Raw genomic sequence first — 112109 nt, forward strand, 5'->3', positions numbered from 1 at the left:
TAATGGTTTTTCTGTTCTTCGGTGCCGTAGTGCAGCAGCAGTTCGGCCGGCCCCAGCGAATTGGGCACCATCACGGTCACGGCCAGCGCCGAGCAGCGGCTCGACAGCTTCATGACAACTTGCGAATGCATGTAGGCGGAGAATTGCTTGCCGCCATATTGCTTGGGGATAATCATGCCGAGGAAACCTTGCGCCTTCATGTAGTCCCAGGCCTGGCGCGGCAAATCCTGTGTCTGCTGCGTTTCCCAGTCGTTGACCAGTTCGCACAGCCGCTCGACGTCGTGATCGAGAAAGTGGCGCTCTTCGGCCGTGAGCGAGGCGCGTCCATAGCTCAGCAGCTTGGGCCAGTCGGGCTTGCCGGAAAACAGGTCCGCATCCCACCACGTGGTACCGGCTTCGAGCGCGTCGCGCTCCGTGTCGGACATCGTCGGCAAAATGCGCTTGAACAGGGCCAGCAGGTGTGGGGTAATCAGGGCGCGGCGCACGGGGCCGGGCGCGAACAGTACAACCAGGCCCAGCAGGGCCACCACCAGTATGATCGTCAGCATGCGATATCTCCCTGTGTAATGACAACAGGATAGGCCGAGATGGCGAATGTTACTGTGCGGTACAGCGCATACGCACAACGCCAACCGCAGGGGTTGGCGTTGTGGTGTCAGGCGTAAAGCGTATTAGCGTTGTGGAACGACAATCACCGTGTCGCCCGTCTTGCCTTTGGCGCCGTCGTCGCCCTTGGCACCATCGTTGCCTTGTGCTCCAGTGGCGCCCTTGGCGCCGTCATATCCGGCGGCACCGCTGTCGCCGGTCTGTCCCGTGGCGCCGGTGGCACCGGTCGCGCCGGCAGGGGCTTCAGCGCCCGTGGCACCCGTCGCGCCGGCAGGACCAGGCGCGCCGGCAGGGCCGGGAACGACTTGTATGACGGTGGGTGCGGGTGGTGCTTCGCGCTGGCAAGCCGTCAGGGCAAGGGTAGAGGCGAGCGCGAGCAATATCAGGGTAGTTTTCATGATGCATCCTTTGGCAGTGTGCCGTAATGTACGGAACGGCTCGACGGCGTCGGGCGCGAGTTTCGCATGGCGGTGTAGCGGGGAGAACTGGCCAGGTGGCCGTTGCGCCGTGTCGCGCAGGGCGCTGGCGGCGGGAAGGGTGTGTGGTCTGCCTGCAGCATGGGCTCTTGGGCTGCTGCAGTCCGTTCGTTTGCGTACACAGCGGTGGGGCAGGGGAGGTTTTGTGCAAAGGAAAACAAAAAAGCCAACCCGAAGGTTGGCTTTTTGCTATGTACTGCTGAATTCTTGGTGGCCCGGGGCGGAATCGAACCACCGACACAAGGATTTTCAATCCTCTGCTCTACCGACTGAGCTACCAGGCCAAGGCGGCGAATTATAGCAGAAAGACTTTCTACCTGACCAGAGCTAGCTGTGTTCAAATGCAACAGATGGCCAAAACATGGTGTTTTGGCATCCTTGTACGACCCGAAGGGATGTGGCGATGCAGCGACGTATTGGAGTGCAGGGCCTGGCGGTGGCGGGCTTGTTCAGTTTGTTTTGCGGTGCGGCGCGGGCCGACGGGCTGGCCGATCTGAATGCGGCGCTGGCCCGATTGCAGGGCCAGATGCCGATCAAGGCGCAGGTCGAATCGAAAAGCTGGCGCCGCGAGGGCGAGGGCAAGGCGGCGGAAGAGGATAGCGGCCAGGCCACGGTCACCGTCGAAGGCGGGCCGGCGGGCTTGCAAGTGCTCTACGGCAAGGACTTGCTGGCGAAAGTGGAGGCCGAGCAGCGCGCCAGGGTGAAGGATCCGAAGGTGAAGACGCCGATCGGCTTTGCGCTGGGAGAAATGAAGGCGACGGAGCTGCGCTCCATGGTGTCGGCGGCGGATGCCCTGTCGCGCGAGATCGAGGAAGCCGTGTTCAGCAGTGAAAAGATGGATAGCTACAAGGGCAAGCCGGCGCGTCTGCTCAGCTTTACTTTATCGCTCGACAAGGTGCCTGAGAAAGACCGCAAGTATGTGAAGAAGTTCGAAGGCGGCATCGAGGTGTGGATCGCCGCGGACGGCACGCCGCTGGCCAGCCATTTCCACTTTGACGTGAGCGGGCGCGCCTTTGTCGTCGTCAGCTTTACGCAAAAGTCGGACGAGACGCGCCAGTATGGCGTCAGCGGCGACCATTTATTGTTGCTGCGCAAGGAGAGCAAGAACACCACCTCGGGCGCGGGCGAGAGGGTGGAGAGCAAGATCGTCAAGACCCTGCAATTGCAGTCCTGACGTGTTGCCGACACAAGCGCTTACATGGCGGCGTAGCTTCCCATCGCGCTCTTTTGCAGCACGCAGCGTCCCGCTTCGCAGGTGGCGCCCGGGTCCGTGACGATGGAGCAGGTCGACATCATGCCGTCCGCTTGCTGCTGCTTGCGGCTGGCCTCGGCTTGCGCCTGGGCCAGTGCCTTGAGTTTCTTGCCGTCATTGCCCTTGCTGGACCAGGCCAGGTAGCGCTCGGGGCCGCCGCAAGCCTTGGCGCCGATGGCGATGGTTTGGCATTGCTGGGTGGAATCGCAGGCGGCGGGGCCCACTTCCGCCTGGATTTGCGCCAGCAAGCCGGCATTGCCGGGGGCGGGCGGCGCATCATCTTGCGTGGGGGCGCTGCCGCAGGCGCTGGCGGCCAGCAGCAGGAAGCTGGCGCACGTGGCGCGCAACAGGGCGGGGTAGGTAGGCGTTTTCATGCCTTCATCATGTGCCACGCTTGCGTAAATGGCAAGCGCGATTCGCACTTGGCCAGAACCTTGATCCCGGTCATTTCCATTGTCAACCCGTCAAAGTTAATATAAATCAACATCCAATCAGCGATGTACGGGTGGCGACCGGGCCGGCGCGCTGCATTCCCGCGCCGGCGCGCGCCGCCGATTCGGGAATGTTTCCAGGAGTTAGACTATGCGCAGCACCATGTCCCCCTTTCTCTTCATCGCCAGCCTCGCTCTCAGTGGCGCGTTGCACGCCGCCAGCAAGGAGCCGATCCAGCCCATCACTGCCGCCAAGGTGGCCAATCCAGCGATGGTCGAGCTGGGCAAGAAACTGTTTTTCGACCCGCGCCTGTCGCGCTCGGGCTTTATTTCCTGCAACAGCTGCCATAACCTGAGCATGGGCGGCACGGACAATATCAAGACCTCGATCGGCCATAACTGGCAGCGCGGGCCTATCAATTCGCCCACCGTGCTCAATGCCAGCATGAACGTGGCGCAATTCTGGGATGGCCGCGCCAAGGATTTGCAGGAGCAGGCGGGCGGCCCCATCGCCAATCCCGGCGAGATGGCTTTTACGCACGAGCTGGCAATCGACGTGCTTGCCTCGATACCCGCCTACCGCGCGGAATTCAGGCAAGTGTTTGGCCAGGACAAGCTGACTATCGAGCAAGTCACGCGCGCCATCGCCGCCTTCGAGGAAGTGCTGGTGACGCCCGGTTCGCGTTTCGACCAGTGGCTGTCGGGCAAGAAAAGCGCGCTGACGAAAGACGAGCTGGCCGGCTACCAGCTGTTCAAATCGAGCGGCTGCATCGCCTGCCATAACGGCCCCGCCGTGGGCGGCAATACCTTCCAGAAGATGGGCGTGGTGGAACCGTATAAAACGGCGATGACGGCAGAAGGGCGCTCGGCCGTGACGGGCAAGGATGCGGACCGCTTCAACTTCAAGGTGCCGACCTTGCGCAACGTGGAGCTGACGTATCCGTACTTCCACGATGGCGAAGCGGCGACCCTGACGCAGGCCGTCGACGTGATGGGCCGCTTGCAGCTGGGCCGCACGTTTACGCCCGACGAAAACGCCAAGCTGGTGGCCTTCCTGAAAACCCTGACGGGCAAGCAGCCGCACATGGTGCTGCCGATCTTGCCGCCATCAAGCGACACGACGCCGCGGCCGGTGCCGTTTGACTGAGTGGGTGTGGTGTCGGATTACGCCCTTGCGGGCTAATCCGACCTACTCTCTCGGCGTAGGTCGGATTAGCGGCGTCACGCCGCGTAATCCGACATTCTGATATCGCTTACTTCAACGTACGCTGGAACAGCTGATAAATCCGGCGGTACTCGTCATACCACGCTTCCGGCTGCACGAAGCCGTGGCGCTCCATCGGGTAGCTGGCCATTTCCCAGTTGTCCTTTTTCAACTCGATCAGGCGCTGCGACAGGCGCACGGAGTCCTGGTAAAACACGTTGTCGTCGATCATGCCGTGGGCGATCAGCAGGTTGCCCGTCAGCTTGTCCGCGTACTCGATCGGCGACGAAATCTTGTACGCTTGCGGATCGATGTCCGGCGTGTTCAGGATATTCGCCGTGTACTCGTGGTTGTAGGTCGTCCAGTCCGTCACGGGACGCAGGGCGGCGCCCGACTTGAAGATGTCCGGCGCGCGCATCAGGGCCATCAGGCTCATGAAACCGCCATAGCTGCCGCCATAGATGCCCACGTTCCGGATGTCGCCCTGGTGCTGTGCTGCCAGCCAGTTTGCGCCATCGACAAAATCTTCCAGTTCCGGGTGGCCCATCTGGCGGTAGATGGCCGTGCGCCAGGCGCTGCCGTAGCCGAGCGAGGCGCGGTAGTCGACGTCGAGCACGATATAGCCTTGCTCGACCAGCAGGTTGTGGAACATCTGTTCGCGGAAGTAGACGGGATAGCGCTCGGTCACATTCTGCAGGTAGCCGGCGCCGTGCGCGAACATGACGACAGGATAGCGCTTGCCCGCTTCCAGCTGCTTTGGCCGGTACAGCTTGGCCCAGATCGGTGCCGCGCCATGCGTGGACGGCACTTGCACCAGTTCCGGCATGACCCAGTTGCGCGCCTTGAAGGCGTCGCTGCGCGTATCGGTGAGGATAGTCGCCTTGCCGCCGGCAACGGAAATCGTGGCCAGCTGGGCCGGCATATAGCTGGTGGAATAGCGCAGCAGCAGTTTGCCGTTGTCGGGCGACAGGCCGAAGTTTTCCACGCCTTTCAAACTGGTGACTTCGCGCGCGCCGCCATCCTTGGCCGTGCTGGCGCACACTTCATACGTGCCTGGCGCCTGCCGGTTGCACATGAAATAGGCATTTTTGCCGTCGCGGCTCCATTCGACGGCGCTCACTTCCCACTGGCCGCTGGTCAAGGCGCGTGCCGGGGCCGCGCCCGTTTTCGTGTACAGGTGGGCGTAGCCGCTTTCCTCGGACAGATACCACAAGGTGGCGTTGTCTGGCAGCCAGCCGAATTCCTCGGCGCGGCGGTTGACCCAGGCCGTATCGCTGATGCGGTGCACGGGCACGAGGGCGCCGTTGGCCAGGTCGACGTTGGCGAGCCAGCCGTCCTTGTTATCGATGGCGCGGATGCGCACGGCGGCCTTGCTGCCGTCATCGGTCCAGGCGATGCCGTCGCGCTGGGCATCGATGCGCACGGCGCGGTTGCCTTTCAGGGGCGGCAGCTTCTGTTCGGCGCGCAGGGAGGCCAACGGATCGGTGGCGATGCCGGGCAGGCTGTCAAAGGCGATCTCGCGCACCTGGCCCGTGCGCAGGTCCGCCAGTTTCAGGCTTTGCGCAATCGGCATGTTGCGGCCCACGCGCGTGCGCTCGTCGTCCGCTTCCGGGTAGCCCGTTTCCGTGACGTAGCGGGCCAGTTTGCCCAGCTTGCCTTTTTCGGCGGCCTTGTCTTGCGTGACGAACAGCAGCCAGCGGCCGTCCGGCGACAGGGCGCTGCCGGAAATCGTCACTTTCTCGCCCAGGTAGATCGGTTCCGGCGCGCGCGTGGCGTCCAGGCGGCGCTCTTCGTGGCGGCGTTCGCGGCTCGCGTCGCGGTCTTCCTTCTGGCGCGCCAGGTTGACGATCAGGCGCAGTTGCAGCTCGCGCAGGGCGTCCGCTTCCGGCTTGGCGTCCGGGTCCTTGGCCGCGCGCAGCAGGGCGACGGGGGCGCTCAGGCGATCGAGACGGTTCCAGCTGAACCAGTCGGTGCCGCTGCGGTACTGCACGGCGCCGCCATCGGCGGAATATTGCGGGTCGCTGATGGCCGTCACGCCGCGCGTAATCTGCGTCAGGGCGCCGTTTTTCAGGTCGCGCTCGAACAGGTCGCCGTTGCGCAGCAGGATGGCGCGCGTGCCGGCCCGGTTGACGACCATCTGCTGGCCATCGAGATTGGCCAGCTGCGCATCGTCGACCTTCTTGCCGCTATTGAGCTTGGCATTCGCGCCTGGAGATTGAAACGTGTCGCGCAGGGGCGAGCCGAGGCGTTTTTGCTTGTAGTAGAGCTGGCCATTCCAGCCCCACCATGCCGCTTCGACGGGTGTGCCGATCCAGTCGGGATCGGCCATGGCCTGGTCCAAGGTGATCGGCGTGGGCGCAGTGGAGGTGGAGGAAGGGGCCGCATGCGCGGCGGGCAGCAAAGAGAGCAGCAGGAGCGGCAGCAGGGGAAGAACCAGACGCATCGGGGATCGCTTTAATCAAAGGGGATGGTGAAGGTACAGGCTATGAGGCCGGTATTCTAGCGGAGGAGTTGCGTGCAGGAAATGTCGGAAAGCTAAGCTTGACGCCCGGCCAGCCAGGCGAGAAAGTCGGCGAGCGGCATCGGCCGCGCATACAGGAAGCCCTGCAAGCCGTCGCAATCGTGGGCGATGAGGAAGTCGGCTTGCTCCTGCGTTTCCACGCCTTCGGCCACGACGCGCAAGCCCAGGTGGCGCGCCATGGCCAGTATCGCCTGCACGATGGCCGTGTCGCGCGCATCGTGCGGCGTGTCGTCGATGAAGCGCTTGTCGATTTTGAGTTCGTACAGCGGCATCGAGGTCAGGTAGGCGAGGCTGGAATAGCCGGTGCCGAAATCGTCGATGGAAAAGCGGATGCCCAGTTCCGCCAGTTCGCGCATGCGCGCCAGCGAGGCATCGCGCTGGTCGATCAGCAAACCCTCCGTCAATTCCAGGATCAGGGCGCCGGCCGGCGTGCCGTGTTCGGCCAGCGCCGCCTGCACGCGGGAAGCGAAATCGGGCTGGCGGAACTGGGCCGGGCTGACGTTCACGGACAGGGCGACGGGCGATCCCGCCTGCGCCAGCACCCTGGCGGCGCGGCACGCTTCGCGCAGGGCCCAGTGGCCCAGCTTGACGATCAGTCCCGATTCTTCGGCGATGGGAATGAAGATATCCGGCGCGATGTACGTGCCGTCCGCCTGCGGCCAGCGCATCAGCAATTCGGCGCCCGTGACCCGGCCGTGACGGTCGACCTGCGGCTGCACGTGCATGCATAAAACATGGTCATCGAGGGCGCGCGCCAGCGCCCGTTCCAGGGTCAGCCGGCGCTCCACGCCCGCCTGCATGGCCGCTTCAAAGAAGGCGATGCCGTTGCGCCCTTCCGCCTTGGCGCGATACATGGCGATGTCCGCTTCGCGCAGCAGGTCGTGCGCCTGCTGCTCCATTTTCGGCAGCAGGGTCACGCCGATGCTGGCGCTGCAATGATAGGACTGCGCGCCGATCTCGAAGTCGCGCGCGATGGCGGCGCGGATTTTCTCGGCCACCTGGGCTGCTGCGCGCGCGGCGCTGTCCAGGTCATCGGCCAGGTGCGCCAGCAGCACGACGAATTCATCGCCGCCGATGCGCGCCACTGTGTCGGCCTTGCGCATCAGCTGCGCCAGCCGTTCGCCGGCCAGGCGCAGCAGCGCGTCGCCCGTGGCGTGGCCGCGCGCGTCGTTGATGTGCTTGAAGTGGTCGAGGTCGATGAACATCAGCGCGCTGATGGTATGGTTGCGCGGCGCGGCGGCCAGCAAGTGGCCGATGCGGTCCATCAGCAGGCGCCGGTTGGGCAGGCCCGTCAGCACGTCATAGAAGGCCAGGCGGTGGATGTCCGCTTCCGATTTCTTGCGCTCGTCGATTTCGCGCTCGACGGCCACCCAGTGCGTCTGCCTGCCGTCCGCATCCGTGAACGGCACCAGTTCCGCTTCGACCCAGTAGGCCTTGCCGGCCTTGTTGTAATTCAGCAATTCCGCCCGTGCCGGCTGGGCGCGGGCCATGGCGGCGGCGACGCGCGCCAGTTCGTCCGCATCGGTGGCGGGGCCTTGCTGGAACAGCAGGCTGCGGCCCAGCACCTCGGCGCGCGCATAGCCGCTGCTGCGCTCGAAGGCGTCGTTGACGAAGATGATGCGCGTGGCCGGCACCGCATCCGTGCCGAGCGAGGTAGCGGCCACTTCGGCGATCATCACCATGTCGTTCAGGCGGGCCAGCGCCGTGGCCGTCAGGCGCAGATCGGCGTTCAGCTGCGACAGGGCCTGGCTGCTGCGCTCCAGGTGGCGCAGCAGGAAGGCGCACGACAGGGTCAGCACGGCGGCGATGAACAGGAAGTTCAGGGCCACGATCAGCGCGCGCAGCACGGGCGAATCGGGCACGCCGCGCAATTGCAGTTCCACGTCGGGATGCAGGCCGAGCAGGAAGATGGTCAGCGATGTCAGCGCCAGGGTGGACAAGGCTGGCCGCATGCCCAGCAGCAGGGCCGCCAGCACGGGCATGAGCATCATGTAGATCTGGCTGACGGGGCCGATTTTCATCAGCAGGCCCACGCCCACCAAATAGGCGACGATGAGGAATTGCCACACGCGCCAGCGGTAGGGCATGGCGCGCAGATGCCAGATGAGGCCGATCCAGCCGATGGCCAGCAAGTCGAGGGCTACTATGGACCAGATAGCTTCGCGCGCGGCCAGCAGGGCGCTGGGAATGGCAGTGACGATGCCCAGCAGCAGCACCGCCTGCAGCAGGCGCGCAAAAATCTGTCCGCGCCAGTGCGCGAGGTCGTTTGACGCGGCCACGCTGCCGTCCTTTCCCCAGGGAGCTCTGCTGCCGAGCTGAGCAGTATGGTAAAAATATTACGCGGTATCTTTCAGCATGTCATCTTGATCATTCGGCATGATTGACGGCGCGACCACAAGGCGCACCGGGCTTCCTAGTCCGTTTGCGCCGTGGGCCAGTAGTGGCTATCGGGCGTATCGCGCGCGCCGAAGATGGCCTGGCCGACGCGCACGACGGTGGCGCCTTCTTCAATGGCGATTTCATAATCGCCGGACATGCCCATCGACAGCTCATCGAGGCTGATGCCATCGGGGACGTCCTGGCGCAGCCGGTCGCGCAATTCGCGCAGCAGCACGAAGCAGCGGCGCACGCGCACCGCTTCCGCCGACAACAGGGCCAAGGTCATGAGCCCGCGCACCCGCAGCGAAGGGAAGGCGTGCAGCTGGCGCAGGAAAGCGGCCACCTCGTCCGGCGGCAAGCCGTACTTGCTGGCTTCTCCCGAGGTGTTTACTTGCACGAACACATCGAGCCCGCGCCCTTCCGCTTGCAGGCGCCGTTCCAGCGCCTCGGCCACGCGCAGGCTGTCGAGTGCCTGGAATTCGCTGGCAAAGCGCGCCACCAGCTTGGCCTTGTTGGTCTGCAAATGGCCGATCACCGACCATTGCAGGTCGGCCAGATCCCCCATCGCTTCCCATTTGCGGCCCGCTTCCTGCGGCTTGTTTTCTCCCAGCATGCGGCAACCGGCGGCGTAGGCCAGGCGCAGGCTCGCCTCGGGCTTGGTCTTGCTGACCGGCAGCAGGCGCACGCCGGCCGGATCGCGCCCGACCCGCTGGCAGGCGGCCGCCATGCGCGAATGCACTGCCGCCAGATTGCGGCGGAAGTCGTCCACCGATACGGCTTGCGGCCAGCGCCCATGCCGCTCATGCATGGTGGGGGTGAGCAGGGGAGTGTCATTGTTCATGTGTCAGCCTTGTATTTGCCTTTAGCGGCAGCAGTCGCGGGAGTGGTGTATTATTGTCCTATGCCAAAATATATCATGTCTGAGACTATCGTGAAGATTGCCGGAAAAACCTCCGCGGAACTGTTCGACAGCATCCGCGCGCTGACGCAGGCGGGCGAATTGCTGCCGGGCCAGGAGCTGCCGACCGTGCGCGAGCTGGCCGCGACCCTGGGCGTCAACCGCAATACCGTGTCATTGGCCTACAAGCGCCTGGTGACGGCCGGGATCGCGGTCACGCAAGGACGCCTGGGCACGGCCATCCGCGCGCAGCGCGATCCTGGCGAGCAGGAAGGCTTGCTGCCCGGCTCGCCCTTGGCCGACCTGGGCGGCGGCAATCCGAACCTGGCCTGGCTGCCCGATGTCGGCGCGGCCCTGGCGCGCAAGCCATACCGCCCGCGCCTGTATGGCGAAGCTACCGTGGATCCGGAACTGGAAGTGCTGGCGCGGCGCTGGCTGGCCGGCGATTGCCCCGAAGGCCACGACATCACCGTGACGAATGGGGCCGTCGATGCGGTCGAGCGCCTCCTGGGGGCGTACCTGGCCGCGGGCGACAAGGTAGCCGTGGAAGACCCGTGCTTCGTCAGCAGTATCAACACCTTGCGCATCGCCGGCCTGCACGCCGTTGGCGTGGCCGTCGATGCCGAGGGCATGCAGGCCGCAGCGCTGGAACGGGCGCTGGCGCAAGGCGCGCAAGCCGTCATCGTGACGCCGCGCGCGCACAATCCCACCGGCTGCAGCCTGAGCGCGGCGCGCGCGGACCAGCTGCGCGCCGTGCTGGCCGCCTACCCGCACGTGCTGGTCATCGTCGACGACCATTTTTCGCTGCTGTCCGCCGCCGGTTACCAGGACGTGATACCCCCGGCGGCCCGGCGCTGGGCGCTGATCCGTTCCGTATCGAAGATCTTCGGCCCCGACCTGCGCCTGGCCGTTGTCGCCAGCGACGGGCAGACGGCACAACGTTTGCGCCTGCGACTGGCGCCCGGCACGAACTGGGTCAGCCATCTCTTGCAGGACGCCGTGAGCGCCTGCCTGTCGTCGTCCGACGTGTCCGCGCAGGTGGTCCTGGCCCGCGCAGACTATGCGCGCCGCCGCGACATAGTGGCGGCGGCGCTGGCGGCGCAAGGCCTGGATTGCGCCAGCCCCGCCGATGGCCTGAACCTGTGGCTGCCGCTGCCGGACAGCAGCCAGGCGGCCGTGCTGGCGCTGGCCCGGCATGGCTGGCTGGTGCGCGGCGGCGAAGCGTTCGGCGTGCAGGCGCCGGCGCAGGGATTGCGGATCACCGTGTCGACCATCGACGAAGCGGGCGCGCAGGCGTTCGCCGGCGTGCTGGCCCGGGTGCTGGGCCGGCCATAGTTTTAATTCCTAGCCACAGAAGGGAACATCATGAAAGTCCATTTCATCGTGCATGAAGCATTCGAGGCGCCGGGCGCCTATGAGACTTGGGTGCGCGAACGGGGCCACGAGGCCACGTATTCCCGCGTCCATGCCCATGAGCCGCTGCCTGGTTCCATCGCGGACATCGACCTGCTGGTCGTCATGGGCGGGCCGCAGTCGCCGTCGACGACGCGCGAGGAATGCCCGCATTTCGATGCCGCAGCCGAACAGGCCCTGATAGCCGCCTGTGCCGCGGCGGGCAAAGCCGTCGTCGGCGTTTGCCTGGGCGCGCAGCTGATCGGCGCAGCCCTGGGAGCACGGCACGCGCACAGCCCTGAAAAGGAGATCGGCAAGTTCCCCATCATGCTGACGGCAGACGGAAAGGCGAACGACAGGTTCGCCCATTTTGGCGATGTCCTGGAAACGGGGCATTGGCACAGCGACATGCCGGGCCTGACCGACAGCGCGAAGATCATCGCCTATAGCGAAGGCTGCCCCCGTCAGATCGTCGAATACGGCAATTTGGTGTACGGCTTCCAGTGTCACATGGAGTTCACGCCGGAGGTGGTCGACCTGCTGATCGCCGCGTCGGAAACAGAACTGGCCACGCTCACGTCGCACCGTTTCGTGCAGCAGCCAGCGGCCCTGCGCGCCCACGACTGGCAAGCGATGAATGGCCAGCTGTTTATCTTCCTCGACCGGCTGATGCAGGCTTACGCAGCGCCATAAAAAACGCCAGCATGACGCTGGCGTTGTTGGGGCAAGCAGGCGAGGCGCTTATTTCTTCGGCGCGCTCAGGCATTCCTTCATGAACGCCTTGCGGGCGTCGCCCTTCATGTCCTTTGCGTCGACATTGCACGCCTTCATCTTGTTTTGCTGCGTCATGGCCGGCGCCGGCTTGGCGCTCAGGCATTCCTTCATGAAGGCCTTGCGCTCATCGCCTTTCTTGCCGGCGGCATCCGCATTGCAGGTGGTCATTTTTGACTGTTGGGCCGTCTTGGCGACGGGCGCCGCTTCCGGTGCGGCGGCAAAGGCGGTGCTGGCAAACGCGGCGGCGATGCAGAGGGCGATGAATTGTTTCATGGTAAATCCTTTAGGCGCAGTCAGTGGAAGGGGACATGCAAGCGGCAGGCAATGCCGATATGCAGAACGTAACTAACTATATGACATTTATCAACAAAATTTCCACTCGAGTGTGTCTTTTTGTTACTGACAGGCACAAGGCGCCTGCCGGCTGGCCCGGGCAGCCATGTTGCGGCGGCAGCGTCCCTTTTTTTTGCTATGCTAGCGTCTTTCCACCGGCCGATGCCGCTGCCTTGGCCGGCGCACCCTCAATACGGAGTAGTTATGGTCTCGTTGCAAGAGCAGTTTTTAAAGGCCGGCCTGGTCGACAAGAAGAAGGTCAAGCTGGCCAACCAGGACAAGAGCAAGCAAAAAAAGGACGAGCGCAAAAGCGGCACGCAAAGCGTCGATGAAGTGCGCCTGGCCGCGCTCGAGACGCAGCGCAAGAACGCGGAACGCGCGCGCGAACTGAATGCCCAGCGCGACGCGGCCGCCAACCAGAAAGCCATCGTGGCGCAGATCGCGCAAATGGTGCAGAAGAACCGCCAGAGCAAGGGCAACAACGGCGACGTGCCGTATAACTTCACGTTCAACAACAAGATCGAGCGCATCTACGTGACGGCGGCCGTGCAAGCCCACCTGGTGGCGGGCCGTCTGGTGATCGTCTGCCTGGGCGGCGCCGTGGAACTGGTGCCGCGCATCATCGCCGACAAGATCGCCGAACGCGACCCCGCCATCGTCGTGCGCGTCAAGCAGGCCAGCACGGAAGTGGATGAGGACGATCCGTACGCGGCGTTCCAGATTCCTGATGATTTGATGTGGTAAGAACGATGTGTGGCTGGCCGCAGGCGGCCGCCTTGCGTGTTGAGAACGCCAACCTTCGGGTTGGCTTTTTTTTGCATTAATTCGGTGCGACAGGCAGGCCAAATCCCGCAGGTAATCGCCCCAGGATATCGCCAGTGATGCCGGAGTAAAAAATAATGCCAGCCATATTGCCGGCAAGGTAAATGCTTTGTATTGTTTTCATGTCCGTTCTGTCCGGAGTAAACTCGGACCGGTAGAAATCATAGACCAGGTAAGGCGCCGCCACTTTCATCACGAGCAGCGCCTTCAAGACGGGTAGCTCTTTTTCCGCGACGGCATTTTCCATCGTCAACTGGACTACTGGTTTCTTGTTAGATTGAAAATTGTCACGCTGAAAATCCAGGAACGGGATGCGATTGACTGCAATGCCCAGCCTTGCCGTGTCGGTTTCTTCGATGGGGTATTTTGCGCGATAGCTGCCAGGCCCCTTGTACGGACCTTTTGATTTCAGTTTGGAACTCAATTGAAATTGATCCAGGCCCTTGTATCGCAGTTTGTTGAGGTCGTAGTCAGGAGCGCCGATACCATTGAGCTCAAAAGAGTAAGGCAAGACAAAGAGCTTTACTTTTCCTGTATTCGCATTGAATTCGTAGCTGATGGCATTTGAGGATTGTTCGTTATTCTTGACCGGGGTCACCAAGGCAAACCAGTCATTCAAGCTTGAGTTGCCGATGATTTTTTCATCCAGGGCAGCGGTCTTTCTACGCTGATAATCAGCCGTCGATTCGAATTCGCCTTTTTTGTCGGCCAAGAATTTTTGTATGGCGGTCACGGCGAGGCCAAGCGGCAAGCCAGGGTAGTCGGGATCAATGCGGCCGCTTGCCAGCATCTGCATGGAAAACGTCGACGCTGCCAGCCTTTTTTCCCATGGCCTGAGTGGGATTGCGCGCTGAGGTTCCTGCTGCGTGGCGCTTGACGACGTTGTCACCTGTTCTGCAACTTGCGCAGGCTGCGCCATCCCGGTACTGGCAAGGGCACTGGCAACAGCCAGTAATAAACATTGTTTCACGGTCATGTTCCTTGATACGGGCGTTAATCTTTAATTAATCTTAACATGTTCCCGTGGGGAAAATCCTGTGTCAGGGATGCCGGCGTCTTGTGCAATGGTGCCGGATGATGAGCTGGGAGGGAATGTGACGGCGCCACAAACAAAAACGCCACCCGAAGGTGGCGTTTTTGATAGGTGCTGCTGAATTCTTGGTGGCCCGGGGCGGAATCGAACCACCGACACAAGGATTTTCAATCCTCTGCTCTACCGACTGAGCTACCAGGCCAAGGTGGCGAATTATAGCAGACCAAAACGGGAATGCAAGAGCCGGCGACGACTTTTCCTGGATTTCCTGCATGGGCATCATTTTACTTGCCTGTGGATCAAATATGATTTGATATAAACGGTATTTTTCTCAACAAAGGAAGGGCGCATAGTGTCGTCATCGACATGTATTTGAGAGGACTGCCGCATGAATACCACCACCAATCACACCGCCATCCCTGAAATCGGCCTGGGCACCTTCCGCCTGCAGGGCCAGGTCGTCATCGATTCCGTCACCGCGGGTCTCGACATCGGCTACCGCCATATCGATACGGCGCAAATCTACGCCAATGAAGCCGAAGTGGGCCAGGCGATCGCCGCCAGCGCCGTCCCGCGCGACGCGCTGTTCGTCACGACCAAGATATGGATCGACAATCTGCAGCGCGACAAGCTGATTCCGAGCCTGAAGGACAGCCTGCGCAAGCTGCGGCTGGAACAACTGGACCTGACCCTGATCCACTGGCCGTCGCCGAACAACGCGATTCCCGTGGCCGAGTACATGGAAGCGCTGGCGCAGGCGAAGGCGCAGGGATTGACCAAGGCCATCGGCGTATCGAATTTCACGAATGCGCAGCTGCGGCAAGCCATCGATACGGTGGGCGCATCGGAAATCGCCACGCAGCAGGTCGAGATCCACCCGTTCCTGCAAAACCGCAAGGTCATCGATTTCGCGCGCAGCCAGGGCATCCACATCACGGCCTACATGCCGCTCGCGTATGGCAAGGTGATGGCGGACCCCGTGATCGCGGCCATCGCCGCAAAGCACGGCGTGACGCCGGCGCAAGTGGCCCTGAGCTGGTCGCTGCAGCAGGGCTTTGCCGTGATTCCGTCGTCGACCAAACGCGCCAACTTGGAAGCGAACCTGCATTTCCAGCGCATCACCCTGTCGCCGGACGAGATGGCGCAGATGGCGACCCTGGAGCGGGGCGAGCGCCTGGCCAACCCGGACGGCCTGGCGCCGCAGTGGGATTGAGATGGGCGCCATGATGAAGCTGGGGCAGGGCGGTTTCAGTATCGGCCTGGAACTGCCGCTCGATAATGACTGGTCGTCCATGGGGCGGCAGGCGAATGCGGCGTCCGGCCGCGTGCCGGGCGAACCTGACCTGAAACAGCATGCTGCGCTGGCGAAGCTGGCCGACCGCCTGGGTTTCCGGGCCTTGTGGCTGCGCGACGTACCCCTGTACGACCCGTCGTTCGGCGACGCGGCCCAGGTCTTCGAGGTGTTTACGTACCTCGGCTACCTGGCCGGCATCACGGAGAATATCTTGCTGGGCACGGCCGCCGTGGTGCTGCCGCTGCGCGAGCCGGTGCTGACGTTAAAAGCGGCGGCCAGCGTCGACCAGTTGAGCGGCGGGCGTTTGCTGCTGGGCGTGGCCAGCGGCGACCGGCCCGTCGAGTATCCCGTGTTCGGCCGCGATTTCGAGCAGCGCGGCGCCGCCTTCCGCGAGCAGGTCGCCATGCTGTGCGACTGGGGCGAGACGCACCTGCCGCCCGGCATCCGATTGCTGCCGAAACCGGCCGCACCCTTGCCGCTGCTGGTGGCGGGGCTGGCGCAGCAGTCGCCCGCCTGGATCGGCGCGCAAATGGATGGCTGGCTCGCCTATCCGGGCACGCCGGAAGACCATGCGCGGCGCGCGGCGCAATGGCGCGCCGTGGCCGGCGACGACAAGCCATATGTCAGCTTCATCCACCTGGATCTGGATGAAGATCCGAGCTTGCCGCTGCAGCGCTTCCGCTTCGGCGGGCGCATGGGACGCGATGGCCTGATCGCCGAGCTGCACGCCATGCGCGCGGCCGGCGTGCGGCACATCGGCCTGGAACTGCGGCAGAAGCGCCACCCGTTGGCCGAGGCGATGCAGGAGATCGCGGACCACGTGCTGCCCGTCTTTCATGGCGCCGCTTGATCTGAGGCACGCGTTCTGTACTTCCGGACTATCTGAAACAGCTGGGGCAAACGCTATAATGGCCGCATGAACAGTCCCACTCCCCCCACCATGCGGCGCTTCATGCACAGCCACAGCGACGTTTGCATCGTCGGCAACGGCGCCATCGCGAAAACCACGGCGCTGGCGTTTGCCCAGGCAGGACAAAGCGTCACCCTGTTATCTCCGGCGAGTCCGCCGGCCTCCCCTTCGGCCGCCAAGCCGGTCGAAGCCAGCTGGGACGTGCGCGTGTATGCGCTCAATCACACGGCGCACGACTTGCTGTCGTCGCTGAAGGTGTGGGGCGCTTTAGAGGCCGACAGGGTGGCGCCCGTCGACGCCATGCTGGTCAACGGCGATGGCGCTCAGCCGGGCGGACTCGGTTTCGACGCCTATGGCGCCCATGTGGGCAGCCTGGCGTGGATCATCGAAGACCGCAACCTGGGCCAGGCGCTGGACGCCGCCCTGAAATTCGCGCCGAACGTCAGCGTGCTGCAGGGCCGCGCCAGCCGTCTGGAATGGACGAACGACTCGGCCATCGTGCACCTCGATGGCGGCGACACCATCACCTGCGCGCTGGTGGTGGGTGCGGACGGCGCCCAGTCGTGGGTGCGGGGCCAGTGCGACATCGGCCTCGATTACCGCTCGTATGGCCAGCGCGGCGTGGTCAGCAACTTCGCTTGCGAAAAGCCGCATCATGGCGCGGCCCACCAGTGGTTTACGGGCAGCGAAGGCATCGTCGCGCTGCTGCCGCTGCCGGGCGAGCGCGTCTCTCTCGTCTGGTCGGCGCCCGATGCCCTGGCCGATACCTTGATGGCCGAATCGGCCGATGCTCTGGCCGCGCGCTTGTCCGCATACTGCCAGGACAAGTTGGGCAAGCTCACGCCTTTGCAGCCGGAGCTGGTGCGCGCGTTTCCCCTGACCCTGATGCGCCCGCACGCCATGGTGGCGCCGCGTGTGGCCCTGGTGGGCGACGCCGCCCACGTGGTGCACCCGATGGCCGGCCACGGCATGAACTTGGGCTTTGCCGACGTGGCGCAGCTGGTCAAGACGATCAGCGAACGCGAAGCGCACCGCGGCATCGGCGACGAACGCGTGCTGGCCCGCTATGCGCGCGCGCGCAAGGAAGACGTGCTGCTGATGCAGCTGGCCACCGATGGCCTGGCGCGATTATTTGGCGCCGATCTGGAACCGTTGCGCGTGGTTCGCAATTTGGGATTAAACTTGCTGGATAAATTACCTGCCCTGAAGCGGAAAATGATTTCGCACGCATTGGGACATCAGTAAATATCAGCGTATCTTAAGATATCGCCGGATAATGGCATTAGTGAAAATTCAAGGTCGCCGCAGCTCGTCTGCGGCGCTCGTTTTATTAAAGAGATAACGGCGCCGGGCCCCCTGTCAGTTTCGCCGGGCGTTTCAAGTGGAGAAGTGATAGTGATAACAATGAACAGAAGCATGAGCAAAATCGCCTTGCTGATGGCCTCGGGCCTGATGATGTCGTGCGCTGGCGCGGAAACGCCGACGGAAGCGAACATCAAAAAGCTGATCGAGCCGCGCCTGGGCGAAGGCGCCAAGGTCGATTCGGTCAAGGAAACGCCGTACGGCGGCCTGTACGAAGTGCGCACGGGTGGCGACATCCTGTACACGGACAAGAGTGCGCAATACCTGTTCGTCGGCCACGTCTTTGACGCCAAGACCTCGCAGGATCTCACCAAGGTGCGCCTGGACGAAGTCAACCGCATCAAGTTCTCCGATCTGCCGCTCGATTCGGCCATGAAGACCGTCAAGGGCAATGGCAAGCGCGTGATCGCCGTGTTCGAAGATCCGAACTGCGGCTATTGCAAGCGCTTCCGCCAGAACGCGCTCAAGGAAATCGACAACGTCACCGTCTACACCTTCATGTACAACATCCTGTCGCCCGATTCGATCGTCAAGTCGCGCAATGTGTGGTGCGCGCCGGACCGCAACAAGGCCTGGGATGACTGGATGTTGAACGGCAAGGCGCCAGCCACGGTCGCCGCCACTTGCGCCAACCCGCATGAAAAAATCCTGGCCCTGGGCCAGCAGCTGCGCGTCTCGGGCACGCCAGCCATCTTCTTTGCCGACGGCAGCCGCATTCCGGGCGCGGTCGATGCGAAAACGCTGGAACAGAAATTCTCGACCATTAAGTAATCCGGGCTGTCGCCAGGAAGGCTGGACGGCGCGCCCTCGCAAGGCGCGCTTTTTTTTGCGTTTTTTTTCGCTGTCGTATCATCAAGTGTTGTTCGTAGACGCCATAACAATCCAAAAAAGGGGAAGCAGCAGATGATTACCTTGAATATCAACGGACGCGACACGCAAGTCGACGCCGATCCCTCCACGCCCATCCTGTGGGCGCTGCGCGATAACCTGAACATGACGGGCACCAAGTTCGGTTGCGGCGCGGCCCTGTGCGGCGCCTGCACGGTGCACCTCGACGGCCAGCCGATACGCTCGTGCATCACGCCGATTTCCTCGGTGGGCGCGCAAAAGATCACCACCATCGAAGCGATGGAAAACGACCAGGTGGGCAAGGCCGTGCAGGCGGCATGGGTACGCCACGACGTGCCGCAATGCGGCTACTGTCAAAGCGGCCAGGTGATGAGCGCGACGGCGCTGCTGCGCACCAACAAGGCGCCCAGCGATGCCGACATCGATGGCGCCATGAGCGGCAATATCTGCCGCTGCGGCACCTATCAACGGATCCGCGCGGCCATCAAGGACGCGGCCAAGACCCTGGCCTGAGGAGATCGGCATGCGTATCGAATGGTTGAATCAGGAAGCATTGCAGCATGGCGGGGTGACCCTGGGCGCGGCGCTGGCATCGGCGCCGGTGGCTGTGGTTGGCGCGGCCGATGGCGTGTCGCGGCGCGGTTTCATGAAAGCCGGCGCGGTGGCTGGCGGCGGCTTGATGCTGGGCTTTTTCCTGCCGGGCGCAGGCAAGCTGGCGCAGGCGGCCGATGCCGCTCCCGCCAAGCCCGTGTATGCACCGAACGCGTTTTTGCACATCGCCCCCGATAACACGGTGACGGTGCAGGTGAACCGGCTGGAATTTGGCCAGGGCGTGCAAACGAGCTTGCCCATGCTGATCGCCGAGGAACTCGACGCCGACTGGAGCCTGGTGCATGGCGCACTCGCGCCGGCCGGCGAGCAGTACAAGGATGCCGCCTACGGCATGCAGATGACGGGCGGTTCGGGCAGCATCGCCCATTCGTTTACGCAGTACCGCGAAATCGGCGCCAAGGCGCGCGCCATGCTGGTGGGCGCCGCCGCCGCGCAGTGGAAGGTCAATCCCGACCAGGTGCGCGCCGCCAAGGGTGTGCTGTATGGGCCCGGCGGACAAAAGGCGACCTACGGCGAGTTTGCCGACGCGGCCATGCGCCAGCCCGTGCCCACCACCGTCAAACTGAAAGACCCGCGCGAATTTTCCATCATCGGCAAACCCGTGAAACGCCTGGACGCGGCCGCCAAGTCGACGGGCAAGCAGCAGTTCGGCATCGACTTCAAGCCGCCCGGAGCGAAAGTGGCCATGGTGGCGCGTCCGCCCGTGTTTGGCGCCAAGGTGGCGAAATTCGACGCCAGCAAGGCGAAAGCCATCAAGGGCGTGCTGGACGTGCTGGAAGTGAAGACCGACCGTGGCGGCAGCGGCGTGGCCGTCATCGCCGACGGCTACTGGCCTGCCAAGCAGGGGCGCGATGCGCTGGTGATCGAATGGGATACGAGCGCCGTCGAAAAGGTCAGCAGCGACAAGCAACTGGCCGCCTTCAAGGCGCTGGCGAAAACGCCGGGCACTGTCGCCAGGCCTGCCGACATGGGCAAGCTGGCCAAGGCACCGAAGAAGATCGAAGCCGTCTACGAATTCCCCTACCTGGCGCACGCGCCGATGGAGCCGCTCAACTGCGTCGTTGACCTGCAAGCGGACAAATGCACGATGTGGGTCGGCTCGCAATTCCAGACGGGCGACCAGGCGGCGATTGCGGCGACTTCCGGCCTGAAGCCGGAGCAGGTGACCCTGCACACGATGATGGCCGGTGGCGGCTTTGGCCGGCGCGCCGTGCCCTCGTCCGACTACGTGGTTGAAGCCGTCAACGTCGCCAAGGCGTACCGCGCGGCTGGCAAGAGCGGCCCATTGAAATTGATGTGGAGCCGCGAAGACGACATCAAGGGCGGCTACTACCGGCCGTCGCATGTGCACCGCGCGCAGATCGGCCTTGACGCCAAGGGCAAGATCCTCGCCTGGGACCACACCATCGTGGGCCAGTCCATCATGGCTGGCACGCCGTTCGAAGCCTTCATGGTGAAAAATGGCGTCGACGGTACCATGGTCGAAGGCATGGGCGAGCCGTACACCCTGCCGATGAAGCTGTCGGTACACACGGTCAAGGCGAACGTGCCCGTGCTGTGGTGGCGCTCCGTCGGCTCGACGCACACGGCCTTCGTCATGGAAACCCTGATCGACGAGGCGGCGCACGTGGCGAAGATGGACCCCGTAGCCTACCGCAAGCAGCTGATCGATGCCAAGCATACGCGTCACATCGCCGCGCTGGATCTGGCCGTGGCCAAGTCCGGCTATGGCAAGAAGAAGCTGCCGAAGGGACAAGCCTGGGGCGTGGCCATGCACGAGTCGTTCAATTCCGTCGTCGCCTACGTGGTGACGGCCTCGGTGGTCGAAGGCGCGCCCAAGCTGCACCAGGTATGGGCGGGCGTGCATTGCAACCTGGCCGTCAACCCCTTGACGATCGAGGCGCAAGTGCAGGGCGCCGCGCTGATGGCGCTGGGCATGACCATCCCCGGCGCGGCCATCACGCTCAAGGATGGCGTGGTGGAGCAGCAGAACTTCGGCGACTACCCGGTGCCGCGCATGCCCGACATGCCCGTGATCGAGGTGCACCTGGTGCCGTCGGGCGACGCGCCGACGGGCATGGGTGAGCCGGGCGTGCCGCCATTGGCACCTGCCTTTGCCAATGCGCTGTTCGCCCTGACGGGCAAGCGCCTGCGCAAGCTGCCGTTCGACCTGGCGGCCGCATGACGGCAGCGGTTTTTTGAGTACGGTCGGCATCTTGCTGGCAGCCGGAAGGGGACGCAGGTTCGACCCTTCCGGCATACAGAATAAATTATTACAGCCGCTGGCCGAAGGCCCGCATGCGGGCTTGCCCGTGGTGGTGGCGGCAGCAAAAGCCATGCTGGCCGCCTTGCCGCGCGTGCTGGCCGTGGTGCGCGCAGACGATACGCAGGTGGCGCGCGTGCTCGGCGCGCTGGGCTGCGAAGTGCGCGTCTGCCATGACGCCGACACGGGCATGGCCGCCTCGCTCACCTGCGCCATCGATTACGTGCGCGGCGCGCCGGGCTGTCTGATTGCCCTGGGCGACATGCCTTTCGTGGAAGCGGCTACAATCGCCGCCTTGTCGCAAGCCATTGGCGATGGCGCGCACATCGCCGTGCCCGTGTTCGAGGGACGGCGCGGCAATCCTGTCGCGTTTGGCGCCTATCACTTGCCGCTGCTGCTGGCGCTCGATGGCGACCAGGGCGCGCGCAGCATCGTCAACAGCCATGCCGTATGCGAAGTGACAGTGGACGACGGCGGTATCTTGCGCGATATTGATACACCTGACGATTTGTCGCCGGTGCATGGCGCGCCCGGGCGATTGTAGAATATCCATGCCAAACACGAGGAAAACATGAAGAAAGCACCGATTAAAAAAATCACCGCAAAAGCCTCCGGCAATGCCACAAGCAAAGCCGCAGCGAAAGCCGCACCGGCCGCCGGCATCATCTACAGCATCGCCGCAGCGGACCTGGCAGGCCACATGTTCAAGGTGACGTTGACGGTCAAGTCGCCGGCCGCCATCGGCCAGGTGCTTTCCCTGCCGGCCTGGATCCCGGGCAGCTACATGATCCGCGAATTTTCGCGCAACATCGTCAGCATCCGCGCCGAGTCCGAAGGCAAGGACGTGGCGCTGACCAAATTGGACAAGCACTCGTGGCAAGCCGCGCCGTGCAAGGGCCCGTTGACGGTCGAATACGACGTGTATGCATGGGATCTGTCCGTGCGCGCCGCCCACCTGGACCAGAATCACGGCTTCTTCAACGGCACCAGCGTGTTCCTGCGCGTGCTGGGCCAGGAATCCGACGCCCATGAAGTGCACATCGTGCAGCCTAAGGATGCGGCCTGCAAGACCTGGCGAGTGGCCACCACCCTGCCGGAACTCAAGGCGAAGCGCTATGGCTTCGGCAGCTACCAGGCAGCCAACTATGATGAGCTGATCGACCACCCGGTGGAGATGGGCGACTTCGCGCTGGCCACCTTCACCGCGCATGGCGTGCCGCACGATATCGTCGTCACGGGCAAGGTGCCGAACCTGGACCTGGACCGTTTGTGCCGCGACCTGAAAGCCATCTGCGAAACGCAGATCGCCTTCTTCGAGCCGAAGACCAAAAAAGCGCCGATGGACCGCTATGTGTTCATGACCATGGCCGTCGGCGACGGTTACGGCGGCCTCGAACACCGCGCCTCGACGGCGCTGATCTGCGCGCGCGCCGACCTGCCGACGACGGCGTCAAATGGCACCGAGATCGGCGATGGCTACCTGAAATTCCTGGGCCTGTGCAGCCACGAGTACTTCCACACCTGGAACGTCAAGCGCATCAAGCCGGCCGCCTTTGCGCCGTACAATCTGCAGGCGGAAAGCTACTCGCCGCTGCTGTGGCTGTTCGAAGGCTTCACCAGCTATTACGATGACCTGATGCTGGTGCGCGCGGGCCTGATCGACGAAGCGGCCTATTTCAAACTGCTCGGAAAAACCGTCAACAGCGTCTTGCGCGGCAGCGGCCGCACCAAGCAAAGCGTGGCCGATTCCAGCTTCGACGCCTGGGGCAAGTACTACCGCCAGGATGAAAACGCGCCGAACGCCATCGTCAGCTACTACACCAAGGGTTCGCTGATCGCGCTGGCCTTCGACCTGACGATCCGCACGAAGACGAACGGCGAAAAGTCGCTGGACGACGTGATGCAGGCGCTGTGGCAGCGCTATGGCCGCGATTTCTACAAGGGTAAAGCGCGCGGCGTGACGCCCGCCGAAGTCGAAGCCCTGTTCGATGAAATTTCCGGCACGCGCATGAAACCGTTCTTCGAGCGCTACATCCGCGGTACGGACGACGTGCCGCTGGCGCGCCTGCTGGCACCATTCGGCGTGAAATACAGCGACGCGCGCAAGGCGGAAAAAACCAGCCTCGACGTCAACCTGGGCCGCGACGGCAACGACGCCAAACTGGCGCAGGTGCACCAGGGCGGCGCCGCCCACGCAGCCGGCCTGTCGGCGGGCGACGTGCTGGTGGCCGTCGATGGCTTGCGCGTGACGGGCACCAACCTGGACACCCTGCTGGGCCGCTACGCCGTTGGCGCCAGGGTGGCCATCCACGCCTTCCGCCGCGACGAGCTGATGACGTTCGCGGCTGTGCTGCAGGGCGACCGCGTGCCGGGCGTCAGCCTGGCCCTGCTGCCGGCGCCAAAGAAAGCCACGGGACCGAAGCGCCCTAGCGCAGCATATGCAGATGCTCATGCAGTAGGACAGAAGACCGGCCGTTACTGGCCGGTTTTCTATTTCAAGCGGCAATTTCTCAATGCAGCGTATCCGCCGGCCGCATTGGTGTCTTGCCATCATATTTGCTGCATATGAACTAATTTTTCCTTAACTAAACTAAAATTGTCGAACTGCTTCTTTTAGATCGCGCCCAACGTGCAAACCCTCGATCCCCGAACCATCATGCTGATGACGACCCTGATGTGCGGGGCGATGAGCATCGTCATGTTCTCGGTGTATCGCAGCTTCCGGCGCGAGGTGCAGGGCCTCGGGCATTGGGCGGCCGGTCTGCTGTTGCTGGTGTGCGCATCCCTGCTGTTCGGCACCCGCGAGGTGCTGCCGCCGGCATTGTCCATGATGGCGGCCAACGCGACGCTGGTGGCCGGCATCGGCCTGTCGATGCTGGGCACGGAGAAATTCTTCGGCCTGGCGTCCAGCCGTCGCGCCTATCTGCTGATACTCGCCCTGGCCATCGCCGGCAATGGCTGGTGGCTGCTGGCGCGCCCCGATTTTTCTATGCGCGTAGCGGTCTTTTCCCTGCTGGTCTTCCTGTTTTACGCGCGCCAGGTACAACTGGTGTGGCGCCATGGCGAGCGCCACTTTTCCAGTTTTTTCTTTGGCGCGCTGATGCTGATGCAAGCTGTCGTGGTGCTGGCGCGCGGCGTGTCGGCCTTGCTGCATGGCGGCGCCAGCGTGAACCTGATGGTGGCCGGCACGCCGGCCGGCATCTATCTGGCGGTCGCCAATTTCATGGCGCTGCTGCTGACGGTGGGCTTCATGACGGTGGCCACGCGGCGCCTGCAGCAGATACTGGAGCGCCGCTCGACCCACGATCCGTTGACGCAGGTGCTGAACCGGCGCGGCTTTGGCGACGCCTATGCGCGCGCGACAGACAATCTGCGGCGCCGCCGTCTGCCGCTGACACTGCTCAGCATCGACCTCGATTACTTCAAATTGATCAATGACCGCTACGGTCACGCGGTGGGCGACCAAGTGCTGGCGCATGTGGCCGCCGTCATCGGCAGCGCCTTGCGCGAATCGGATTGCGTGGCGCGTTTCGGCGGCGAGGAGTTCGTCGTGCTGATGCCGGACATGCCGGCGCATAACGCGCTGGGCGTGGCCGAACGCATCCGCGCCTTGCTGCACGAGCCCAGTCATGCGGGCCTGCCGCCGTGTACGGTCAGCATCGGCGTCGCTTGCCAGGCATCGGTGGTGGAGGGGCTGGAACAGCTGCTGTCGCGCGCCGATGCGGCCCTGTACCTGGCCAAGGAGCGGGGACGCGACCGCATCGAACTCGATGCCTGCGTGGTTACTGAGGGCCGGACAATGTCCGCAGCTGGAAGCGGTACTGGTCGTTGAACAGGAAGGTTTCGGAAAAATCGAAGGTCCGGGCGTGGCGGCGCATCAGGTGCCCGGCCGGTGGAAACGCGTTTTGCACGCGCCGCACGGCGGCCAGCGCGGCGGCCGATGCTTCGCTGTTGCGCGAACGGTGCACGTGCACGCTTTTCAGTTCGCCGTCAGGGTCCACGCTCAGGTCGAGCACGACGATGGCGGGCAGCATGGGCGGCAGGCGCCCGCTGAACGTGTATTCAGCGTTGGCCGCCATGATCTGCTGCGCCACCAGCGATTTGTAGGCGTCGATGCTGGCGGCCAGCTGTATCGCGGCCGGCGTGCGAGGGGGCGTGGACGTGGGTGCGTTCACCGCTGGTGGCGGCGTACTTTGGCAGGCTGCCAGCAGGCTGGCGACGGCAAGGACGGTGATCGCGTGTCTCATGGCTGCCAGCCTACCATGGTTTAACTGAACAGGCGTTCCAGCTCCACGCCGGGGTCTGGCGCACGCATGAACGCTTCGCCCACGAGGAAGCTGTGGATGTGCGCATCGCGCATGCGCTGTACGTCGGCCGTGCTGTGGATGCCCGATTCCGTGATGATCAATTTGTCTTGCGGGATGCGCGGCAGCAGGCCGAGTGTCGTTTCCAACGACGTCTCGAACGTGCGCAGGTTGCGGTTGTTGATGCCGATCAGCGCGCTCTTGAGCTTGAGGGCCGCCGTCAGTTCTTCGCCGTCGTGGCTTTCGATCAGCACGCCCATGCCCAGTTCGTGGGCGCACGCTTCCATCTCCGCCATCAGGCCATGGTCGAGCGCCGCGACGATCAGGAGGATGCAGTCGGCGCCCATGGCGCGCGCTTCATAGATCTGGTACATGTCGACCATGAAATCCTTGCGCAGCACGGGAATGGCGCAGGCGGCGCGCGCCTGCTGCAGATACTCCACGCTGCCCTGGAAGAACTGCTCGTCGGTCAGAACGGACAGGCAAGCCGCGCCGTGCTGGGCATAGCTGGCGGCGATGTCGGCAGGGCGGAAGTCGGCGCGGATCACGCCTTTCGACGGCGATGCCTTTTTCACTTCGGCGATGATGCCGGGCTTGCCGGCGGCGATGTGCTGGCGCAGGCTTGCTTCAAAGCCGCGCAGGCCGGCGCGCAGTGCGCTGTCGCTTTCCACGTCGCCGCGCAGGCTGGCCAGGCTGCGGCGGGCTTTGGCCTTGGCCACTTCATCGGCTTTGACGGCCAGGATTTTATCGAGTATGTCGGACATGATGGTCGCTATTCTATAAAGGAGGGCGGAGGACTTACGCTTGCGCCGGGGTGCCCAGCTGCTGCGTCACCTGCACGAATTGGTCGAGTTTCGCCAGCGCGGCGCCCGAGCTGACGGCGGTGCGCGCGCGCGCCAGGCCGTCTTCGATCGAGCTGGCCACGCCGGCTGCATACAGCGCCGTGCCCGCGTTCAGAGCGACGATGTCGGCAGCGGCACCAGGCTCGCCGCGCAGCGCTTCCATCATCTTCGCTTTCGATTCGGTGGAATCGGCCACTTTCAGGTTGCGGCTGGCGATCATCGACATGCCGAAGTCTTCCGGATGGATTTCATATTCGCGGATTTCGCCGTTGACCAGCTCGCCCACGAGGGTAGAGGCGCCGAGCGACACTTCATCCATATTGTCGCGGCCATACACGACGATCGCATGCTGCGCGCCCAGGCGCTGCAGCACGCGCACCTGGATGCCGACCAGATCGGCGTGGAACACGCCCATCAAGATGTTCGGCGCGCCGGCCGGATTCGTCAGCGGCCCCAGGATATTGAAAATCGTGCGCACGCCCAGCTCCTTGCGCACGGGCGCCGCATGCTTCATGGCCGCATGGTGGTTCGGTGCGTACATGAAACCGATGCCCGTTTGCGCGATCGACTGGGCGATCTGCTCGGGCTGCAGGTTGATGTTGACGCCCAGGGAGTCCAGCACGTCGGCGCTGCCGGACGAGGATGAGACGCTGCGCCCGCCATGCTTGGCCACGCGCGCGCCGGCCGCCGCCGCCACGAACATCGAGGCGGTGGAAATGTTGAATGTGTGCGCGCCGTCGCCGCCCGTGCCGACGATGTCGAGCAGGTTGGTGGTGTCGGCCATGGGCACCTTGGTGGAAAATTCGCGCATCACTTGCGCGGCGGCGGCGATTTCGCCGATGGTTTCCTTTTTCACGCGCAAGCCCATGGTGAGGGCCGCGATCATGGTGGGCGACATTTCGCCGGACATGATCTGGCGGAACAGGTACAGCATTTCGTCGTGAAAGATCTCGCGGTGTTCGATGCAGCGCAGCAGGGCTTCTTGTGGGGTGATCGGCATGATGCTTCCTTCTTCAATGATGGCGCAGGAGGACACTGATGGCACGCCGGGGCGTGCGCATGGGATCAGCGCTCGAGGAAATTCTTCAGCAGGGCGTGGCCGTGCTCCGAGAGGATCGATTCGGGGTGGAACTGCACGCCCTCGATATCGTATTCCCGGTGGCGCACGCCCATGATTTCGCCGTCGTCCGTCCACGCCGTCACTTCCAGGCAGGAAGGCAGCGAGGCGCGTTCGATCGCCAAAGAGTGGTAGCGGATCACTGTGAAGGGGCTGGGCAAGCCTTTGAAAACGCCCACGCCCGTATGCGCGATGAGTGAAGTCTTGCCATGCATGACTTGCTTGGCGCGGATGACTTTACCACCAAACGCTTCGCCGATGGCCTGGTGGCCCAGGCACACGCCCAGTATCGGCTTCTTGCCGGCGAAGTGCTTGAGCACTTCCACCGAGATGCCCGCCTGCGCTGGCGCTTTCGGGCCAGGCGAGATGCAGATGCGGTCCGGGTTCAGCGCCTCGATCTGTTCGATCGTGATTTCATCGTTGCGGTAGACCCGCACGTCTTCGCCCAATTCGCCGAAATACTGCACGATGTTGTAGGTGAAGGAGTCGTAGTTGTCGATCATGAGCAGCATCTTAAAACCCTCCATCCAGGCCATCTTGCACTTGTTCGGCGGCGCGCAGTACGGCGCGCGCCTTGTTTTCCGTTTCCTGCCATTCCATTTCGGGAATGGAGTCGGCCACGATGCCGGCCGCGGCCTGCACGTACAGCATGCCGTCCTTGACCACGCCCGTGCGGATCGCGATCGCCACGTCCATTTCGCCGCCAAACGACAGGTAGCCGCAGGCGCCGCCGTAGATGCCGCGCTTGGTGATTTCCAGTTCGTCGATCACTTCCATGGCGCGCACTTTCGGCGCGCCCGTCAGGGTGCCGGCAGGGAAGGTCGCGCGCAGCACGTCCAGGTTCGACAGGCCCTCCTTGAGGGTGCCTTCCACGTTCGAGACGATGTGCTGCACGTGCGAGTATTTTTCGATGACCATGCGGTCGGTGACGTGCACGCTGCCTGTCTCCGCGATGCGGCCGATATCGTTGCGCGCCAGGTCGATCAGCATCACGTGCTCTGCGATCTCTTTCGGGTCGGCCAGCAGCTCGGCCGACAGTTCGGCGTCGCGCTCGGGCGTGGCGCCGCGCGGACGGGTGCCGGCGATGGGACGCAAGGTGACCTTCTTGCCGCCGTCCGCCGTCTTCTCGTTGCGCACCAAAATCTCGGGCGAGGCGCCGATGATCTGCATGTCGCCGAAATTATAGAAGTACATATACGGCGATGGGTTGAGCGAACGCAAGGCGCGGTACAAAGTCAGTGGCGAATCGACATACGGCTTGCGGATGCGCTGGCCGATCTGCACCTGCATCAGGTCGCCCGCCATCACGTATTCATGCGCCTTGGCGACGGCCTTCAGGTAGTCTTCCTTGGAAAAGTCGCGGATGGTTTCCGTGCGCACGGAAGCGCTGGTGACGGGCGCATCGACACCGCGGCGCAGCATCATGCGCAAGTCTTTCAGGCGCTGCTGCGCTTTCGAAAACGACTCGGGCTGTGTCGTATCGGCGTAGACGATCAGGTAGAGCTTGCCGGAGAGGTTGTCGATGACGGCCAGTTCTTCCGTCACCATCAGCTGGATGTCGGGCAGCTTCAAGTCATCTTTCGGCGCGCCGCCGGCCAGTTTTTTCTCGATGTGGCGCACGGTGTCGTAGCCGAAGTAGCCGGCCAGGCCGCCGCAGAAGCGCGGCATGCCGGGGCGCAGGGCGACCTTGAAGCGCGACTGGTACTGTTCGATGAAGTCGAGCGGATTGCCTTCGTGCTCTTCGATCACGACGCCGTTCTTGACGATTTCGGTGCGCTTGCCATGGCTGCGCAACACGGTCGTGGCGGGCAAGCCGATGAAGGAATAGCGGCCGAAGCGTTCGCCGCCGACGACGGATTCAAGCAAAAAGGTATTCTTGCCGCCTTGTTGGGCCTGTGCCAGTTTCAGGTACAGGGTGAGCGGCGTTTCCAGGTCGGCGAACGCTTCCGCGATCAGGGGGATGCGGTTGTAGCCTTGCTGGGCCAGCGATTTGAATTCGAGTTCGGTCATGTTTCTCTCCATGCCGTCAGGGTATGCGTGTGCATGGTGCACAAACCCTGCGGTGGGTTATCAAAAAACTTGCCGGGGCACGCAACATGCGCAATGTGCGCAAACTATACGGGTGCAGCCGGCAGCAATCGTAACGGCTCGGCCCTTAAGCCTGCCAGGATTGCCAGCGTCGCCAAAGCCAGGCCTCAATCGAGCCGGTTTGGGTGACATTGTGTTTTTTGATGAGAAACGTGTTCACGATATGGTGGTGGGTTTGGTCAGTATGCCGGTTAGTTTTGCATGCTAATAAAACGGGCTGCTTCGAGCAGTGTCTTTACTATACCATCGGAATCGGTATCGTGTATAGAGTGTCCGTGATTGTAGCCATACGGTACCGTCAGTACGGGGCAAGCCGCAGCCCTGGCCGCTTGCGCGTCATTCGAGGAGTCGCCGATGGCCACCACTTTGGCGGGCGCCAGGTCGAAATCCGCGCACACTTGCAGCAGCGGCATCGGGTCCGGCTTCTTCCTCGGCAGCGAATCGCCGCCGTAGACGATCTCGAAATACTGGTCGAGATTTTTCTGCTTCAGCAGGGGCAGGGCGAAGGCGATCGGCTTGTTGGTGACGCAGGCCAGGCGCAAGCCCGCCGCCTTCATCGCCGCCAGTCCCGCTTCCACGTCCGGATACAGGGTGCTGAACTGGCCGTTGATGGCCAGGTAGTGGCGCTGGTAGCCGTCCATCGCCTGCTCGAAACGCTGTTCCACGCCGGCCGCATCGAAGTCGAGCGCCAGCACGGTGCGGATCAGGTTTTCCGAGCCCTTGCCCACCATCAGTTTGATGGCGTCGGCGCTGATGGGTGCCAGGTCCAGTTCCGCGCGCATGCCGTTGATGGCGACATGAAAATCGGGCACGGTGTCGAGCATCGTGCCATCGAGGTCGATGATGGCGGCGCGCACGCCGGCCAGTACGTGGTCTTTCACCGTGCCCGCTTGCATCAGGCGCCCTTGACGGCTGCCAGCTCGGCGCGCATGGCGTCGATGACGGCTTTGTAGTCTGGCTTGCCGAAGATGGCCGAGCCGGCGACAAAGGTGTCGGCGCCGGCAGCGGCGGCAGCGGCGATGTTGTCGATCTTGATGCCGCCATCGACTTCCAGCATGATGTCACGGCCCGATTCGTCGATCATGCGGCGCGCTTCGGCGATTTTCTTCAGCGCCTGCGGGATGAAGGACTGGCCGCCGAAGCCTGGATTGACGGACATGATCAGGATGATGTCGATCTTGTCCATCACGTGTTCCAGGTAGTGCAGCGGCGTGCCCGGGTTGAATACCAGGCCCGATTTGCAGCCATTGTCGCGGATCAGCTGCAAGGAGCGGTCGACGTGATCCGACGCTTCAGGGTGAAAGGTGATGATGTTCGCGCCAGCCTTGGCGAAATCCGGGATAATGCGATCGACAGGCTTGACCATCAGGTGCACGTCAATGGGTACTTGCACGTGCGGGCGGATCGCTTCGCACACCAGCGGGCCGATGGTCAGGTTCGGCACATAATGGTTATCCATCACGTCGAAGTGGATGATGTCGGCGCCGGCGGTAACGACGTTGCGCACTTCCTCGCCCAGGCGGGCAAAGTCGGCGGACAGGATGCTGGGAGCGATACGGAATGTAGTCATGGTGGAGTAGCCAAAGGATAGAAAATGCGAAGATGCGCTATTTTACGCTTGACGCCGCCGCCATGCCTCATTGAAGCACGATGAATCACAGAATACACGGCGCGCCGTGGCCTATGCGGCACACGCGCCGCCATAATGACTGCAATGTCTGAATAGGAATGACGATGGCGACTTATGAATTTACGGTAACGGTCAAGACGCAATACCTGCCCGAGCAATCGGCACCGGACCAGGGGCGGCACGTGTTCAGCTACACGATCCGCGTCGTCAACACGGGCACGGCTGGCGCGCAACTGATTTCGCGCCACTGGGTCATCACGGATGCGAACAACAAGGTGGAAGAGGTGCGCGGCCTGGGCGCCGTCGGCCACCAGCCGCTGCTGCAGCCGGGCGAACAGTTCGAATACACGAGCGGCACCATGCTGGGCACGCCGCAAGGCTCGATGCACGGCGAGTATTTCTGCGTGGCCGAAGATGGCCATCAGTTTGAAGCGCCGATTCCCGAGTTCGTGCTGTCGGTGCCACGCACCCTGCATTGACGCAACGCCGGGGGCTTGCGCCCCTTACTTCAGTTTTTCGGTGCTGTCCTGTTCTTCGCCGAGCTGCTTGCGCGCCGGTGGGACGGGTTTTTTACCCGAATACATGGTCCACCAGACTATAAATGCCAGCAAGAAGAACGCCACCAGCGCCTCTATCATCAAGATCCACATACGCACCCCTATGTTATTTACCCGCAGCTTAGTATTTACCCGCCGTCTGTTGACACGCGGTAGTCTACCCGTTTCAGTCGGCGCCGTCGCGCTTGCGCTGTCCGCCTGTACCACGCCGCCCGCGCCGCCCGCTGCCAGCGGCAAGGCGCCGCCCATCGCGCCGACCGTCGTCAGGCCGGTTCCGGCCAAGCCGGCCGACGCCAAGGACGCCGCGGATGCGGCGGCCCCCACCTTCGTGCCCGCCAAATTTTCCGCCTTGCCTGGCTGGGCCCGCGACGACATGCGCGCCGCCTGGCCCGCTTTCATGGCTTCGTGCGGCGTGCTTGTGAAACGTCCGGACTGGAAGGAATCGTGCACCATCGCGCGCCAGGTGAATGCCGACAGCGACAAGGCCATCCGCCTGTTCTTCGAGACCTTCTTTGTGCCGAATCAAGTCATCACCGCCGATGGCGCCAGTACCGGCTTGGTGACCGGCTACTACGAGCCGCTGCTGCACGGCGCGCGCAAGCGGGGCGGCCCATACCAGACACCGCTGTACAAGGTGCCCGACGACCTCGTCTCGGTGGATTTGTCCGGCGTGTATCCGGAACTGAAAAACATGCGCTTGCGGGGCAAGCTGGTCGGCAAGAAGGTGATACCGTATGCGACCCGCGCCGACATCGAGCGCGCTACGTCCATCACGGGCAAGGAATTGCTGTGGGTGGATGACGAAGTCGAAGCCTTCTTCCTGCAGGTGCAGGGCTCCGGCCGCGTGCAGCTGACCGACACCCAGGAAACCGTGCGCGTGGCCTACGCGGACCAAAATGGTCATCCGTATAAATCGATCGGCCGCTACCTGGTCGACAAGGGCGAGCTGACCCTGAGCCAGGCGTCCGCGCAGGGCATCAAGGCGTGGATCGCTGGCCACCCCACGCGCAAGGATGAATTGTTCAACGCCAATCCCAGCTATGTCTTCTTCAAGGAAGAGCGCCTGCCCGATCCGAAAGTGGGGCCGAAGGGCGCGCTGGGCGTGCCGCTGACGCCGCAGCGTTCGGTGGCCATCGATTCGCGCTTCTTGCCGCTGGGCGCGCCCGTATTCCTGTCCACCACGCAAGCCAATAGCGAGATTCCCATGCAGCGCCTGGTGATGGCGCAGGATACGGGCGGCGCCATTCGCGGGCCGATCCGTGTTGATTACTTCTTTGGTTTTGGCGCGGAAGCGGCCGAGAATGCGGGCCGCATGAAGCAGAGCGGCGCCGTGTGGGTGTTGTTGCCGAAGCAGGCGCCGGCGCGCTAGGGAAAGCGTCGCCGGGCAGTTCGTGGTGTCGCTTAGCGCAAGACCATCACTGGCAAGTGGGTATGCGCCAGCACTTTTTGCGTTTCGCTGCCCACGAACAGCTTGTTCAAGCCCTTGCGGCCGTGCGAGGCCATCAGGATGATGTCGCAATGGTAGGTTTGCGCCGCATTGACGATTTCATCGTGCGGGCTCGGCGACACGGCGACCACGCCTTCGAAAGGTACGCCGGCGGCGCGCGCCGCTTCGCCGATCTTGTCGATGGCGCGTTGGGACGCTTCCTGCATCTGCTGTTCATACAGGCTGGCGTCGAGCACGATGCCGCCGTCCGCCATCGGCGAGAACGGAAACGGCTGCACCACGCTGATGGCGACCAGCTTGGCCTTGTTCAATTGGGCGAAGGCGAGGGCGGTCTCGGCGGCTTTGTCGGACAGCGGCGAGCCGTCGGTGGGAAATAAGATGGTGTTAAACATAGCGTGCTCCTCAAGTGATGTAAGACAGCTTATGGATTTACATCAATTAAAACCTTGATATAAATCAAACCTCACAGGCTTTGGCGTGAATAGTGTCGCCAAGGCAATCTTTTGCCAGTGTATTCCCGTTCACCGCTTCAGGTGCGCACGCTACGCAGCGGCGTGCCCCACACCATGGCCACCGTCAACACGATGCTGCCGGCCGCGATGCAGGCCAGGCCATTGCGCACGCCAAAATGTTCCGCTATCCAGCCGGCGGCCAGCGCACCCAGCGGCGCCGTGGCCACCGTCAGGAAGCGCATGGTCGACGTCATGCGACCCAGCATGGGGTCGGGTGTGACTTTCTGGCGCAAGCCCAGGTAGGGAATAAAGAACAGCATCACGCCGCAATCGAAAAAGAACATCAAGATGGCATACGCCACGGCGCTGGCGGCCGCGCTGCCGAACAGCGCGGCGGGTATCGTGGGCGTCAGGGCAAAACAGAGCGAGGTCGATGCCAGGCCGATCAGGATGGTGCGGCCGGCGCCATAGCGCTTCGTCAAGGGCTTGACGATGAAGGCGCTGAGCAGGACGCCGGCGCCGCCGAGCATCTGCGTCATGCCCAGCACGCCCGGACTCATGCCCAGGTCGCGTGTGGCGAACAGCACCGTCAAGGCCATGCTGGCGTAAAACAGGAAGTGCCAGATGCCGGCGCCCCAGGCCAGCGCGCGCAGCAGCGGTTCGCGCCAGACGAACAGCAAGCCGTCGGCGATGTCGCGCAAGGCGTGCTTGTCGGATGGAGCAGGGCGCGGGTCGCGCACGCTCATGGCGCGCAAATTGCAAACCGAAATCAGATAGCCGCACGCCGTGCACAGGATGGCGACGGGCGCCGACAGCACTTGCACCAGCACGCCGGCCAGGCCGGGACCGATCAGGCGCGAAGCCGATTCGGTGGCGGCAAATTTCGACTGCGCATCGATCAAGCCATCGCGGCCCACGAGGAAAGTCAGAAACACCTGTTCGGCGCCGCCACCGACGACGAAGCCCGTGCCGATGATGAAGCCCACTATATATAACCATGGCATCGACAGCACGCCGCACCAGTAAGCCACGGCGACGCTGGCCAGGGCCAGGCCCGACATGCTTTCGCTGAACAGCATGATCGGGTGCTTGCTGCGCCGGTCCAGCAGCACGCCGACGGGCAAGCCGAAGAGGGCGAACGGCAGCGCCTGCAGCGCAACCAGCACGCCCATCTGTTCCGGCGTCGCATGCAGCAAGAGCACCGCGCACAGGGGCAGGGCCAGCGAGGTGATCTGGGCGCCGAAGCAATTGAGGCCGTTGCTGAACCACAGGCGGCGGAAGTTGACGCTGGCGGCGCTGCCGTCGCCGCGCAGGTAGTGGGCGCAATACTGGAAGAGGGAGGAGAAAATATGCTGCTCGATAAAAAAGATCGGGCTCACAATAATAGCAGCGCACCTGCCGCGCCGCTGCCGTTAGCCGCTACAATCGTTGCACCGTTCATCGAGAGGAGACACTATGCAATACGAAGACCTGATCATCGATATCCAGGACAAAGTGGCGGTCATCCGCCTGAACCGCCCCAAGGCGCTCAATGCCTTGAATGAGAACATGATGAATGAGCTGGGCGACGCCTTGCTGAAGTTCGATGCCGACGAGAGTATCGGCTGCATCGTCCTCACGGGCAGCGAAAAAGCATTTGCCGCCGGCGCCGACATCGCGGCCATGGCCGATTACACCTACCCGGATACCTATACCCAGGGCTACATCAGCCGCAACTGGGAGCATATCTTGCGCGTGCGCAAACCGGTGGTGGGCGCCGTGGCGGGCTATGCGCTCGGTGGCGGCTGCGAACTGGCCATGATGTGCGATTTCCTGATCGCCGCCGACAGCGCCAAATTCGGCCAGCCGGAAATCAAGGTCGGCGTCACGCCGGGCGCGGGCGGCACGCAGCGTCTGCCGCGCGCCATCGGCAAGGCCAAGGCCATGGATCTGTTGCTGACGGCACGCACCATCGACGCTGCCGAGGCGGAACGCATCGGCCTCGTGTCGCGCGTGGTGCCGGCTGACAAATTGCTGGAAGAAACCCTGGCCGCCGCCAAGACCATCGCCGCCATGCCGACCTCGGTTGCCATGATGATCAAGGATTGCGTCAACCGCGCCTTTGAAACCACCTTGACCGATGGGGTCGCCTACGAGCGCCGTTTGTTCCAGGCCGCCTTCGGTACGCCTGCGCAAAAAGAAGGCATGCACGCTTTCCTTGAAAAGCGCTTGCCAAACTTCGACGGTCTTTGATATGATTCGCCTCCCCGATGAGACGCACTGGTTTGCGGCACAAAAGGGACGGCCTTCAGGGGCTGGGTAGTAGAAAAAGAAGGTTGACGAAATGCTGCAAACGCTTCATACTCTTCCTTCTTCGCAGCTGACAAACACAACGCTTTGTCGATAGCGCGAAAGCAGTAACCGAATACAGTTCTTTAACAATTAACAGTCGATAAGTGTGGGCATTTGATGTAAGTGCAGCGTCAATCTTCGGATTGGCGTAAAACTTAAAATATCAAATGTTCACAAGAAATAATGAAATAGGCGACTTCTWCGGAAGTAGCCTGTCAGTTTTTTGAGTGAGCAAACACCTCGCAATGCGAGGGGTTTGAACTAGTTAAATAGTTCGACCATGCCGGTAAAACGGCAAAGTAACAGAGATTAAACTGAAGAGTTTGATCCTGGCTCAGATTGAACGCTGGCGGCATGCCTTACACATGCAAGTCGAACGGCAGCACGGAGCTTGCTCTGGTGGCGAGTGGCGAACGGGTGAGTAATATATCGGAACGTACCCTGGAGTGGGGGATAACGTAGCGAAAGTTACGCTAATACCGCATACGATCTAAGGATGAAAGTGGGGGATCGCAAGACCTCATGCTCGTGGAGCGGCCGATATCTGATTAGCTAGTTGGTAGGGTAAAAGCCTACCAAGGCATCGATCAGTAGCTGGTCTGAGAGGACGACCAGCCACACTGGAACTGAGACACGGTCCAGACTCCTACGGGAGGCAGCAGTGGGGAATTTTGGACAATGGGCGAAAGCCTGATCCAGCAATGCCGCGTGAGTGAAGAAGGCCTTCGGGTTGTAAAGCTCTTTTGTCAGGGAAGAAACGGTGAGAGCTAATATCTCTTGCTAATGACGGTACCTGAAGAATAAGCACCGGCTAACTACGTGCCAGCAGCCGCGGTAATACGTAGGGTGCAAGCGTTAATCGGAATTACTGGGCGTAAAGCGTGCGCAGGCGGTTTTGTAAGTCTGATGTGAAATCCCCGGGCTCAACCTGGGAATTGCATTGGAGACTGCAAGGCTAGAATCTGGCAGAGGGGGGTAGAATTCCACGTGTAGCAGTGAAATGCGTAGATATGTGGAGGAACACCGATGGCGAAGGCAGCCCCCTGGGTCAAGATTGACGCTCATGCACGAAAGCGTGGGGAGCAAACAGGATTAGATACCCTGGTAGTCCACGCCCTAAACGATGTCTACTAGTTGTCGGGTCTTAATTGACTTGGTAACGCAGCTAACGCGTGAAGTAGACCGCCTGGGGAGTACGGTCGCAAGATTAAAACTCAAAGGAATTGACGGGGACCCGCACAAGCGGTGGATGATGTGGATTAATTCGATGCAACGCGAAAAACCTTACCTACCCTTGACATGGCTGGAATCCCCGAGAGATTGGGGAGTGCTCGAAAGAGAACCAGTACACAGGTGCTGCATGGCTGTCGTCAGCTCGTGTCGTGAGATGTTGGGTTAAGTCCCGCAACGAGCGCAACCCTTGTCATTAGTTGCTACGAAAGGGCACTCTAATGAGACTGCCGGTGACAAACCGGAGGAAGGTGGGGATGACGTCAAGTCCTCATGGCCCTTATGGGTAGGGCTTCACACGTCATACAATGGTACATACAGAGCGCCGCCAACCCGCGAGGGGGAGCTAATCGCAGAAAGTGTATCGTAGTCCGGATTGTAGTCTGCAACTCGACTGCATGAAGTTGGAATCGCTAGTAATCGCGGATCAGCATGTCGCGGTGAATACGTTCCCGGGTCTTGTACACACCGCCCGTCACACCATGGGAGCGGGTTTTACCAGAAGTAGGTAGCTTAACCGCAAGGAGGGCGCTTACCACGGTAGGATTCGTGACTGGGGTGAAGTCGTAACAAGGTAGCCGTATCGGAAGGTGCGGCTGGATCACCTCCTTTCTAGAGTTTGCACGAATCAGAAATGATTCACGCATCAAATGTTCACACTTATCGGCTGTTAATATAAAGAACAGCATTTGGGGCTGTAGCTCAGCTGGTTAGAGCACCGTGTTGATAACGCGGGGGTCGTTGGTTCGAGTCCAACCAGCCCTACCAGTTTCTGTAGTAAATCTCAGGGGGATTAGCTCAGCTGGGAGAGCACCTGCTTTGCAAGCAGGGGGTCGTCGGTTCGATCCCGTCATCCTCCACCAAAAGTTCAAACGTAAGTTGATCACATCGGTGATTGAATTTAGGTTTGGTCTTTTCGAGACCAAGTGCTGTATGTTCTTTAACAATCTGGAAGAAGTAAAGATTATTTATTGATCGGTTTGCCGTAAAAAGCGAATCGATGGGTAATGATTGTATGTATCAACAAACAAGCAACAACGTTGTACTTTCTTATCCCTGTAGCGCTCTTTGATGACTTCGGTCTTCAGAGGCTAACGTTATAGGGACAAGCGAATAAGTGCACATGGTGGATGCCTTGGCGATTACAGGCGATGAAGGACGTAGTAGCTTGCGATAAGCTGCGGGGAGTGAGCAAACACACTTTGATCCGCAGATTTCCGAATGGGGCAACCCACCCTTTTAGGGTATTGCATACTGAATACATAGGTATGCAAGGCGAACGCGGCGAACTGAAACATCTAAGTAGCTGCAGGAAAAGAAATCAACCGAGATTCCCAAAGTAGCGGCGAGCGAAATGGGAAGAGCCTGTACGTGATAGTCGGACCGATAACAGAATCCTCTGGAAATAGGAGCCATAGTGGGTGATAGCCCCGTATGTGAAATCGGACCGGTGATACTAAGCGTACGACAAGTAGGGCGGGACACGTGACATCCTGTCTGAATATGGGGGGACCATCCTCCAAGGCTAAATACTCGTAATCGACCGATAGTGAACCAGTACCGTGAGGGAAAGGCGAAAAGAACCCCGGAAGGGGAGTGAAATAGATCCTGAAACCGTGTGCATACAAACAGTAGGAGCGGACTTGTTCCGTGACTGCGTACCTTTTGTATAATGGGTCAGCGACTTACATTCAGTGGCAAGGTTAACCGAATAGGGAAGCCGTAGAGAAATCGAGTCCGAATAGGGCGATCAGTCGCTGGGTGTAGACCCGAAACCAAGTGATCTACTCATGGCCAGGATGAAGGTGCGGTAACACGCCCTGGAGGTCCGAACCCACTAATGTTGAAAAATTAGGGGATGAGCTGTGGGTAGGGGTGAAAGGCTAAACAAACTTGGAAATAGCTGGTTCTCTCCGAAAACTATTTAGGTAGTGCCTCAAGTATCACCATCGGGGGTAGAGCACTGTTATGGCTAGGGGGTCATTGCGACTTACCAAACCATTGCAAACTCCGAATACCGATGAGTGCGAGCTTGGGAGACAGACGTCGGGTGCTAACGTCCGGCGTCAAGAGGGAAACAACCCAGACCGCCAGCTAAGGTCCCAAAGATTGGCTAAGTGGAAAACGAAGTGGGAAGGCTAAAACAGTCAGGATGTTGGCTTAGAAGCAGCCATCATTTAAAGAAAGCGTAATAGCTCACTGATCGAGTCGTCCTGCGCGGAAGATGTAACGGGGCTAAGCCAGTCACCGAAGCTGCGGATATCTATAARWGGATATGGTAGGAGAGCGTTCTGTAAGCCTGCGAAGGTGTCTTGTAAAGGATGCTGGAGGTATCAGAAGTGCGAATGCTGACATGAGTAGCGATAATGGGGGTGAAAAGCCTCCACGCCGTAAGCCCAAGGTTTCCTGTTCAACGTTCATCGGAGCAGGGTGAGTCGGCCCCTAAGGCGAGGCAGAGATGCGTAGCTGATGGGAAGCAGGTTAATATTCCTGCACCGTCGTATGATGCGATGGGGGGACGGATCGCGGAAGGTTGTCTGACTGTTGGAATAGTCAGTTTCTGTCTCATAGAAGGCGCTTAGGCAAATCCGGGCGCAGGATTCAAGGGGATGGGACGAGTGAACTTGTTCACGAAGCAATCGGAAGTGGTTCCAAGAAAAGCCTCTAAGCTTCAGTCATACGAGACCGTACCGCAAACCGACACAGGTGGGCGAGATGAGTATTCTAAGGCGCTTGAGAGAACTCGGGAGAAGGAACTCGGCAAATTGGTACCGTAACTTCGGGAAAAGGTACGCCCCGGTAGCTTGATTGGTTTACTCCATGAGGGTGAAAGGGTTGCAATAAACTGGTGGCTGCGACTGTTTAATAAAAACACAGCACTCTGCAAACACGAAAGTGGACGTATAGGGTGTGACGCCTGCCCGGTGCTGGAAGATTAAATGATGGGGTGCAAGCTCTTGATTGAAGTCCCAGTAAACGGCGGCCGTAACTATAACGGTCCTAAGGTAGCGAAATTCCTTGTCGGGTAAGTTCCGACCTGCACGAATGGCGTAACGATGGCCACACTGTCTCCTCCCGAGACTCAGCGAAGTTGAAATGTTTGTGATGATGCAATCTACCCGCGGCTAGACGGAAAGACCCCATGAACCTTTACTGTAGCTTTGCATTGGACTTTGAACCAATCTGTGTAGGATAGGTGGGAGGCTTTGAAGCGGGGACGCTAGTTCTCGTGGAGCCAACCTTGAAATACCACCCTGGTTTGTTTGAGGTTCTAACCTTGGTCCGTTATCCGGATCGGGGACAGTGCATGGTAGGCAGTTTGACTGGGGCGGTCTCCTCCTAAAGTGTAACGGAGGAGTTCGAAGGTACGCTAGATACGGTCGGACATCGTGTTGATAGTGCAATGGCATAAGCGTGCTTAACTGCGAGACTGACAAGTCGAGCAGGTACGAAAGTAGGACATAGTGATCCGGTGGTTCTGTATGGAAGGGCCATCGCTCAACGGATAAAAGGTACTCTGGGGATAACAGGCTGATTCCTCCCAAGAGTTCATATCGACGGGGGAGTTTGGCACCTCGATGTCGGCTCATCACATCCTGGGGCTGTAGCCGGTCCCAAGGGTATGGCTGTTCGCCATTTAAAGTGGTACGTGAGCTGGGTTTAAAACGTCGTGAGACAGTTTGGTCCCTATCTGCCGTGGGCGTTGGAAATTTGAAGGGGGCTGCTCCTAGTACGAGAGGACCGGAGTGGACGAACCTCTGGTGTACCGGTTGTCACGCCAGTGGCATTGCCGGGTAGCTAAGTTCGGAAGAGATAACCGCTGAAAGCATCTAAGCGGGAAACTTGCCTTGAGATGAGATTTCCCAGAGCCTTGAGCTCTTTGAAGGGTCGTTCGAGACCAGGACGTTGATAGGCTGGGTGTGGAAGTGCAGTAATGCATTAAGCTAACCAGTACTAATTGCCCGTACGGCTTGTCCCTATAACCTTAGCAGGTGCAGAGGATAAGACGGTACAACGTTGCGTGTGTGTTGATACKACAGTCATTACCCCAATCTTTGCTTCTTCCAGATTCAGGCTTTGTCGCTCCATTGAGGACAAATGCCAGTACAAGTTATGCCTGATGACCATAGCAAGTTGGTCCCACCCCTTCCCATCCCGAACAGGACCGTGAAACAACTTTGCGCCGATGATAGTGCTGCAACCAGTGTGAAAGTAGGTTATCGTCAGGCTTGTTATTCGAAAAAACCCGATCCAGCAATCCGGTTGGGGTTTTTTTTCGTCTGAGGGTTTATGGGGCGCGGTGTCGGCTTACGCGCGCAGCGCTAAGCCGACCTACGTCCATAGGATGCCGGGTAGGTCGGATTAGCGTAGCGTAATCCGACAACATTGTTGACATTCGCGTGGTGATTGCTGGCTTAGCGCTTGTGCGTCAAGCCGGCCTGGGGTATAATTCGTCTCCTCAGATCAGACGACTTGCTGCCCCGTTGGGAGCAGGTTGTTGAAAAAGTTATGCCTGATGACCATAGCAAGTTGGTCCCACCCCTTCCCATCCCGAACAGGACCGTGAAACAACTTTGCGCCGATGATAGTGCTGCAACCAGTGTGAAAGTAGGTTATCGTCAGGCTTGTTATATAAAAAACCCCGCTAGGTGCGGGGTTTTTTTCGTCTGCAGCGCTCATCGGATCAGATGCCCCAGGTGATGCTTTCATTTTCCGCCTTGGCCGAGCGCAGCATTTCCATCAGCGGATAGGCGCGCTGCGAGAAATGCACTTTTTGCGCGCGCGCATGGGCGCCCGTTTCGCCATCTTCCAATGTTTCCGGCGTATGCACATCGTGTTCGATGTCGTTTTCCGGATGCAACTTGCTTTCCGCGACTTCTTTTTCCAGCAAGGCCAAGGCATCGCCCGCTTCCGCTGGCGTGATGACGCCGCGCGTGGGGTTCTTGTGCAGGATGTCGAGGATACGCTGGGCATGTTCCTGGTACATCAGCACTTCAGGGGAAGATTTGGATTTGAATGAGATCAACATAAGCGCTTTCTGAAACTTGTTGTTAGTGTCGAAACAATATCACGACTTGAAATGTCGCACAGGCCGTCCGTTTGTCCCGGATTGCATATTTGCAAGCCGGATAGAGCCATCTGTTGGACAACGCACGTATTTACAAGAGCCCGCTTATCGTGAAAACACCCGTTTAAGCGATCGTTAAGTCTTAATCCAGCTTCACTGAGTCCATGAAGGTGTCGATGGTGTCACGCGACAGCTTGCTTTCTTCGCCGAGAATGATGATCTGGAAGATGCGTTTATCCTGCGCCACAAAACGGCCGACCAGCAAGACAGGCTTGCCTTGCTGCGTGCCTTTGGCCTCGATGCTGAGCGAACTGCGCTGCTGCGTTCCGGCAGCCGTGCTGCTGGCCGCCGAGGCCGATTTTTCGCTGCGCACGGTGCCGTTGATGTTTTTCAACAGGGCAGTCTGCATGGCGGGCAGGGCCGCTTGCGCCTGTTCTGCGCTGTCGAGCACGGCGCTGCCGATGGCGAAGGTATTGCCATCGACTTCGCTGGCCGTCATGGTCAGGCTGACTTTCTTGCCATCGAGATCGACCTCGCGTGTCAACACGGCAGGCTTGCCCGGGAACAAGGCCGTGAACTGGGCATCGGGGCTGCGATAGTCGCGCCAGTCGAATTTCGGACTGCAGGCGGACAGGACGCTGGCGGCCGCGAGCGTAGCCAGAAAGAGGGCAAGTGATGGTTTTTTCATCAGCAGATGGTAGCAGTGCCGCCAATCACGCGCAATCGCGCACGTGTGGCGGCCACTGGCCGGCTTATATTTCACGCAGCACGCGCCGGTACTGGATCGCTTCGGCGACATGCGCTTGCATGATGCCGGGGCTGGCTTCCAGGTCCGCGATGCTGCGCGCCACGCGCAGTACCCGGTGATAGGTGCGCGCCGACCAGTGCAGGCGCGCCATGGCACCATGCAGCAGCTGTTCGCCATGCGTTTCCAGGCGACAATGCTGTTCGATTTCCGTGCTGCTCAGGCGCTGGTTCGCTTTCCCCTGGCGTGCCAGCTGCAGGGCAAAGGCTGCCGCGACCCGCGTGGCGATGGCTTGCGTGCTTTCGCCTGCGCCTGCGTGCCGCCCCAGCGCCGCCGGCGGCATGGCGGCCACTTCAATCTGCAGGTCGATACGGTCGAGTAGCGGACCGGACAGGCGGCTGTGATAACGGAGCACGGCGTCCGGCGTGCAGCGGCAGCGTCCCGAAGCATGACCCAGATAACCGCAGGGGCAGGGATTCATGGCGGCGATCAGCTGGAAGCGGGCAGGAAACTCGGCCTGGCGGGCCGCACGTGAAATGCTGATCACGCCCGATTCCATGGGCTGGCGCAGCACATCGAGCACCCGGCGCTGGAATTCGGCGATTTCATCGAGAAACAGCACGCCGCAGTGGGCCAGCGAGATTTCTCCCGGGCGCGGCACGTTGCCGCCGCCCACCAGGGCCACGCCGGACGCCGTCTGGTGCGGAGCACGGTAGGGGCGTCGTTTCCAGTGTTCTACCTTGAAGTGGCCGCCCAGCGAATGCACGGCGGCCGATTCCAGCGCCTCTTCGTCGCTCATGGGCGGCAGCACGCCGGGGAAGCGGCTGGCCAGCATGGTCTTGCCCGCGCCCGGTGGCCCCACCATCAGGACGTTATGGCCGCCCGCCGCCGCCACCTCGAGCGCCCGCCGCGCCTGCTGCTGCCCCTGTACGTCGGCAAAGTCCGGATACGCAAAATCGGGTACGGCCAGCATGGGCTGATGGCGTTGCAGGGTGGTCCGGCTGGCGTGCGCGGCAAAATGCGCGCAGACCTCGAGCAGGCTGTGGGCGGGATAGATGCAGGCATCGCTGACGAGAGCCGCTTCGTCCGCGTTCGCCTGCGGCAGGATGAAGGCGCGCGGTGCGCCCGACCGGCTGCGCTGCATGGCAAAGGTCATGGCCAGGGCGCCGCGGATGGGGCGCAACTGGCCCGACAGCGATAGTTCGCCAGCAAATTCGTAGTGGTGTAATTGGTCGCTCGGCAACTGGCCGGAGGCGGCCAGGATACCCAGTGCGATGGGCAGGTCGAATCGCCCCGATTCTTTGGGCAGGTCGGCCGGCGCCAGATTGGCCGTGATGCGCCGCGCCGGCATCTCAAAGCCGCAGTTTTGCAGCGCGGCACGGACGCGGTCGCGCGATTCCTTCACTTCCGTATCCGGCAGGCCGACAATCGTAAACGAAGGCAAGCCATTGGCAAGGTGGACTTCGACACTTACCTCGGGCGCTTCCATACCGGCCAGGGCGCGGCTTTTCAGGACGGCCAGACTCATCAGACTCCCCTGTGGCGCGGGCGCGGGCAGGATCAGTCTAGCGCGTGGAAGGCCGTCGGGCTTGAGCTATGCCAGCAAGGCCGTCAATATCAGCGCCTGGCTGGCGGTCCCTTACGCCTTGCTATCGTTCAGGCGCGTTTCCAGCTCGATCAGGCGTAGTTCCAGCGCGTCCAGTTTGGCGCGGGTCTTGGCCAGTACTTGCGCCTGGATATCGAATTCCTCGCGCGTGACCAGATCGAGGCGGGCGAAGCCCTGGGTCATCATCGATTTCACGTTTTTCTCGATATCCTTGGCTGGCGAGTTTTCGATGGCTTGATGGATCTTGCCTTGCAAGTCGTTAAAGAAGGTATTCATGTCCATGGTCAGTCCTTTTATGGTGCGGCCTGTGCATCGCACCATTGCGGTGCACAGCGGCGTTAATCTGGTGCGAAACTGGGCAAATTCACAATGCTTCAGCAGCCCGTACCCGCATGCCCAGAGGCTTGGAGGGTATGTATGGCCGGAAACGCACCTGTCAAGGTGGCAATGGAGCTGGCACGTATTCTGCTAAAGAAGGTATGAACGCTTTGTGATCTCCAGCCAAGATTTTAAACCTCAACCGCTTTAAAAGTTCAATAAAAGGGAATCGCCATGAAGAATCTGTCCAAGAACATGACTTTAGCTGCAGCGTTGACGCTGGCCATGACCGCCTTGTGCGGTAGCGCCATGGCCCAGGATGCAGTGGCGGCGCCTGCTGCAGCCGAGGCCGTACCTGATAACGTGGTGAGCTACAACGTGGCGCTGACCAGCGACTACCGCTACCGCGGCATCTCGCAAAGCCGCTTGAAACCCGCCATCAGCGGCGGTGCCGACTATACCCACAATCCGACGGGTTTGTACGTCGGTACCTGGCTGTCGAGCATCAAATGGATCAAGGACGGCGGCGGCGATACCGACCTGGAATGGGATGTGTACGGCGGCAAGCGTGGCGAGATCAGCAAGGATTTTACCTATGACGTGGGCGGCCTGTACTATTTCTATCCCTCGAATGGGCTGAGCACCAATGCCAACACCTTCGAACTGTACGGCCAGCTCGGCTATGGCCCGGTGTATATCAAATACTCGCATTCGACCACGAATCTGTTCGGTGTTGCCGACAGCAAGAACAGCGGCTACCTCGATGTGGGCGCCAACGTCGAGGTGCATGATGGTTATATGCTGAACCTGCATATCGGACGTCAGAAGGTCGAGCACAATGATTCCCTCAGCTATAACGATGTCAAGATCGGCGTGACCAAGGACTTCGGCATGGCGACCGTTTCCCTCGCTGCAGTGAAGGCCAACATCACGTCGCTGGCACCGAATGGCAAGAATCTGGCGAAATCCGGTCTCGTGCTGACCGTATCCAAAACCTTTTAAGCGAGACTGCCATGAAAATGATTACCGCAATCATTAAACCGTTCAAATTGGACGAAGTACGTGAAGCCTTGTCGGCTATCAATGTGCAAGGCATTACCGTTACCGAAGTCAAAGGTTTCGGCCGCCAGAAAGGTCACACGGAACTCTACCGTGGCGCCGAGTATGTCGTCGATTTCTTGCCAAAAACCAAGATTGAAGCGGCCGTCGATGACGCCATTGTCGACCAGGCCATCGAAGCGATCGAAGGTGCCGCGCGTACCGGTAAAATCGGCGATGGCAAGATTTTCGTCTACAACCTGGAACAAGTCATCCGCATCCGTACCGGTGAAACCGGTAACGAAGCGCTCTAAGGGGAATATTGATGCGTAAAAATATAACAAAATTGCTAGCTGGGTTTGCCTGTCTGTGTGCGTTTGGCGTCGCCGCGCCGAGCTTTGCCGATGCTCCCGCCAAGACGGAGGCGGCCACGACCACGGCCGTCGCCGCCCCCGCCGTCACGCCGGTGGCTGACGCAGCAGCACCGGCCGCCGCTCCGGCCCCGGCCGCTGCAGCGCCAGCTGCCGCGCCCGTCGCCAACAAGGGCGATACCAGCTTCATGATGATCAGCACCTTGCTGGTGATCTTGATGACCATTCCCGGCCTGGCCCTGTTCTACGGCGGCCTGGTGCGTTCGAAGAACATGCTGTCGGTGCTGATGCAAGTGTTCATGGTGTTCGCGCTGGTCATCGTGCTGTGGTGCATCTACGGCTATTCGATCGCCTTCACGGAAAAAACCGCCTTCTTCGGTGGCTTCGACCGCCTGTTCCTGAACGGTATCTGGGATCCGGCCAAGGGCACGTTTGCCGCCGCCGCCACCTTCAGCAAGGGTGTCGTCATTCCCGAGTTCGTCTTTGTCGCGTTCCAGGGCACGTTTGCCGCCATCACCTGCGCACTGATCGTCGGCGCCTTTGCCGAGCGCGCCAAGTTTTCCGCCGTGCTGGCCTTTGTCGTGCTGTGGTTCACGTTCGCCTACCTGCCAGCGGCCCACATGGTGTGGTTCTGGACCGGTCCTGACCTGATCACCAACGCCGCCACCTCGGCCAGCGAAGCCCTGAAGGCTGGCTGGATCTGGCAAAAAGGCGCGCTGGACTTCGCCGGCGGCACCGTGGTGCACATCAACGCCGCCGTTGCCGGCCTGGTCGGTGCCATCATGATCGGCAAGCGCGTCGGCTACGGCCGCGAATCGATGGCGCCGCACTCGCTGACGATGACCATGATCGGTGCGTCGCTGCTGTGGGTGGGCTGGTTCGGTTTCAATGCCGGTTCCTCGCTGGAAGCGGGCGACGTGGCGGCCCTGGCCTTCGTCAATACGCTGTTGGCCACTGCCGCCGCTACCCTGTCGTGGGTATTTGGCGAGTGGATCAGCAAAGGCAAGCCATCGATGCTCGGTGGCGCATCGGGTGCCGTTGCCGGCCTGGTGGCGATCACCCCGGCGGCCGGCTTTGTCGGTCCGATGGGCGGCCTGGTCATCGGCTTGCTGGCCGGTGTCGTCTGCCTGTGGGGCGTGAATGGCCTGAAACGCCTGATCGGCGCCGACGATTCGCTCGACGTGTTCGGCGTGCATGGCGTGGGCGGCATTCTCGGTGCCTTGCTGACGGGTGTGTTTGCTGCACCACAATTGGGCGGCCAGGGCATCTTCGACTATGTCACCAACAAGATGTCGGCTGACCCGTACTCGATCGGCCACCAGGTGTGGGTGCAGGCGCAAGCGGTCGGCACCACCATCCTCTGGTCTGCCATCATTTCCGTCATCGCCTATAAACTGGTCGACATCGTCATCGGCCTGCGCGTACCGGAAGAAGAAGAGCGCGAAGGTCTCGATATCACCAGCCATGGCGAGCAAGCGTATCATGGTTAAATAGTCATTATCTGGCATGCCAGCGCCCCGGCGCGGCATGTCCGGTGGAAAAGGCGCCTCATTGAGGTGCCTTTTTTTCGTTGTGGGAATGTAAAAGGTCTTTAAAACAAGGCTTTTGCCCCGATTTGGGGTACTTACACGGTAATATAGTCGGCAGTTCTGTGTGCTTTTTTGAATACTGCACATAATTTAAGGATGTAACTATGGTTCCCCATCTCGTCACGGCCCTGACCGGACCGCTGCTCGACCTCGAAAAAAAGATTCTGGCCGCGACGCCGGCCATTGAGCGCTGGTTTCGCATGGAGTGGCAAGAGCACACGCCGCCCTTTTATTGCTCGGTAGACTTGCGCAACGCCGGCTACAAGCTGGCGCCCGTCGATACCAATCTGTTCCCTGGCGGTTTTCACAATCTGGCCACGGAAATGCTGCCCCTGTCCGTGCAAGCGGCCATGGCCGCCATCGACAAGTATTGCCCGGACGCCCGCAACCTGCTGATCGTGCCGGAATTGCACAACACCACGCCGCAATACCTGCAAAACGTGGCGCGATTGATGCAGATATTCCGCCAGACGGGGCTGCACGTGCGCTTTGGCTCGTGGTCGCCCGAGATTACCCAGCCGACACCGCTGGCGTTGCCAGATGGCAACATGCTCGTCATCGAACCGCTCGTGCGCCTGAACAATGGCCGCCGCCTGGGCTTGAAGGATTTCGACCCGTGCACGATTCTGCTGAATAACGACTTGTCAGACGGTATCCCCGATATCTTGCAAAATATTCATGAGCAAAGCCTGTTGCCACCCTTGCACGCGGGCTGGGCCTTGCGCCGCAAGAGCAACCACTACACGGCCTACGATGAAGTGGTGAAAAAATTCGGCAAGATGATCGATGTCGACCCGTGGATGCTCAACCCCTTCCACGCCAAGTGCAGCGATGTGAATTTCCAGGAAGGCGAGGGCGAAGATGCGCTGGCCGCCAGCGTCGACGTGCTGCTGGCCAAGATCCGCAAGAAATACAAGGAATACGGCATCAAGGAAAAGCCGTTCGTCATCGTCAAGCCCGATGCGGGCACGTATGGCACGGGCATCATGACGGTGCGTGACGCGAACGAAGTGCGCGACCTGTCGCGCAAGCAGCGCGAAAAAATGTCCATCGTCAAGGATGGCCAGCTGGTGACCGACGTCATCATCCAGGAAGGCGTGCCGACCTTTGAAAGCATCAAGGATGCCGTGGCCGAGCCCGTCGTCTACATGATCGACCGCTACGTGGTGGGCGGCTTCTACCGCGTGCATGCTGAAAAAGGCGTGGACCAGAACCTGAACGCGCCCGGCTCGCAGTACGTGCCGCTGGCGTTTGCCCAGCAGCATGCCGTGCCGGATTTGAAGGCCAAGCCGGGCACGGCCGCGCCGAACCGCTTCTATGTGTATGGCGTGGTGGCGCGCCTGGCCTTGCTGGCCGCGTCGCTGGAAATGGAGCGCACGGACCCGAATCCCGAGGTGTATTGATCCGTCAACGAGACTTGCCGGGCCCGGCGACTACCGCGCCTGGCGATCTCGGCTAGAATCAAGCATTCCTTATCCAGGCTCCCCGATTGGACGCACCATGAAAATTGCATTCCTTGCCGACCCGCTGGCAGGCTTCAAGACTTACAAAGATTCCACTTTCGCCATGATGCGCGAGGCGGCCAAACGCGGCCATGCCGTGTATGCCTTCGAACAGAAGGACATGGCGCTGGAAGAGGGCATCGTCACGGCACGGGTCAAGCACATCGAGCTGACCGGCGACGAACATGACTGGTACAAGGTTGTCTCCACCGAAGAAGTGCGCCTGTCGGCGCTGGACGCCATCATCGAGCGCAAGGACCCGCCGTTCGACATGGAATACGTGTACGGCACGTATCTGCTGGAACTGGCGGAAAAGCAGGGCGCTTGCGTCTTCAACAAGCCGTCCGCCATCCGCGACAACAATGAAAAGCTGGCCATTGCCCAGTTTTCCGAATTCACGTCGCCGACCCTGGTGACGTCGGACGAAGCGCGCCTGCGCGCCTTCCACGCCAAGCACCAGGACGTCATCTTCAAGCCGCTCGACGGCATGGGCGGCACGGGCATCTTCCGCGTCAAGGCCGATGGCCTGAACCTGGGCGCCATCATCGAGACGCTGACGGACAACGGCGCGCAGACCATCATGGCGCAGCGTTTCATCGCCGACATCGTCAAGGGCGACAAGCGCATCCTCGTCATCGGCGGCAAGCCGGTGCCGTTCTCGCTGGCGCGCATCCCGCAGGCGGGCGAGGTACGGGGCAACCTGGCCGCCGGCGGTACGGGCGTGGCGCAGCCATTGACGGCGCGCGACCTGGAAATCGCAGAAAAGCTGGGCCCGATCCTGGCCGCGCGTGGCCTGATGCTGGTAGGATTGGACGTGATCGGCGACTATCTGACGGAAGTCAATGTCACCAGCCCGACCTGCTTCCAGGAAATCATGCAGCAAACGGGTTTTGACGTGGCGGCCATGTTTGTCGACGCCGTCGAGCATGGCGTTGCGCAAGCGCAGCAGCGCTAGAAGGTGAAATGACTATGGTAGGGATTTTGCTCATGACACATGCACCGCTGGGACAGGCGTTCATCGCCGCCTGCGCGCATGTGTTCCGGGGGCCAACGGAACGGTTTGAAGCCATCGACGTCGTCGCCGACCAGGACCTGGCGGAAGTGCAGAAGCTGGCGTCGGAGGCCATCTGCCGCCTCGACGACGGTTCCGGCGTACTGGTGATTACCGACGTGAAGGGCGGCACGCCGTCGAACTGCTGCAACAAGCTGGCCGATGCGGGCAGGGTGGAAGTCATCGCCGGCATCAGCCTGCCGATGCTGCTGCGCGCCATCACGTATCGCCGCGACACGCTCGACGTGGTGGTGGAGATGGCGTTGGCCGGTGCGCAAAGCGGCGCCGTGCGCGTCGATAACCGTATTCGCGTGGGCGAGTAAAGAGTGACATGGCCGCCGCCCTGAAGGCGGCGGGTTTTATAGCAGGGCTGGCAACAATGCAGTGCATTCAGGGATAGAGACCATACAAAAATGATTCAAAAAGAACTCGAAATCATCAACAAGCTGGGACTGCACGCACGCGCCTCCGCCAAATTTACCCAGCTCGCCGCCAAGTTCAAGAGCGACGTCTGGCTGACCCGCAACGCGCGCCGCATCAACGCCAAGTCCATCATGGGCGTGATGATGCTGGCCGCCGGCAAGGGCGCGAAAGTGACTCTGGAAGCAGAGGGCGATGATGAGCAGGCATGTGTCGATGCGTTGACCGCCCTGATTAATGACAGGTTTGGCGAAGGCGAGTAATGCCCGCCGAACGCAGCCGCAGCCGCATTCCGACAGGTCAACCCATGGCATCTTTCACGCTCCACGGCATCCCGGTTTCCCGCGGCATCGCCATCGGCCGCGCGCATCTGCTGGCGCCGGCCGCCCTTGACGTCAAACATTACCTGGTCGCCCAGGAGCAGATCGAAGCCGAAGTGCAGCGCCTGCAAAGCGCCATCGCCACCGTCCACAAGGAACTGCAAACCCTGTGGAACGAGCTGCCCAAGGATGCGCCCACGGAGCTGGGCGCCTTCATCGACGTGCATGCGCTCATCTTGTCCGATCCGATGATTTCCGAAGCTCCGCTCGACATCATCCGCAAGCGCCACTACAACGCCGAATGGGCGCTGCTGACGCAGATCGATGAATTGTCGGCGCAGTTCGACGAAATCGAAGACCCCTACCTGCGCGAACGCAAGGCCGACATCCAGCAGGTGGCCGAACGCGTCTTGAAAGTCTTGCTGGGCACGGAGCAGCTGCTGCCGAAGGCCGCGGCCGAAGATGAATTGATGGCGCAGATGATTGTCGTCGCCCACGACATCTCGCCGGCCGACATGCTGCAATTCCGCGACCGCTCCTTCATCGGCTTCATCACCGACGTGGGCGGGCAGAACTCGCACACGGCCATCGTCGCGCGCAGCCTTGATATTCCCGCCGCCGTCGGCATGTCGCAGGCATCGATGCTGATCGACCAGGATGACTGGCTGATCATCGACGGCGACGCTGGCGTCGTCATCGCCAACCCCAGCGCGCTGGTGCTGGAACAGTACCGCGAGCGCCAGGTGGCCATGCAGCGCGCGCGCAAGAAGCTGGGCAAGCTGAAAAAGACGCCGGCCGTGACCAAATGCGGCACGCCCGTCACCCTGCTGGCGAATATCGAATTGCCCGAGGATTGCCCGTTTGCGCTGGAGTCGGGCGCCAGCGGCGTGGGCCTGTTCCGTTCCGAATTCCTGTTCATGGGCCGCGCCCACAAGATTCCCACCGAGGACGAGCAGTTCGAGGCTTACCGCAACACGGTGCAGTCGATGAAGGGCCGCGTGGTCACCATCCGCACGCTCGACATCGGCGCCGACAAGCCGCTCGACCAGTCCGACCATACGGCCCTGAATCCCGCGCTGGGCTTGCGCGCCATCCGCTATTGCCTGGCCGAGCCGCAATTGTTCCTGACGCAGCTGCGCGCCATCCTGCGCGCCTCCGCCTTCGGCAAGGTGCGCATCCTGATTCCGATGCTCGCGCATGCGTTCGAGATCGACCAGTCGCTGGCCATGATCGCCCAAGCGAAGGCCAGCCTGCGCGAGGAGGGCGTCAAGTTCGACGACGAAGTCGAAGTGGGGGCCATGATCGAGATTCCCGCCGCCGCGCTGGCGCTGCCCATGTTCGTCAAGCGCATGGACTTCCTGTCGATCGGCACGAATGATCTGATCCAGTACACCTTGGCCATCGACCGTGTCGACTACGAAGTGGCGCATTTGTACAATCCGCTGCACCCGGCCGTGCTGCAACTGATCTCCATGACGATCGCGGCCGGCCACAAGGCGGGCATCGACGTGGCCGTCTGCGGCGAAATGGCGGGCGACGTGAAGCTCACGCGCCTGTTGCTGGGCATGGGCTTGCGCGAGTTTTCCATGCATCCGGCCCAGTTGTTGGCGGTCAAGCAAGAGATCCTCAACAGCGACCTGGGCCTGATTGCGCCACAAATGCGCAAAATTATGCGTTCCATGGAACCAAATGTGATCGCGGAAGCCGTCCAGCAGCTGCAGCTCATGTAAACTGTCACCTATCGGCATCAGGACACCTCGCGCGTGGCAAGAGGCGTCTTGATGCGAAAGTTGCAGCACCTATCATCGCGGTGCTGCATCGACCATGGCCCGTGGGGCCGCCCCCCTTTTATAAACCGACACACATGTCATCCATTGGAATCGTTTCGCCGCAAACCATGTATTTTGCGCAACCCCTGCAGCTGCAAAGCGGAGCATCGCTGCGGGACTATATGTTGATGTATGAAACCTACGGCACCCTGAACGCCGACAAATCGAACGCGGTGCTGGTCTGCCACGCCCTGAATGCGTCGCACCACGTGGCCGGCGTCTACGCGGACCAAGCGAAGAGCACGGGCTGGTGGGACAATATGGTCGGTCCCGGCAAGCCGCTCGACACGGACAAATTCTTCGTCATCGGCGTCAACAACCTCGGCTCCTGCTTCGGTTCGACGGGCCCCATGCATACCAATCCCGCCACCGGCAAGCCGTATGGCGCCGCCTTCCCCGTCGTCACGGTGGAAGACTGGGTCAGCGCGCAGGCGCGGCTGGCCGATGAACTGGGCATCACCGAGTTCGCCGCCGTGATGGGGGGATCCTTGGGCGGCATGCAGGCGCTGGCGTGGAGCATCATGTTCCCCGAACGCCTGCGTCACTGTGTGGTGATCGCCTCGACGGCCAAGCTGTCGGCGCAAAACATCGCCTTCAATGACGTGGCGCGCCAGGCCATCCTGTCGGACCCCGATTACCATGGCGGCGACTTCTATGCGCACGGCGTGGTGCCGAAGAACGGCTTGCGCGTGGCGCGCATGGTCGGCCACATCACCTATCTGTCGAATGACGACATGGCGGAAAAATTCGGCCGCAAGCTGCGCGATGCGGCGCAGACGGGGGACTACAAGTTTGGCTTCGGCATCGACTTCGAGATCGAATCGTACCTGCGCTACCAGGGTGACAAGTTCTCCGAATACTTTGACGCCAACACGTATCTCTTGATTACCAAGGCGCTCGATTATTTCGACCCGGCGCGGGCGCATGGCGGCGACCTGGCCAAGGCCCTGTCGGGCACGAAGGCCAAGTTCTTCCTCGCCTCGTTTTCCACCGATTGGCGCTTCTCGCCCGAGCGCAGCCGCGAAATCGTCGAAGCGCTCGTCTGCAACCGCCGCCAGGTCACGTATGCGGAAATCGACGCGCCGCACGGCCACGACGCCTTCCTGCTGGAAGACGCGCGCTACATGAACATGGTGCGCGCCTATTATGGCCAGGTATGGAACGACATCGGGGCGGGCTTGCCTGCCGCCGTACAGCACACAGCCGTCCGCCAGGGCGCGAAGGAGACCGCATGACTTTTGACGAATTGAGCGCGCTGCGCCCCGACCTGGCCTTCATCGCCCACTGGGTGCCGAATAACGCGCACGTGCTGGACGTGGGTTGCGGCGAAGGCGTGATGCTGCAGTATCTGCAAAGCGACAAGGAATGCAGCGGTTACGGCATCGAAATCGCCGACGACAAGGTGCTGGCCAGCACCCGCCGTGGCGTTAACGTGATCCAGCAGGACATGGAAAAGGGTTTGTCGATTTTTGGCGACAACAGTTTTGATACGGTGCTGTGCCTGTCGTCGCTGCAGATGATGAAGCAGGTCGAGCCGCTGCTGCGCGACATCGTGCGCGTGGGCGCCGAAGCCATCGTATCCTTCCCCAACTTCGCCTACTGGCCGCACCGCGTGGCGCTGCTCAAGGGCCGCATGCCCGTGTCGAAATCGCTGCCGTACCAGTGGTACGACACGCCGAACGTGCGCTGCGCCACCATCAACGACTTCCGCGAACTGGCTGAGGAATGCGGCCTGGAAGTGATCGAATGCGTGGCCCTGGCCGAAGGCAAGATGGTCTCCGTGCTGCCGAACCTGCGCGGCGACCTGGCCGTCTTCCGCCTGCGTAAAAAAGCGGTGCATTGATGAGCAAAAGCCCGGCGCCTGGCTGGCGTTCCTATGCCAACGGCCGCATGCTGGCCGTGCTGGTGCTGGGCTTCAGTTCCGGCCTGCCCCTGTTTATCCTGCTGTACCTGCTGCAGGCATGGCTGGCCAAGTCGGGCTTGAACGTCAAGGCGCTGGGACTGTTCGCGCTGGTGCAGTTCCCGTACATCTGGAAATTCCTGTGGGCGCCGCTGATGGACCGCTACCGCATCCTGGGACTGGGACGGCGGCGCGGTTGGATGGCGCTCACGCAAGTGGCGCTGTTCTTTGCCATCGGCGGCATGGGCATGCTGGACCCGCTCACGCAGATCGGCCTGATCGCGGCGGCGGCAGGCGGCGTGGCTTTTTTGTCTGCCAGCCAGGACATCGTCATCGACGCCTACCGGCGCGAAATCCTTTCCGACAATGAGCAGGGCCTGGGCGCCGCCGTCATCGTCAACGCGTATAAAGTGGCGGGCATGGTGCCGGGCGCGCTGTCGCTGATTCTGGCCGACCGCATGCCGTGGCAACCCGTCTTCTGGATCACGGCCGCCTTCATGCTGCCGGGGTTTGTCTGCACCTTGCTGATCAAGGAACCCACCGTGTACGGCTCGCCGCCGAAGACCATGCGCGAAGCGATCATCTTGCCGTTCCAGGAATTCATCGCGCGCGATGGCTGGCGTAACGCAATGTGGATCCTTGCCTTCGTACTACTCTACAAAATCGGCGACAGCATGGCCACGGCGCTGGCGACGAAGTTCTATCTGGATCTGGGTTTTTCCATGACGCAGATCGGCCTGGCCGCCAACACCACGGGTTTCTGGGCCAGCCTGGCCGGTGGCGTGGTGGGCGGCATCTGGATGCTCAAGCTGGGCATCAACCGGGGCCTGTGGGTGTTTGGCGCGCTGCAGGCGGTCGCCATTCTCGGATTCGCCTGGCTGGCGCAGGTGGGGCCGAACACCATGCTGCTCAGCGCCGTGATCGGTTTTGAATCCTTCGCCAGCCTGGGCCTGGGCGCGGCCGCCTTTGTCGCGTTCCTGTCGCGCAGCACGGACCCGCGTTACACTGCCACGCAATATGCCTTGTTTTCCAGCCTCAGTGCCGTGCCGCGCACCCTGATCAATGCCTCGGTGGGCTTTCTGGTCGCCGAGCTGGGCTGGTTCTCGTTTTTCATCGTGTGCTTCTTCCTGGCCTTCCCGGCCATGATGATGCTGCCTAAAATCGCTCCATGGAGGTCTGCCAATGGCACCAATATCCCTTAAACGTTACGCCGTCCTGGCCAGCCTGTGCGCAGCCACCGCACTGTCGCCCCTGTCCGCCCACGCCCAGCAGGCGACGGTCCAGGATGGCATCAAGGTACGCCCCCTGTCGACTTCGCGCATCTTTGCCGGCGGCGCCGACTTCAATGAACAATCGAAGCAGCAATATACGCAGCTGGTCAACGAGGCTAAGGAAAAAAATGCGCTCGTGCCCGACAGCGATCCGCAAGTGAAACGCTTGCGTGCCATCGCCCAGCGCATCATCCCGTTCGCCACGCGCTGGAACGAGGCATCGGCCAACTGGAACTGGCAAGTCAACCTGCTCAATTCCGACCAGGTCAATGCCTTTTGCATGCCGGGCGGGCAGATCGCTTTTTACAGCGGCATCATCACCAAGCTGAATCTGACCGACGACGAAGTGGCCATCGTCATGGGCCATGAGATTTCCCACGCCTTGCGCGAACACTCGCAGGCGCAGGCCGGCAAGGGCAACCTGGCCGCCGTCGGCGCCAAGCTGGCCGGCGCCGGCCTGTCGGCCTGGCTCGGCGTCGATCCGAGCATCACCAGTACCGCCACGAATATGGCGGCGCAGGGCGTGATGCTGAAGTTTTCGCGCGACGACGAACGCGAGGCGGACCTGATCGGCATGGACCTGGCCGCGCGTGCAGGCTTCGACCCGCGCGCCGGCGTCATCCTGTGGCAGAAAATGGCCGCCGTGAGCAAGGGCGCGCCGCCGGAATTCCTCTCGACGCACCCGTCGGGCAAGGACCGCATCTCGCAGATGAACAGCCACATGGCGCAAGTGCTGCCGCTGTACGCACGCAGCAAGAGCGTCAGCGTCGACGCCTTGCCGCCCTACCGCAGCAACGCCATCGCGCAGCGCTAGGATGCCGGCCCGTCACGCCGCCGCACCCTTGCCCATGCGCGACGGCGTGGCGCCCAGCTACCTGTGGCTGCCGGAAGGGCAGTGGCCCGACATGTTGTCCTTCTTGCTCGAGCGCTATCCGCAGATCAGCGCCGCGCAATGGCAGGACCGCATGGCGCGCGGCGAAGTGGTCGATGGCGACGGTGCCGTGCTGAGCCCCGGCAGCGCGTACCGGCGTGGCATGCGCATTTTTTACTACCGCGAGCTGGAACGGGAAACGCCTATCCCCTTCCAGGAAGAGATCCTGTTCCAGGACGAACACCTGGTGGTGGTCGACAAGCCGCACTTCCTGCCCATGACGCCCGCCGGGCGTTTCGTGCAGGAGACCTTGCTGACGCGCCTGAAGAAAAAACTGGACTGCGCCGAGCTGACGCCCATCCACCGCCTCGACCGCGAGACGGCCGGCGTGGTGATTTTTTCGCGCCAGATTGCCAGCCGCGGCGCCTATCAGTCGCTATTCCAGCGTCGCGAAGTGCGCAAGACGTACGAGGCGCTGGCGCCCGTGCTGGCGGGCCGCGATTTTCCATTTACCTACCGCAGCCGCATGGTCGAGGGCGCGCATTTTTTCCTCATGCGCGAGGAGGCGGGCGAGCCGAATTCGGAAACCATCATCGAGTTGATCGAAGAGCGCGGCGACGTGGCGTTGTACCGGCTGCAGCCGCACACGGGCCGCAAGCACCAGCTGCGCGTGCACCTGGCCGCGCTGGGCATCCCCATCGTCAACGATGCGTTCTACCCGGTGGCCCTGCCGTGCAAGGAAGACGACATGTCGCAGCCCTTGCAGCTGCTGGCGCGGGCCATCGATTTCACGGACCCGTTGAGCGGCGAGGCGCGCCACTTTGAAAGCCGGCGCGTGCTCGGGTCATCCGACGCCACCACTGGCGCGGCCAACAATGTTGTCGGATGACGGCCCTGCGGCCCTCGGCGGCCCCACCTAATCCGACCTACGGCTGTTAGAGCAGGCGTGGCGGCTTAGGCGCMACGAAAGTCCGGTTCGCGTGACTCGGGTCATCCGACGCCACCACTGGCGCGCCAACAATGTTGTCGGATGACGGCCCTGCGGACCTAATCCGACCTACGGCAGATTAAGAGCAGGGTAGGTCGGCTTAGCGCGCAGCGCGTAAGCCGACACCACCCGCGACGTGTCAAAGATCAGCCCTTGATCGTGTAATCGATGATCAACGGCGCATGGTCGGAAAAACGCTCGTCCTTGTAGACGCTGACCGTATGCGCCTGGGCCGCGATGCCGGGGGTGGCGACGTGGTAGTCGATGCGCCAGCCCACGTTTTTCGCGTAGGCTTGTCCGCGGTTGCTCCACCACGTGTACTGGTCTTCGCGCTTGTCCAGGCCGCGGTGCACGTCGACAAAGCCCACTTCGTCGAAGACGCGCGTCAGCCATGCCCGTTCCTCGGGCAGGAAGCCGGAGTTCTTCTTGTTGCCCTTCCAGTTCTTCAGGTCGATTTCATGGTGGGCGATGTTCCAGTCGCCGCAGATGACCACTTCGCGTCCCAGCGCCTTCAATGCCAGCAAATGCGGCAGGAACAGTTCCATGAAGCGGAACTTGGCTTCCTGGCGCTCGGGGCCGGACGAGCCGGACGGGCAGTACACGGAAATGACGGACAGGTTGCCAAAATCGCAGCGCACGTAGCGGCCTTCGGCGTCGAATTCAGGGCTGCCGAAACCGATATGCACGGCGTCCGGTTCGACCTTGCTGTACACGCCCGTGCCCGAATAGCCTTTTTTCTCGGCGTAGTGGAAATGGCCATGGTAGCCGTGCGGATTGAGGAATTCCGGCGTCATGTCGGGCAGCTGCGCTTTCAATTCCTGTACGCAGATGAAATCGGCCGTCTGCGTGCCCATCCAGTTGAAAAAGCCTTTTTTGGCGGCGGAACGGATACCGTTCAGGTTGGCGGAAATAATTTTTGGCATAGGTCGAGAGTGAAAAGGGCGTTGTACGGGGCCGGCGGGCGCGGCATGGCGATTGTCTCGCCGGTGCGCGCGGATTAAAATACAGGCACTTTTAAAAAATGAGGCTAATGTGAATAATTTACGCCAGCAGTTTATCGCGTTTTCAGTATCCAAGGGAGTCTTGCGGTTCGGCGAGTTCACGACCAAGGCCGGACGTCAGTCGCCGTACTTCTTCAATGCGGGCCTGTTCCATGACGGCGCCACCCTGGCCGAACTGGCGCAGTTCTACGCGCAAACCTTGCTCGACTCGGGCGTGGAATTCGACATGCTGTTCGGCCCCGCCTACAAGGGTATCACTCTGGCGTCGGCAACTGCCGTGGCGCTGGCCGGCAAGGGCCGCAACACCTCGTTCGCCTTCAATCGCAAGGAAGCCAAGGACCACGGCGAAGGCGGCACCATCGTCGGTGCCAAGCTGCATGGCAAAGTCGTCATCATTGACGATGTGATCTCGGCCGGCACTTCGGTGCGCGAATCGGTGGACATGATACGCGCCGCCGGCGCCGAGCCATGCGCCGTGCTGATCGCGCTGGACCGCATGGAGCGTTCCGGCCCGGACGGCCAGCTGTCGCCAAGTTCGGCCGTGCAGGAAGTGTCGAAACAGTATGGCATTCCCGTCATCTCGATCGGCAACCTGGACGATCTTTTCGGCTACCTGAATGGCGCGGGCGCCGATCCGGAACTGCTGAAACATAAAGAGGCTGTTTCCGCGTACCGCAATCGGTATGGTATTTAAGTAGTCCTCTCCAGCAGCGCCCGCAACCGCGGGTCGCTGCAGGCGGTAGCAGCTTGCGGGTGGCATTGCAACAGCCGCCGCAACAGCGCCCCGCCGATGCCGCGCCGGCGGAACGGCGGTTTCACGAACAGCATGTTCACCGTCACTTCATCGGCACATCTGCTGATGTCTAGCATGGCCACCTGCTGGCCGTCGATCCACGCGCATAGCGCGTTGTCCCCTTGCCAATCTATCTGCATCACGCCAGCCATGGTTTCAACGCCGCATGCAGGCCCAGGGCGAACAGGCCGACAAAAAAGCACCGCTTGAATACCTGCTGCGCGATGCGCCCGCGCAGCCATTGACCGGCCAGCATGCCGGCCAGCGCCGGCAGCAGCGCATACGCGGAAGCGCCAGCCGCACCGAGGCTGAAGTTGCCGTGCTGGGCCAGGCTGGCCGCCAGCGCCACGGTCGATGCCGTAAACGCCAGGCCCAGCGCCTGCACCAGCGCATCGCGCGCCAGCCCCAGCCCCTGCAGATACGGTACGGCGGGGATGACGAAGACGCCCGTGGCGGCCGTCACCAGTCCCGTCACGGCGCCCGCCACGGGCCCCAGCCACGCTTCGTGCCGCGCCGGCACGCGCAACTGCAGCGAGAACAATCCCGCCAGCGCATACAGCATCAGCGCCACGCCCAGCGCGACGACGGCCCAGGCGCCGCTGTCGGCCGGCAGCAACGCGCCGCCCGCCAGGGTGCCGGCCATGACGGCGGCCAGCATGGGCCACAAACGGTGCAGCAGGGCGCGCAGGCCGGGGCCGGCCGCCAGCTGCCAGACATTCGTCACCATCGATGGCACGATCAGCAGGGCGGCCGCCTGCACGGGCGGCATGACGAGGCTGAGCGTACCCATGGCCACCGTCGGCAAGCCCAATCCGACTACGCCCTTGACGAAGCCAGCGGCGAGGAAGCTGGCGCCGACGGCCAGCAGGAATGACGTCTCCATCTTTTTTATCCACAGTGAATTGCGTGGATTCTGCGCTTGCCAGGCACTTTCGCCAAGGCGGATTATTTTGAGTCAGCCTTAGTCAAATGCGAAGGCTGCTAAGATGGCGAAAAGGAGAGCCGCCATGCGCTTTGATCTGGTCGATTTGCAGCTGTTTGTCAACGTGGTGGAGGCGGGCAGCCTGACGGCGGGCGCCGCGCGCAGCCATCTCGCATTGGCGTCGAGCAGTGCGCGTGTGCGCGGCATGGAAGAGATGCTGGGCATGCCCCTGCTGCTGCGCGGTCGGCGTGGCGTGGAGCCGACACCAGTGGGCCAGACCTTGCTCCATCACGCGCGCCTGGTGCTGCTGCAAATGGAGAAAATGCGCGGCGAACTTGGCGAATTTGCGCGCGGCTTGAAAGGGCAATTGCGGCTGCTGTGCAATACGGCCGCGCTCAGCGAATTTTTGCCCGAGGCGCTGGGCGCTTTTCTCGACCGCCATCCGAACCTGACCATCGACCTGGAAGAGCGCCTCAGTTACGATATCGTCAAGGCCGTTTCGGAAGGACTGGCCGACATGGGCATCGTGTCCGACTCGGTCGACATGCGCGGCTTGCAGACGTTTTTGTTTCGCCCCGACCGGCTGGTGGTCATCGCGGCGGCCGATGGCGTGCACCACCGCGCGCTGGGCCAGGATGGCGCCGTCGATTTTGCCAGTGTGCTCGATCACGATTTCATCGGCCTGGCCGACGACAGCGCGATGCAGCAATACCTGGGCATGCATGCGGCGCGCCTGGGGCGTCCCTTGAAGGTGCGCGTGCGCCTGCGCAGCTTCGATGCCGTCTGCCGCATGGTGGCCAGCGGCGTGGGCATCAGCGTCGTGCCGCTGGCGGCGGCCAGCCGCTGCCAGCAGACGATGGCGCTGCGCTGCCTGGAATTATCCGATCCCTGGTCGGTACGCAATCTCACCATTTGCGTACGCCAGTTCAGTGAATTACCCCTGTATGCGCGCCAGTTGATCGATCATCTGAAAGCGTGACAGGGCATGACAGGAGCAACGATGCGTTTTTCGGAAGACAAGATGGCCAGCCTGCTGTGCAGCGACCAGGTCGAGCGGCCCATCCACATCTGGCAGCCCGAGCATCCCCGCGCCGTGATCCTGGCGATCCACGGCGGCATGGCGCATGCGGGCGACTACGTCACGCCGGCGCTGACCTTCCGCCAGCACGGCATCGCCACCGTCAGCTTCGACATGGTGGGCCACGATGGCCAGCGCAAGGTGGACATTCCTTCGTTCGACGCCTTCCTCGACGACGCGGAGCTGTTCCTCGCCTGGGTCAAACAGACGTATCCGGGCTTGCCCGTATTCGTCATGGGCCACTCGATGGGCGGCCTGATCGCCACGCACCTGGGGTTGCGGCGTTTCGCGGGCGATGCGGCCATCAAGGGGTTTGTGATTTCATCGCCGTACTACGTGAATGCGATACCCGTGCCGAAAGTGCTGCAGATGCTGTCGGGCTGGCTGGCGCAGCGATTCCCCACGATGAAGGTGCCGCTGGGGAATCTGACCATGCTGCTCACGCACGATCAAACCATCACCGCGCGCCATTTCCAGGATGAGCGCGACGGCATCCGCGCCAGCGCGGCGTCGGTGCGCTTCGCCCATGCCTTGACGTCGGCGCAAAAGGAGCTGGCGGGCGGCTTGTCGGACTGGCGCTTCCCCCTGTTCGCCGTGGTGGCCGGCGACGACAAGCTGGCCGACAGCCGCGCCACGGAAAGCATGCTGCGCAGCGTGCCCGATGGCCTGCTCGACTATCACTACTATCCGGCCAATTATCACGAGAACTTCAATGAAGTGAACCGCGACGTCATCTTTGCCGCCATCCTGGCCTGGATGGAAAAACTGCTGGCGCCCGTAGCGCCTTGAGGCGCCAGTATCGTTATAATCGGTTTAACTAAATTTACCGTCGGCGCATGCCGGCCCGGTCCCCGCGGCACAGGGGAATACTCAAGGAACGAACGATGCGCTTGCTGATTGCCCTGATACTCCCGTGGCTGACCTTTTTCACGATCGGCCGCCCGATCGCCGGCATCATTTGCCTGATCCTGCAAATCACCCTGATCGGCTGGCTGCCAGCGACGATCTGGGCCGTGTACTCGCTGAGCCAGTACAAGACGGACCAGAAGATCGCCGAGGCCATGCGCCGGCGCTAACGCTGTTCTAAGACTGGCCTAAGCTGCGCTTCCTATCTTGATTCAACCGACATGAGGAGAGTGAGATGGCATCAAACAGACGCAGACGCGGTACCTTGAACCTGGCGGCGGCAATGCTGGCCGCCGGGCTGTTGCTGGGAAGTGCGGCGCAGGCCCAAACCGACGGCGCACTGCCGCCCGTGCAGAAGAGCGGGGCGGTGGAATACCTGAGCGGCGGCATCGGCCTCGACGAGTCGACGGCCATCAAGAGCGCCAGCCGGCATTGGCCCTTGAGCCTCGTGTTTTCCGTGCAGGCGGAGGGCAAGGCGGAATTTGCTTCCGACGTAAAGCTGGAAATACGCGACGCCAAGGGCGCGCCGGTGCTGGAAACGACGGCCAGCGGGCCGTTCCTGCTGGCGAAACTGGCGCCGGGCAGCTACAGCCTGCGCGCCACCCTGGCAGGCAAGACATTGGAACGCAAGGTGCAGGTCAAGGCGGGATCGTCCGCGCGCGTGGAGCTGGTCTGGCCGGCGGGAACGAATCAAGGTAAATCCTGATGGCTGGTGACGGCAAGGCGCCTGAACAGGGCTTGTCGGCGCGGGGTTTGTCGGCACATATCCTGCCCACGTCGGCGACCATGGTCGGCGTGTGCATGACGGTGCTGTCGATCGGGCACCTGGCGCCGCGCGGCGAGGTGCGCGTGGCCATCGACAAGCTGCTCGCTGTCGACGCCATCGTCTTTCTCGTCAGCGCCGTGCTGTCGTTCATGTCGCTGCGCCCCGGCCAGTCGCGCTTGCGCTACGAATGGTGGGGCGAGTTGCTGTTCATCTGCGGCCTGGCCCTGCTGGCGCTGGGCGCCGTGGTGCTGGCCTTTGTCATCAACTGAACCCGAGATCAACTGACCTTGAGCACGCGCCCTTCGGCGGCGCTTTGCAGCGCCAGTTCGATCAGGCGTATTGTCGCCGCCGCATCTTCGGCTGCCACGGGCGCCGCTGCGCCGTGGCGGATGGCGTCGGCCATGCCCTGGTAAAAGTCCTGGTAGCGGCCTGCCTGCATGTCGAGGTGTTCACAATGTCCGTCCGGCTGCGTGTCCAAGTGCAGCGCGCCGCGCACGGGATCGACACCCCAGCCGGGCTGGCCCGGCCTGCCGCCTGCCTTCAGGGCGTCTTCCTGCGGGTCGAGGCCAAACTTCACGAAACTGCCCTTGTCGCCATGCACGGCGAAGCGCGCCGTCGGCGCCTTCACCAGGCAACCCGCTTGCAGCACCACGCGCAGCCGGTCGTAGTACAAAACGATGTGCATGTAGTCGACGGCTTGCGCGCCATCACGCTGCAGGACGATATCGGCGTACAGCTTTTCCGGCTGGCCGAACAGCTGCATGGCCTGGTCCAGCATGTGCGGGCCCAGGTCGTACAGCAAGCCGCCACCCGGCGCGCCGGACTCGCGCCAGCGCTGGCGGATCTCGGGGCGGAAGCGGTCGAAGTGCGATTCGACGCTGGCGATGCGGCCCAGGGTGCCTTGTGCCAGCAGTGCTTTGAGGGTCAGGAAATCGCCATCCCAGCGCCGGTTGTGGTACACGCTGAGCACCAGCTTGCGTTCTTTCGCCAGCGCGATCAGGCTCTGCGCCTCGGCACTGGAAATGGTGAATGGCTTGTCGACCACCACGTGCTTGCCCGCTTGCAGGGCCGCCTGCGCCAGGCTGAAATGCGCTTCGTTGGGCGCGGCGATGACGACCAGTTCGATCGATGGATCGGCAAACAGCTGCGCGGGCTGCGCATACACGGTGGCATGCGGCCAATCCTTGTGCACGAGCTCCGGCTTGCTCGAGGCGACGGCAGTCAGTTCCAGGGCATCGATGGTGGACAGGACGGGAGCGTGGAAGGTGGAGCCGGCAAAGCCGTAGCCGACCAGGCCGGTTTTGATCTTGTTCATGGCGTGTTCACAGGTGCGTGGAAGAATCCATGATCATACCCGCAAGCGGGCGGCGGCAACGCTGCTGCGATGTTGCTGCGCTGCCGCCGCCCAGACATTACTTCAGACTCCAGACGTATTGCACCTTGACGCTGGCGCCGACAGGCTTGCCGCCAGCGAGGGCCGGCTTGAACGTGCACTTGGCGATGCCGCTGCGCGCCGCCTCGTCGAGGGCCGGATGGCCGCTGCTTTTGACGACGCTCGAATTCGTTACCTTGCCGGCGGCATCGACGTCGAAGGACATGTTGACCGTGCCCTCCTCCTTCGCCTGCCGCGATGCGGCTGGCCAGGCCGGTTTGCCGCAAACGCCAAAGTCGACGATGGGGCGGCGTTCCAGCACGTGCGCGCTGTCGGCGGCGACGGCCTGGCCGTAGATGCCGAGGCAGGCGCCGGCCAGAGCCAGCAGCGGCACGGCCGCCTTCCAGTTCAGGGTGTGTGGTGCGGGGCGCAGCAATCGTTTGATACGTGACATAAGATCTCCTCCGTTGGCCGCCTGGGCCAGGTGGTGGGTTGAGAACTGGAGGCGTTCCAGTTCCGAGAGTGCAAGAGCCAGACGCCGCGGTTCGCCCAGTTGTCTTGCTGCGAAATCATCTGCAATGTGTTCGCGCTCGAGGCGCACGCCGCGTGAAATCCACCAGACGGCAGGGTGGAAGAACAGCAGCGCCTCGATGGCGTTTTGCAGCAGGTTGATCAGATAATCGTGGCGCCGGATGTGCGCCAGTTCGTGCGCCAGCAGCGCGTCGAGCAGGTGCGGCGGCATGCCGGTCAACAGCGCGGCGGGCACCAGCACCATGGGGCGCCAGATGCCGGCGGTGAGCGGGCTGGCGATGTTGTCGAGCACGCGCAGCCGCACGGGCCGGGTCACGCCCGCATCGTGCGCCATGCGCGACAGCCTGGTCTGCAGTTGGCCATGCGTGGCGCCCATGTTCCTTGCGCTGCGCTCTATCCACAGCATGCCCAGCGCCATGCGCACGGCCAGCACGGCGGCGCACAGCGCCCACACGCCGACGACGGCGCGCAGCAGCAGGTCCAGGTCGGGCAGGCTGTCGGGCGCCAGCAGGGCGGCCGGCAGCAAGGCGCTGGAGTACAAGGCGCCCGTGACATCGCCACCGGCCAGGCGCAGATACAAGCCCGCCGCCGGCCATGCCAGGCATGTCAGCAGGGCGCCGCAACCGACGGCGTAGCGCGCTTCAGGACGCGCATTGCGCAGGGCTGTCCACGCCAGCGCCGTGGCGCAGCCGATCAGCAAGCCTTGCCACAGGAAGTGCAGCAGGGTCCAGCCCAGCGCTGGCACGAAGCCGCTCATGACTGATCGTCCTTGAGCATTTTTTCGATTTCCTCGCGTTCGGCGCGCGACACGCCCGTGCGCAGCGCCGCCAGCACCAGCGCCTTGGCCGAACCGGCAAAGGCCTTCTGCATCAATTCCTTGAGCAGATTCGTCTGCAGGCTGTCCTGCGCCTGGGCCGGCGCATACACGTGCGAGCGCTGGCTTTCGTCGCGGATCAGCAAGCCCTTGCCGTGCATGATCTGCATCAGGCGCAGCACGGTGCCATACGTGATGGCCGGCTTGGCCAGCGCCATCGCCTCGTGCACCTGCTTGGCCGTGGCGGCGCCCAGCGGCCACAGCGCCTGCAGCAGATCGAGTTCGGCTGCCGTCGGTTTCGGGATGTCGTGTGTCTTGGCCATGCGGTTTTCCTCTTGCCTGAAATTCAATAGGGCTAGATTAAACATTGTAGACAAAAATGTATACTTTAATTTTAACTGGCCGAAAAGTGCCTTTTAAAGCTGATATGAAGTCTAGACAAGGACGAAAACATGCCATGTGTGCAGGCATAAAAAAAGGACGCCGTGGCGTCTTTTTTTTAGCGGACGATGAATCAGCCCGCCAGCTTGGCCTTCAGCAGCTCCGTCAGCTGGGCCGGGTTGGCCTTGCCTTTGGAGGCTTTCATGGCCTGGCCGATCAGCGCATTGATGGCCGCTTCCTTGCCGGCGCGGTACTGCTCCACCGACTTGGCGTTCGCCGCCAGCACTTCATCGACGATGGCTTCCAGGGCGCCAGTATCCGAAATCTGTTTCAGGCCCTTGGCGTCGATGATGGTGTCGACCAGGTTCTCGTCGCTGGACTTCGCTTCCCACATGCCGGCGAAGACTTCCTTTGCCGCCTTGTTCGAGATCGTGCCGTCGGCGATGCGCTTGAGCATGGCGGCCAGCTGCGCGGCGGAGACGGGGGCGTCGTCCAGGTCCACGCCTTCGCGGTTCAGGGTCGACGAGACGTCGCCCATCAGCCAGTTGGCGGCGGCCTTGGCGTTTTCCTTGCCGGCTTTGTCTACCACGGCGACGAAATAGGTGGCCATGGCTTTCGACTGCGTCAGCACCAGCGCATCGTAGTCAGGCAGCGCGTATTCGCTGATGAAACGGGCGCGCATGGCGGCCGGCAGTTCCGGCATCGACGCCTTGACCGTATCGATCCACGCTTGCGAGATGACCAGTGGCGGCAAGTCAGGGTCCGGGAAATAGCGGTAATCCTGCGCGTCTTCCTTGCTGCGCATTTCGCGCGTTTCCTTGCGGTCCGGATCGTACAGGCGTGTCGCTTGCACGACCTTGCCGCCGTCTTCGATCAGCTCGATCTGGCGGCGCACTTCCACGTGCACGGCTTCTTCGATGAAGCGGAAGGAGTTCAGGTTCTTGATTTCGCAGCGGGTGCCGAATTCCTTCTGGCCGACAGGGCGCACGGAGACGTTGACGTCGCAGCGGAACGAGCCTTCCTGCATGTTGCCGTCGCAAACGCCCAGCCACATGACCAGCGAGTGCAGGGCCTTGGCGTAGGCCACGGCTTCGGCGGCGCTGCGGATTTCCGGTTCCGACACGATTTCCAGCAGCGGCGTGCCGGCGCGGTTCAAGTCGATGCCGCTCATGCCCGCGTAGTCTTCGTGCAGCGACTTGCCGGCGTCTTCTTCCAGGTGGGCGCGCGTCAGGTTGACCGTCTTGGTGACGAATTCGCCATCCTTTTCGTAGCCGAAGGTCAGGGCGCCGCCGATGACGACGGGGTCTTCGAACTGGCTGATCTGGTAGCCCTTCGGTGAATCAGGGTAAAAATAGTTTTTGCGCGCGAAGACCGAGTGCGGCGCGACGGTGGCGCCCACGGCCAGGCCGAAGCGGATCGCGCGGTCGACGGCCTGCTTGTTCATCACGGGCAGTACGCCTGGCAGCGCCAGGTCGACGGGGCTCGCCTGCGTATTGGCGTCGGCGCCGTACTTGATCGGCGAACCGCTGAAAATTTTGGATTCGGTCGTGAGCTGCACGTGGTTCTCAAGACCGATGACGACTTCCCATTGCATAGTGTTCTCGCTTAATTTTTGGTGGCGCCGCCTGGGCGGCGCGTCTGTTCTTATTAAATACCGGCAGGGCTGCGCGTATGCCAGTCCGTCACTTGCTGGAACTGGTGGGCGACGTTCAGCAGCTTCGCTTCGCCAAAATAATTGCCGATGATTTGCAGGCCGACGGGGCGCTTGCCGTTTTTCTCGCCTTTGCCGAAACCGCATGGTATCGACATGCCGGGCAGGCCGGCCAGGCTGGTCGACAGGGTGTAGATGTCGGCCAGGTAGTTCGCCACCGGGTCGTCCGTCTTGTCGCCCAGGTCCCAGGCGACGGTCGGCGCGACCGGCCCCATGATGACGTCGCAGACGGCGTTCGGGCCATTCAGCACGGCGTCGAAATCCTGCGCGATCAGGCGGCGGATCTTTTGCGCCTTCAGGTAGTAGGCGTCGTAATAGCCGTGGCACAGCACATAGGTGCCGACCATGATGCGGCGCTGCACTTCCGGGCCGAAGCCCTGGGCGCGCGACTTCTTGTACATGTCCTGCAAGTCCTTGTACTCGGCAGCGCGGTGGCCATAGCGCACGCCATCGTAGCGCGACAGGTTCGACGACGCTTCGGCCGGGGCGATCATGTAGTAGGCGGGAATCGACAGGGCCGTGTTCGGCAGCGAGATATCGACCAGGGTGGCGCCCAGCTTTTCATACTGCGCCAGCGCGCCGCGCACGGCCGCTTCCACGTCCTTGGCCAGGCCCTCGCCGAAGTATTCGCGCGGCACGCCGATGCGCAAACCCGTGAGGGGTTGATCGAGGTCGCGCGAAAAATCTTCCGCCACGCCGCCCTGTTCCGGCGACAGGCTGGTCGAATCGCGTTCGTCGAAGCCGGCCATGGCACTCAAGAGCAGGGCGCAGTCTTCGGCCGAGCGGGCCATCGGGCCGCCCTGGTCCAGCGACGAGGCAAAGGCGATCATGCCGAAGCGCGAGACGCGGCCATACGTCGGCTTGATGCCGGTGATGCCGCAAAAAGCGGCTGGCTGGCGGATCGAGCCGCCCGTGTCGGTGCCGGTGGCCGCCGGCGTCAGGCCGGCAGCCACGGCGGCGGCCGAGCCGCCCGACGAGCCGCCTGGCACGGCGTGCTTGTCCCACGGATTCTGCACGGCGCCGAAGGCCGAGTTCTCATTGCCGGAACCCATGGCGAATTCATCGCAATTGACCTTGCCTAAGGTGACCATGCCGGCCGCCTGGAATTTTTCCACGACGGTGGCGTCAAACGGGCTGGCGTAGTTGGCCAGCATTTTCGAGCCGGCCGTCGTGCGCCAGCCTTTGGTGACGAACAAGTCCTTGTGCGCGATCGGCACGCCCGTCAATGGCGTGGCCGTGCCGGCGGCGATGCGTGCATCCGCTTCGGCCGCTTGCGCCAGGGTCAGGGCACGGTCGACCTGCAAAAAGGCGTTCGAGGTGTCCGCTTCGATGCGGTCGAGGAAATGCGTCGCCAGCGCAACGGCGGAAATTTCCTTGTTCTGCAAGAGCGTGGACAGCTGTTTGATGGATTTTGTATGCATGGCGTTTCTATTTTGATATTCGACGGGAAGGCAACAGCATGGAGCGGCGCAATTACTCGATCACTTTGGGCACGAGATACAGGCCATCCTGTACCTTCGGCGCCACGGCCTGGTAGGCGTCGCGGCGGTTCTGTTCCGTGGCCAGGTCTTCGCGCAGGCGCAGGGCGATATTGTCCATGTGGGCGGCCAGCGGGTGGCTCAGGGGCGCCACGCCATCGGTATTGACGGCTTGCATTTGTTCTGCCAGTGCAAAAATCTTGTTCAATTGGGCCAAAGACGTGACGGCCTGGTCGTCGGCCATTTCAAGTTGGGCCAGGTGGGCGATGCGTTTTACGTCGGAGAGTGTCAGGGACATGGCGAATGGCGCGGAGTGCCGCGCATTAGTATTAAGTTGGCGTTTTGATAAAACGCGGGTATTTACTGCTATTTTGCTCACAAAAATCGAGGAATGCCGCGTAACTCGCGGCTGCAAGAGTCGCACTTTTCCATGGTTTTTGAGCAAATCGCATTCAAATTATAAGGTAGAATGGCGGGTTAATGCGTTGCCGGCGCTGATGGACCGCTGCCGCAGCATAGAAAAGATTGCGCAAGCGCCAAGCGAAACCCGAAAAAATCGCCTCCACGGATTTTCAGGGTGCCTGAAAGCGCCCGCTTTGAAACTCCCCATAAACAGCTTTTGCGCAGCTCGATGCGCTACAGGACACTCATGTTTGGTTTTTTACGCAGGTATATCTCCACCGATCTGGCCATTGACTTGGGCACGGCCAACACCCTTATTTATGTACGCGGCCTCGGTATCGTCCTGGACGAGCCATCCGTCGTCGCCATCCGCCAGGAAGGCGGTCCGAATGGCAAGAAGACCATTCAGGCAGTCGGCAAGGAAGCCAAGCAGATGCTGGGCAAGGTGCCGGGCAATATCGAAGCAATCCGTCCGATGAAAGATGGCGTGATCGCCGACTTCACCGTGACCGAGCAGATGCTCAAGCAATTCATCCGCATGGTGCACGACTCGAAATTCTTCCGTCCATCGCCGCGCATCATCATTTGCGTGCCTTGCGGTTCGACCCAGGTCGAACGCCGCGCGATCCGCGAATCGGCCCTGGGCGCCGGCGCTTCGCAGGTGTACCTGATCGAAGAACCGATGGCAGCGGCCATCGGCGCGGGCTTGCCCGTGTCGGAAGCGACCGGCTCGATGGTGGTCGACATCGGCGGCGGTACGACCGAAGTGGGCATCATCTCGCTGGGCGGCATGGTCTACAAGGGTTCCGTGCGCGTGGGCGGCGACAAGTTCGATGAAGCCATCGTCAACTACATCCGCCGCAACTACGGCATGCTGATCGGCGAACAGACGGCCGAAGCCATCAAGAAAGCCATCGGTTCGGCTTTCCCTGGTTCGGAAGTGAAGGAAATGGAAGTCAAGGGCCGCAACCTGTCCGAAGGCATCCCGCGCTCGTTCACCATCTCCAGCAACGAGATCCTCGAAGCGCTGACCGACCCGCTGAACAACATCGTCTCGGCCGTGAAAAACGCGCTGGAACAGACGCCGCCGGAACTGGGCGCCGACATCGCCGAAAAAGGCATGATGCTGACGGGCGGCGGCGCACTGCTGCGCGACCTGGACCGCCTGCTGATGGAGGAAACCGGCCTGCCGGTGCTGGTGGCCGAGGACCCGCTCACCTGCGTGGTGCGCGGTTCCGGGATGGCACTGGAACGTATGGACAAGCTCGGCTCGATCTTCTCCTACGAATAATCTGACAGAAGGGCCGGAAACCAATCCGGCCTTTTTTTGGTTTTGGCGCCGGCGTTTGACCGGGGCCTGCACGTTGGCGCACTGCGCCTGGCCTGATCATTGGAAGTCATGGAATACAGTCCTCCGCCACTTTTCAAACAAGGCGCCTCCGCCCGCGTCAAGATGATGGTGTTCGCCGGCATTTCTATCGCCCTGCTGCTGGTCGATTCGCGCATGCACGCGCTGACGGCCGTGCGCCAGGCAGTCGGCACCGTGCTGTATCCGGTGCAGATGGCGGCCCTGGTGCCGCGCGATGTGGCGCTTGGCGTCGGCAATTACTTTTCTTCGCTGTCCGCCCTGGAAAAACAGGTGCGCGACCTGAAGCACGAACAGATCGCCTCGGCGCAGATCCTGCAGCAGGCGCAGCTCAACATCGTTGAAAACAACCACTTGCGCAAATTGATGGAAGCGCGCGAGCGCGTGCCCGTCAAGACCATGATGGCCGAAGTGCTGTACGACACGCGCGATTCGGCCACGCGCAAGATCGTGCTCGATCGCGGCATCCAGCATGGCGTGGAACTGGGCCGCCCCGTGATCGACAACCTCGGTGTGGTGGGACAGGTCACGCGCGTGTTCCCGTTTACCTCCGAAGTGACCTTGCTGACCGATGAAGAGCAGGCCATTCCCGTGCAGCTGCTGCGCAATGGCGTGCGCAGCGTGGCCATCGGCCGCGGCAAGTCCGGCACCATGGAATTGCGCTTCACGGCCCCCAGCGCCGACATCCAGATCGGCGACATCGTCATTACCTCGGGCCTCGACGGCCTGTACCCGGCTGGCCTGGCCGTGGCGCGCGTGACCCTGGTCGAGCGCAATGCGCATGGCCCGTTCGGCCGCGTCGTGTGCCAGCCGCTGGCCGGCATCGAACGCAACACCCAGCTGCTCATTTTGATGACGTCGCCCGAGATTCCGCCGCGTCCGCCCGCTGAGGAAGTCAAGACGGGCCGCAAGATCGCCGGCAAGATGGCGCCGATCAAGGACCCTGCCAAGGAGGCTGCCGCTGCTGCAGCGCCTGCCGCCAAGCCGCCTGCCGCCAACGCGGCCGCGCCCGCGCCCGCAAAACCTGCGACGCCCGCGCCCGCACCTGCCGCCGTGCCACCGAAGGAAGCGACACGATGAACCGCCCGCATTACATCCTGCTGCCGGTCAGCCCCCTGTTCATCGGCTTTTCCCTGCTGTGCGCTTTTTTGCTGAACCTGCTGCCGTGGGGGCAGTTCGTCGGCGTGCCCGATTTCGTCGCGCTGGTGCTGGTCTTCTGGGGCATCCACCAGCCGCGCAAGGTCGGCATCGGCGTGGCCTTCTTCATGGGCCTGATGATGGACGTGCACGACTCGACCCTGCTGGGCGAGAATGCGCTGGCCTATACCTTGCTGTCGTATTTCGCCATCATGATGCACCGCCGTGTGCTGTGGTTCCCCATCATGACGCAGGCGCTGCACGTGCTGCCGCTGCTGCTGCTGACGCAGGCGCTGCAATTGCTGACGCGCTTGATCGTTTCGGGCCGCTTCCCCGGCTGGCTCAATTTCATCGAGAGCTTCGTCGCCGTCGCCCTGTGGCCGATTGTCACGTGGATTCTGCTGGCACCGCAGCGCCGCGCCGTGGACCGCGACCATAACCGGCCGATCTGACGAGCGCCTGCCATGACTGAACTCAAGAACACCGAGCGCGAACTGCATTTTTTCCGCATGCGCCTGACCATCCTGGGCGCGCTCGTCTTCGTCTGCTTTTCGCTGCTGCTGGCGCGCTTCATCTGGCTGCAAGTAATCAAGCACGAGGACTATGCGACCAAGGCTGAAGACAACCGCATCGCCGTGGTGCCCATCGTGCCCACGCGCGGCCTGATCCTCGACCGCAACGGCGTGGTCCTGGCGCGCAATTACTCGGCCTACACCCTGGAAATCACGCCGTCGAAACTGAGCGCCAGCCTCGATTCCGTGATCGACGAGCTGTCGACTCTGGTGCAGATCGACATCAAGGATCGCCGCCGCTTCAAGAAGCTGCTGGAAGAATCGAAGAACTTCGTCAGCGTGCCGCTGCGCACGCGTTTGACGGACGAGGAAGTGGCGCGCTTCACGGCGCAGCGTTTCCGCTTCCCCGGCGTCGAGGTGCAGGCGCGATTGTTCCGCCAGTATCCGATGGGCGAAGTGGCCTCGCACGTGGTGGGCTTCATCGGCCGCATCAACCGCAATGAATCCAAGGCGCTGGAAGAGGGCGAGGACGCGGCCAACTACAACGGCACCGACCATATCGGCAAGGAAGGCCTGGAAAAAAGCTACGAAAAGCAGCTGCATGGCACCACCGGCTACGAAGAAGTGGAAGTGTCTGCCGGCGGGCGTGCCATGCGCACCTTGTCGCGCACGGCGGCCACCCCCGGCAACAACCTGATCCTGTCGATCGACATCGAACTGCAAAAAGTGGTCGAGGAAGCGTTCGGCGAATGGCGCGGCGCGGCCGTGGCCATCGACCCGGCCACGGGCGACATCCTCGCCTACGTGTCCAAGCCTGGCTACGACCCGAATCTGTTCGTCGACGGCATCGACCAGCAAAGCTGGAATGAACTCAATACCTCGCTGGACCGGCCGATGGTCAACCGTCCCCTGTCCGGCACCTACGCGCCCGGCTCGACTTTCAAGCCCTTCATGGCGCTGGCCGCACTGGAACTGGGCAAGCGCACGCCGAGCCAGTCGATTTCCGACCCCGGTTTCTTCATCCTCGGCGGCCACACCTTCCGCGACGACAAGGTGGGCGGCCATGGCACGGTGGACATGCACAAGTCCATCGTCGTCTCGTGCAACACCTATTATTATCAGCTGGGCCGCGACATGGGCATCGACGCCATTCACGACTTCATGAAGCCGTTCGGCTTCGGCCAGCTGACGGGCATCGACCTGAATAACGAAAAGACGGGCGTGCTGCCGTCGACGGAATGGAAGCGCAACCGCTTCAAGACGCCGCAGCAGAAAAAATGGGTGGGCGGCGACACGATCTCGGTGAGTAACGGCTCTGGCTACAATTCCTACACGCCGCTGCAGATCGCCCACGCGACGGCCAACCTGGCCAACAACGGCGTGGTGATGAAGCCGCATCTGGTGAAGATCATCGAAGACGCGGCCACGCGTGCGCGTACATTGACGGTGCCCAAGGAAAGCTACCGCATTCCGCTCAAGCAGGAAAACATCGACACCATCAAGCGCGCCATGGTGGGCGTGACGAGCGAGCAGGGCGGCACGGCCGCGCGCATCTTCACCGGCGTGCAGTACACGGTGGGCGGCAAGACGGGTACGGCGCAGGTGGTGGGCATCAAGAAAAACGAGAAGTACAATGCCAAGCTACTGGCCGAGCGCCTGCGCGACAACGCCCTGTTTACGGCCTTCGCGCCGGCCGACAAGCCGCGTATCGCGATCGCCATCGTGGTGGAAAACGCGGGCTTCGGCGCCGGCGTGGCCGCGCCGATCGCGCGCAAGGCGCTCGACTACTACCTGCTGGGCAAGCGCCCGAGCGACAAGGAAAGGGACACCACCAAGGTGCCCAAGGAAGATGTCGACGAAGTGCGCACCCTGGAAGAAATCACGGACGAGCAGGCCGCCCCGGCACCTGCCAGGCAATAAGGAAGCACATGCCCATTAACGAGAGGCGCTCGCTGTGGCGGCGCGCCAAACCCTACCTGGCGGTGTTCGATCCGCCGCTGATGATCATCATCCTGATGCTGCTCAGTACCAGCTTGCTGACCCTGTATTCGGCCAGCATCGGCATCCCCGGCAAGATCGAGGATCACCTGCGCAACATCCTGCTGTGCTTTTTCGTCATGTGGGTGGCGGCCAATGTCACGCCGCAGATGATGATGCGCATCGCCGTGCCCGTGTACACGGTATCGGTGATCCTGCTGGTGGCCGTGGCGCTGTTCGGCACCATCAAGCTCGGTGCGCGGCGCTGGCTGCATATCGGCGTGATCGATATCCAGCCGTCCGAATTCCTGAAGATCGCCACGCCGCTGATGCTGGCCTGGTTCTTCCAGCATAATGCGGGCGCCCTGCGCTGGAAGTCGTTCCTGATGGCGGCCGTGCTGTTGCTGGTGCCCGTGTACCTGATCGCGCGCCAGCCCGACCTGGGCACGGCGCTGCTGGTGGTGGCGGCCGGCTTTACCGTCATCTTCCTGGCCGGCCTGTCGTGGAAGGTGCTGGCCGGCTTGCTGATCACCTTTGTGTCCTGCCTGCCGATCGCCTGGTCGCACCTGCATGATTACCAGCGCGACCGCGTGATGATGCTGATCGACCCGACCAAGGACCCGCTGGGCAAGGGCTTCCATATCATCCAGTCCATCATCGCCATCGGTTCCGGCGGCATGACGGGCAAGGGTTGGACGCACGGCACGCAGGCCCACCTGGAATTCGTTCCGGAGCGCACGACCGATTTTATTTTTGCCGTATATTCCGAAGAATTCGGCCTGGTCGGTAACTTGATCCTGATGCTGATGTATTTGCTGCTGGTGGGACGGGGGATGATGATCGCCGCCAACGCCCCCAGTTTTTTCACTCGCCTGCTGGCAGGAGCGATAACTATGATTTTCTTTACGTACGCCTTTGTAAACATGGGCATGGTCAGCGGCATCGTGCCGGTGGTCGGCGTCCCCCTCCCATTCCTCAGCTATGGCGGCACCGCGCTGCTGACCCTGGGCGTGGCCACCGGTATCCTGATGAGTATTCAGCGCCACCGCAAGCTGGTGCAGACCTGATGCGGGCGCCTTTCGACACCTTCGCCATGCGCGGATTGAGCCTGGCGGTCTTGCTGACCCTGGCCGCCTGCGGCACGACGCCGCAAAAGCCCGCATCGAATAACGTGCCGCTGCCGTCCGGCGGCAAGGTCAAGGTGCCCGTGCGCCAGGATCCCACCTTGCCGGTATTGCCGGCGGCCGGCTCCGGGCGCGGCGGCTACTACAAGGATGACGGTCCGGGCGACAATCCGCCGGCCAACCTGCGCGACGTACCCGATGCGGAAGTGCGCAACGAGCCGTATTCGACGCGCTCGAACCGCCCGTATGTCGTCTTCGGCAAGACCTACACGCCGATCACCGACAACGAACCGTTCAAGCAGAAGGGCACGGGCACCTGGTATGGCAAGAAGTTCCATGGCCAGCGCACCTCGTCGGGCGAAATCTACGATATGTACAAGATGACGGCGGCCCACCCGACCTTGCCGATTCCATCGTATGCGCGCGTGACGAGCATCGACAGCGGCCAGCAGGTGATCGTGCGCATCAACGACCGCGGCCCGTTCCACGCCACGCGCGTCATCGACGTGTCCTATACGGCGGCGCTGAAACTGGGCTTCCTGGGCAAGGGCAGCCACCAGGTGGTCGTCGAACGCCTGCTGCCGGCCGACATCGACGCCATCCTGGCGGCTCGCGCGGCACCGAAGCCGGTGCCGTCGGTGGTGGCCATTTCCATCGATACGCCGGCCGTCAGCGAAACGGAAATGGGCGCTGTGGTGCAGCCTGAAATCACCGCGCTGTCAGCGGTCGATGCCACCGTGGCCGCGCCCGCGCCAGCGGCGCTGGCCACCGGCTTCTACCTGCAGCTGGGCGCCTATTCGCGCGCGGACAATGCGGAAGCGGGCCGTGCGCAACTGGCGCCGTATGCGCAAACGCTGGGCAATCTCGATGTGGTGCCGGCCGGCCCGTTGTTCCGCTTGTACGGCGGACCGTTCACGAGCCGCACCGATGCGGCGCGCGCGGCGGCCAGCCTGCCGGCGTCGGCGGGTGTCAAACCGATCGTCATTGAGAGGTGAACGTAGGTCGGATTAGGCGCAAGGCGCCGTAATCCGACGCGATTGTCAGCAGTCATTTACAGGAGCGCAGTTCCTGCTCCGGGAACTGCGCCTTGATTTTCTCCAGCCGCGCGCGTGTGGCCGCGTCGAGGTCGCGGAACTGGTAAGCGAATTGCTTGCTGGCGCTGTAGCGCGGCGCGATGCGGGCGCTGTGCACGCCCTGTTTGTTGAGCATTGCCAGCTGGCTTTGCGCGCTCGTTTCCGACTTGAACACGCCCAGTGAAATGCCCCAGCGCAGCGGGCTGCTTTCGTTCATGATGAAGTAATTCGTCACGCCCAGCTGTTTCAATTCGCCGGCCTTGCGGTCGGCGCCTTCCTTGCTGCCCTGCGGCGGGATATACACCATGTAGCTGGAAATGTCCTGGCCGGCCACGTTGCGGCGCGACTGGCGGTCGCCCAGGTCCAGCGCCGCCAATTGCGCTTCGAAGCGGCGGCCGTCGGCCAGCAGGAAATTGCCCACTTCCGTGCACGCATACGATGGCGGCGCCGCTGGTGCGGCCGCTGCCGGTGCCGCGCTGTCGGCTGCTGGTGGCGCGGCGGGCGCCGTGGCCTGCTCCTGCGTCAGCAAGGTGAGCTTGCCCGCCTGCAGCTGGTTTTTCAGGCGCGCCGGTTCGCGCGTCTCGGTGCGAAAACTGCCCAGATAACCCTGGCCGATGGCCAGCACCAGCAGGTTGACGCCGGCCAGCAGCCAGAAGACGAATTTCAGCATACGTGGTTTCCTTGTGTTCCTGCGGCCCCGGCGCGCGCGGCCGCCTGCAGGCCGATCATGACGATATTATCGACCAGGCGCAGCGGCACCGCCAGCGCCAGGGCCGGTGCGATGCGCGGTGCGGCGCCGCCCGACAGCAGGCAGGCGCTGGCGCCGTGCATACGCACGGCCCGTTCGATGGCGCCCGCCTGGGCGGCCAGGCAGCCGGAGAGGATGGCGTCGTCCGTGTTGTCGGCAAAGCCGGCCGGCAGCATGGCGTCGCTGGCGATTTGCGGCAGCTGCGCCGTGTTGCGCGCCAGCGAGCTGGCCATCAGTCCCAGTCCCGGCAAGATCATCCCGCCGAGGAAAACGCCATCGGCCGTGATGGCGTCGATGGTGGTGGCTGTGCCGCAATTGGCGACGATGACGGGCAGGCCAGGCGCCAGCGCCTGCGCGCCGATGGCCGCGGCAAAGCGGTCGCAGCCCAGCTGCGATGGCGCGTGGTAGCCGTTCGTCAATCCCGCCAGCTGCGGCAGCGAGACAAAGTCACGGGCGACGACCGGCAGCATGGCGCGCAGGCGCGTGCCGATATTGGCGCCCGCCACGTTCGACAGCAGCGCCTCATGGATGGCCAGTTGCGCCCATTGCGCGGCCAGGGTGTCGATCTGCGCATGCGCGACGGCGCCGCTGGCCAGCCAGCCGCCGGCGGCACTGTCGGCGGCCACGAGTGCCCATTTGATGCGCGTATTGCCAGCGTCGATCAGCAGCAGCATGTGCTTACTCCCCCAGCAGGCGCAAGGACACGTCGCCGGACATGACTTCCTGCAGGCCGCCATCGGTGCGCAGCAGCAGCCGGCCCAGGTGATCCACGCCGGCCGCCACGCCTTGCTGCAGCAGCTGGCCGTTGTCGAGGATTTTCACGTGCTGGCCCTGCCAGGCATGCAGCAGGTTCCAGCGCTCCGTAAACGGCGCAAAGCCCGTGTCGTCGAATTCTGCCAGCACGCCGGCCAGGCGGCTGAGCAGCGCCGCCACCAGGGTATTGCGTTCCATCTGCGCCAGCCAGGGCACGGCCGAGACGCTGCGGCCGATCTGCCGTTCCAGCGCATCGGGCATCAGCAGATTGACGCCGCAGCCGATGACGGCCCACACGCCGCCGTCGGGCGCCTGCTGCGTTTCGACGAGGATGCCGGCCAGTTTATGGCCATCCTTGAGCATGTCGTTCGGCCACTTCAGCTGCACCGGCACGCCCAGCGAGGACATGGTTTCGGCCAGCGCCACGCCGACGGCCAGCGGCAATCCCACCAGTTGATGCAGCGGTCCCTTGAAGCGCCAGGCCAGCGAGAACATCAGGCTGGCGTCCGGCTGCGACACCCACGGCCGTCCGGCGCGCCCCCGTCCGGCCGTCTGCTGGCCGGCGATGCGCAGGGTCGGGCCGGCCAGGGTGGCGCAGCGCGCCAGCAGGTCGGCGTTGGTCGATCCCGTTTCGTCGACCACTTCGATGGCCACGTGGGAGGCGCCCGTGGCGCAATGGGCGGCGATGGCCGCGCTGTTCAAGTCTGAGTGCTTCGTCATGGTGATAGGGTCAGTTGCGCGCCTTGTGCGGCGCATTCGCGAAGGCCCGGTCGTACACGGCATTGGGCAGCGCGCGCAGCAGCTTGGCGACGACGCCCATCTGCCACGGGATCACGCGGTAGCTGTCGCCGTCGGCGATGGCGCGCGCGGCGCGTGCGGCGAATTTTTCGGCCGGCATCAAAAAGGGCATGCGGTAGGCGTTGTGGCGCGTCATCGGCGTGTCGATGTAGCCGGGCGTGATGGTGACGACCTTGATGCCGGCCGGTTTCAATTCCAGGCGCAGCGATTCGCAGTAGCTGATGACGGCCGCCTTCGAGGCGCTGTAGGCTTCGGCGCCGGGCAGGCCGCGGATACCGGCCACGCTGCCGATACCCACCAGGCGTCCGCTGCCCTGGTTTTTCATGGCGGCGATGAAGGGCGCGAAGGTGGCGACGGTGGCCGTGACGTTGATGGCGATGAGGCGGGCGAAGGCGTCGAGGTCTTCCGCGTGCTCGCTCAGGGTGCCGTAGGATACGCCGGCGCTGGCGATAACGACGTCGATGCCGCCGGCATGGGCGATGAAGTCATCTGCCGCGCTTTTCAGGGCGGCGTGGTCGCAGACATCGACGGCGTAGGCGCGGTGGCGTTCAGGGTGGGGCAGGGAAGCGATCAGTTGCTGCAGGGTGTCGCCGCGGCGGGCCAGCAAGCCCAATTGGGCACCCTGGCGCGCGTACTGCAGCGCCAGGGCAGCGCCCAATCCGCTCGACGCGCCCGTGATGAAAACGCGATGCATCAGGCGATGCCCGGGCGCGCCAGGGAAGTGGCCATGCTTATTTCTTTTCCGCTTTGGCTTTCGCGACCAGCACGTCCATCACGGTGAGCGCCTGGGCGTTCAGCTGCTCTTCGTTCTTGGCCGACTTGCTGCCCTGATCGGCTTGCGAAGGCGACGTGATGTAGCGGCCATCGATGGCGATCATGGGCCAGAACGTGACGTTATAGCCCTGCATCATGGCGTCCGCACGGCGCACGCGGGCCGAGATGCCCATCGAGCGGTAGGTGTCGATGAACTTCTGGCGGTCCACGCCCTGCTTGGCGACGAAGTCGAAGACGGCGTCGTCGGTATTCAGGCGATTGCGTTCCACGTGCATGGCGTGGAAGACGCTGGTGTGCAGCTTGTCGACCAGGCCCATGGCTTGCAGGGTGAAGAACAGCCGCTGCTGCGGCGCCACGCTTTCATCGCGCGACACGTGCACGCGTTTGAAGACGATGTTGTCGCCCTGTTTCTTGACCCAGGCGGCCAATTGCGGCTCGAGCACGTTGCAATGCGGGCAGTAATAGGCGAAGAATTCCGTCACTTCGATTTTCTTGCCCGATTCCGTCGCCTGCGGCGTGGGCAGGGTTTCGTATTCGACGCCGTTCTTTGGGTCGGCCGGCGAGGCCGATGCACCCATGGCGGCGGTGCACAGTGCGGCGGCGATCAGGATGTTCTTCAGAAAACGCATGCTGGTTCCTTATTTTTGGTTGCGGACGACGGCGACATCGATGCCGTTTTCAGACAGTTTGGTGCGCGCGCGGTTCATCGCTTCGAGCTGGTTGAACGGCCCGACGCGCACGCGATGCAGCACGCCGGCATCGGTGCTGCGGTCGCTGATGGCCGCTTCGAAGCCGAGCAGCGCCAGTTTGCCGCGCGTGCTTTCGGCGTCCGACATGTCATGGAAGGCGCCGGCCTGCAGATAATAAATCCATTTGTCGCTGGCTGCATCGGCCTTGGCTTCTTTCACGTCGGCTTTCGCTTGCGGTGCTGGCGCTGCCGCCGCTGTTTTCGGCGCCGGCTTGTCTTTCAACGTACCGATCAATTCCTGCAGCGCATCCGGTGGCGGCGCTTTCGGCTGCTGCGCTGGCGCGGGCGCCGGTGCGGCAGGCTGCGTTGGCGTGACGATCTCGCGTGGCTCCTTGGAGAAGTCGCGCGCTGCTTCCTTGGCCGCTTCCTTGTTGCCGTACATCGGCTTGTTCGGGTCGGCGATCTGGCCGGCCGTCGGTTCGGCCGATTTGCCGGCCTTGCCCGACTTGTCGGTGAACGGCGAGGCGCCCTTGGTGATCACCAGGGCGACCACGACGGCGATGCCCAGGCCGATGACCAGGCCGATGATGATGCCGACCAGGGTGTTGCCCTGCTGGCGCCGGGTCGAAGAGAAGCGGGAAACATGATTCATTGACGGTTTGACCTTCGCGATTACATTTTGTTTGGCGCGGACACGCCGATCAGTGCCAGGCCGTTGCGCAGTACCTGGCGCGCGGCGATGACGAGAGCCAGGCGGGCCATCTTGACGGCTTCGTCCTCGACCAGCACTTTTTCGGCGAAGTAGAAGCTGTGCAGGTTGGCGGCCAGGTCGCGCAGGTAGAAGGCGACTTGATGCGGTCCCAGTTCGGCTTGCGCGCGCGCCAGCATTTCCGGGTAGGCGGCCAGGGTCGCCAGCAGGGTCGCTTCGGTCGGCGCCGTGAGTGGGGACAAATCAACGCCGGCGACCGTGCTTTCATCGCCGCCCCAGTTTTCCAGGATGCGGCAGATGCGCGCATGCGCGTACTGCACGTAATAGACGGGGTTTTCATCGGTGGTTTTCAGCGCCACGTCGACGTCGAAGACGAATTCCGTGTCGGCCTTGCGCGAGATCAGGAAGAAGCGCACGGCGTCGCGGCCCTTGGCGATGTCGCCGCCGCCCGACCATTCGATCAGGTCGCGCACGGTCACGTAGGAGCCGGCGCGCTTCGAGATCTTGACCTCTTCGCCGTCCTTCATGACGGTGACCATCTTGTGCAGCACGTAGTCGGGGTAGCCTTGCGGGATGCCCATGTCGACGGCTTGCAGGCCGGCGCGCACGCGGGCGATGGTGCCGTGGTGGTCGCTGCCCTGGATATTGATGGCCTGCACGAAGCCGCGCTGCCATTTCACCAGGTGATACGCGACGTCCGGCACAAAATACGTGTAGGTGCCGTCCGTCTTGCGCATCACGCGGTCCTTGTCGTCGCCGAAGTCGGTGGTGCGCAGCCACAGCGCGCCATCCTGCTCGTAGGTGTGGCCGGCCTTGATCAGGGTTTCGACGGCGCTGTTGACCTTGCCGTCCGCGTACAGCGACGATTCCAGGTAGTAATTGTCGAACTTCACGCCGAACGCCTGCAAGTCGATGTCCTGCTCGTTGCGCAGGTAGGTGACGGCGAACGGGCGGATCGAGTCGATGTCTTCCACGTTGCCATTGGCTGTGGCAGGCTGGCCATCGCTGGCCGAGACGGTCTTGCCGGCCTTGAAGTCGTTGGCGATATCGGCGATGTAGTCGCCGTTGTAGGCGGACTCGGGCCATTCGGCGTCGCCGGGCTTGAAGCCGCGCGCGCGCGCCTGCACGGAATTGGCCAGGGTCTGGATCTGCACGCCCGCGTCGTTATAGTAGAACTCGCGCGTCACTTGGTAACCTTGCGCGTCGAACAGCGAGGACAGGGCGTCGCCCAGGGCCGCCTGGCGGCCGTGGCCCACGTGCAGCGGACCGGTCGGGTTGGCCGAGACGAATTCCAGGATGACTTGCTTGCCGGCGCCTGCCGTGCTGCGGCCATAGCTGTCGGCTTCGCTCAAGATGGTTTTCACGACGGCCTGCTTGGCGGCGTTTGACACGCGCACGTTGATGAAGCCGGGACCGGCGATTTCCACTGCCTCGACCAGACCCTTGCCGGCCGGGTTGGCCAGCACGGCCGTCACGATGGTTTGCGCCAGTTCGCGGGGATTCTGTTTCAGCTGCTTGGCCAGTTGCATGGCGATATTGCAGGCGACGTCGCCATGCGATGCATCGCGTGGTCGCTCGAGCACCACGGTAGGCTCAAGCGTAGTGCCGGCCAGGACGGGAGCGAGGGCGGCCTGGAACAGGGCGATGATTTCTTGTTTCTGTTGGGCGAGCATGAGCAGGATGGCGGTGGAACCGCGTTAAGAATGAATAGAATGAATCAAATAGCAAAACGGACGGCAAGTACACAAGCCGCCCAGACTGCGTTAATTATACTGGTTTGCTGCCGGGAACAATACGCCAGCCGGCAGTGTTCCCGTGCTGGCGCGTTTCACGATATTATCAGGACAGCATGCCCATGTTGGTGCGCGAAAACATCAGCATGGCGCATTCTGCTTGTATATATGCAGTTTTTTGCCGCAATTTACATGTATCGCTGCAATCGCTTGGGCCAGAGGGCGCCACAAACGCTACAATCGACCCTTTATTGATGACGCGCGGCCGCGACTTTGCCTCCATGCAGCCCGCCGCGCGCAGCCACACCGGATAACTATGAACAAGCGCCCCACGCTGAAATTGAAAACCAAGCCGGCGCCAGGCCAGGCTCCTGCCGCACCGAAATTGCGTCCCAGCTATCATCCCGACCTGAAACCGGTCTTGCAGCCAGGCTTCCAACCCGATTTGCGCGCCGACTCGCTGGCGTTTTGCCTGCTAGGCGCCGCCAATGCCGTAGCGCAAGTGCGCACGGGCACGGCCCTGCCGCAGGCGCTGGCCAAGGTGTTTACGCAATCGAACGCCAGCCCGCAGGCGCGCGGCGCCATCCAGGATATTTCCTACCGTACCATGCGCCAGCTGGGCCGCAGCGAAACTCTCGTCGGCCTGATGACATCGAAGGCGCCCGAGCCGCCGATGCTCGCGGCCTTGCTGTGCTGCGCGCTGTCCTTGATGTCGGCCGAGCCAGGCGAGCAGCCGTATGAGGAATTCACGGTGGTCGACCAGGCCGTCACGGTGGCCACCTCGCACCCTGACCTGGCGCACGCCAAGGGCATGGTCAACGCCGTCTTGCGCCGTTTCTTGCGCGAGCGCAAATCCTTGCTGGAAGCGGCCCTGCAGCAACCGTTGGCGCAATGGAATTATCCGCAGTGGTGGATCGACTCGCTGCGCCTGGCCTATCCGCGCGACTGGCAAGCCATTTTGACGGCCGGCAATGCCGTGCCGCCATTGACCCTGCGCGTGAACCGCCGCAAGAGCACGGTCGAAGCCTACCTGGCCGTGCTGCAGGAAGCGGGCATCGCCGCGCGCCAGGTGGGACCGTTCGCCGTGCGCCTGGACAAGCCGATCGGCGTGGCCTTGATTCCCGGTTTCGAGCAGGGCGTCGTTTCCGTGCAGGATGCAGGCGCGCAACTGGCCGCACCGCTGCTGGACTTGCAGGACGGCATGCGCGTGCTCGATGCTTGCGCGGCGCCGGGCGGCAAGACCTGCCACATCCTGGAACTGGCCGACGTGCAAGTGACCGCCATCGACGCGGACGCCAAGCGCCTGCCGCGCATCGCGGAAAATCTCGAGCGCCTGGGCCTGGACGCCACCCTGAAGGCGCAGGATGCGCAATCGAGCGCGTGGTGGGACGGCCAGCAGTACGACCGCATCCTGGCCGACGTGCCGTGCACGGCCTCGGGCATCGTGCGCCGCCATCCCGATATCCGCTGGTTGCGCCGCAAGGGCGACGCGTTCCAACTTGCAACACTTTCATCCAAAATTCTGGACAACCTGTGGCAGATGCTGCGCCCCGATGGTAAATTGCTGTTCGTGACATGTTCATTGTGGCCGCAGGAGTCCGAGGCACAGGCGGCGGCATTTGCGGTGCGCAATAATGCGACCCGATTGACAGCGCCTGGCCAGCTGTTGCCGACCGGCAGCGCGGAGCAGGACCACGACGGTTTGTTCTATGCGCTATTCCAAAAAAATGCGGCTTGAGCGATTCGTCGAACCTTATCCTACGGACTACACCGGCACACCTGTGACAACACGACTCTTCCGACTCCTGGCCCTGCTGCTGATGCTGGCATGTACCATGCCACGCGCGCATGCCGCCGATATGGTCGAGATCACCCGTGCCTACATCGAGGCTAGCGAAGAGGGCTACAAGCTGGCCGCCACGTATTCCTTCGAGCTCAATCACGACCTCGATGATGCCGTCCAGCATGGCGTGCCCCTGTTTTTCACGACGGAAATCGAACTGACCCGGCCCCGCTGGTACTGGTTCGATGAAAAGGCCATCGTCGCGCGCCAGACCAGCCGGCTGTCGTACAACGTGCTCACGCGCCAGTATCATGTGTCGGGCGGCGGCTTGCAGCAAAGCTTTCCCACGCTCGACGATGCGCTGTTCCTGATCCGCCGCCCCAGCCGCTGGCTGGTGGCGCCGCGCGGCGCGCTGAAGGTGGGGCAGACGTATAACGTCACCTTGCGCATGGGCATGGACCGCGATTACCTGCCCAAGCCGATACAGGTCAATGCCTTCAATAACAGCGACTGGCGCCTGGCTTCGAATAAAAAAACCTTCTTGTATACGGCGGAGTAGTGAGTCAAGCATTGCGCTATCTGCTGGTGGTGGGCGGCGGCATTGTCAGTATCCTGCTGTTCCTGCTGGCGTCGGCTTCGGACAATTCCGGCTTTTTCGACCGTTACTACACCTGGCTGCTGGGCCTGAACGCGGCCGTCGCCGTGTCCCTGCTGGCGCTGGTGGGCATTTCCCTGGCCCGCCTGTACGCGCGCTACAAGAGCGGCAAGTTCGGCTCCAAGCTGATGACGCGCCTGGTGATGCTGTTCGCCGCCGTCGGCATCCTGCCGGGTCTCGTGATTTTCCTTGTCTCCGTGCAATTCGTCTCCCATTCCATCGAATCCTGGTTCAACGTCAAGATCGAAGCGGCGCTGGAATCGGGGATTGAGCTGGGCCGTGCCGGCCTCGATGCGGCCTTGGTCGAGCTCGACCACCGGGGCCACAAGGCGGTCGAAGAAATGGGCGCCGACCCGGTGGCCGGCCCGGCCGTGCTGACCAGCCTGCTGCGCGAAGAGGGCATGCAAAATGCCATGCTCGTCAGCGGCGACGGCGTGCTGCTGGCCAGCGCCGGGCCGCACAGCGCGGCCGACTTGCCGACGCCGGCCATGCTGGTGCAGGCGGCCTCGCCGGCCGGCTATGCCTCGGCCGAAGGGGGGCTGGAGTTGCACGACGATGGCACGGAGTCGGGCGGTGGCGGTTTCCGCTCGGGCCTGCCAGCGTCGCTGGAAACGGCGGCCAGCCTGCGCCTGCGCGTGCTGGTAGCCGTGCCGGGGCCGTCCGTCTCGCCCCGCTACCTGCAACTGCTGCAGGCCGTGCCACCCAAGCTGGCGACGAATGGCGAAGTGCTGCGCGCCGCCTACAGCGAATACAAGGAACGTTTCGTCGCGCGCGTGGGTCTGCGCAAGATGTACATGGAAATCCTCACTTTGACCTTGCTGCTGGCCATCTTTGGCGCCATCGGCAGCGCTTTCCTGATCGCGGGCAATTTGGCTCAGCCCCTGCTGCTGCTGGCTGAAGGCACGCGCGCCGTGGCCGAGGGCGACCTGTCGCCGCGTCCCATCGTCGCCACCAAGGATGAACTGGGCACCCTGACGCAGTCGTTCAACATCATGACGCGCCAGTTGCTCGATGCGCGCACGGCAGTGGAAAGCAACCGCGCCGCGCTGCAAAACGCCAAGGCCCACCTGGAATCGGTGCTGGCGAACATGTCGGCCGGCGTGATGGTGCTCGACGGCGACTTCAAGCTGGTGACTTGCAACGAGTCGGTCGAGCGCATCCTCCAGCATTCGGGCACGAGCATGGTGGGCCAGCCGCTGGCGCATATTGCTGGAATGGAAGAGTTTGGCGGCGCCATCATCAGCGCCTTCACGGCGCAAAGCGCGCAATCGGCGTCGGGCCGCAACCAGCAGCGCCTGCACTGGCAGCGGCAGATCGAGATTCCGCGCCGCCTGGGCAGCAGTGCCGACGAGCATGACATCACCCTGCTGGCGCGCGGCTCGCGCCTGCCGCTGGAGTCCGGCAGCGGCTACATCGTCGTGTTCGATGATATTTCCGACGTCATTTCCGCGCAGCGCTCGATCGCCTGGGGCGAGGTGGCGCGCCGCCTCGCGCATGAAATCAAGAATCCGCTTACGCCCATCCAGCTGTCGGCCGAGCGCCTGCAGATGAAGCTCGAAGGCAAGCTGGAGCAGCCCGATGCAGACCTGCTCAGCCGCGCCACCACCACCATCGTCAAGCAGGTCGATGCGATGAAGCGCATGGTCGACGACTTCCGCGACTATGCGCGCACGCCGCCGGCCGTGCTCGTGCCGCTGCGCCTGAACGAGCTGATCGAAGAGATACTGAACTTGTACCTGCGCGGCGACGATGGCGACATCATCCACCCGCTGCTGGCGCCGAATCTGCCGATGGTGATGGGTGATCCGACCCAGTTGCGCCAGGTGATTCACAACCTGCTGCAGAACGCGCAGGACGCCATGGCCGACCTGCCGCCGGACTCGCCGCATCCGCGGATTGACGTAAGGACGGAAGCAATCCATTATCGCAGTGCGGACGGCGGCGTGAATATCGCCGTGCGGCTGGCCATCACGGACAATGGTCCTGGTTTTGCACCAAAAATCCTGGCGCGCGCGTTCGAGCCGTATGTGACCTCGAAGGCCCGCGGCACGGGATTGGGCCTGGCGATGGTAAAGAAAATTATCGATGAACACGGCGGACGCATCGATATCGAGAACCGGGTCGACGGCAATGGCGCTTCGGTGGTCATTTTGCTGTTAAAGTTAGCTCCCGACACTCCTGCCCAGGAATTCCTGGCGTGAGGGTCTGGTTTAGTATTTAAAACACTAATAAAATCATAGTTGTCCGCCGCGTGCATCTTGTGCGCGACGGCCGGCGAAATGAGGAAGGCAAGACACGAATGGCAAACATACTCGTAGTGGATGATGAAATGGGTATCCGTGAGTTGCTCTCGGAAATTTTGGGCGACGAAGGACATGCTATCCAGCTGGCCGAAAATGCGCAGCAGGCGCGCGAAGCGCGTGCCGCCGGTGCGCCGGATCTGGTATTGCTGGATATCTGGATGCCCGACACCGATGGCGTCACCCTGCTCAAGGAGTGGCAGCGCGATGGCTTGCTGACCATGCCGGTGATCATGATGTCGGGCCACGCCACCATCGATACGGCGGTCGAGGCGACGCGCATCGGCGCCATGAACTTCCTGGAAAAACCGATTGCCCTGCAAAAACTGCTGAAGGCGGTCCAGCAAGGCTTGACGCGAGCCCAGGAAACCGTGCGCGCGCCGAGCGTGGCGCCGCGTCCCGTGGCGCCCGTGGTGGCAGAGGAAAGCAGCCATCCCGTGCCCAGCTTTGCCGGCAGCGCGCCGCAACAGCTGATGGTGCGCCCAGGCATCGCCGTACCGGCGGTGGCCGAAGGCCATGGCTACAACCTGTCGTTTGACTTGCCGCTGCGCGAGGCGCGCGATGCGTTCGAGCGCATGTATTTCGAACACCACCTGGGCCGCGAAGGCGGCAGCATGACCCGCGTGGCGGAAAAAACGGGCCTGGAACGCACCCATTTGTACCGCAAGCTGAAACAGCTTGGCGTCGAACCGGGCAAGCTGGCCAAGAAAGGCCTGTGACGTCAGTCGTACGGCGTCCGACGCCGCTGACCCTGGTCAGCGGTGGTCGCGCCGCCGAGCGCGAAGCGGCCATCGCGCAAGCCTTGCAGCCTGGCCACGCGACCGCCGTGATCCTTGAGGGTCTCGCCGACGGCAACGCCATCCTGGCCGACCTGGCTGAAGAAATTTCCCCTTCCTCATCGTTTCCATTGCAACTGTTGCGCATCGCGCCCGGTTGCCTGTGCTGCAGCGGCAATCTCGTATTGCGTGTAACATTAAATCGTCTGCTGCGCCATCCACCCGCGCGCCTGTTCATCAGCCTGGCCGACGCCTCGCATATCGAACAGCTGCGCACCTGGCTGACCGCCAGTCCCTGCGATGTCCTGCTGGCGCTGGAACCGGACTTGATTGTTTCCTCAACGTAGCTTCCTGATCGTCTTACCGCAGTCGCAGTTTGCATCTCGTTACAACTCTGTAGCCCGCAGGGTGGCATTGCCGCTTGAAATGGCGGCGTGGGAACCCCACCTCTGTCCTGAAACCGCAAGAGTTTCTCTTGCTTGAGCGAAGGATGCAAAATGAACCTGATCTATAACAGCGAACAATATAGCGTCGTGGAATTCGGCGTCGATGGCGACCTGGAAGCCCTGCGCTTTGGCGGCTATGAAATCGTCGACAAGGGGGGCAAGCGGGAAACGTTTATCGCCGGCATCCTTGCGCAAAACTTCCGCCGCGACGTTACGGAATTGATCGCCAGCGAACCAAGCATGGAAGAGATCGATGAATTCTTGGGCAGCTACGATTCCCTCATGAGCCAGCCCGTCCTGTTGCACTGATGTGATGGCCATCGCCGCCATACCAATCCGCCAGGCGGCGTGGTATGGTGGCCGTGTTATCCAGCTGCAAACAGACCATGTGCCAACTTCTCGGAATGAATTGCAATGTCCCCACGGACATTGTCTTTAGTTTTACCGGCTTCGCCATGCGCGGCGGCCACACCGATACCCACCATGACGGCTGGGGCATCGCCTTTTTCGAGGGCGCCGGCGTGCGCCATTTCGTCGACCACCAGGCAGCCATCGCCTCGCCCGTGGCCGAACTGATCAAACGCTACCCAATCAAGTCGCGCAATGTCATCGCGCATATCCGCAAGGCCACGCAAGGCCAGGTGGCGCTGGAAAACTGCCACCCCTTCGTGCGCGAACTGTGGGGCCGCTACTGGGTCTTTGCCCACAATGGCGATTTGAAGGATTTCAACCCCGTGCTGACGGGCAGTTACCGTCCCGTCGGCTGCACCGACAGCGAACGGGCTTTCTGCTACCTGCTGCAGGAATTGCACGTACGTTTTGGCGATGCCCCGCCGGCCTTGCCGCAACTGCATGCCGCCCTGGCGCAGTTGTTGCCCGGCATCGCGGCCCACGGCACGTTCAACATGATGCTGTCGAGCGGCGAGGCGCTGTTTGCCCATTGCTCGACCAGCTTGCACTATCTGGTGCGACAACATCCGTTCCCAACTGCTAAACTCTCCGATGAAGACCTGAGCGTGGACTTTTCCCAGGTGACGACGCCCCAGGACAGAGTGGCCGTGATCGTTACCCAGCCGCTGACGACGAATGAACAATGGACGGCGTTTGCGCCCGGCGAATTGAAATTATTTGTCGACGGGATGGTGCAAGACATGCCAGTGGCCTAATTTGTTGACGACAATACGCTGGATTGCTGCCAAAATACCCACAGCGCGGGCGGAATTCAGCTAAAGTATTGTCAATAGTGAACCTTGATGCGGGCGCGGCGCGGCCGGTGTCACTCGACGTGATTGATGAAGAGTTAATGATCGATATTTCCAGCAACGACATCACCCCGAAACCCTTGCGCGTGCGCGAGTTCTATCTGGGTCGACAACCTATCCTCGACCGCAACCAGGCCCTGTTCGGCTATGAGTTGCTATTCCGCAACGCTCCGGTCGGCCCCGCCAACATTACCAGCGACCTGTCCGCCACGGCGTCCGTCATCGCCCACGCCTCCCAACTGGGCATGGAAAAGGTCATTGGCGACGCGCTCGGTTTCGTCAACGTCGATGCCGACGTGATCATGAGCGACATCTTCGTCTTCCTGCCGCGTGAAAAAGTCGTGCTGGAAATCGTTGAATCGATGCCCGTCACGCCGGAAGTGCGCGCGCGCATCAGCGAACTGGTGGGCCATGGCTTCACTTTCGCGCTGGAAAACGTCGTCTCCGATACGGCGCAAGTGCAGGAACTGCTGCCGCTGGTGCAATACGTCAAGATGGACATGAGCACGGTCGACCCGAAAGTGCTGGCAGCGCTGGCGCCCCGTTTCAAGCAGGAAAACAAGAAACTGGTGGCGGAAAAGGTCGAGACGCGCGAAGAATTCAAGTCGGGCCTGGATCTGGGCTTCGATTACTTCCAGGGTTATTACTTTGCCAAGCCCGCCATAATGACGGGCAAGAAGCTGTCGCCGTCGCAACTGGCCGTCATGGAACTGATGACCCTGGTGACGTCGGACGCCGACAACATGGATATCGAGCGCGCCATCAAGCGCGACGTATCCCTGGCCCTGAACCTGCTGCGCCTGGTCAATACACCGGCCGTGGGCGCGCGCCAGCGCATCGATTCGCTGAGCCAGGCCGTGACCGTGCTGGGTCGCCGCCAGCTGCAGCGCTGGCTGCAAATCATGCTGTACGCGGAGCCAAGCAAGCGCGGCCATAGCATGACGCCGCTGCTGATGCTGGCTACCACGCGCGGCCGTTTGCTCGAATTGCTCGCGCATAAGCTGCGCCCGAACCACGCCCACTCGGCCGATATCGCCTTTACGGTCGGCATCATGTCCTTGATGGATACCCTGTTCGGCGTGCCGATGTCGGAAATCCTCAGCCAGATCGAAGTGATCGACGAAGTGGCTGAAGCCCTGCTGTCGCGCGAAGGTTTCTACGGCGACCTGCTGCGCCTGGCCGAATGCATCGAGCGCATCGAAGACATGGAAGGCGAGATCGTACCGACCTTGCGCGACCTGGCCATGTCGCCGGACGATCTGGTGGAGCTGGAAATGGCCGCCTACGAATGGAGCGATAACGTTGTAAGGTATGCGCTGTAGGTCGGATTAGGCCCAACGGGCCGTAATCCGACAACGGTGTTGRCSCGAATTAAAAAGCCCTGCACGGCGTCGCCGTAGCAGGGCTTTTTTACGCCGCTACGCGGCCGCGCCGGGCCAGTGCTTGTGCAGCTCTGGGTCGGTGCGCAGTTCCCACAGGGCCAGCACGACGACGGCGATACCGACGAGCAGCTCGTTCCACATGACGACGGGCTGATCGGCCAGCCGCAGGATCCACGGCGAGGCGGCGACCCAGACGCCGACGAGCAGGTTGACGACGACGGCCCAGAAATAGGTCTTGTACAGGTCGAAGGCGGCCAGCGCGGCGATCACCAGGCCCGAGACAAAGGCGTTGATCATCTGCGGCGAGCCTTCGGGATAGGAAAAGGCCCAGGGCGAGACGATCAGCCATAGGCCCAGCAACAGGATCACTTGGTCCTGCCAGCGTTTCAGTTTGAAGTTGGTTGCCATATATCCTCCTTAGCCAGTCAGGGAACGGGCCGGAGCGGGCATGCAGCATGCCGGCCGGCATACTGCGTTAGTGCGCTGCGGCGCGCGGAAAGTTCCGCGCGCCTCGTGCTGATATTATGACAGATTGGGCGCCAGCCAGCGTTCCACGTCCTCGATATTGGCGCCACGGCGCTTGGCCATGTCTTCCACCTGGTCCATGCCGATCCTGCCGACGACGAAGTATTTCGACTCCGGATGAGCGAAATAGAAGCCGGACACGGCTGCACCGGGGAACATGGCATACGATTCCGTCAGCTGCATGCCGATTTCCTCGGCCTGCATGACCTCGAACATCTGTTTCTTGACCGTGTGTTCGGGGCAGGCCGGGTAGCCGGGCGCGGGGCGGATGCCCACATATTTCTCGGCGATCATGTCGTCGTTGCCCAGATGCTCGTCCGGCACATAGCCCCACAAATCCTTGCGCACGCGCTCGTGCAGGTATTCGGCAAACGCCTCGGCCAGGCGGTCCGCCAGCGATTTCAACATGATGGACGAGTAATCGTCGTGCGCATCCTCGAAGCGCTTTTCGTATTTCTCGATGCCCAGGCCGGACGTCACGGCAAACATGCCGATGTAATCCTTCACGCCCGATGCCTTCGGTGCAATGAAGTCGGCCAGGCACTGGTTCGGCCGCTGCACGCCATCGACCACCGGTTTGACGCCTTGCTGGCGCATGCCGTAGTAGGTAAATGCCACGGTACTGCGCGTATCGTCCGTGTACACCTCGATATCGTCGTCATTGACGCTGTTCGCCGGCAGCAGGGACACGACGCCATTGGCCGTCAGCCAGCGCCCGTCGATGAGTTTTTTCAGCAAGGCCTGGCCTTCCGCGTACACCTTGGTGGCAGCGTCGCCCACCACTTCATCCGTCAGAATGGCGGGGAAGGGGCCGGCCAGGTCCCAGGTCTGGAAGAACGGGCCCCAGTCGATGTAATTGGCCAGGGTGGCCAGGTCGACGTTCTTGAACACGCGGCGGCCGATGAACTTCGGTTTCACGGGCGTGCAGGCGCCATCGAAGGGCACGACCATGCGGTTGGCGCGCGCTTGCGCCAGCGGCAGGATGGGCAGCGCCTTCTTGTTGGCGTGCTGCTCGCGGATGCGCGCGTAGTCGATTTCGATGTCTTCCACGTATTTGTCGCGCTGCTCGGGCGTCAAGAGCGACTGCGCCACGGACACGGAACGCGACGCGTCCGGCACGTAGATCACGGGGCCTTCGTAGTTGTGCGCGATTTTCACGGCCGTGTGGGCGCGGCTGGTGGTGGCGCCGCCGATCAGCAGGGGGATCTTGAGCATGCGGAAATGTTCGTCGCGCTGCATTTCCTTGGCGACATACGCCATTTCTTCCAGCGACGGCGTGATCAGGCCCGAGAGACCAATGATGTCCGCGTTTTCCACCTTGGCGCGGGCGAGGATTTCCGAGCACGGCACCATCACGCCCATGTTCACCACTTCGAAGTTATTGCACTGCAGAACGACGGTGACGATGTTCTTGCCGATGTCATGCACGTCGCCTTTCACGGTCGCCATGATGATCTTGCCTTTCGGCTTGGCGACGATGCCCGTGCGTTTTTCTTCCAGCAGCTTTTCTTCTTCGATAAACGGAATCAAATGGGCCACGGCCTGTTTCATCACGCGCGCCGATTTCACCACTTGCGGCAGGAACATCTTGCCTTGGCCAAACAGGTCGCCGACCACGTCCATGCCGGCCATCAAGGGGCCCTCGATCACGTGGATGGGGCGCCCGCCATTGTGCAGCAGTTCCTGGCGCGCCTCTTCCGTGTCTTCCACGATGAATTGCGTGATGCCGTGCACCAGCGCGTGCGACAGGCGCTCCTGCACCGTGCCTTCGCGCCAGGCCAGGGTTTGCGCTTCGGCCTTGCCGCCTGCCTTCAGGGTGCCGGCAAACTCGATCATGCGTTCGGTCGAATCTTCGCGGCGGTTCAGCACCACGTCTTCCACGCGCTCGCGCAGTTCCGGGTCCAGGTTGTCGTACACGCCGACCATGCCGGCGTTGACGATGCCCATGGTCATGCCCGCCTTGATCGCGTGGTACAGGAACACCGTATGGATGGCTTCGCGGGCTGGATCGTTGCCGCGGAAACTGAAGGACACGTTCGATACGCCGCCCGAGATCTTCGCGTACGGCAAGTTTTCCTTGATCCAGCGCGTGGCGTTGATGAAGTCGACGGCGTAATTGTTGTGCTCTTCGATACCTGTGGCGACGGCAAAGATGTTCGGATCGAAAATGATGTCTTCCGGCGGGAAGTCCAGCGCATCGATCAGCAGGTGGTAGGCGCGCGCGCAAATTTCGATCTTGCGCTCGAAGGTGTCGGCTTGCCCCTTTTCATCGAAAGCCATGACGATGACGGCCGCGCCGTAGCGGCGGCACAGTTTCGCCTGGCGCAGGAATTCCTCTTCGCCTTCCTTCATGGAAATCGAGTTGACGATGGCCTTGCCCTGCACGCATTTGAGGCCCGCCTCGATGACTGACCATTTCGACGAGTCGACCATGATGGGCACGCGCGAAATATCGGGTTCCGAGGCGATCAGGTTCAAAAAGCGCGTCATGGCGGCCAGCGAGTCGAGCATCGCTTCGTCCATGTTGATGTCGATCACTTGGGCGCCGTTTTCTACCTGCTGGCGCGCCACGGACAAAGCTTCGTCGTATTGCTCGTTCAGGATCATGCGCGCGAACGCCTTCGAGCCCGTGACGTTGGTGCGTTCGCCCACGTTGACGAACAGCGACGCGTCATTGACGACGAACGGTTCCAGGCCGGCAAGGCGCAAGTCGTGCGATGGGGCCGGCACGGTGCGCGGCGTGTTTTTCGACAGCAATTGCCCGATGGCGGCGATGTGCTCGGGCGTGGTGCCGCAGCAGCCGCCGGCCATGTTCAGGAAGCCCGCGTCGGCAAATTCACGCAGCAGGGCCGATGTGTCGGCTGGCAACTCGTCGAAGCCCGTATCGCTCATGGGGTTGGGCAAGCCCGCGTTCGGGTAGATGCACACGAAGGTGTCGGCGATCTTGGCCAGCTCTTCCGCGTACGGGCGCATCAGGGCGGCGCCCAGCGCGCAGTTCAGGCCGATCGTCAGCGGTTTCGCATGACGTACGGAATTCCAGAAGGCGGGCACGGTCTGGCCCGACAGGATGCGTCCCGAGGCGTCCGTGACGGTGCCCGAAATCATCAAAGGCAGGCGCACGACGGTCGGGTTTTGCTCGTAGAACAGGTCGATGGCGAACAGGGCCGCCTTGCAGTTCAAGGTGTCGAAAATGGTTTCCACCAGCAGCACGTCGGCGCCGCCTTCGACCAGACCCTGCGTCTGTTGCAGGTAGGCGGCCACCAGTTGATCGAAGGTGACGTTGCGCGCAGCCGGGTCGTTCACGTCGGGCGAGATCGACGCCGTCTTTGGCGTGGGCCCGAGGGCGCCGGCGACAAAGCGCGGCTTGTCCGGCGTGGAATACTTGTCGCAGGCGGCGCGCGCCAGCTTGGCCGCCTGCACGTTCATTTCATAGGCCAGGTGGGCCATGTGGTAATCGTCTTGCGCGATCGTCGTGGCGCCGAAGGTATTCGTTTCTATCAGGTCGGCGCCGGCCGCCAGGTAGCGCTCGTGGATTTCCTGGATGATGTGCGGCTGCGTCAGGGTCAGCAGTTCATTGTTGCCCTTGACGAACAGTTCGCGCGCGCCACTGTCGGCCGGCGCGGCGAAATCGATGAAGCGGCCGGCGGGACCGCCACGGTACGCTTCTTCATCGAGCTTGTACTGCTGGATGATCGTGCCCATGGCGCCGTCGAGGATCATGATCCGCTGCGCCAGAATGGCGCGCAAGGTGGCTTCGGTCGGGGACATGGCGGGGATCACGGTATCGTTCATTTCATGCTTTCAATAGGCAAACGGGCGGCGGCGCGGCGACAGGACTGTACGAGGCGGTTGCGGGTCAGCAGGATCAGCTGACGGAGTGTGCCGGCCGGGTAGGGCAGGCAGAAGGTGGCAATCGCCTGATTTCACCGGGTCTAAAATTATACGGCATCAGGCTGCTTTGGTTTTAAGCAAAAGCGGCCGTTCACCCCACGGCAGGCCTGCTTGCAACACATTGCAACACATCAGCTTGCGCAAAGCCTGCTTCTGAAAATTACATTCCTGAAAATCTTGCTCAAAACGTTAATTTTTGCATCAAAATTGGCAGGAAGATACGGCATCTAGGCTGTGGAAAAATTTCCACATTATTTGCGCCATCTCAGAATCTTTTTAATGAGTTGAATAGCAATAGCTGCCAAGGAAAATAATCTTGATTTAAGACAAGACAGAGTGACGCTAATAATTCCTAGAATAAAGCTTTCCAAGTAGATACTTTAACTATTATCAAAACCAATTGAATCAAAAGCATTAATAGTTGTCTTTGGGAATCGAATTAACCCATAATATGGGTTCTTCGAAATCACATTCTCACCAAAAGTCACCAATATGTCACATTTCTCCCGTGTCCTCCCCGGCATCGCGCTGCATCAACATGGTTGCCAGCCATGAAAAACCATCTGCTTGTAGCATTGTTTGTCGTGCTGGGCTTGTCCGCTTGCGGCGGGGGCGGCGGTGGCGGTGGTGACACGGTGGTGGCGACCACGTCGGGCAATCCCGCCGTGATTCCTGCCGTGACAGCTGTCTCGGCGGCGAATGTCGCCGTGGGCGGCAGCCTGGTGGTGACGGGTACGAATCTGAGCCGCGTGACGGCGTTCCAAGTGGGCGGCGTGAACGTTGCCGCCAGCGCCAGCAGCGACACCAGTGTGACCCTGGCCATGCCGGGCGTGCCAGTTACGGGCGCCTTGAGCGTGGTCAGCGCCAGCGGTACGGCGACCACCAGCTATAACGTGAACGTGTACCTGCCGCTGAGCGTGAGCAGTGTCGCGCCGGCAACGGGCGGCGTCGGCTCCAGCGTGACGATCGCGGGCGGCGGCATGGGCGCCGTGACGGCGGTGCAGTTCGGCAATGGCGCGGCGGCAACGCCGCAAAGCCAGACGGCCAGCAGCGTGACGGTGGTGGTGCCAACGGGCGCGGCGACAGGTGCGCTGACGGTGCGCGGTCCCTACAACGATGTGGCCAGCAGCGACACGTATACGGTCTTGGCAAACGTGGCAGTGACGTCGATCGCGTCGGCCGTCAACGGCGCGACCTTGTCGGTGACGCTGCAGGGCAGCAATCTCGACCAGGTCAGCTCGGCCACGGTGGGCAGTACGCCAGCCGTCATCGTCAGCGCCAGTGCCAGCCAGCTGGTGTTGTCCGCGCCAGCGTCGGCAACGGGCAGCGTGATGCTGTCGGCCGCTTCGCGCATCGCCGTGAATGCGGGCACGGTGTCGGCCTTTACCCTGGGCAGCATTGATTTCGCGCAGGTACTGAATCTGAATTCCAGCAATGCAGCCTTGCGCCTGACGCGCGGCAAGCCGGCCGCCGTGCGCGTGTCCGTGCTGGCCACGCAAACAGGCCAAGCCAGCCCGGCCGTGACCTTGAATGCGACGGCCGCCAATGGCAGCAACCTGGGCAGCATCACCATGAGCGGCCCGTCGGTCTTGCCGACGTCGAAAAGCGACTACAGTTTCAACGGCAATTTCAGTGCCGTCCTTCCAGCGGGCTGGATATTGCCCGGCGTGCGCGTGCGCGTGACGGCCGTGGGCAATGACGGCGTGCAAGTGAGCCAGGAAGCGGCGCCCGTGGTGGCCAGCCTGGCCAGGATCCGCCTGGTGCTCGTGCCCTTGAGCACCGATGATGGCGTGGCGCAACTGCCTGACGCCGAGGTGATCCGTGCCGCGCTGCTGCGCGTGTATCCGTATGCGGCGGAAAATATCAGCATCACCACGCGCGCTGCGCTGAGCATGCCTGGCAGCAGCACGGCCGACAGCTGGTGGAGCGATACCCTGGGCAAGCTGGAAAACCAGCGCGCGCTGGAAGACCGCGGTGCCTATTATTATGGTTTTGTGCCGAGAATGTCCTCGACGCGTGCCGCCGGCCTCGCCTACATCAACCGTCGCTGCAGCAGCAACGACTTCACGTCGGCCATCGGCCTGGACGCCAAGTTCAACAGCATTGCTTCCGTCGATCCGTTCGGCAATAGCTGGCCTGAATGGCTGACCACGCTTGTGCATGAGCTGGGCCACAACCACTCGCTGCAGCACGTTGCCTGCGGCGGTCCAGCCAACGCGGCCACCGACTACCCGTATGCGAATGGCGATCTGGGCCCGCAACCGTTGTACAACAGCAGCTATGCGGGCAGCATTGGCCAGTTGAGCAAGGCAGTCTATGGCAGCACGCCGATGAAAGACGTGATGAGCTATTGCAGCGGCGCCTGGTTCTCCGACTACAGCTATGTGCGCGTGCAGCAATTCCTGGAGAAACGCAGCACGCAGGTTACTGGCAGCAATGTGCTGGCCGCCAGCATGTCCGTGGCCGAGAATGGCTATCTGACGATTTCCGGCCGTATCACGCCAAACGGCGTAGCCTTGCGCCCAGCCGTTGCCTCGTCCACGCGTGTGGGCGCAGCGGCCAGCGGCAGCGGCCATGCTTATACCTTGCGCGTGTTGACGGCGCTGGGACAGACTATCGACTTGCCCTTCGATGGCGTCTCCCTGGCCGACCATGGCGGCAACGCCATGAGCCATTTCCGTGTCAGCTTCGCCAACCCGGGCGACATCAGCGACGTGCAAGTGCTGCAAAATGGCAAGACTTTGGCCAAGCTGGAGCGCCCGGCGCGCCGCAGCAAGGCCGCCGCCAACGATGCCACGTTCGATGCGGCACAAAGCGGCGGCAAGTTGGCGCTGGCATGGAATGCCGAGACGGAACCGTACGCCGCCGTGCTGCACGTGGCCGCCGATGGCCGCAAGACGGTGGTCGCCAGCGACTTGACGGGTGGCAAAGCCAGCGTCGACGTCAGCGCCTTGCCGGCCGGTGGCCGCTTCGAGGTCAGCCTGTCGTCGTCCGTGGGCGCACGCCTGATGAAGGTGCCGCGCCGCTAAGCAAGGGCGCTCGATGCAACAAGGGCTTGCCGCGGCAAGCCCTTTTTTTATGCGCGCAGGCATTGGTGCATAAACTGCACAGATCCTGTGCCTGGCGGGGGCTGCCATTGCCGCCGCCGTCTGCCTAGAATGGGACTTCATCCACTTGCGGAACATCCCATGCCCATCCTGAACCTGCGTTTATCCACGCCACCCGATGCGCGCCAGTCGGCCGCCATCGCCGCCACCCTGAGCCAATTGACGGCGCAACTGCTGCACAAGGCGCCCGAACTGACGTCCGTGGCGATCAGCCATCTTGACGCGGCGCACTGGTTTGTCGGCGGGCCCTCGTTGCAGGCGCAAGGCAAGGCCAGTTTTTTCCTCGATATCCTGATCAGCGATGAAACGAATACGGCGGCGGAAAAAGCCGCGTATATCGCCGCCGTGTTTGCCGCCATGCACGAGTATCTCGGCGCCTTGCATGAGGTCAGCTACATCCACGTGCACGACGCGCGTCAGGCGGCCTGGGGCTACGGGGGCTTGACGCAGCAGTTCCGCGCCGTGCGCAAGGCGCTGCAGCAGCAGGCCTGATCAATCCCAGCGGCGATTTTGATAGTGTTGCACGGCAAAATCGACGAAGACCCTGACCTTGGGCGACAGCTGGCGGCTGTGCGGATACAGCGCGTACAAGGTGCGTGGACGCAAGGTGTAGCCGGGCAAGACTTCCACCAGCTGGCCGCTGCGCAGTGCGTCGCGCACGATGAAGCCGGCGGCGCTGGCAATCCCCATGCCGCCCACGGCCGCTTCGCGCAGGGCAACACTGGTATTGGCTTGCAGGCTGCCGCGTACGGCCACCTTGTGGGCGGCGCCGTCAGCATCGGTGAACGACCATTCCGCCGGCTTCTCGCCAGAGGTGTACATCAGGCAATTGTGCTGCGCCAAGTCTTGCGGCGTGGCCGGATGGCCATGGCGGGCCAGGTAGGCGGGCGAGGCGACGGCCACCGTGCGGCTGCTGGCCAGCTGGCGCGCCACCAGGGTGGAGTCGGGCAAGCCGCGCGCCAGGCGCAGCGCCACGTCGAAGCCATCGTCGATCAGGTCGACGATGCGGTCATTGCAGACGAGATCGATGTGGATGTGCGGATATTGGCGGCTGAAATCGGGCAGCCAGGCGGCCAGTTCCAAGGTGCCGAAAGCCATCGGCGCATTGATGCGCAAGCTGCCGGACGGTTGCGCCTGGTGCATGGCGACGGCGCGGTCGGCCGCATCGAGGGCGTCGAGGATATCGCGGCTGGCCAGATAGTATTCCTGGCCGGCGGCCGTCAGGGCGAAGCGGCGCGTCGTGCGGTTGAGTAATTGGGCGCCCAGCTGGCTTTCCAGCTGGCGCACCTGGCGCGAGACGATGGAGTGGGAAATGCCCAGCGCGGCGCCGGCGGCCGTGAAGCTGCCCAGTTCCACGACGCGGCGCAGGGCGCGCAGGGCGGTCAGCTGGTCCATGGGCGCGTGCCGGTTTAAACGAAGCGCTTGCCTTCGAGGGGGAAGCCCTTGATGAACTCGGCTGCGGGCAGGCGCTTGCCACCCGGTTTCTGCAGTTCCGTCAGACGCAAGGAACCATTGCCGCAAGCCACGACGATGCCGTGCTGGGCGTCGGCCGCCAGTACCTGGCCTGGCGCTTCCTTGCTGTCCGCCTCGATCACCTCGGCGGCCCAGATCTTGATGGTGACGCCATCGACCTGGCCGCAGGCGCCGGGAAACGGATTGAAGGCGCGGATTTTCAGGCCCAGTTCCAGCGCCGGCAGGCTGAAGTCGAGCGCCGCTTCTTCCTTGGCGATCTTTGCCGCGTAGGTGACGCCCGCTTCCGGCTGAGGCACGGCTTCGAGCGGCTGTTGCTGCATCTTGCGCAGGGTTTCTACGATCATCTTGCCGCCCAGGGTGGCCAGCTTGTCGTGCAAGGTGGCGGTGGAGTCGCCCGCTTCGATGGGCGTGCGCTCGATGGCCAGCATGGGGCCCGTATCGAGGCCTTCTTCCATCTGCATGATGGTCACGCCCGTTTCATCGTCGCCCGCTTCGATGGCGCGGTGGATCGGTGCGGCGCCGCGCCAGCGCGGCAGCAGGGAACCGTGGATATTGATGCAGGGTTTGATGTCGAGGGTGCTGCGCGGCAAGATCAAGCCGTAGGCCGCCACCACCATCACGTCGTAGTCGGTAGCCAGCAGGCGCTCGTGGGCCGCTTTCGCTTCGGCGGCGCGCTGCGGGTCCTTGCTGTCCATGCGCAAGGACAACGGTTGCAGCACCTCGATGCCGTGCTGCTGGGCATATTGCTTGACGGCCGAGGCGTGCAGTTGCATGCCGCGTCCGGCAGGGCGGTCAGGCTGGGTCAGCACCAGCGGAATCTCGAAGCCCGCTTCGTGCAAGTCTTTCAGGGCCGTGGCGGCGAATTCAGGCGTGCCTGCGAAGATCACTTTCATATGGTTCCTTGACGTGAGGTGCGCAGGCCCGCGCCGAAGGCGCCAGGCTGGCGTGGTGTAACGACTACTGTTGCTGCTTAGTCTATCAGCTGTAGCTCAAAAACTCCTTGAACACCTTAGTAATGCGCACGCAAGCTCGCTTCGCGCTCGAGACCACGGATTTCCTTGATCATCTTGGTCTTGATGCGGTTGCGCTTGAGCGGCGACAGGTATTCGACGAATACCTTGCCCAGCAAGTGATCCATCTCATGCTGGATGCAGACGGCCAGCAAGCCATCGGCTTCCAGCTCGTACTGCTTGCCGTGGCGGTCCAGGGCGCGCACCTTGATGCGGGCCGGGCGCTCGACGCCATCGTAGACGCCAGGCACGGACAAGCAGCCTTCGTCGTAGACCTGCTTTTCTTCGCTGGCCCAGGTGATTTCCGGGTTGATGAAGACTTGCAGCTGGTTTTTCTCTTCGGTGGTGTCGATCACCATCATCTGGATATGTTCGTCCACTTGCGACGCGGCCAGGCCGACGCCAGGGGCGTCGTACATGGTTTCTGCCATGTCGTCGATCAGGGTTTGCAGGCGCGCGTCAAATTCGGTGACGGGCTTGGCGATCGTGTGCAGGCGAGGATCGGGGTAACGCAGGATATTTAATATGGACATACGGATTCGACTGGTTAAGGTGGGCGCCGGTGCGCCGGATTATTCATGCCTGGGCCATGCGGACGATGGCAGGGCTATTTTATTTTTGAGTACGCTACGGTTGGGCGCGTATGGCGCAACGGCGCGGCAGATGCGTTTGCCAGTGCGCGATTAGTTTGCTGCAAAGGGAAATTTTATCACAGACACCCATTTCCCTGTGGATGACGGGCCGTTTTGCACGGCCATTGCACGCACTGTTGCGCGCGTCGGTATCGCGTGCGCGCCGTGGCGCTAGCATGGGATGGCACAGTACACAGTGAGGTTGTCATGCATGCAATTGCAACGACGGCAGACACGGCCACGGAACTGGCGGGCTGGCTGCGCCTGCAGCACCTGCCCGGCGTGGGGCCTGTGGCGGCGCGTGCCTTGCTAGCCCGCTTCGGCCTGCCGCCGCAAATCTTTGCCACACCGTTCGAGGCCTTGCGCGAGGTGGTGCCGGCCAGCGTGGCGCGCGCCATCGTGCAGCCGTCCAAGCCGGTGGCCAACAGCCAGCTGGCGCTGACCCTGCAGTGGCTGGAGCGGCCCGGCAATGCCGTGCTGACCCTGGCCGATGCCGCGTATCCGCCACTGTTGCTGGAAATCGCCGATCCGCCGCTCTTGTTATATGTGCGGGGGCGGGCGGAACTGCTGTCGCATCCCGGCGTGGCCATCATCGGCAGCCGCAATGCCAGCGCGCAAGGCATGCAGAATGCGGCCGCCTTCGCGCAAGCCCTCAGTACGGCAGGCCTGACCATCATTTCCGGGCTGGCGCTGGGCATCGACACGCACGCGCACGAGGGCGGCTTGCGCGGCGCGGGTGCCACCGTCGCCGTGATCGGCACGGGCGCCGATCTGGTGTATCCACGTCGCAACCTTGATCTGGCGCAAAGAATTGCAGAGCAGGGCTGCATCGTCAGCGAGTATGCGCTGGGCTTGCCGGCCATGCCCGGTAACTTTCCGCGCCGCAACCGCCTGATCAGCGGCCTGGCGCGCGGCGTGCTGGTGATCGAGGCGGCGGCGCAGTCAGGTTCATTGATCACGGCGCGCCTGGCTGGCGAGCAGGGGCGCGACGTGTATGCCTTGCCCGGTTCCATCCACGCCACGCTGGCCAAGGGCTGCCATGCGCTGATCAAGCAGGGCGCCAAGCTGGTCGAGTCGGCCGATGACGTGCTGCAAGAGCTGCAGTGGCTGGGCGGTATTCCCAGCGCGCCGGCACAGGAGGAAGACGAGACGCCGCTGCTGGCCGCGCTGGGCCACGATCCCCTCGATGCCGATACCCTGGCCGCGCGCAGCGGCCTGGCCATGGGCACGCTGATGGCTGAATTGCTGGCGCTGGAGCTGGCGGGCCGGGTCGAACGCTTGTCGGGAGGACTGTTTCAACGCTGCAAATGACAGCTTGTCACTTGTGTGGCGGCCTTGCCGCACGGGCGCGCTTTGTCTGTGCGCACCCTTGTGTCTTAGCGAGCTTAGCTGCTAGAGTAGAGCCATGTTCGATATCCTGGTGTACCTCTACGAGACTTATTATCGCCCCGATGCCTGCCCCGAGCCGGCAGTCCTGGCGCGCAAACTGTCGGCCGTCGGTTTCGACGACGTGGAGATTTCCGAAGCGCTCGTGTGGCTGACGGACTTGAACGCCATGGCCGGCGTCGAACAAACCCTGACGGCCAGTTCCACGGGCACGCGCTTCTATGTGCAGCAGGAAAGCGATGTGCTGGGCACCGCTGCCATCGGTTTCATCCAGTTCCTCGAAAGCGCCAAGGTGCTTTCGCCACTGCAGCGCGAAATCGTCATCGAACGGGCGCTGGCGCTCGACGAGGCACCCGTTTCGCTGGGCAAGCTGAAAGTCATCGTGCTGATGCTGCTGTGGAGCCAGGGCAAGGAACCGGACGCCCTGATGTTCGACGACCTGTTCGTCGACGATGAAGACCTCCCGCCGCGCCTGCTGCACTAATATATAACCATATTCTTCGCTGCCTGTCCGACCCTGGCGCCACCGCCGCGCCATCCCCTTTACTATGTGTTGCACCGGCGCGCACGTCAGGCCATTGTGTTTGCGCCTGCGCATTCTTGCTTGCAGATAACTTGCCGAATTCTTCAATAGGCGCTTATCATTGGCCGCTTGACAAGACCACAAGTCACTGTGCCTTGCGCAGACAAAAGCGTCGGCGCCTGGCAATGCACTGTATGATGCGCATGCTGAAACTATCCTAGAGCATTTTTCGAGACTAAAAAATATGACAAAAACCCTCATCATCGCCGAGAAGCCTTCTGTCGCGAACGATATCGCGAAGACGCTTGGCGGCTTTACCAAGCACGATGAGTACTTTGAATCGGATGAATACGTCCTGTCGTCGGCGGTCGGCCACTTGCTGGAGATCGCCGTACCGGAAGAATTCGACGTGAAGCGCGGCAAATGGAGTTTCGCGCACTTGCCGATGATTCCACCGTATTTCGCGCTGAACCCGATCGCCAAGACGGAAGCGCGCCTCAAAGTATTAAACAAGCTGATCAAACGCAAAGACGTCACCACCCTCATCAACGCATGCGATGCGGGGCGCGAAGGCGAGCTGATTTTCCGCCTGATCGCGCAAAACGCGAAAGCCAAGCAACCGGTCAAGCGTTTGTGGCTGCAGTCGATGACGCCGGGCGCCATCCGCGACGGTTTCTCGCACCTGCGCAGCGACGAAGAAATGCTGCCGCTGGCCGATGCTGCCCGCTGCCGTTCGGAAGCCGATTGGCTGATCGGTATCAATGGCACGCGCGCCATGACGGCGTTCAATTCGAAAGAAGGCGGCTTCTACCTGACGACCGTGGGCCGCGTGCAAACGCCAACCCTGTCCATCGTCGTCGAACGCGAAGACAAGATCAAAAAATTCGTGCCGCGCGACTTCTGGGAAGTGCGCGCCGAATTCGTCTGCGCGGCCGGTATCTATGAAGGCCGCTGGCTCGACACGAAGTTCAAGAAGGACGAGAACGACCCCGAGAAGCGCGCCGAGCGCCTGTGGAGCAAGACGGCTGCCGACTCGATCGCCACCGCCTGCCGCGGCCGCCAAGGCATCGTCACGGAAGAGTCGAAACCGACGACCTCGATGGCGCCGGGCCTGTTCGACCTGACCAGCCTGCAGCGCGAAGCGAACTCGCGTTTCGGCTTCTCCGCCAAGAATACCCTGGGCTTGGCCCAGGCGCTGTACGAAAAGCACAAGGTGCTCACGTATCCGCGTACCGATTCGCGCCACCTGCCGGAAGACTACATGCCGACCGTGCTGCAGGCGCTGGAAACGGTCAAGGAAAACAGCAACTACCACCAGTTTGCCAAGCAGATCATCGACAAGGGCTGGGTCAAGCCGAACAAGCGCATCTTCGACAACACGAAGATCTCGGATCACTTCGCGATCATCCCGACGACGATCGCGCCAAAGAATTTGTCCGAGCCGGAACAGAAGCTGTACGACCTCGTCACGCGCCGTTTCATGGCCGTGTTCTTCCCGCCTGCGGAATTCCAGGTCACCACGCGCTACACGGAAGTGTCCGGCCATCAGTTCAAGACTGAAGGCAAGGTCATGACCAATCCGGGCTGGCTGGCCATCTACGGCAAGGAAGCGTCGACGGACGCCGACAAGGAAAGCAATGGCAACGGCAATCTGGTGCCAGTGGCCAAGGGCGAGAAAGTGCAGACGGAAAGCGTCAGCGCCAACGGCCTGGTGACGAAACCGCCCGCGCGCTTCACGGAGGCAACGTTGCTGTCGGCCATGGAAGGCGCCGGCAAACTGATCGACGACGACGAGCTGCGCGATGCAATGGCTGGCAAGGGCCTGGGCACGCCAGCGACGCGCGCGGCCACCATCGAGGGCTTGCTGACGGAACGCTACCTGATCCGCGAAGGCCGCGAACTGATTCCGACGGCCAAGGCATCGCAACTGATGACCTTGTTGAAAGGCCTGGGCGTCAATGAATTGACGGCACCGGAGCTGACGGGAGAGTGGGAATACAAGCTGTCGCAGATGGAAAAAGGCAAGATTTCGCGTGAAGAATTCATGCGCGAAATCGCGCAGATGACGCAAATCATCGTCAAGCGCGCCAAGGAATACGACAACGACACGATCCCCGGCGACTACGCGACCCTGGAAACGCCATGCCCGAATTGCGGCGGCGTGGTGAAGGAAAACTACCGCCGTTTCGCCTGCACCAAGTGCGAATTCTCGATGAGCAAGACACCGGGTTCGCGCCAGTTCGAAATCGCCGAAGTGGAGCAATTGCTGAAGGACCGCACCATTGGCCCGCTGCAAGGCTTCCGTTCGAAGATGGGCCGTCCGTTCGCCGCCATCCTGCGCATCGTGCGCGATGAAGAGATCAAGAATTTCAAGCTGGAATTCGATTTCGGCCAGAACGACGAGAGCGAAGATGGCGAAGGTGTCGATTTCACGGGCCAGACGCCCGTGGGACCTTGCCCCAAGTGCAACGCCGGCGTGTACGAAATGGGCCTGGCCTATGTGTGCGAACACAGCGTCGCCAAGCCGAAGACGTGCGACTTCCGCAGCGGCCGCATCATCTTGCAGCAGGAAATCTTGCCGGAACAAATGGCAAAACTGCTTAACGATGGCAAGACGGATCTGTTGCCGGGCTTTGTTTCCCAGCGCACGCGCCGTCCGTTCAAGGCTTTCCTCGTGCGCGGCAAGGATGGCAAGGTGAGCTTCGAGTTTGAAGAGCGCAAAGCCAAGCCGGGTGCCAAGACGAAGGCGGCCGCCGCCGAGGTCGAAGGCGAAGAAGGCGCGGCGCCAGCGAAGAAAACGGCCGTCAAGAAAGCGGCAGCCGTGAAAAAGGCGCCAGCGAAGAAAGCTGCGGCCGTGAAAAAGCCGGCCGCCAAGAAGGCGCCGGCGAAGAAAGCGGCAGCGGCCGAGTAATCGGGCGCCAGCCAAACAAAAGCCAGGGATGTCCCTGGCTTTTTTTACGTCCCGATTTTCTTGGCCTTAGTCTGACGCTTAGTCGAGATAGTCGGAATACTCGCGCTGCGCGTAGTTCTGCAAATTCGCCCATGGCTGCACCTTGCTGACCGTTGGCTGCAGCTTGACGTCGACCCGGCGGTAGAAGGTATTCGCGCGGTCGCCGCTTTCGATGATCAACGGAATCTGCTTTTGCTCATCCCACAGGATGCGCTGGAACACGCCATTCTTTTCCACTTCGCGCCAGCGCGCGCCCGTCACGTTTGACGCCTGCTTCGACAGCGGCATGGCGGCCACCAGTTTCGGGTCCAGCAGGTAAAAACTGTTTTCCCAGGAGCCGTCGAAATTGACGTTTTCGTACTCGGCCTTGGGGATGGCAACGACGATCTTGTCATGCGCATCGATGTATTCCACGCGCACGGTATTCTTTTCCAGCATCACGTGACGGGGGATCAGCACAGGATTGAAGTGCTTGTGTTCATGCTGCGTGGCCTTCAGTGCTACTTTCTTGTTCTCGCCGTGGTTGTGGCCCGCATGCGCGTCCGTCGACGGCGCCAGCACGCGCTCGACCCATACGTGGCCGGGGCGGCGCAGCATCTTTTCTTCGTAGCGGCTCTCGCGCGTTACGCCTTCCGGTGTCAGGACGCGGCTGTAATAGGTGATGCCCAGGTCCAGGTCGGCAGGAGCGGAAAGAGGAGCGGCTTGCGCGCTGGCGGCAAAGCCGGCAGCGAGGAGGACGGCGATCAGGGACGATTTCATGGTGTTGCCTTTACGTGCAGAGGGGCGGAGGGCCTACGCCATCCGCCCCGGTGGGGTTACCGTGTTGATGTGGATCAGAAGCCGAACGCTGCCTTCAGCAAGTCAAACACCTTGGTATTGTCCAGGGTGCCCTTGAAGGTCTTGGCGCCGGCGCCCGTGGCCAGCAGCTTGACGTCGCCGCCGCCGTGGGTTTCGCTGGCCAGGCGCACGCCTGTTTCTTGCAGGTAGTTGTCTTTCAGGGCCGTGGCGCTGTCGACGTTGCTGCGCAGGGCAGGGCGGTTCGGGCCATTGCCGAATACCAGGGTGGTGTAGGTATTGCCATCGGCATCCTTGCTCGGCTGGTTATCCTTGTAGCCGCGGTTGATGTCGAGGATATTGTTGCCGCGCTTGCCGTAGCCGTTGAAGGCCAGCGTGTGGTCATGGTCGGCCGTGACGACGATCAGGGTATTTTCCAGCTTCGGATCGGTTTCCCTGATCTTCGCGATGGCGGCTTTGACGGCGTCGTCGAAGGCGATGGTGTCCGTCAGCGCACGCTTGGCGTTGATGCCGTGCAAGGCGTGATCGATGCGTCCGCCTTCGACCATCAGGAAGTAGCCGTTCGTATTTTTCGACAGCAAGTCGATGGCCTTGAGGGTCATTTCCGACAGGCTAGGCTGGGTCGCGCCTTCGCCCAGCGGCGGCGTGGCTGTGCGGTCCAGTTCATATTCCAGGTGGCTGCGGGTGCTGTACAGGCCGATGAATTTCTTGCCGCTTGGCGCCGCCGCCATTTCCGCTTTCGTCGCGGCCACGGTGTAGCCCTTGGCGGCAAATTCCGTCAGCAGGTTGCGGCCATCGACGCGGCCGTATTTGTTGCTCGTCGACCAAGGGGTGAAGTGGTTGCGGCCGCCACCCATCAGCACGTCGACGCCATCGCCCAGCGCCGCGTTGTAGCCCGCGCCGCCTGGCGTCGCTTGCGCGGCGATCGCGTATTGCGCATTGCGGTTGCAGATGTGCGAGAACGTCGTCGCCGGCGTGGCGTGCGTCAGTTCCGTGGTGGTGATGGCGCCCACGGCCTTGCCCTTGGCTTTCGCCAGTTCCAGGATGGTCGGCACGCTCTTGCCGCCGGCCGGGCAATTGTCCACGCCCAGGTTGCCATTGGCGTCGCGGCCCGGTTCCTTGGCGATCGTCTCCTGCGCCATCGAGATGACTTCATTGTTCATCTTGACGCCGGTCATGTAGGCGGCCATCGATGGCGCGCTGTCCGTCGTTTGCGCATCGTTCGAGAACGTCTTGATGCGCGCCGTGCGCTCCAGCGTGTCCATCGTCAGGCTTCCGTCTTCGCCGTATTTGTAGATGCGCGACGCCGTCACGACGGACGGGCCCATGCCGTCGCCGAGGAAGAAGATGACGTTCTTGGCGTCGGCGGCGTAGGCGCTGGCAACGCTGGCGGCCACGAGCGTGGTCAGCAAGGAGAGTTTAAATGCAAGTTTCATGTGCTTGTCCAATGTTGATGTCTTGGGGATTACAGACCGCCGGCCGTCTTGACCAGGCCGAATACTTTGGTGTTGTCGATGGTGCCCAGGAAGGTTTCCGAACCCTTGCCGATGGCGCCCAGGAAGACGTCCGTGCCGCCGTGGGTTTCGTTGCCTGCCGCCGTGCGGATCACCGCTTCCTGGTGGTAATTGTTGGCGCTGGTGACGGTTTCATCGAGGCTGGCCATGGCGGCGCGGCTAGCTTGCGTGCGGTTTTCGCCATTGCCGAAGCCGATGATCGAATACGGTGCGCCGTCCAGGTCTTTCTCGACAGCGCCGGTCACATAGTTCTTCACCACGCCCAGTACGCCTGGGTTGCCGGCAGCCGTCTTGCCCGTGCGCTTGGCGTAGCCGTTCAGCACCAGGGTGTGGTCATGGTCGGCCGTGACGACGATCAGGGTATTGGCCAGGGTCGGATCGGTGAGCTTGGCTTTGTCGATGGCGGCCTTGATGGCGTTGTCGAACGCGACGGTGTCTTGCAGCGCTTTCTTGGCCGTCGTTTCGTGCAGCGCATGGTCGATGCGGCCGCCTTCGACCATCAGGAAATAACCCTTCTTGTTCTTGGCCAGCACGTCCATGGCCTTGGTGGTCATGTCCGCCAGGCTAGGTTCCTTGGCCGCATCGCGGTCCAGGTCGTAGCTCATGTGGCTGGACGTGAAGACGCCGAACAGGCGCTCCGTCTTGGCCGCATCGACGGCCTTGAAGTCAGTGGCGGTGTTGGCGACCGTGTAGCTCTTCGCTTTCAGCTCGGCCAGCAGGTCGCGGCCATCGGAACGCTTGCCGCCATCCTTGAACGGCTTGAAGAATTGCGCGCCGCCACCGAGGACGACGTCCAGGCCGGCCGTGCCCAGCGCGCTGTTGTAGCCCGTGCCGCCAGGCACCAGGGCCGCGGCGATATCGTTTTCCAGGTCGCGGTGGCAGATGTGCGCGTAGGTCGCGGCCGGCGTGGCGTGCGTCACGCGCGCCGTGCTGACGACGCCGGCGGCGAAGCCCTTGGCCTTGGCCAGTTCCAGCAAGGTGGTGGCGGGCGTGCCGTTGCCGGTGCCGCATTTGTTGACCAGCTTGTTGCCGTTCGCATCCGTACCCGGATCGATGGCGACCGTGTTGGCCGACATCGAGATGACTTCATTGTTCATCTTGACGCCGGTCATGTAGGCGGCCATCGATGGCGCGCTATCGGTCACTTGCGCGTCGTTCGAGAACGTCTTGACGAAGGCCGTTTCCGGCAGGGTGTCCATGGTCAGCGAACCTTCTTCGCCCACGGAATAGATGCGCGCGGCCGTCATGGTGGTCAGGCCCATGCCATCGCCGAGGAAGAAGATGACGTTTTTCGGCGGCGCTTCAGCCACTACCTCTTCTTTTTTTGCATCGCTGCCGCAGGCGGCCAGCATCAGGGTGATGGCGACGCTGCAGCCAGCGACGGAAATTTTTCTGCGTGTCATGTGGTTCATCCGGCTAGGTTTGAAAGAGCTGGCAAGATAACAATCCAATGTGACGCCATCATGACGCTGTGACACATTTGACACGTGGATGCGCGTCCGCGCGGCGTGTTGTTTTAGCGCACGTCCTCGGTGGAAAAGTACACCGTGCCGCGCAAGCGGGCCGTTTTTCCCAGTTGTGCGCGCAAGGCCGCTTGCAAGCTGGCGGCAGGAGTTTCCTGCACGCCGGTTTTCGCCACGACGACGTCGCCGTGCGGCGCATCCCGGGGGCTGGTCCAGGCGGCGATATGCTCGAAATCGGGGCGGCTGTCGATACGCTTGACGAGGAAGCGCTGCGTGCCGTCGCCCACCTGCAGGTAACGCGCGCTGGCGTGCGTGGCGGGGGCCGGCGACAGCTGGCGCATCAGCAGGACGCGCTCGACGATGATGGCGGCAGCGCCGTAGCCGGGTTCGGCT

Annotated in this window: 102 protein-coding genes, 4 tRNA genes and 4 rRNA genes (2 of these 110 running past the window's edge); 61 read left to right on the top strand and 49 right to left on the bottom strand. The window is 62.3% G+C overall.

What is annotated here, in order from left to right:
* The 3 genes from AC4BCN_RS04630 to AC4BCN_RS04640 all read right to left on the bottom strand — a co-directional run.
* A protein-coding gene (locus AC4BCN_RS04630) for an acyl-CoA dehydrogenase (protein ID WP_490492685.1) crosses the window boundary here: on the bottom strand, positions 1 to 548 show its beginning. Its footprint begins 1816 nt before the window's first position; the window shows 548 of its 2364 coding nt (coding positions 1–548); its start codon is at positions 546 to 548; the stop codon falls past the left edge of the window.
* A 123-nt stretch (positions 549 to 671) separates the two neighbouring features.
* Complete coding sequence (locus tag AC4BCN_RS04635; RefSeq protein WP_338680691.1) at positions 672 to 1004, bottom strand: collagen-like protein; 333 nt, start codon at positions 1002 to 1004, stop codon at positions 672 to 674.
* Between the two features lie 286 nt (positions 1005 to 1290).
* A tRNA-Phe gene (locus AC4BCN_RS04640) sits at positions 1291 to 1366 on the bottom strand.
* A gap of 119 nt (positions 1367 to 1485) precedes the next feature.
* Between AC4BCN_RS04640 and AC4BCN_RS04645 the strand changes: the two genes are divergently transcribed.
* Entirely contained in the window at positions 1486 to 2256 is a 771-nt protein-coding gene (locus AC4BCN_RS04645) for a hypothetical protein (RefSeq protein ID WP_252867166.1), read from the top strand.
* Between the two features lie 20 nt (positions 2257 to 2276).
* Here the strand turns inward: AC4BCN_RS04645 and AC4BCN_RS04650 are convergent, their stop codons facing one another.
* Complete coding sequence (locus AC4BCN_RS04650) at positions 2277 to 2708, bottom strand: hypothetical protein (protein WP_490492686.1); 432 nt, start codon at positions 2706 to 2708, stop codon at positions 2277 to 2279.
* Positions 2709 to 2928: 220 nt separating this feature from the next.
* Between AC4BCN_RS04650 and AC4BCN_RS04655 the strand changes: the two genes are divergently transcribed.
* Entirely contained in the window at positions 2929 to 3912 is a 984-nt protein-coding gene (locus AC4BCN_RS04655; RefSeq protein ID WP_338680694.1) for a cytochrome-c peroxidase, read from the top strand.
* A gap of 106 nt (positions 3913 to 4018) precedes the next feature.
* On the opposite strand, the gene AC4BCN_RS04660 is transcribed toward AC4BCN_RS04655, so the two are convergent.
* From AC4BCN_RS04660 to AC4BCN_RS04670, 3 genes are all read right to left on the bottom strand, one after another.
* On the bottom strand, positions 4019 to 6412 hold the full coding sequence (locus AC4BCN_RS04660) for a S9 family peptidase (protein WP_490492687.1): 2394 nt from the start codon (positions 6410 to 6412) through the stop codon (positions 4019 to 4021).
* Between the two features lie 92 nt (positions 6413 to 6504).
* Positions 6505 to 8769 carry a putative bifunctional diguanylate cyclase/phosphodiesterase gene (locus AC4BCN_RS04665; protein WP_490492688.1) on the bottom strand — a complete coding sequence of 755 codons (2265 nt, stop codon included), beginning with the start codon at positions 8767 to 8769 and terminating at the stop codon, positions 6505 to 6507.
* A gap of 134 nt (positions 8770 to 8903) precedes the next feature.
* Positions 8904 to 9710, bottom strand: coding sequence for a YggS family pyridoxal phosphate-dependent enzyme (locus tag AC4BCN_RS04670; protein ID WP_490492689.1), 807 nt, complete (start codon positions 9708 to 9710; stop codon positions 8904 to 8906).
* Between the two features lie 90 nt (positions 9711 to 9800).
* Here AC4BCN_RS04670 and ptsJ point away from each other — a divergent pair, with 90 nt between their 5' ends.
* Both ptsJ and AC4BCN_RS04680 read left to right on the top strand, forming a co-directional pair.
* The gene (gene ptsJ, locus AC4BCN_RS04675) at positions 9801 to 11102 is read left to right on the top strand and encodes a MocR-like B6 salvage transcription factor PtsJ (RefSeq protein ID WP_490493573.1); all 1302 of its coding nucleotides are present in this window, start codon (positions 9801 to 9803) and stop codon (positions 11100 to 11102) included.
* A 30-nt stretch (positions 11103 to 11132) separates the two neighbouring features.
* Positions 11133 to 11852, top strand: a complete 720-nt coding sequence (locus AC4BCN_RS04680) for a glutamine amidotransferase-related protein (protein ID WP_490492690.1) — start codon at positions 11133 to 11135, stop codon at positions 11850 to 11852.
* Between the two features lie 48 nt (positions 11853 to 11900).
* On the opposite strand, the gene AC4BCN_RS04685 is transcribed toward AC4BCN_RS04680, so the two are convergent.
* Entirely contained in the window at positions 11901 to 12206 is a 306-nt protein-coding gene (locus AC4BCN_RS04685) for a PsiF family protein (protein ID WP_034753527.1), read from the bottom strand.
* A gap of 264 nt (positions 12207 to 12470) precedes the next feature.
* Here AC4BCN_RS04685 and AC4BCN_RS04690 point away from each other — a divergent pair, with 264 nt between their 5' ends.
* Positions 12471 to 13010, top strand: a complete 540-nt coding sequence (locus AC4BCN_RS04690; protein WP_034753528.1) for a DUF2058 domain-containing protein — start codon at positions 12471 to 12473, stop codon at positions 13008 to 13010.
* Between the two features lie 76 nt (positions 13011 to 13086).
* On the opposite strand, the gene AC4BCN_RS04695 is transcribed toward AC4BCN_RS04690, so the two are convergent.
* Entirely contained in the window at positions 13087 to 14064 is a 978-nt protein-coding gene (locus AC4BCN_RS04695; RefSeq protein ID WP_338680703.1) for a hypothetical protein, read from the bottom strand.
* 183 nt (positions 14065 to 14247) lie between these two features.
* A tRNA-Phe gene (locus AC4BCN_RS04700) sits at positions 14248 to 14323 on the bottom strand.
* 186 nt (positions 14324 to 14509) lie between these two features.
* Here AC4BCN_RS04700 and dkgB point away from each other — a divergent pair.
* The 9 genes from dkgB to AC4BCN_RS04745 all read left to right on the top strand — a co-directional run bounded on the left by dkgB (position 14510) and on the right by AC4BCN_RS04745 (position 25243).
* The gene (gene dkgB / locus AC4BCN_RS04705; protein WP_338680704.1) at positions 14510 to 15334 is read left to right on the top strand and encodes a 2,5-didehydrogluconate reductase DkgB; all 825 of its coding nucleotides are present in this window, start codon (positions 14510 to 14512) and stop codon (positions 15332 to 15334) included.
* Between the two features lies 1 nt (position 15335).
* A complete protein-coding gene (locus tag AC4BCN_RS04710; RefSeq protein WP_490492691.1) occupies positions 15336 to 16265 on the top strand; it encodes a TIGR03571 family LLM class oxidoreductase in 930 nt (309 codons plus the stop codon).
* Between the two features lie 66 nt (positions 16266 to 16331).
* Positions 16332 to 17570: an FAD-dependent monooxygenase gene (locus AC4BCN_RS04715; RefSeq protein ID WP_490492692.1), complete on the top strand. Its 1239-nt coding sequence runs from the start codon at positions 16332 to 16334 to the stop codon at positions 17568 to 17570.
* Between the two features lie 171 nt (positions 17571 to 17741).
* Positions 17742 to 18458, top strand: coding sequence for a DsbC family protein (locus AC4BCN_RS04720; protein WP_223279140.1), 717 nt, complete (start codon positions 17742 to 17744; stop codon positions 18456 to 18458).
* A gap of 132 nt (positions 18459 to 18590) precedes the next feature.
* Positions 18591 to 19049 carry a (2Fe-2S)-binding protein gene (locus AC4BCN_RS04725; RefSeq protein ID WP_034753534.1) on the top strand — a complete coding sequence of 153 codons (459 nt, stop codon included), beginning with the start codon at positions 18591 to 18593 and terminating at the stop codon, positions 19047 to 19049.
* 10 nt (positions 19050 to 19059) lie between these two features.
* A complete protein-coding gene (locus tag AC4BCN_RS04730; protein ID WP_490492693.1) occupies positions 19060 to 21333 on the top strand; it encodes a xanthine dehydrogenase family protein molybdopterin-binding subunit in 2274 nt (757 codons plus the stop codon).
* A gap of 13 nt (positions 21334 to 21346) precedes the next feature.
* Positions 21347 to 21955, top strand: a complete 609-nt coding sequence (locus AC4BCN_RS04735) for a nucleotidyltransferase family protein (RefSeq protein ID WP_490492694.1) — start codon at positions 21347 to 21349, stop codon at positions 21953 to 21955.
* A 27-nt stretch (positions 21956 to 21982) separates the two neighbouring features.
* Entirely contained in the window at positions 21983 to 23980 is a 1998-nt protein-coding gene (locus tag AC4BCN_RS04740) for a M61 family metallopeptidase (RefSeq protein WP_490492695.1), read from the top strand.
* 87 nt (positions 23981 to 24067) lie between these two features.
* Positions 24068 to 25243, top strand: a complete 1176-nt coding sequence (locus tag AC4BCN_RS04745; protein WP_490492696.1) for a GGDEF domain-containing protein — start codon at positions 24068 to 24070, stop codon at positions 25241 to 25243.
* Here AC4BCN_RS04745 and AC4BCN_RS04750 read toward each other — a convergent pair.
* The 7 genes from AC4BCN_RS04750 to rpe all read right to left on the bottom strand — a co-directional run bounded on the left by AC4BCN_RS04750 (position 25194) and on the right by rpe (position 31332).
* On the bottom strand, positions 25194 to 25658 hold the full coding sequence (locus tag AC4BCN_RS04750) for a hypothetical protein (RefSeq protein WP_490492697.1): 465 nt from the start codon (positions 25656 to 25658) through the stop codon (positions 25194 to 25196). The two genes, AC4BCN_RS04745 and AC4BCN_RS04750, sit on opposite strands and share 50 nt — an antisense overlap.
* 20 nt (positions 25659 to 25678) lie before the next feature.
* On the bottom strand, positions 25679 to 26479 hold the full coding sequence (gene trpC, locus AC4BCN_RS04755; RefSeq protein ID WP_128141218.1) for an indole-3-glycerol phosphate synthase TrpC: 801 nt from the start codon (positions 26477 to 26479) through the stop codon (positions 25679 to 25681).
* Between the two features lie 34 nt (positions 26480 to 26513).
* The gene (trpD, locus tag AC4BCN_RS04760; RefSeq protein WP_034753540.1) at positions 26514 to 27557 is read right to left on the bottom strand and encodes an anthranilate phosphoribosyltransferase; all 1044 of its coding nucleotides are present in this window, start codon (positions 27555 to 27557) and stop codon (positions 26514 to 26516) included.
* Positions 27558 to 27622: 65 nt separating this feature from the next.
* A complete protein-coding gene (locus AC4BCN_RS04765; RefSeq protein ID WP_092719017.1) occupies positions 27623 to 28186 on the bottom strand; it encodes an aminodeoxychorismate/anthranilate synthase component II in 564 nt (187 codons plus the stop codon).
* Position 28187: 1 nt separating this feature from the next.
* On the bottom strand, positions 28188 to 29684 hold the full coding sequence (gene trpE / locus AC4BCN_RS04770; protein ID WP_490492698.1) for an anthranilate synthase component I: 1497 nt from the start codon (positions 29682 to 29684) through the stop codon (positions 28188 to 28190).
* Between the two features lie 269 nt (positions 29685 to 29953).
* Positions 29954 to 30658: a phosphoglycolate phosphatase gene (locus tag AC4BCN_RS04775; RefSeq protein WP_319992283.1), complete on the bottom strand. Its 705-nt coding sequence runs from the start codon at positions 30656 to 30658 to the stop codon at positions 29954 to 29956.
* The gene (gene rpe, locus AC4BCN_RS04780; RefSeq protein WP_034753544.1) at positions 30658 to 31332 is read right to left on the bottom strand and encodes a ribulose-phosphate 3-epimerase; all 675 of its coding nucleotides are present in this window, start codon (positions 31330 to 31332) and stop codon (positions 30658 to 30660) included. The genes AC4BCN_RS04775 and rpe overlap by 1 nt, the downstream gene beginning before the upstream one ends.
* A gap of 164 nt (positions 31333 to 31496) precedes the next feature.
* Here rpe and apaG point away from each other — a divergent pair, with 164 nt between their 5' ends.
* Positions 31497 to 31871 (top strand): Co2+/Mg2+ efflux protein ApaG, encoded by a 375-nt coding sequence (gene apaG / locus AC4BCN_RS04785; protein WP_034753698.1) that lies wholly within the window; start codon positions 31497 to 31499, stop codon positions 31869 to 31871.
* A 24-nt stretch (positions 31872 to 31895) separates the two neighbouring features.
* Here apaG and AC4BCN_RS04790 read toward each other — a convergent pair whose 3' ends face one another.
* On the bottom strand, positions 31896 to 32030 hold the full coding sequence (locus AC4BCN_RS04790; protein ID WP_319992284.1) for a hypothetical protein: 135 nt from the start codon (positions 32028 to 32030) through the stop codon (positions 31896 to 31898).
* 61 nt (positions 32031 to 32091) lie between these two features.
* Between AC4BCN_RS04790 and mltA the strand changes: the two genes are divergently transcribed.
* Complete coding sequence (gene mltA, locus AC4BCN_RS04795) at positions 32092 to 33318, top strand: murein transglycosylase A (RefSeq protein ID WP_490492699.1); 1227 nt, start codon at positions 32092 to 32094, stop codon at positions 33316 to 33318.
* Positions 33319 to 33350: 32 nt separating this feature from the next.
* Here the strand turns inward: mltA and AC4BCN_RS04800 are convergent, their stop codons facing one another.
* Together AC4BCN_RS04800 and AC4BCN_RS04805 are read right to left on the bottom strand one after the other, a co-directional pair.
* On the bottom strand, positions 33351 to 33788 hold the full coding sequence (locus AC4BCN_RS04800; RefSeq protein WP_034753546.1) for a universal stress protein: 438 nt from the start codon (positions 33786 to 33788) through the stop codon (positions 33351 to 33353).
* 137 nt (positions 33789 to 33925) lie between these two features.
* Complete coding sequence (locus AC4BCN_RS04805) at positions 33926 to 35227, bottom strand: MFS transporter (protein ID WP_223279143.1); 1302 nt, start codon at positions 35225 to 35227, stop codon at positions 33926 to 33928.
* A gap of 76 nt (positions 35228 to 35303) precedes the next feature.
* Here AC4BCN_RS04805 and AC4BCN_RS04810 point away from each other — a divergent pair, with 76 nt between their 5' ends.
* From AC4BCN_RS04810 to rrf (AC4BCN_RS04840), 7 genes are all read left to right on the top strand, one after another.
* A complete protein-coding gene (locus tag AC4BCN_RS04810; RefSeq protein ID WP_219329776.1) occupies positions 35304 to 36080 on the top strand; it encodes an enoyl-CoA hydratase in 777 nt (258 codons plus the stop codon).
* Between the two features lie 410 nt (positions 36081 to 36490).
* Positions 36491 to 38021 (top strand): 16S ribosomal RNA (locus AC4BCN_RS04815).
* 79 nt (positions 38022 to 38100) lie between these two features.
* Positions 38101 to 38177, top strand: a tRNA-Ile gene (locus tag AC4BCN_RS04820).
* 19 nt (positions 38178 to 38196) lie between these two features.
* Positions 38197 to 38272 (top strand) — tRNA-Ala (locus tag AC4BCN_RS04825).
* Between the two features lie 240 nt (positions 38273 to 38512).
* Positions 38513 to 41388: ribosomal RNA gene (locus AC4BCN_RS04830) — 23S ribosomal RNA — on the top strand.
* A 137-nt stretch (positions 41389 to 41525) separates the two neighbouring features.
* A 5S ribosomal RNA gene (gene rrf, locus AC4BCN_RS04835) occupies positions 41526 to 41638 on the top strand.
* Positions 41639 to 41921: 283 nt separating this feature from the next.
* Positions 41922 to 42034 (top strand): 5S ribosomal RNA (rrf, locus tag AC4BCN_RS04840).
* The 16S, 23S and 5S rRNA genes sit together here with 2 tRNA genes alongside, the layout of an rRNA operon.
* A gap of 59 nt (positions 42035 to 42093) precedes the next feature.
* Here rrf (AC4BCN_RS04840) and AC4BCN_RS04845 read toward each other — a convergent pair.
* From AC4BCN_RS04845 to AC4BCN_RS04860, 4 genes are all read right to left on the bottom strand, one after another.
* Entirely contained in the window at positions 42094 to 42438 is a 345-nt protein-coding gene (locus tag AC4BCN_RS04845) for a DUF1840 domain-containing protein (protein WP_092716690.1), read from the bottom strand.
* A gap of 181 nt (positions 42439 to 42619) precedes the next feature.
* A complete protein-coding gene (locus AC4BCN_RS04850) occupies positions 42620 to 43165 on the bottom strand; it encodes a hypothetical protein (protein ID WP_128141403.1) in 546 nt (181 codons plus the stop codon).
* Positions 43166 to 43229: 64 nt separating this feature from the next.
* The gene (locus tag AC4BCN_RS04855) at positions 43230 to 44750 is read right to left on the bottom strand and encodes a YifB family Mg chelatase-like AAA ATPase (RefSeq protein ID WP_490492700.1); all 1521 of its coding nucleotides are present in this window, start codon (positions 44748 to 44750) and stop codon (positions 43230 to 43232) included.
* 111 nt (positions 44751 to 44861) lie between these two features.
* Entirely contained in the window at positions 44862 to 45110 is a 249-nt protein-coding gene (locus tag AC4BCN_RS04860) for an accessory factor UbiK family protein (RefSeq protein WP_128141223.1), read from the bottom strand.
* Positions 45111 to 45380: 270 nt separating this feature from the next.
* Between AC4BCN_RS04860 and AC4BCN_RS04865 the strand changes: the two genes are divergently transcribed.
* The 13 genes from AC4BCN_RS04865 (at position 45381) to AC4BCN_RS04925 (ending at position 58197) form a co-directional block, all read left to right on the top strand.
* Positions 45381 to 46148: a TorF family putative porin gene (locus AC4BCN_RS04865; RefSeq protein WP_490492701.1), complete on the top strand. Its 768-nt coding sequence runs from the start codon at positions 45381 to 45383 to the stop codon at positions 46146 to 46148.
* Between the two features lie 11 nt (positions 46149 to 46159).
* On the top strand, positions 46160 to 46498 hold the full coding sequence (locus AC4BCN_RS04870; RefSeq protein WP_010393464.1) for a P-II family nitrogen regulator: 339 nt from the start codon (positions 46160 to 46162) through the stop codon (positions 46496 to 46498).
* A gap of 11 nt (positions 46499 to 46509) precedes the next feature.
* Complete coding sequence (locus tag AC4BCN_RS04875) at positions 46510 to 48045, top strand: ammonium transporter (protein ID WP_490492702.1); 1536 nt, start codon at positions 46510 to 46512, stop codon at positions 48043 to 48045.
* Positions 48046 to 48248: 203 nt separating this feature from the next.
* Positions 48249 to 49547 carry a glutamate--cysteine ligase gene (gene gshA, locus AC4BCN_RS04880; protein ID WP_139091782.1) on the top strand — a complete coding sequence of 433 codons (1299 nt, stop codon included), beginning with the start codon at positions 48249 to 48251 and terminating at the stop codon, positions 49545 to 49547.
* Positions 49548 to 49644: 97 nt separating this feature from the next.
* Positions 49645 to 50601 (top strand): glutathione synthase, encoded by a 957-nt coding sequence (gshB, locus tag AC4BCN_RS04885; protein ID WP_456148442.1) that lies wholly within the window; start codon positions 49645 to 49647, stop codon positions 50599 to 50601.
* Positions 50602 to 50615: 14 nt separating this feature from the next.
* Positions 50616 to 51020, top strand: coding sequence for a PTS sugar transporter subunit IIA (locus AC4BCN_RS04890; RefSeq protein WP_029496035.1), 405 nt, complete (start codon positions 50616 to 50618; stop codon positions 51018 to 51020).
* A gap of 90 nt (positions 51021 to 51110) precedes the next feature.
* The gene (locus AC4BCN_RS04895; protein WP_010393142.1) at positions 51111 to 51380 is read left to right on the top strand and encodes an HPr family phosphocarrier protein; all 270 of its coding nucleotides are present in this window, start codon (positions 51111 to 51113) and stop codon (positions 51378 to 51380) included.
* Positions 51381 to 51424: 44 nt separating this feature from the next.
* Positions 51425 to 53167: a phosphoenolpyruvate--protein phosphotransferase gene (ptsP, locus tag AC4BCN_RS04900; protein ID WP_128141228.1), complete on the top strand. Its 1743-nt coding sequence runs from the start codon at positions 51425 to 51427 to the stop codon at positions 53165 to 53167.
* A 134-nt stretch (positions 53168 to 53301) separates the two neighbouring features.
* Entirely contained in the window at positions 53302 to 54501 is a 1200-nt protein-coding gene (gene metX, locus AC4BCN_RS04905) for a homoserine O-succinyltransferase MetX (RefSeq protein WP_128141229.1), read from the top strand.
* Positions 54498 to 55109, top strand: coding sequence for a methionine biosynthesis protein MetW (gene metW / locus AC4BCN_RS04910; RefSeq protein ID WP_034749410.1), 612 nt, complete (start codon positions 54498 to 54500; stop codon positions 55107 to 55109). Before metX ends, metW begins: the two co-directional genes overlap by 4 nt.
* Positions 55109 to 56368 (top strand): AmpG family muropeptide MFS transporter, encoded by a 1260-nt coding sequence (locus tag AC4BCN_RS04915; RefSeq protein ID WP_139091780.1) that lies wholly within the window; start codon positions 55109 to 55111, stop codon positions 56366 to 56368. Before metW ends, AC4BCN_RS04915 begins: the two co-directional genes overlap by 1 nt.
* Positions 56349 to 57251, top strand: coding sequence for a M48 family metallopeptidase (locus tag AC4BCN_RS04920; RefSeq protein WP_490492703.1), 903 nt, complete (start codon positions 56349 to 56351; stop codon positions 57249 to 57251). Before AC4BCN_RS04915 ends, AC4BCN_RS04920 begins: the two co-directional genes overlap by 20 nt.
* 1 nt (position 57252) lies before the next feature.
* The gene (locus AC4BCN_RS04925) at positions 57253 to 58197 is read left to right on the top strand and encodes an RluA family pseudouridine synthase (RefSeq protein WP_490492704.1); all 945 of its coding nucleotides are present in this window, start codon (positions 57253 to 57255) and stop codon (positions 58195 to 58197) included.
* Between the two features lie 245 nt (positions 58198 to 58442).
* Here AC4BCN_RS04925 and AC4BCN_RS04930 read toward each other — a convergent pair whose 3' ends face one another.
* Positions 58443 to 59219, bottom strand: coding sequence for an exodeoxyribonuclease III (locus tag AC4BCN_RS04930; protein ID WP_099379999.1), 777 nt, complete (start codon positions 59217 to 59219; stop codon positions 58443 to 58445).
* A gap of 109 nt (positions 59220 to 59328) precedes the next feature.
* On the opposite strand from AC4BCN_RS04930, the gene pyrE reads away from it, so the two are divergent.
* Complete coding sequence (pyrE, locus tag AC4BCN_RS04935; protein ID WP_096233755.1) at positions 59329 to 59991, top strand: orotate phosphoribosyltransferase; 663 nt, start codon at positions 59329 to 59331, stop codon at positions 59989 to 59991.
* Here the strand turns inward: pyrE and AC4BCN_RS04940 are convergent.
* Together AC4BCN_RS04940 and AC4BCN_RS04945 are read right to left on the bottom strand one after the other, a co-directional pair.
* Complete coding sequence (locus AC4BCN_RS04940) at positions 59988 to 60242, bottom strand: GNAT family N-acetyltransferase (RefSeq protein WP_490492705.1); 255 nt, start codon at positions 60240 to 60242, stop codon at positions 59988 to 59990. The two genes, pyrE and AC4BCN_RS04940, sit on opposite strands and share 4 nt — an antisense overlap.
* Positions 60230 to 60973, bottom strand: a complete 744-nt coding sequence (locus AC4BCN_RS04945) for a sulfite exporter TauE/SafE family protein (RefSeq protein WP_490492706.1) — start codon at positions 60971 to 60973, stop codon at positions 60230 to 60232. Before AC4BCN_RS04945 ends, AC4BCN_RS04940 begins: the two co-directional genes overlap by 13 nt.
* A gap of 124 nt (positions 60974 to 61097) precedes the next feature.
* Between AC4BCN_RS04945 and AC4BCN_RS04950 the strand changes: the two genes are divergently transcribed.
* The 5 genes from AC4BCN_RS04950 (at position 61098) to AC4BCN_RS04970 (ending at position 64031) form a co-directional block, all read left to right on the top strand.
* Positions 61098 to 61991, top strand: a complete 894-nt coding sequence (locus AC4BCN_RS04950) for a LysR family transcriptional regulator (protein ID WP_456148448.1) — start codon at positions 61098 to 61100, stop codon at positions 61989 to 61991.
* 21 nt (positions 61992 to 62012) lie between these two features.
* Positions 62013 to 62879 carry an alpha/beta fold hydrolase gene (locus tag AC4BCN_RS04955; protein ID WP_456148449.1) on the top strand — a complete coding sequence of 289 codons (867 nt, stop codon included), beginning with the start codon at positions 62013 to 62015 and terminating at the stop codon, positions 62877 to 62879.
* A 95-nt stretch (positions 62880 to 62974) separates the two neighbouring features.
* Positions 62975 to 63166, top strand: coding sequence for a YqaE/Pmp3 family membrane protein (locus tag AC4BCN_RS04960; RefSeq protein WP_099379993.1), 192 nt, complete (start codon positions 62975 to 62977; stop codon positions 63164 to 63166).
* Positions 63167 to 63231: 65 nt separating this feature from the next.
* Positions 63232 to 63702 carry a carboxypeptidase regulatory-like domain-containing protein gene (locus AC4BCN_RS04965; RefSeq protein ID WP_490492707.1) on the top strand — a complete coding sequence of 157 codons (471 nt, stop codon included), beginning with the start codon at positions 63232 to 63234 and terminating at the stop codon, positions 63700 to 63702.
* The gene (locus AC4BCN_RS04970; RefSeq protein WP_051959363.1) at positions 63702 to 64031 is read left to right on the top strand and encodes a hypothetical protein; all 330 of its coding nucleotides are present in this window, start codon (positions 63702 to 63704) and stop codon (positions 64029 to 64031) included. Before AC4BCN_RS04965 ends, AC4BCN_RS04970 begins: the two co-directional genes overlap by 1 nt.
* Before the next feature lie 8 nt (positions 64032 to 64039).
* Here the strand turns inward: AC4BCN_RS04970 and AC4BCN_RS04975 are convergent, their stop codons facing one another.
* From AC4BCN_RS04975 to gatC, 6 genes are all read right to left on the bottom strand, one after another.
* Positions 64040 to 65077: an oxidoreductase gene (locus AC4BCN_RS04975; RefSeq protein ID WP_490492708.1), complete on the bottom strand. Its 1038-nt coding sequence runs from the start codon at positions 65075 to 65077 to the stop codon at positions 64040 to 64042.
* Positions 65078 to 65174: 97 nt separating this feature from the next.
* On the bottom strand, positions 65175 to 66422 hold the full coding sequence (locus tag AC4BCN_RS04980) for a TonB family protein (RefSeq protein WP_490492709.1): 1248 nt from the start codon (positions 66420 to 66422) through the stop codon (positions 65175 to 65177).
* The gene (locus tag AC4BCN_RS04985; RefSeq protein WP_046683490.1) at positions 66419 to 66802 is read right to left on the bottom strand and encodes a BlaI/MecI/CopY family transcriptional regulator; all 384 of its coding nucleotides are present in this window, start codon (positions 66800 to 66802) and stop codon (positions 66419 to 66421) included. The genes AC4BCN_RS04980 and AC4BCN_RS04985 overlap by 4 nt, the downstream gene beginning before the upstream one ends.
* A gap of 191 nt (positions 66803 to 66993) precedes the next feature.
* Positions 66994 to 68538, bottom strand: a complete 1545-nt coding sequence (gene gatB / locus AC4BCN_RS04990; RefSeq protein WP_490493574.1) for an Asp-tRNA(Asn)/Glu-tRNA(Gln) amidotransferase subunit GatB — start codon at positions 68536 to 68538, stop codon at positions 66994 to 66996.
* A complete protein-coding gene (gatA, locus tag AC4BCN_RS04995) occupies positions 68508 to 69992 on the bottom strand; it encodes an Asp-tRNA(Asn)/Glu-tRNA(Gln) amidotransferase subunit GatA (protein WP_490492710.1) in 1485 nt (494 codons plus the stop codon). The genes gatB and gatA overlap by 31 nt, the downstream gene beginning before the upstream one ends.
* Positions 69993 to 70044: 52 nt before the next feature.
* Positions 70045 to 70347 carry an Asp-tRNA(Asn)/Glu-tRNA(Gln) amidotransferase subunit GatC gene (gene gatC, locus AC4BCN_RS05000; RefSeq protein WP_034749369.1) on the bottom strand — a complete coding sequence of 101 codons (303 nt, stop codon included), beginning with the start codon at positions 70345 to 70347 and terminating at the stop codon, positions 70045 to 70047.
* A 351-nt stretch (positions 70348 to 70698) separates the two neighbouring features.
* On the opposite strand from gatC, the gene AC4BCN_RS05005 reads away from it, so the two are divergent.
* From AC4BCN_RS05005 to AC4BCN_RS05030, 6 genes are all read left to right on the top strand, one after another.
* The gene (locus AC4BCN_RS05005) at positions 70699 to 71742 is read left to right on the top strand and encodes a rod shape-determining protein (protein ID WP_010393186.1); all 1044 of its coding nucleotides are present in this window, start codon (positions 70699 to 70701) and stop codon (positions 71740 to 71742) included.
* A 108-nt stretch (positions 71743 to 71850) separates the two neighbouring features.
* Entirely contained in the window at positions 71851 to 72897 is a 1047-nt protein-coding gene (gene mreC, locus AC4BCN_RS05010) for a rod shape-determining protein MreC (protein WP_139091769.1), read from the top strand.
* Positions 72894 to 73406 (top strand): rod shape-determining protein MreD, encoded by a 513-nt coding sequence (gene mreD, locus AC4BCN_RS05015; RefSeq protein WP_034749354.1) that lies wholly within the window; start codon positions 72894 to 72896, stop codon positions 73404 to 73406. Before mreC ends, mreD begins: the two co-directional genes overlap by 4 nt.
* Positions 73407 to 73418: 12 nt before the next feature.
* On the top strand, positions 73419 to 75386 hold the full coding sequence (gene mrdA / locus AC4BCN_RS05020; RefSeq protein WP_230518369.1) for a penicillin-binding protein 2: 1968 nt from the start codon (positions 73419 to 73421) through the stop codon (positions 75384 to 75386).
* A gap of 8 nt (positions 75387 to 75394) precedes the next feature.
* Positions 75395 to 76510, top strand: coding sequence for a rod shape-determining protein RodA (gene rodA / locus AC4BCN_RS05025; protein ID WP_034749348.1), 1116 nt, complete (start codon positions 75395 to 75397; stop codon positions 76508 to 76510).
* Positions 76510 to 77562, top strand: coding sequence for a septal ring lytic transglycosylase RlpA family protein (locus AC4BCN_RS05030; protein WP_490492711.1), 1053 nt, complete (start codon positions 76510 to 76512; stop codon positions 77560 to 77562). Before rodA ends, AC4BCN_RS05030 begins: the two co-directional genes overlap by 1 nt.
* A gap of 52 nt (positions 77563 to 77614) precedes the next feature.
* Here the strand turns inward: AC4BCN_RS05030 and AC4BCN_RS05035 are convergent, their stop codons facing one another.
* The 7 genes from AC4BCN_RS05035 to argS are packed head-to-tail and all read right to left on the bottom strand — an operon-like array spanning position 77615 to position 83783.
* The gene (locus AC4BCN_RS05035; protein ID WP_490492712.1) at positions 77615 to 78310 is read right to left on the bottom strand and encodes an SPOR domain-containing protein; all 696 of its coding nucleotides are present in this window, start codon (positions 78308 to 78310) and stop codon (positions 77615 to 77617) included.
* Positions 78304 to 79062, bottom strand: coding sequence for a type III pantothenate kinase (locus AC4BCN_RS05040; RefSeq protein ID WP_490492713.1), 759 nt, complete (start codon positions 79060 to 79062; stop codon positions 78304 to 78306). The genes AC4BCN_RS05035 and AC4BCN_RS05040 overlap by 7 nt, the downstream gene beginning before the upstream one ends.
* Before the next feature lie 4 nt (positions 79063 to 79066).
* Complete coding sequence (locus AC4BCN_RS05045) at positions 79067 to 79861, bottom strand: biotin--[acetyl-CoA-carboxylase] ligase (protein WP_490492714.1); 795 nt, start codon at positions 79859 to 79861, stop codon at positions 79067 to 79069.
* A gap of 10 nt (positions 79862 to 79871) precedes the next feature.
* Positions 79872 to 80633, bottom strand: coding sequence for an SDR family oxidoreductase (locus tag AC4BCN_RS05050; RefSeq protein WP_485883400.1), 762 nt, complete (start codon positions 80631 to 80633; stop codon positions 79872 to 79874).
* 37 nt (positions 80634 to 80670) lie between these two features.
* Positions 80671 to 81342: a thiol:disulfide interchange protein DsbA/DsbL gene (locus AC4BCN_RS05055; RefSeq protein WP_034749335.1), complete on the bottom strand. Its 672-nt coding sequence runs from the start codon at positions 81340 to 81342 to the stop codon at positions 80671 to 80673.
* Between the two features lie 9 nt (positions 81343 to 81351).
* On the bottom strand, positions 81352 to 82053 hold the full coding sequence (locus AC4BCN_RS05060; protein ID WP_490492715.1) for an SPOR domain-containing protein: 702 nt from the start codon (positions 82051 to 82053) through the stop codon (positions 81352 to 81354).
* A 20-nt stretch (positions 82054 to 82073) separates the two neighbouring features.
* A complete protein-coding gene (gene argS / locus AC4BCN_RS05065; protein WP_230518362.1) occupies positions 82074 to 83783 on the bottom strand; it encodes an arginine--tRNA ligase in 1710 nt (569 codons plus the stop codon).
* Between the two features lie 376 nt (positions 83784 to 84159).
* Here argS and rsmB point away from each other — a divergent pair, with 376 nt between their 5' ends.
* From rsmB to AC4BCN_RS05105, 8 genes are all read left to right on the top strand, one after another.
* The gene (gene rsmB, locus AC4BCN_RS05070) at positions 84160 to 85581 is read left to right on the top strand and encodes a 16S rRNA (cytosine(967)-C(5))-methyltransferase RsmB (RefSeq protein ID WP_058050252.1); all 1422 of its coding nucleotides are present in this window, start codon (positions 84160 to 84162) and stop codon (positions 85579 to 85581) included.
* Positions 85582 to 85678: 97 nt separating this feature from the next.
* Positions 85679 to 86185 (top strand): DUF4390 domain-containing protein, encoded by a 507-nt coding sequence (locus AC4BCN_RS05075; RefSeq protein ID WP_230537298.1) that lies wholly within the window; start codon positions 85679 to 85681, stop codon positions 86183 to 86185.
* The gene (locus AC4BCN_RS05080) at positions 86185 to 88482 is read left to right on the top strand and encodes a sensor histidine kinase (protein WP_139091761.1); all 2298 of its coding nucleotides are present in this window, start codon (positions 86185 to 86187) and stop codon (positions 88480 to 88482) included. The genes AC4BCN_RS05075 and AC4BCN_RS05080 overlap by 1 nt, the downstream gene beginning before the upstream one ends.
* A gap of 98 nt (positions 88483 to 88580) precedes the next feature.
* Positions 88581 to 89300, top strand: a complete 720-nt coding sequence (locus tag AC4BCN_RS05085) for a response regulator (protein ID WP_128141245.1) — start codon at positions 88581 to 88583, stop codon at positions 89298 to 89300.
* Entirely contained in the window at positions 89297 to 89704 is a 408-nt protein-coding gene (locus AC4BCN_RS05090) for a GTPase (protein ID WP_490492716.1), read from the top strand. Before AC4BCN_RS05085 ends, AC4BCN_RS05090 begins: the two co-directional genes overlap by 4 nt.
* A 150-nt stretch (positions 89705 to 89854) precedes the next feature.
* Positions 89855 to 90112: a BTH_I0359 family protein gene (locus AC4BCN_RS05095; RefSeq protein ID WP_034749313.1), complete on the top strand. Its 258-nt coding sequence runs from the start codon at positions 89855 to 89857 to the stop codon at positions 90110 to 90112.
* 77 nt (positions 90113 to 90189) lie between these two features.
* Positions 90190 to 90969, top strand: a complete 780-nt coding sequence (locus AC4BCN_RS05100; RefSeq protein ID WP_490492717.1) for a class II glutamine amidotransferase — start codon at positions 90190 to 90192, stop codon at positions 90967 to 90969.
* Between the two features lie 137 nt (positions 90970 to 91106).
* The gene (locus AC4BCN_RS05105; RefSeq protein ID WP_035824533.1) at positions 91107 to 92387 is read left to right on the top strand and encodes an EAL and HDOD domain-containing protein; all 1281 of its coding nucleotides are present in this window, start codon (positions 91107 to 91109) and stop codon (positions 92385 to 92387) included.
* 96 nt (positions 92388 to 92483) lie between these two features.
* On the opposite strand, the gene AC4BCN_RS05110 is transcribed toward AC4BCN_RS05105, so the two are convergent.
* A complete protein-coding gene (locus AC4BCN_RS05110) occupies positions 92484 to 92855 on the bottom strand; it encodes an SPW repeat protein (RefSeq protein ID WP_128141248.1) in 372 nt (123 codons plus the stop codon).
* 114 nt (positions 92856 to 92969) lie between these two features.
* The gene (gene metH, locus AC4BCN_RS05115) at positions 92970 to 96764 is read right to left on the bottom strand and encodes a methionine synthase (RefSeq protein ID WP_490492718.1); all 3795 of its coding nucleotides are present in this window, start codon (positions 96762 to 96764) and stop codon (positions 92970 to 92972) included.
* Positions 96765 to 97414: 650 nt separating this feature from the next.
* On the opposite strand from metH, the gene AC4BCN_RS05120 reads away from it, so the two are divergent.
* Together AC4BCN_RS05120 and AC4BCN_RS05125 are read left to right on the top strand one after the other, a co-directional pair.
* Positions 97415 to 99892 carry an IPT/TIG domain-containing protein gene (locus AC4BCN_RS05120; RefSeq protein ID WP_490492719.1) on the top strand — a complete coding sequence of 826 codons (2478 nt, stop codon included), beginning with the start codon at positions 97415 to 97417 and terminating at the stop codon, positions 99890 to 99892.
* 159 nt (positions 99893 to 100051) lie between these two features.
* Positions 100052 to 100462 carry a tautomerase family protein gene (locus AC4BCN_RS05125; RefSeq protein ID WP_490492720.1) on the top strand — a complete coding sequence of 137 codons (411 nt, stop codon included), beginning with the start codon at positions 100052 to 100054 and terminating at the stop codon, positions 100460 to 100462.
* Here the strand turns inward: AC4BCN_RS05125 and AC4BCN_RS05130 are convergent, their stop codons facing one another.
* The 3 genes from AC4BCN_RS05130 to def all read right to left on the bottom strand — a co-directional run bounded on the left by AC4BCN_RS05130 (position 100463) and on the right by def (position 102986).
* Positions 100463 to 101365: a LysR family transcriptional regulator gene (locus AC4BCN_RS05130; protein ID WP_490492721.1), complete on the bottom strand. Its 903-nt coding sequence runs from the start codon at positions 101363 to 101365 to the stop codon at positions 100463 to 100465.
* Between the two features lie 14 nt (positions 101366 to 101379).
* Positions 101380 to 102336 (bottom strand): methionyl-tRNA formyltransferase, encoded by a 957-nt coding sequence (gene fmt / locus AC4BCN_RS05135; RefSeq protein WP_058050246.1) that lies wholly within the window; start codon positions 102334 to 102336, stop codon positions 101380 to 101382.
* Positions 102337 to 102452: 116 nt separating this feature from the next.
* Entirely contained in the window at positions 102453 to 102986 is a 534-nt protein-coding gene (gene def, locus AC4BCN_RS05140; protein ID WP_490492722.1) for a peptide deformylase, read from the bottom strand.
* A gap of 306 nt (positions 102987 to 103292) precedes the next feature.
* On the opposite strand from def, the gene dprA reads away from it, so the two are divergent.
* The 3 genes from dprA to AC4BCN_RS05155 all read left to right on the top strand — a co-directional run bounded on the left by dprA (position 103293) and on the right by AC4BCN_RS05155 (position 107905).
* Positions 103293 to 104396, top strand: a complete 1104-nt coding sequence (dprA, locus tag AC4BCN_RS05145; protein WP_139091754.1) for a DNA-processing protein DprA — start codon at positions 103293 to 103295, stop codon at positions 104394 to 104396.
* A gap of 94 nt (positions 104397 to 104490) precedes the next feature.
* Positions 104491 to 104955: a Smg family protein gene (locus tag AC4BCN_RS05150; protein ID WP_034749287.1), complete on the top strand. Its 465-nt coding sequence runs from the start codon at positions 104491 to 104493 to the stop codon at positions 104953 to 104955.
* Positions 104956 to 105238: 283 nt separating this feature from the next.
* Entirely contained in the window at positions 105239 to 107905 is a 2667-nt protein-coding gene (locus tag AC4BCN_RS05155; protein ID WP_034749282.1) for a DNA topoisomerase III, read from the top strand.
* Positions 107906 to 107983: 78 nt separating this feature from the next.
* Here the strand turns inward: AC4BCN_RS05155 and AC4BCN_RS05160 are convergent, their stop codons facing one another.
* The 4 genes from AC4BCN_RS05160 to AC4BCN_RS05175 all read right to left on the bottom strand — a co-directional run.
* A complete protein-coding gene (locus AC4BCN_RS05160) occupies positions 107984 to 108703 on the bottom strand; it encodes a hypothetical protein (RefSeq protein WP_456148465.1) in 720 nt (239 codons plus the stop codon).
* 74 nt (positions 108704 to 108777) lie between these two features.
* Positions 108778 to 110175 carry an alkaline phosphatase gene (locus AC4BCN_RS05165; protein WP_490492723.1) on the bottom strand — a complete coding sequence of 466 codons (1398 nt, stop codon included), beginning with the start codon at positions 110173 to 110175 and terminating at the stop codon, positions 108778 to 108780.
* Positions 110176 to 110204: 29 nt separating this feature from the next.
* On the bottom strand, positions 110205 to 111656 hold the full coding sequence (locus AC4BCN_RS05170; RefSeq protein ID WP_139091752.1) for an alkaline phosphatase: 1452 nt from the start codon (positions 111654 to 111656) through the stop codon (positions 110205 to 110207).
* 113 nt (positions 111657 to 111769) lie between these two features.
* On the bottom strand, positions 111770 to 112109 hold the end of the coding sequence (locus AC4BCN_RS05175) for a hypothetical protein (RefSeq protein WP_223279002.1). It continues 350 nt past the right edge of the window; the window shows 340 of its 690 coding nt (coding positions 351–690); the start codon falls outside the window, past its right edge; it ends in the stop codon at positions 111770 to 111772.

The organism is Janthinobacterium sp. Bl 1 (assembly GCF_058215535.1).

What these genes read in the sequence shown, in the direction of transcription:
- AC4BCN_RS04980 (WP_490492709.1), bottom strand. Translation starts at nt 66,422, where the DNA reads ATGAGCGGCTTCGTGCCAGCGCTGGGCTGGACCCTGCTGCACTTCCTG.
- AC4BCN_RS04930 (WP_099379999.1), bottom strand. Translation starts at nt 59,219, where the DNA reads ATGCCAAAAATTATTTCCGCCAACCTGAACGGTATCCGTTCCGCCGCC.
- AC4BCN_RS04710 (WP_490492691.1), top strand. Translation starts at nt 15,336, where the DNA reads ATGGGCGCCATGATGAAGCTGGGGCAGGGCGGTTTCAGTATCGGCCTG.
- AC4BCN_RS04845 (WP_092716690.1), bottom strand. Translation starts at nt 42,438, where the DNA reads ATGTTGATCTCATTCAAATCCAAATCTTCCCCTGAAGTGCTGATGTAC.
- AC4BCN_RS05110 (WP_128141248.1), bottom strand. Translation starts at nt 92,855, where the DNA reads ATGGCAACCAACTTCAAACTGAAACGCTGGCAGGACCAAGTGATCCTG.
- AC4BCN_RS05035 (WP_490492712.1), bottom strand. Translation starts at nt 78,310, where the DNA reads ATGCTGAAATTCGTCTTCTGGCTGCTGGCCGGCGTCAACCTGCTGGTG.
- AC4BCN_RS04940 (WP_490492705.1), bottom strand. Translation starts at nt 60,242, where the DNA reads ATGGCTGGCGTGATGCAGATAGATTGGCAAGGGGACAACGCGCTATGC.
- dkgB (WP_338680704.1), top strand. Translation starts at nt 14,510, where the DNA reads ATGAATACCACCACCAATCACACCGCCATCCCTGAAATCGGCCTGGGC.
- AC4BCN_RS04975 (WP_490492708.1), bottom strand. Translation starts at nt 65,077, where the DNA reads ATGAACAAGATCAAAACCGGCCTGGTCGGCTACGGCTTTGCCGGCTCC.
- rodA (WP_034749348.1), top strand. Translation starts at nt 75,395, where the DNA reads ATGCCCATTAACGAGAGGCGCTCGCTGTGGCGGCGCGCCAAACCCTAC.
- AC4BCN_RS04685 (WP_034753527.1), bottom strand. Translation starts at nt 12,206, where the DNA reads ATGAAACAATTCATCGCCCTCTGCATCGCCGCCGCGTTTGCCAGCACC.
- metH (WP_490492718.1), bottom strand. Translation starts at nt 96,764, where the DNA reads ATGAACGATACCGTGATCCCCGCCATGTCCCCGACCGAAGCCACCTTG.
- gatA (WP_490492710.1), bottom strand. Translation starts at nt 69,992, where the DNA reads ATGCATACAAAATCCATCAAACAGCTGTCCACGCTCTTGCAGAACAAG.
- rsmB (WP_058050252.1), top strand. Translation starts at nt 84,160, where the DNA reads ATGAACAAGCGCCCCACGCTGAAATTGAAAACCAAGCCGGCGCCAGGC.
- AC4BCN_RS05030 (WP_490492711.1), top strand. Translation starts at nt 76,510, where the DNA reads ATGCGGGCGCCTTTCGACACCTTCGCCATGCGCGGATTGAGCCTGGCG.
- argS (WP_230518362.1), bottom strand. Translation starts at nt 83,783, where the DNA reads ATGCTCGCCCAACAGAAACAAGAAATCATCGCCCTGTTCCAGGCCGCC.
- metX (WP_128141229.1), top strand. Translation starts at nt 53,302, where the DNA reads ATGTCATCCATTGGAATCGTTTCGCCGCAAACCATGTATTTTGCGCAA.
- AC4BCN_RS04765 (WP_092719017.1), bottom strand. Translation starts at nt 28,186, where the DNA reads ATGCTGCTCATGATCGACAACTACGACTCCTTCACCTACAACATCGTG.
- AC4BCN_RS04970 (WP_051959363.1), top strand. Translation starts at nt 63,702, where the DNA reads ATGGCTGGTGACGGCAAGGCGCCTGAACAGGGCTTGTCGGCGCGGGGT.
- AC4BCN_RS04635 (WP_338680691.1), bottom strand. Translation starts at nt 1,004, where the DNA reads ATGAAAACTACCCTGATATTGCTCGCGCTCGCCTCTACCCTTGCCCTG.
- ptsP (WP_128141228.1), top strand. Translation starts at nt 51,425, where the DNA reads ATGGCATCTTTCACGCTCCACGGCATCCCGGTTTCCCGCGGCATCGCC.
- mreD (WP_034749354.1), top strand. Translation starts at nt 72,894, where the DNA reads ATGAACCGCCCGCATTACATCCTGCTGCCGGTCAGCCCCCTGTTCATC.
- AC4BCN_RS04740 (WP_490492695.1), top strand. Translation starts at nt 21,983, where the DNA reads ATGAAGAAAGCACCGATTAAAAAAATCACCGCAAAAGCCTCCGGCAAT.
- gshA (WP_139091782.1), top strand. Translation starts at nt 48,249, where the DNA reads ATGGTTCCCCATCTCGTCACGGCCCTGACCGGACCGCTGCTCGACCTC.
- AC4BCN_RS04850 (WP_128141403.1), bottom strand. Translation starts at nt 43,165, where the DNA reads ATGAAAAAACCATCACTTGCCCTCTTTCTGGCTACGCTCGCGGCCGCC.
- AC4BCN_RS05150 (WP_034749287.1), top strand. Translation starts at nt 104,491, where the DNA reads ATGTTCGATATCCTGGTGTACCTCTACGAGACTTATTATCGCCCCGAT.
- AC4BCN_RS05170 (WP_139091752.1), bottom strand. Translation starts at nt 111,656, where the DNA reads ATGACACGCAGAAAAATTTCCGTCGCTGGCTGCAGCGTCGCCATCACC.
- AC4BCN_RS04695 (WP_338680703.1), bottom strand. Translation starts at nt 14,064, where the DNA reads ATGACCGTGAAACAATGTTTATTACTGGCTGTTGCCAGTGCCCTTGCC.
- AC4BCN_RS04855 (WP_490492700.1), bottom strand. Translation starts at nt 44,750, where the DNA reads ATGAGTCTGGCCGTCCTGAAAAGCCGCGCCCTGGCCGGTATGGAAGCG.
- AC4BCN_RS04730 (WP_490492693.1), top strand. Translation starts at nt 19,060, where the DNA reads ATGCGTATCGAATGGTTGAATCAGGAAGCATTGCAGCATGGCGGGGTG.
- AC4BCN_RS05055 (WP_034749335.1), bottom strand. Translation starts at nt 81,342, where the DNA reads ATGCGTTTTCTGAAGAACATCCTGATCGCCGCCGCACTGTGCACCGCC.
- metW (WP_034749410.1), top strand. Translation starts at nt 54,498, where the DNA reads ATGACTTTTGACGAATTGAGCGCGCTGCGCCCCGACCTGGCCTTCATC.
- AC4BCN_RS05105 (WP_035824533.1), top strand. Translation starts at nt 91,107, where the DNA reads ATGATCGATATTTCCAGCAACGACATCACCCCGAAACCCTTGCGCGTG.
- AC4BCN_RS05130 (WP_490492721.1), bottom strand. Translation starts at nt 101,365, where the DNA reads ATGGACCAGCTGACCGCCCTGCGCGCCCTGCGCCGCGTCGTGGAACTG.
- AC4BCN_RS05005 (WP_010393186.1), top strand. Translation starts at nt 70,699, where the DNA reads ATGTTTGGTTTTTTACGCAGGTATATCTCCACCGATCTGGCCATTGAC.
- fmt (WP_058050246.1), bottom strand. Translation starts at nt 102,336, where the DNA reads ATGAAAGTGATCTTCGCAGGCACGCCTGAATTCGCCGCCACGGCCCTG.
- gatC (WP_034749369.1), bottom strand. Translation starts at nt 70,347, where the DNA reads ATGTCCCTGACACTCTCCGACGTAAAACGCATCGCCCACCTGGCCCAA.
- AC4BCN_RS05165 (WP_490492723.1), bottom strand. Translation starts at nt 110,175, where the DNA reads ATGAAACTTGCATTTAAACTCTCCTTGCTGACCACGCTCGTGGCCGCC.
- AC4BCN_RS04950 (WP_456148448.1), top strand. Translation starts at nt 61,098, where the DNA reads ATGCGCTTTGATCTGGTCGATTTGCAGCTGTTTGTCAACGTGGTGGAG.
- AC4BCN_RS04645 (WP_252867166.1), top strand. Translation starts at nt 1,486, where the DNA reads ATGCAGCGACGTATTGGAGTGCAGGGCCTGGCGGTGGCGGGCTTGTTC.
- AC4BCN_RS04875 (WP_490492702.1), top strand. Translation starts at nt 46,510, where the DNA reads ATGCGTAAAAATATAACAAAATTGCTAGCTGGGTTTGCCTGTCTGTGT.
- AC4BCN_RS05075 (WP_230537298.1), top strand. Translation starts at nt 85,679, where the DNA reads ATGCCACGCGCGCATGCCGCCGATATGGTCGAGATCACCCGTGCCTAC.
- AC4BCN_RS05155 (WP_034749282.1), top strand. Translation starts at nt 105,239, where the DNA reads ATGACAAAAACCCTCATCATCGCCGAGAAGCCTTCTGTCGCGAACGAT.
- AC4BCN_RS04680 (WP_490492690.1), top strand. Translation starts at nt 11,133, where the DNA reads ATGAAAGTCCATTTCATCGTGCATGAAGCATTCGAGGCGCCGGGCGCC.
- mrdA (WP_230518369.1), top strand. Translation starts at nt 73,419, where the DNA reads ATGACTGAACTCAAGAACACCGAGCGCGAACTGCATTTTTTCCGCATG.
- AC4BCN_RS04870 (WP_010393464.1), top strand. Translation starts at nt 46,160, where the DNA reads ATGAAAATGATTACCGCAATCATTAAACCGTTCAAATTGGACGAAGTA.
- AC4BCN_RS04720 (WP_223279140.1), top strand. Translation starts at nt 17,742, where the DNA reads ATGAGCAAAATCGCCTTGCTGATGGCCTCGGGCCTGATGATGTCGTGC.
- AC4BCN_RS05085 (WP_128141245.1), top strand. Translation starts at nt 88,581, where the DNA reads ATGGCAAACATACTCGTAGTGGATGATGAAATGGGTATCCGTGAGTTG.
- AC4BCN_RS04890 (WP_029496035.1), top strand. Translation starts at nt 50,616, where the DNA reads ATGGTAGGGATTTTGCTCATGACACATGCACCGCTGGGACAGGCGTTC.
- AC4BCN_RS04945 (WP_490492706.1), bottom strand. Translation starts at nt 60,973, where the DNA reads ATGGAGACGTCATTCCTGCTGGCCGTCGGCGCCAGCTTCCTCGCCGCT.
- AC4BCN_RS04810 (WP_219329776.1), top strand. Translation starts at nt 35,304, where the DNA reads ATGCAATACGAAGACCTGATCATCGATATCCAGGACAAAGTGGCGGTC.
- AC4BCN_RS04965 (WP_490492707.1), top strand. Translation starts at nt 63,232, where the DNA reads ATGGCATCAAACAGACGCAGACGCGGTACCTTGAACCTGGCGGCGGCA.
- AC4BCN_RS05045 (WP_490492714.1), bottom strand. Translation starts at nt 79,861, where the DNA reads ATGACGAAGCACTCAGACTTGAACAGCGCGGCCATCGCCGCCCATTGC.
- AC4BCN_RS05060 (WP_490492715.1), bottom strand. Translation starts at nt 82,053, where the DNA reads ATGAATCATGTTTCCCGCTTCTCTTCGACCCGGCGCCAGCAGGGCAAC.
- AC4BCN_RS04920 (WP_490492703.1), top strand. Translation starts at nt 56,349, where the DNA reads ATGGCACCAATATCCCTTAAACGTTACGCCGTCCTGGCCAGCCTGTGC.
- AC4BCN_RS04725 (WP_034753534.1), top strand. Translation starts at nt 18,591, where the DNA reads ATGATTACCTTGAATATCAACGGACGCGACACGCAAGTCGACGCCGAT.
- AC4BCN_RS04915 (WP_139091780.1), top strand. Translation starts at nt 55,109, where the DNA reads ATGAGCAAAAGCCCGGCGCCTGGCTGGCGTTCCTATGCCAACGGCCGC.
- AC4BCN_RS05120 (WP_490492719.1), top strand. Translation starts at nt 97,415, where the DNA reads ATGAAAAACCATCTGCTTGTAGCATTGTTTGTCGTGCTGGGCTTGTCC.
- rpe (WP_034753544.1), bottom strand. Translation starts at nt 31,332, where the DNA reads ATGACTACATTCCGTATCGCTCCCAGCATCCTGTCCGCCGACTTTGCC.
- trpE (WP_490492698.1), bottom strand. Translation starts at nt 29,684, where the DNA reads ATGACCGAACTCGAATTCAAATCGCTGGCCCAGCAAGGCTACAACCGC.
- dprA (WP_139091754.1), top strand. Translation starts at nt 103,293, where the DNA reads ATGCATGCAATTGCAACGACGGCAGACACGGCCACGGAACTGGCGGGC.
- AC4BCN_RS04925 (WP_490492704.1), top strand. Translation starts at nt 57,253, where the DNA reads ATGCCGGCCCGTCACGCCGCCGCACCCTTGCCCATGCGCGACGGCGTG.
- AC4BCN_RS04745 (WP_490492696.1), top strand. Translation starts at nt 24,068, where the DNA reads ATGCTGATGACGACCCTGATGTGCGGGGCGATGAGCATCGTCATGTTC.
- AC4BCN_RS04960 (WP_099379993.1), top strand. Translation starts at nt 62,975, where the DNA reads ATGCGCTTGCTGATTGCCCTGATACTCCCGTGGCTGACCTTTTTCACG.
- AC4BCN_RS05040 (WP_490492713.1), bottom strand. Translation starts at nt 79,062, where the DNA reads ATGCTGCTGCTGATCGACGCTGGCAATACGCGCATCAAATGGGCACTC.
- AC4BCN_RS05125 (WP_490492720.1), top strand. Translation starts at nt 100,052, where the DNA reads ATGCCCATCCTGAACCTGCGTTTATCCACGCCACCCGATGCGCGCCAG.
- AC4BCN_RS04985 (WP_046683490.1), bottom strand. Translation starts at nt 66,802, where the DNA reads ATGGCCAAGACACACGACATCCCGAAACCGACGGCAGCCGAACTCGAT.
- AC4BCN_RS04800 (WP_034753546.1), bottom strand. Translation starts at nt 33,788, where the DNA reads ATGTTTAACACCATCTTATTTCCCACCGACGGCTCGCCGCTGTCCGAC.
- AC4BCN_RS04670 (WP_490492689.1), bottom strand. Translation starts at nt 9,710, where the DNA reads ATGAACAATGACACTCCCCTGCTCACCCCCACCATGCATGAGCGGCAT.
- trpC (WP_128141218.1), bottom strand. Translation starts at nt 26,479, where the DNA reads ATGTCCGACATACTCGATAAAATCCTGGCCGTCAAAGCCGATGAAGTG.
- AC4BCN_RS04715 (WP_490492692.1), top strand. Translation starts at nt 16,332, where the DNA reads ATGAACAGTCCCACTCCCCCCACCATGCGGCGCTTCATGCACAGCCAC.
- trpD (WP_034753540.1), bottom strand. Translation starts at nt 27,557, where the DNA reads ATGCCGATCACCCCACAAGAAGCCCTGCTGCGCTGCATCGAACACCGC.
- AC4BCN_RS05100 (WP_490492717.1), top strand. Translation starts at nt 90,190, where the DNA reads ATGTGCCAACTTCTCGGAATGAATTGCAATGTCCCCACGGACATTGTC.
- AC4BCN_RS04860 (WP_128141223.1), bottom strand. Translation starts at nt 45,110, where the DNA reads ATGGACATGAATACCTTCTTTAACGACTTGCAAGGCAAGATCCATCAA.
- AC4BCN_RS04690 (WP_034753528.1), top strand. Translation starts at nt 12,471, where the DNA reads ATGGTCTCGTTGCAAGAGCAGTTTTTAAAGGCCGGCCTGGTCGACAAG.
- mreC (WP_139091769.1), top strand. Translation starts at nt 71,851, where the DNA reads ATGGAATACAGTCCTCCGCCACTTTTCAAACAAGGCGCCTCCGCCCGC.
- AC4BCN_RS04775 (WP_319992283.1), bottom strand. Translation starts at nt 30,658, where the DNA reads ATGCAAGCGGGCACGGTGAAAGACCACGTACTGGCCGGCGTGCGCGCC.
- AC4BCN_RS04655 (WP_338680694.1), top strand. Translation starts at nt 2,929, where the DNA reads ATGTCCCCCTTTCTCTTCATCGCCAGCCTCGCTCTCAGTGGCGCGTTG.
- AC4BCN_RS04650 (WP_490492686.1), bottom strand. Translation starts at nt 2,708, where the DNA reads ATGAAAACGCCTACCTACCCCGCCCTGTTGCGCGCCACGTGCGCCAGC.
- AC4BCN_RS04660 (WP_490492687.1), bottom strand. Translation starts at nt 6,412, where the DNA reads ATGCGTCTGGTTCTTCCCCTGCTGCCGCTCCTGCTGCTCTCTTTGCTG.
- AC4BCN_RS05160 (WP_456148465.1), bottom strand. Translation starts at nt 108,703, where the DNA reads ATGAAATCGTCCCTGATCGCCGTCCTCCTCGCTGCCGGCTTTGCCGCC.
- AC4BCN_RS05095 (WP_034749313.1), top strand. Translation starts at nt 89,855, where the DNA reads ATGAACCTGATCTATAACAGCGAACAATATAGCGTCGTGGAATTCGGC.
- apaG (WP_034753698.1), top strand. Translation starts at nt 31,497, where the DNA reads ATGGCGACTTATGAATTTACGGTAACGGTCAAGACGCAATACCTGCCC.
- AC4BCN_RS04750 (WP_490492697.1), bottom strand. Translation starts at nt 25,658, where the DNA reads ATGAGACACGCGATCACCGTCCTTGCCGTCGCCAGCCTGCTGGCAGCC.
- AC4BCN_RS04895 (WP_010393142.1), top strand. Translation starts at nt 51,111, where the DNA reads ATGATTCAAAAAGAACTCGAAATCATCAACAAGCTGGGACTGCACGCA.
- AC4BCN_RS04865 (WP_490492701.1), top strand. Translation starts at nt 45,381, where the DNA reads ATGAAGAATCTGTCCAAGAACATGACTTTAGCTGCAGCGTTGACGCTG.
- AC4BCN_RS05050 (WP_485883400.1), bottom strand. Translation starts at nt 80,633, where the DNA reads ATGCATCGCGTTTTCATCACGGGCGCGTCGAGCGGATTGGGCGCTGCC.
- gshB (WP_456148442.1), top strand. Translation starts at nt 49,645, where the DNA reads ATGAAAATTGCATTCCTTGCCGACCCGCTGGCAGGCTTCAAGACTTAC.
- def (WP_490492722.1), bottom strand. Translation starts at nt 102,986, where the DNA reads ATGTCCATATTAAATATCCTGCGTTACCCCGATCCTCGCCTGCACACG.
- AC4BCN_RS04790 (WP_319992284.1), bottom strand. Translation starts at nt 32,030, where the DNA reads ATGATAGAGGCGCTGGTGGCGTTCTTCTTGCTGGCATTTATAGTCTGG.
- AC4BCN_RS04955 (WP_456148449.1), top strand. Translation starts at nt 62,013, where the DNA reads ATGCGTTTTTCGGAAGACAAGATGGCCAGCCTGCTGTGCAGCGACCAG.